Raw genomic sequence first — 115,343 nt, forward strand, 5'->3', positions numbered from 1 at the left:
ATTTAAACCCGGATATCGCCGATCCGATTGGTTTATCGAATGACACGTATAAACAAACGTTAGAAGAAATTGAAACATATATCGATCGTTTACTAAGTAGGAGGTAATAGCATGAAAGTGGTATTAACATCAGACCATGGCGGTGTGAATATTCGTAAAGAAATTGCATCGTTATTAGATGACATGCAGATTGAGTATGAAGATATGGGTTGTGCAGGCGACTCTTCGGTGGACTATCCGGATTACGGGATTCCAGCGTCTGAGCGCGTTGCAAATGGTGAATTTGATTTTGCGATTTTAATTTGCGGGACAGGCATCGGCATGTCGATCTCCGCGAACAAAGTTAAAGGCGTGCGCTGCGCACTAGCACACGATGTTTTCAGTGCCAAAATGACGCGTATGCACAATAACGCCAACGTACTTGCGATGGGCGAGCGTGTGATCGGACCAGGATTAGCTCGTGAGATTGCGAAAGCATTTTTAGAATCTGAATTTGAAGGTGGTCGTCACGAAAACCGCGTTAACAAAATGATGGAATATGAACAGCAATAAGTAAAAACTCGCCTCTTCACGGGCGAGTTTTATTTGAAGTAAAAGGAGGGAATGTTTTGAAAATAGAGCAGATTCAAAATGAAATTCATGTTATAATGAATCAGTGGAAAGAACAACAAATCGTTGCTCCAAAAGGTCTGATGGTCATCGGTTGCTCAACAAGTGAGATTGCCGGCGAGCACATTGGAACGTCGGGCAGCACGGAAATTGCTGAGGCGATTTTCACTGCGCTCGAGGCGTTTCGAAATGAAACAGGAATTGAGCTTGCGTTTCAATGTTGCGAACATCTCAATCGGGCGCTTGTCGTTGAACGACACGTCATGCAGGAGCGCGGTTTAGAAGAAGTCAGCGCAATCCCTCACGCTAAAGCGGGCGGTTCCATGGCGACGTTCGCTTTTGAACAAATGGACGACCCTGTTTTAGTAGATTCAATCCAAGCAGATTTTGGCATGGACCTTGGTGATACGTTAATCGGCATGCATTTAAAACACGTCGCCGTCCCACTAAGACTGTCCCAAACGTCAGTCGGTGATGCGCACGCAACGTTTGCTTACACGAGGCCAAAATTGATCGGAGGAGAACGCGCGATTTACCGGAAGAACAATACATAAGGAGGCTTTCTCTATGACTCATCTTTCAAACCAATTGCACGAAGTCGACCAAGAAATGCTTGATGCGATTAATTTAGAAAAAAATCGCCAACACGATAAAATTGAACTCATTGCGTCTGAGAATTTTGTATCAGAAGCGGTTATGCAAGCGGCAGGTTCGGTTTTAACGAACAAGTACGCTGAAGGTTATCCAGGCCGCCGTTACTACGGTGGTTGCGAGTACGTTGATGTGGCAGAAAACTTAGCGCGTGACCGTGCGAAAAAACTGTTTGGAGCTGAGCATGCGAACGTCCAGCCTCACTCAGGAGCACAAGCGAACATGGCTGTCTATTTCACCGTGTTAGAACCAGGTGATACGATCCTTGGTATGAACTTAAACCACGGTGGTCACTTAACGCACGGAAGCCCAGTTAATTTTAGCGGAAAGCTTTATAACGTTGTGGACTACGGCGTAGACGAAGAATCCGAACAAATCGATTATAATCAGTTATTAGAACGCGCGAAAGAAGTTCAGCCTAAATTAATCGTGGCAGGCGCTTCTGCTTATCCACGTTCGATTGATTTTAAAAAGTTCCGAGAAATCGCAGATGAAGTTGGGGCTTACTTACTAGTTGATATGGCTCATATCGCTGGCCTTGTCGCAACAGGCCACCACCCAAGCCCAGTGCCTCATGCGCATTTTGTTACAACTACAACACATAAAACACTACGCGGCCCTCGTGGCGGTATGATTTTAACGACAGAAGAATTTGCTAAGAAAATTGATAAAAACGTATTCCCTGGCATGCAAGGCGGCCCGTTAATGCACGTGATTGCCGCTAAAGGTGTGGCATTCCAAGAAGCCCTTCAGCCAGTGTTTAAAGATTATTCCAAACAAATTATTGAAAATGCGAAACGCTTAGGCGAATCGCTAACCAAAGAAGGCGTGCGCCTCGTCTCAGGCGGAACAGATAATCATTTATTACTACTCGACTTACGCCCATTAAATTTAACGGGTAAAATAGCTGAAAAAGCGCTCGATGATATTGGCGTAACAACAAATAAAAATACCATCCCATTTGACCCAGAAAGCCCATTTGTTACGAGCGGTATCCGTATTGGAACGGCAGCAGTAACGACTCGTGGCTTCGGTTTAGAGGAAATGGACGAAGTGGCTTCAATTATTGCCTTTACGCTTAAAAATCACGAAGATGAAGCTAAACTAGAAGAAGCAAAAGCACGTGTAAAGCAGCTTTCAGACCGTTTCCCAATGTATGAATAAGTAGCGGCATATCTCCGCTACTTTTTTCATGCCTTTTGGATAAAATAAGGTAGAGCTGATCTTTTAGACCAATATTTTCTCGTTTCAGACCCATTTTTTGTCCATTCAGTACCTTTTTAAAAACTTACAGCAACGAATCTTGTCGAAAAGCAATATTTTAAACGCATTTCAGACCTTTTTTCTTTTACTGTTGCAACTTTGGACATATTTCGCTACAATTCAATAGATATTTTATAAAGGAGAGATTCGTCCGTGGGAAAAGTATATGTTTTTGATCATCCTTTAATTCAACACAAACTAACGATTATTCGTGATAAAAACACAGGGACTAAAGCTTTTCGTGAGCTGACCGATGAAGTGGCAACCCTGATGATGTTTGAAATTACACGTGAATTACCGCTTGAAGAGGTAGAAGTCGAAACGCCGGTTGCGACGGCTAAATCAAAAGTATTGGCTGGTAAAAAATTAGGCGTCATCCCTATTCTACGCGCTGGCCTCGGCATGGTAGACGGGATTGTCAAGCTTGTACCAGCCGCTAAAATTGGCCACGTTGGCTTATATCGTGACCCAGACACACTCAAGCCGGTTGAATATTACGTCAAGTTACCGTCTGATATTGAAGAGCGTGAGTTAATCGTCACGGATCCGATGCTGGCAACAGGAGGTTCAGCGATTGCGGCAATCGATTCCTTGAAAACCCGTGGCGCTAAACAAATTAGCTTAATGTGCTTAATCGCCGCACCTGAAGGCGTTGAAGCGGTTAAGGAAGCGCACCCAGATATTAATATTTACGTGGCAGGTTTAGATGAAAAGTTAAACGAAAAAGGTTACATCATCCCAGGTCTTGGCGATGCAGGCGATCGATTATTTGGAACTAAATAAGGAATGAATTATATGAAAAATATTAAGGTCATGACGATTTTTGGAACCAGACCAGAAGCAATCAAAATGGCCCCGTTAGTTCTAGAATTGCAAAAACGTTCGAGTGAATTTGAACCAATTGTTACAGTGACCGCGCAGCACCGTGAAATGCTTGATCAAGTATTAAACATTTTTGGCATTGAGCCGGATATAGATTTAAATATTATGAAGAAAAAGCAAACGCTTGCGCAAATTACGACTCGTGCACTTGAGGGCTTAGATGAGGTCATGAAAGAAGCAAGGCCAGATATCGTCCTCGTCCACGGTGATACCACGACGACATTTGCGGCGAGTCTTGCTGCCTTTTACAACAAAATTCCAGTCGGACATGTTGAAGCAGGCCTTAGAACGTGGAATAAATATTCGCCGTTCCCTGAAGAAATTAACCGCCAGGCAACGGGCGTATTGGCAGACCTGCATTTTGCTCCAACGACTCAATCGAAACAAAACTTACTAAACGAAAATAAAGATGAAGAACAGATCTTTATTACTGGGAACACAGCTATTGATGCGCTTCAGACAACGGTATCGGAGAACTATAAGCACGAAGTTTTACGAAAAGCTGAAGGTAAGCGTTTAGTTCTCGTGACGGCACACCGTCGAGAAAATATAGGCGAAAACATGGACCAGATGTTCCGTGCGATCAGACGTATTGCTGATGTGCACGAAGATGTCGAAGTTGTATATCCTGTACACCTAAATCCGGTCGTTCAGGAAACGGCGAAAAAATGGCTTGATGACCACGATCGTATACAATTAATCGAACCGCTTGAAGTCATCGATTTTCACAATTTCGCATCGAACGCGCATTTAATTTTAACTGACTCTGGTGGTGTGCAGGAAGAAGCGCCATCACTTGGGGTGCCGGTACTTGTTCTTCGCGATACTACCGAGCGACCAGAAGGAATAGATGCTGGCACGCTTAAGCTTGCCGGAACTGATGAAGAGAATATCTTTAACATGGCCGATTTACTTTTATCAAATGATGATGAACATAAGAAAATGGCTCATGCTTCGAACCCATACGGTGACGGACAAGCGTCAAGACGGATTGCAGATGCGATTAATTATTACTTTAATAAAAATGACCAAAAACCAGATGAGTTTTTATAAGATTAAAGCGGTTGAGAGGAAGTTTATAGACGAGTTTAAAAAGACAATCGTTACAAATAATAGTTAGCGTAGTCAAAAAGCGCAGACTCCTGCAGGAACAGCACGAGCTGAAAATCACGCAAAACTCACGGTAGTGAGTTTTGGGAAGTTGAAGCCGTGCCTGCGGAAAGCGGAGCTATTTGACGGAGCGTGTGAGGAACTCCGTACTATGATGTATAACGTTGATCATAATACGGGGTTTTTATTATACCTTTTTTCTTTCCCCAGCATGACTTTCCACTTTTTTCACACACTAAGGTTAAACTAGCTTTGAAGGAGCAGTAGCTATGAAAAAGTGGATTCCATTATTCATCATCTTACTTATACCAATCAACGTTCACGCCGATGAGTCCACTTGGATTATTGAAGTGACTGACGATCCGCATGATGTTAAAGAACATATAGAGGATTATTATCCGCTAGTTCAAATTGAGTACGTTTATGATACGTTAATGGACGCCGTTGCAGTTACGGGAAAGCAGCGCCATATTAAAGACCTTCATGATGAGCAGTATGTGGCGTCAGTTAATCAAGTAGAGTCGTATTCGGTTCCGAATCAGAAGCCTGAAAAAATTCATCCCGAACGTGCGCGCTACCATCCGGATACGATGTCTTACACCGGTGAGGGCGTTAAAGTTGGCGTGATTGATACAGGCATAGATTATCAACACCCAGATTTAGAAAAAAATTATCAGGGCGGGTTTGATGTCGTCGATTTTGACGAAGATCCGATGGAAACGACGCCTGAAGATGGTATGCCAACTCTTCACGGAACGCACGTATCAGGCATTATTGCGGGTAATGGTACGATGCAAGGCGTCGCACCAGATGCTGACATTTATAGTTATAGGGCACTAGGGCCAGGCGGTTCTGGCACAACTGCTCAAATCATTGCAGCATTAGAGCAAGCAGTGAAAGACGGCATGGATATGGTTAACATGTCGCTCGGGAGCGAAACGAATAGCCCGGATGACCCAATGACAAAAGCCGTGGATCGTGCTGTTGAAATGGGAACGATCGTCGTTGTTGCTAATGGGAATAGTGGGCCAGGCGACTGGACGGTAGGTTCGCCTGCCACATCTGAAAAAGCCATTTCGGTCGGTGCTGCTATTACGGAACAAGAAATTCCGCAAATCCAAACCAAAGATTCAAATGTGATTCAAGTCCGCTCACTACCATTAACACCTGAGTGGGATTTTAAACGCGACCTACCAATTGAAGTGGCTCGCAACCCTGAAGATCTCCAAGAAACCATTCACGACCGGGTCATTCTTACAGAAAAAGGCGACACCCCTTTTTACGAACTAATTAAGACCTTAGAAGAAAAAGGAGCAACCGCCTTAATCATCTACAGTCATCCAGAAGACGACCCCAACCAATGGGAGTTCGCTCAAACGCCATTCCCAGTAGCGTATGTAACAGAAGAAGAAGCTCAAATGCTTATGGAAGGGGACTCATGGCTATCAACCCGTTACACCACGTTAAAAAATACCTTAGCACCGTTTAGCTCAAGAGGCCCGGTTGCGTCATCTTGGAACATTAAACCTGATTTGATTGCACCGGGCGTTGAAATTGTGAGCACGATCCCTGACGGTTACGCGTCGTTACAGGGAACGAGTATGGCGGCGCCTTATGTGACAGGTGTTCTGGCTTTATTAAAACAAGCTTACCCCCACGATACACCTGAGCAACTGAAATCACGCCTTCTGTCATCTACCGAACTTTTTAAATCAGAAGAGGGCCTGTTATCACCTTCAGAGCAGGGCACAGGGTTTATCGACACTGAAAAAGCGGTTAATCAACCTTACGCCATCAACCAAAACAGACTCAACTTTGGAAAAATTGAAGATACCCAAAAACGGGTCGAGCAAACGATCGAAGTAACGAATCATGAAAGTCAACCTTTAACCGTACGCTTTGACATACCAAAACGAGAAAACGGCCTTATTTGGGACTTACCGATGACCACAACGATTTCACCTCAAACGAAGCGTTCATTTAAGATCGGTGCTTCAATTACACCAGACCGAATGGCGGAAGGGACGCAACAAGGTTACTTAGAAATGACCTTAGGTGGAGAGACCAAGGAATTACCTTACTTATTTATTAACGAAACGTCAGACTATCCAAGAATTACCGGATTTGAAATTGATATGGCACCTTTTCAACAAGAGAAATTAACATTAAGATTTTATTTGAACGAAAAAATTGATCAATTGTCCATGGCGTTAGTCGACACTCAGTCACTTAAAACAACCGATTTATTTACCGAAACCGATCTTCCATCGGGTATGTTTGAAAAAGAGTTTGAGATCAGTAAACTTCCAAAAGGAGAACTTACGGCAATCTTTCAAATCGAACAGGAAGGCGAAGTATTATTTGAGAAACAAGACCTTTATATCCCGGGTGCAGAATAACTTTAGTAAAAGCGTTTTCAAAAAATATGTGATATCTGTCACAAAGTTGTTTCAAATTCTATGTATTTACAATTGACTTTAAAATAGACCTATTGTAATCTAATTTAGTGTGGGCAATTGTTTTGAGACTATTTTTTTGTCTTAAAATTTTGCCTTTATCTACAAAGAAAAAGTCCTGCAAGATAGTGGGAAATTAATACGTTTTCCACCTACTTATTCGGAATGGAGTGGTATCTCTGAATAAACATCCACTTCAAGGTATGGCAATCACTGCAAGTATTTTAAGTTATTTATCCGGGTCAACCATCGTCGGTGTATTAGCCGGACGTTGGTTAGATGGTTATTTTGACACTTCCCCGTTGTTTTTAATTATCGGTCTTCTACTAGGGCTGGCTTCTGGTGTGTATGGTATGATCTTGTTGGTAAAAAAGTTTTTAGGAGACGAGTAAGATGAAAGACTATACATACATGATGAGTCGGCAATTAAAATGGTTGTTTTATCTCGTAGCGGTATTTGTTTTAGGCTATGGATTTACAGACTATCAACCTTTTTTTGCAGGCATGATTTTAGGTGCTGGAATCAGCACGTTTAATTTATGGCTTTTGCAAGTCAAAATTAATCGAATTGGACAAGGTGTTGTCGACCGAGATGAGAAAAAACGAACATTGGGGATGCTCACAAGGTTTGCAACAGCAGCATTAGCTGCAGTAATCGCCTTACAATATCCGGGTATTTTCGACATGATTGCAGTTATCATTGGTTTAATGACACCTTATTTGGTCATTATAATAGATTACTTTTTTCATCATACCGAACTAACTACGAGGAAGAGAGGTGAGTGAAGTGGACCACAAAAATCCGATGCTGACGGACGTGTTTGGAATCCCATGGTTAGATTTCAATATGTCAACTGTCCTTATGATGTTGGTAGCATCTACGATTGTACTTATTTTAGGTATTACAGCTAGCAAGAGCTTACAGATGAAGCCAACAGGTTTTCAGAACTTCATGGAATGGATCGTTGACTTTGTGAAAGACATGATAGGTAATACCATGGATTACGAAACAGGACGTCGCTTTATGGGGTTAGGTTTGACTCTATTAATTTACATTTTCGTCTCCAACTTACTTGGGGTAGCAACAATGGTGACATTTGACCACGAACTATGGTGGAAATCACCAACATCAGACCCTGGTATTACGTTGACGTTAGCGACAATGGTTGTCGTACTCACACACTATTATGGTGTGAAAATGAAAGGGACAAAGGAATACGGAAAAGAATTTTTCAAGCCACTATGGCCTTTATTCCCGTTAAAAATCATTGAAGAATTTGCCAATACGTTGACGTTAGGTCTTCGTCTTTACGGTAACATTTATGCTGGTGAGATTTTATTAACTCTATTAGCAGGGTTAGTCGCATCAGGCACAATTGCAGGGTTCCTAGGAGGTATTCTGCCGATGATGGCTTGGCAAGCATTCAGTATCTTTATTGGTGCGATTCAGGCGTTCATCTTTACTATGTTAACAATGGTTTATATGTCTCACAAAGTGAGCAGTGACCATTAATTTTTAAGTGGACAAGTACTTAGCAAATGCTAGGTATTTCAATAAAGTCATTCGTCAAATAAGACGATGGTGAAATCAAACTATTTTATAAATATATCTTGAGGAGGAATTATTGTTATGAATATGTTAGCAGCTGCAATCGCAGTAGGATTAGGTGCATTAGGTGCAGGTATTGGTAACGGTTTAATCGTAAATGGAACAGTAAATGGTATCGCTCGTCAACCTGAGCTTCGCGGTACATTACAAACAACAATGTTTATTGGTGTAGCGTTAGTTGAGGCGCTTCCAATCATCGCAGTCGTAATTGCATTTATGGCTATGTAATTTACGACAACAATTGAATGGCGAAGACGACCCAAAACGGCCTTCGCCATTCCTTTATGTGTTAAACACGAGAAAATGTGAGGAGTTAGCCGAAAGGAGTGAAGGCTGTGTTAGGTACCAACTTTGTTTTAGGTGCATCTATTAATGTCGGTGATATGCTAGCGCAATTAATCATCTTCATCGTCCTATTGGTTCTTTTAAAGAAATTTGCTTGGGGACCATTGATGAAAGTGATGAAAGAGCGTGAAGATCACATTGCGAATGAAATAGATACAGCAGAAAACAATCGCAAAGAAGCAGAGCGCTTAATGAGTGAAGCAAACGCTGAACTTAAAGAATCTCGTCAAAACGCACATCAAATTATCGAAGATGCTAAACAAACGGCAAAAACACAGGAATCATCAATTCTTGACCAAGCAAGACAAGAAGCAGAGCGTATTAAAGAAAGCGCTCGTGAAGATATTGCACAAGAACGTGATAAAGCCGTACAACAATTACAAGAACAAGTGGCTACGCTTTCTGTTCAAATTGCTAGTAAAGTTATTGAAAAAGAACTTTCTGCAGATGAACAAGACGAACTCATTCAAGAATACTTAAAAGAAGTAGGCGAGTCGAAATGAGTCAATCAGTAGCAGCAAAGCGTTATGCCGTAGCCTTGTTTGAAATTGGAAAAGGGAAGTCTAATTTAGACCAGCTAGAAGAAGAACTTCTAGTTGTCCAAGACGTTTTCAATCATGACGAATCACTTTCAGACTTCTTGAATAACCCAAGAGTATCAGGGGATCAGAAAAAAGAATTCGTTCGTCAAGTATTTAAAGACGTCTCGCAAGACACATTAAATACATTACTTTTACTAATCGACAAACGTCGCGTCGACATCGTACAAGATCTCGTAAGCGAGTTTGTGTCGATGAAGAATGAAGCAAGAGGTATTGCAGAAGCTGATGTTTATTCTGTTCGTGAATTAACAGAAGACGAAACGAAACAAATTCAAGATGTTTTTGCGAAGAAAATGACGATCAACACCCTTCGTATTAACAACATCGTCGACCCATCTATTCTTGGTGGCTTGCGCATACAGGTAGGCAACCAGATTTACGATGGCACCGTAAAAACACAGCTTAAACGTTTAGAACAGAACTTAGTGACTGCAAACAAGTAAAGATAGGGGTGAAATGGATGAGCATCAAAGCAGAAGAAATTAGTGCGCTTATAAAGCAGCAAATTGAAAACTATGATTCTGAAGTTGAAGCAAACGAAGTCGGTACAGTTATCGAAATCGGTGACGGTATCGCACGTGCTCACGGACTTGACAATGTTATGGCTGGTGAGCTAGTTGAGTTTTCAAATGGCGTAATGGGTATGGCGCAAAACCTTGAAGAAAACAACGTTGGTATCGTCATCCTTGGGCCATTTACAGATATTCGTGAAGGCGATGAAGTTCGTCGTACTGGACGCATCATGCAAGTTCCAGTTGGTAAAGAATTATTAGGACGTGTTGTAAATCCATTAGGTCAGCCGGTTGACGGTTTAGGACCAATCGAAACAACAAAATCTCGTCCAATCGAATCTCCAGCACCAGGTGTTATGGCTCGTAAATCAGTTGACGAACCATTACAAACTGGTATTAAAGTTATTGACTCGATGGTACCAATCGGTCGTGGACAGCGTGAGTTAATCATCGGTGACCGTCAGACTGGTAAAACATCGATCGCAGTTGATACGATCATTAACCAAAAAGACCAAGATGTTATTTGTATTTATGTAGCAATTGGACAAAAAGATTCAACCGTGCGTGGTTTAGTTGAAACACTACGTAAAAACGGTGCTTTAGAATATTCCATTATCGTTAACGCAGGTGCTTCTGACCCAGCTCCATTACTATACCTAGCACCATATGCAGGTGTATCAATGGGTGAGGAGTTCATGTATAACGGAGAGCACGTACTAGTTGCATACGATGACCTTTCTAAACAGGCAGCAGCTTACCGTGAACTTTCCTTACTACTACGTCGCCCACCAGGCCGTGAAGCATTCCCAGGGGATGTATTCTACCTACACTCTCGTTTGTTAGAGCGTGCGGCGAAGTTAAATGACGAATTAGGTGGCGGTTCATTAACGGCGTTACCATTCGTTGAAACACAAGCTGGTGACATCGGAGCTTATATCCCAACAAACGTTATCTCAATCACGGACGGGCAGATTTTCTTACAATCTGACCTATTCCACTCAGGTGTTCGACCAGCGATCAACCCGGGTCTATCCGTATCACGTGTTGGTGGTTCCGCACAAATCAAGGCGATGAAGAAAGTAGCCGGTACGCTACGTCTAGACTTAGCATCATTCCGTGAGCTAGAGTCATTCGCGCAGTTCGGTTCAGACCTTGATAAAGCAACTCAGGCGAAGTTAAACCGTGGTCAACGTACAGTTGAAGTACTTAAGCAGGGTCTTAACAAGCCTCAAAAAGTTGAGTATCAAGTAGCAATTATTTACTCACTTGTAAATGGCTACTTAGACGATCTTCCAATTGAAGATATTCAGCGCTTTGAATCTGAATTATACACGTATTTAGATCAGCATGCGCCTGAAATTTTAAGTCATATTCGCGACACTGAACAATTACCAGAAAAAGAAGAATTCAATAAAGCAATTGAAGACTTTAAAAATTCATTTGCAGTAAGCGAATAATTTATATGAAGTCTCGAAAAAAGGTGGTGAGACGTAGTGGCATCGCTTCGTGACATCAAAAATCGTATTAATTCGACGAAAAGTACCCAAAAAATCACGAAAGCAATGGAAATGGTTTCAGCTTCAAAGTTAAACAAAGCAGAACAAAACGCCAAAGCTTTCGTGCCATACATGGATAAAATACAAGAAGTTGTCGCAAGCATTGCTGGCGGTAATTCTGGTGCAGACCATCCGATGTTACAATCTAGACCTGTTAAAAAGACAGGCTATGTTGTCATCACATCTGACCGTGGTCTAGCAGGCCCTTATAACAGTAATGTGTTAAGAGCCCTTTACCAAAAGATTCAAAGCACGCATTCATCTCAAGATGAATACACCGTGATTGCAATCGGTAAAGTTGGCCGTGACTTTTGTAAGAAAAATGGCTTGCCATTAGCAAAAGAAGTAACAGGCCTACCAGATCAGCCAGATTTTGCTGAGATTAAAGAAATTGCAAGCTTTGCGGTAAACCTTTTCGAAAATGAAGAAATTGATGAACTAAACCTTTTCTACAATCACTTCATCAGTGCCATTTCACAAAAGGTTACAGAGCAAAAAGTATTGCCATTAACGGATTTAAATACAGAAGGTCAAAGCTTAACGACCTACGAATATGAACCGGATGAAGAAGAAATTCTTAAATCCTTATTGCCACAATACGCAGAAAGCATTGTTTACGGCGCTTTATTAGATGGTAAAGCAAGTGAACACGCATCTCGTATGACAGCAATGCGTAGTGCAACAGATAACGCAGATGAGTTAATTGATGACTTAACACTTTCATATAACCGTGCACGTCAGGCAGCAATCACTCAAGAAATCACTGAAATTGTCGGTGGTGCAGCAGCGTTAGAATAACGCTTGTAACGAAATTGCAAGGAGGGAAAAAGATGAGTAAAGGACGCGTGACACAGGTAATGGGTCCAGTAGTTGACGTTAAATTCGACAGTGGTGACTTACCTGAAATTTATAACGCACTAGTCATCGATGGTAATGATAATCTCGATGAACTAACATTAGAAGTTGCTCTTCACCTTGGTGACGACTCTGTACGTACCATCGCGATGGGTTCAACAGACGGGCTCGTTCGTGGTGCAGAAGTTAATAACATGAGTCAACCAATCTCAGTTCCAGTTGGTGAAGCAACATTAGGTCGTGTGTTCAACGTTTTAGGTGAACATATTGACTTAGGAGAAGAGATTCCTAAAGAAGTTCACCGTGAGCCAATTCACCGTGAACCACCTAAGTTTGAAAACTTAGCAACAGAAACTGAAATTCTTGAAACAGGGATTAAAGTTGTAGACTTATTAGCACCCTACGTAAAAGGTGGTAAGATTGGTCTATTCGGAGGTGCGGGTGTTGGTAAAACCGTACTAATCCAGGAATTAATCAACAACATTGCACAAGAGCACAGTGGTATCTCAGTTTTCGCTGGTGTAGGTGAGCGTACTCGTGAGGGTAACGACTTATACTATGAAATGAGCGATTCTGGCGTTATCAAGCAGACAGCAATGGTGTTCGGTCAGATGAACGAGCCACCAGGTTCACGTATGCGTGTAGCTCTAACGGGACTAACAATGGCTGAGTACTTCCGTGACGAAGAAGGTCAGGACGTGCTATTGTTCATCGACAACATTTTCCGTTTCACACAGGCAGGTACTGAGGTGTCCGCCCTACTAGGTCGTATGCCATCAGCCGTTGGTTATCAGCCAACACTAGCGACGGAAATGGGACAATTACAGGAGCGTATTACATCTACTGAAAAAGGTTCAATCACTTCCATTCAGGCCGTATACGTTCCAGCCGATGACTACACTGACCCGTCACCGGCAACAACATTCGCTCACTTAGATGCGACAACAAACTTAGAGCGTAGCTTATCTGAACAAGGGATCTACCCTGCGGTGGACCCACTATCATCAACTTCTCGTGCTCTAGACCCTAACATTGTTGGCGAAGAACACTATGAAGTTGCTCGTGAAGTTCAGCGTACGCTTCAACGTTATAAAGAACTACAAGACATCATTGCGATCTTAGGTATGGATGAATTATCTGATGAGGACAAACAAACCGTTTCTCGTGCTCGTCGAATTCAATTCTTCCTATCTCAAAACTTCCACGTAGCTGAGCAGTTTACTGGACAACCAGGTTCATACGTACAAGTTGATGAAACAATCAAAGGATTCAAAGAAATCCTTTCAGGTAAGTATGACGACCTACCAGAAGACGCGTTCCGTCTAGTTGGACGTATTGAAGAAGTTGTTGAAAAAGCAAAGGAAATGGAACAATAAAAATGGGAACGTAGGCGGTGATGATATCGCCGCCTTACGCGTGCCCAAGGAGGGGTAAGGTTGAAAACACTAAACGTGAGTGTTGTCACTCCTGACGGCCCTGCACTTGAAGGCTCATATGAAATGGTAAGTTGTCGAGCAGAGAGTGGAGAGCTTGGTATTCTGCCAGGCCATATCCCATTAGTTGCTCCATTAACCATTAGTGCAGTACGCTTAAAAAAGGAAGGCCAAACAGAACATCTTGCTGTAAGCGGCGGATTCGTAGAAGTTAGACCGGATCAAGTGACAATCCTAGCTCAAGCAGCAGAACAACCTTCCGAAATCGACGTTGACCGTGCGAAACAAGCTAAACAGCGCGCAGAACAACGTCTAAACATGGCAAAATCAGAAGACATTGATCATAAACGTGCGGAACTAGCTTTAGAGCGCGCAATCAATCGTATGGATATTTCGGAAATCAGATAACATGACTGGAAGACCTGACAAGACGTCAGGTCTTTTCGTTTAGCATAGGAAGCAACTAGGTTTATAGCGGAAATGATGTTTTATGTCGATATTCCCCGGGAAATGTTAAATAAGAACGAATTGAGGTGCAAACATGTTTGCTGATATTGCAATTGATGCAATTGTATTTATGCTAATGCATATCATCTTTATAATTTTAGCTTGGAAAGCATTAGAAGCTGTTCAACTCGAACGAATTTTTAAGAAAAACAAAATCGTAGAAAGCCGAATTTTCTACCTGATGCTCTCGATCATGCTAGGTTCTACCGTTAGTAACTTTTTCATAGATTTTATAAAATGGTCGAGACAACTGCAACATTTAATTTAAAGGTATAAGATACATCGGCTTTGTCTATCCTTATAACAATTAAAGTGTTATAGGGGGATAAAGCATGAGATGGGTTGCTCTTTTCAGTATTATTGTAAGTATGGTTTTAGTCTTGTTCTATCAATCTAGTAATACAACGTATGCCGATTTACAAGAATTTGAGAAAATAGCTCAATACTTTGATCAAGATCATTATGAGCTTAAAGAAGTTATGGTCATGACACATGTCACGGTTCAATCAGATGAGGCAGAGCAGTTTTTAGAAAGCTTCCAATTGAACGGTCAAAAACCTGGTTATATGGACGAAAAATTTAATGTGATTAATATTAGTGAAAATCGGGTAAAGGTTTTATATGAATTTACTTCCGATGAGTGGAGCAACGAAACGAAGATATATCTAAATAATAGATTGTCAGACAGCAAATTTCGACGTTTTTTTGAAAAAGGACCAATTTACTCTTGTTTTCAAGCCCAAACTGATGCTAAAATAAGTAGTAATTTTATAACTTCTGAGATTCGTAACTATTTTGATGTTAACAAAGTAAATGAAATGATAGAAAATAATTTTACCGTAATAAGTGGAGCAACAGAACAATTCGATCAATATATACCAATGGACGACGAAAAAATTAATATTCAATATGCCGTAAGAGACGAAGAAAATGAGCAAAAAACCGTAACAATTGGAACACCTATCTTGGTTATTGAATATTAAATAACATACGGAATATCGACACGGAGGGAAAAACCTTGGAAAAAATCATAGTATCCGGTGGGAACCAGTTACATGGTGCGGTGAAAGTTGAAGGAGCAAAAAACGCCGTATTACCAGTCATTGCAGCTAGTATTATGGCTAGTGAAGGAAAAAGCACTCTATATCAAGTTCCTGATTTAGCCGATGTTGATACCATTAGTGAAGTTCTAAGATATATGAATATAAATGTTTTGAAATCTAACAATCAACTAATGATTGATGCTTCAGAACAACTGAAGACAGAAACACCTTTTGAATATGTTAGAAAAATGAGAGCATCGGTACTCGTATTAGGGCCGTTGTTAGCTCGTTATGGCCATGCGAAGGTTGCGATGCCAGGAGGATGTGCAATTGGTTCACGACCAATTGACCAACATCTAAAAGGCTTCGAAGCCATGGGGGCAGAAATTCATGTAGGAAATGGCTATGTGGAAGCTTATGTACCTGAAAAACTAGTAGGTGCTCGTATTTATTTAGACGTTCCAAGTGTAGGCGCAACTGAGAATCTTATGATGGCAGCAGCACTAGCTAAAGGAACGACGATTATCGAAAACTGTGCGAGAGAACCAGAAATTACAGATTTAGCTAATTATATTAACCAAATGGGTGGCAAAATTGTTGGTGCTGGTACAGAGACAATCCGCATCGAAGGCGTACCATCTTTACAAGGTGTCGAACACACAATTATTCCAGACCGTATAGAAGCAGGTACATTTATGGTCGCAGCCGCTGTTTCAGGAGGCGACGTTCTAGTTGAAGGAGCCATTCCTGATCATTTGAGTTCATTAACTGCAAAAATGCGAGAAATGGGAGTGCGTATTGAAGAATACGAAAATAGTATTCGCGTAGTGGGCAATGGTGAATTAAGAGGTGTAGACATTAAAACTCTACCATACCCAGGATTTCCGACAGACTTACAATCTCAATTTATGGCATTAACTATGGTAGCTAAAGGAACTAGTGTTATAACAGAGACTGTTTTTGAAAACCGTTTTATGCACGTAGAAGAGTTCAGACGTATGAATGCTATTGCTAAAATTGAAGGCAGAAGTGCCATTATCGAAGGCCCATCTTCTTTGCAAGGTGCTGAAGTTGCGGCAACCGATTTACGAGCAGCTGCCGCATTAATTATTGCAGGACTTGTGGCTGAAGGCCATACTATTGTAACGGAACTTAAACACTTAGATCGCGGTTATGTGAACTTTGAAGAAAAACTTCGCGGCTTAGGTGCGAAGATTGAACGCATATCCGAGGAAAGCGATAAAATCGACCAAGTTATAAATGATGAGATAGCACAATCTAGTTAAAAAAAGCGGCGAATGCCGCTTTTTTTATGTTTAAGAGATAATATAGACAGCCTCCGATCTAATAGTGTATAAGGGTTTAAAAAATAAATCTATTTTATGGTTCTATTAAAACCTTTTTGGGAATAATCATATTGATAGATAGAGAATGACACAAAGGAGGAGCTGTCGATATGAATATCAAAAAAGAAGGCGTTATCCTAGGATCCATACTAATCGCCGTTATGACCATCTTACCAGCCATTGTGGTCATTCCATTCTCAGAAGCTTCGACTACACCAGTGAATATGTCAGAAGTTGAAGAAATGGAATTAGACACAGAGGACCAACCAATCGTCAAAGTTAAACGACAACAGACTGATGAGATCGAAGAAGTCCCCTTAGAAACATATGTAACATCCGTCGTATCATCCGAAGTCCCGGCAAGTTTTGAACTTGAAGCGATTAAAGCACAGGCATTAGCCGCTAGAACGTACATCGTGCAAAAATTAGCCGAAACTGATGACACTGATGAATACCATGTGACCGACACTGTTCAACATCAAGTTTATAAAAATTTGGATGAGTTAAGGTCTACATGGGGAGTCGATTATTCATGGAAGATTAATAAAATTAAAGAGGCAGTTAAAGAAACAGAAGGACAGATTATTACTTATAGTGGAACACCGATTGCCGCACAATTTTTTTCAACGAGTAACGGGTTTACCGAAAACGCTGAAGACTACTGGCAAAATGAAGTCCCATATTTAAAGAGCGTTAGCAGCCCTTGGGATGAACGATCACCGGAATTTATGGAACAACAAATTCTCTCACGGAGCGAAGTTGTAAGTAAGCTTGGGATTGATTCCCCGACGATTAACGTGACTGATACAGTCCGAACTGAAAGTCAACGAATTAAGGAAATTACGATTAACGGTAAAACATTTTCCGGTCGGGAAGTCCGCGAATTATTAGGTTTACGATCGAACGACTTCACCATTCAAGCAAAAGGTGACCATATTATTTTTACGACAAAAGGCTACGGCCATGGAGTCGGAATGAGTCAATACGGTGCAAACGGCATGGCAGAGGACGGAAAGGGCTATCAAGAGATCGTCAAACACTACTATCAAGGCGTCGATATCTCAAACGTCCAAGAAGTGATAGACACCCTAAGTGCTATGAATTAAAGAAGAAGCTGAAACAAAAGTTTATAAGTAAAATACAGACCGTACAATGTGTAAATCATAAAATCATTGTACGGTTTTTCTTATACCGCTCTGTCAAAAAGCTCCGCTTTCCGCAGGCACGGCTTCAACTTCCCAAAACTCACTACCGTGAGTTTTGCGTGATTTTCAGCTCGTGCTGTTCTGCGACGAACTGGACGTTCTAGTGTCGGCGTTGGCCACAGGACGTGGCCGTATTTAGCCGACCCGGAGTCTCCACTTTTTGACTACGCTGATTAAGTCGTCTATTACACTTTTCATTTAACTTTTGTCTTAGCCTGTTAAATTAATGGGAAAAATGAACGTACCCACTGGGCAACAGCACCCACCCCATTTAACAACCCTAAAATTTCTTATTCTGCCCGAAAACTCGATAAAAATCAGGAAATTTTTAAAAAATTTGCGGTTCGCATGTATATATTCCTTCTTTTTCGTTCAGAATGTTGCTGAGGTGATGAAATATGAATGAAAAGGAAAGGAAATTGATGCGTGAATCTAAGTGGAAAAGCTTAACGCGTCAACGCTGGTTTTACCCAGCACTGTACATCACTCTGGTTGCTGTCATTTTAGCGGGGGTTATGATTTATCAATTCCAGGCATCTGATGTTACGGATAACGATGCTCAAAATGAGGAAAACCCAAGCCAAGTGGCAGATCAAAACGGAGATGATGATTCTGTTCCAGTAGTCGCTGATCAAGAGGATTTAGTCATGCCGACACTATTAGGGGATCAAGCTGAAATCATTACAAATTTTTATGACGCTGAAGCAACGGATGAAGAACAAGAAAATGCACTAATTTTCTACAACAACAACTATTACCAGAGTAAAGGCGTCGACATTACTTCAAAAGATGGAGAGCCATTTGAAGTAATCGCTTCCCTAAGCGGTACAGTGTCTAAAGTTTACGAAGATGATCTAGAAGGTCAAGTCATTGAAATTGAACATGACGATACGCGCACCACATATTATGGTAGTCTATCCGAAACAAATGTTTCAGAAGGCGATGATGTAACTCAAGGTGATGTGATTGGCGTTTCTGGAACAAACGTCTACGGAGATGAAGAAATGACAAAAGTACACTTCAGACTCCTTGAAGACGGAGAACCTGTAGATCCTGAATTTCAATAATAAGGAACAAAAAATTCCTCGCCGAGTCATTTGGGCGAGGAATTTTTGTGTTATATGACAGAAGACGTGAACTGTTTAACATATTTCCTTCAACTCCTGAATAAACTGTACCATCACATCTTTAGAGGGACATCAGGAGGCGAGGAGTTTGCACGATTACATCAAAGACAGAACGATCCGAATCGCGGAGCATCTTTTAGAAACAAAGAAAACGGTACGAGTAATAGCGAAAGACTTTGGTGTTTCCAAAAGCACCGTACACAAAGACTTAACGGAAAGGCTGCCAACCATTAACCCAGCCTTAGCCAAGGAAGTTAAGGAAGTTTTAGATTTTCATAAGTCAATCAGACATATTAGAGGTGGGGAGGCGACGCGTAAAAAGTACCGAGAACAAACAAAGGTTTAGACAAACAGACGCCTGTCACCCATACATAAACCATCACAACTTAAATTTCATAAGAAGATTCCCACCCGTGACGGGCATTGTCTTACCGTTCGTATTTATTGTACAATTCCATTTCCTCTTGGAAAATTTGATCCCCATCTGACCAATGAATGACGGCTTCGATCGTTTTAATTTCATCGAAAATAACTGGGTCCCCATTCGGTTTAAAAAAGTCCGTTTCTGTACTATCCGTTTTTAACGTTGATAATTCAGTTGGTTCATCAAAATCATAAGTCTTTGATTGCAGAAGAATTTCTATTCCCTCTTCAAGATAGGCCGTTACTTGAAGGTCAACTTCAGTTGCGACATTACGTTCGTCACCAACAAAACTCAACTCCCCATAACCAGCAATCTGGTAGGTTGGAACCAATTCAACCGTATAATGATCAAGTTCCCAACTCTCACTTTTTTCATCCATTTTAAACATGTAATAGTGATTCGATTGATCGTTATCGTCTTGGTTTAAAAAGTAGCTAGTAATAGCTAGAATGATGATAGCGACTATGACTACGATTGTTTTTCGGTCCATAGATGTTTCCTCCTGGGAAATCAATCAAACGTTTGCTTGATTTTTTAAGTCAGTTAAACAAACGTTTGATTAATTTTATAATGTACTTTGCTAATAAAAGATTAGCACATTTCCTATCTTTTATAAATTAATGATTAAAAAAATGATAATACCCCCTAAAATTTTGACAAAACATCGTATAGATAGACAAATAACATATGAAAAAGGCAAAACCGCTGAAAGGTGGTGACGCAAAGCTATAGGGACTAATGAACGTGAAACGTTCGATGTTAGCCAGCTGCCAGTACAAAAGGTAGTAAAGTCTAACATTTATGTTAGACTTTTTTATTTTTTAAAGGGGGGACATCAATGATATTCAAACAAGCACTTATATTATATTTATTATGCCTTATATTTACCGTAGGATGTCAGGATAACCAAGGGGAAACAACAGAAGAAACAAATAATGATGTACAAGCCGAGAAAACAGATGAAGCAAATTCGTCAGATGATGAGGAATATATGTATGAAAACGAGTCTAACGGTGTGTATGTTAGTCAATTAGAGAATTGGAAGTTTAAAACAGAAGAGAGTAACCCCTATAGCGCCATATTCGAAACAAATGGTGTACAAGCTATCATAAGTATTGTTGAGACATCCAAGACAATAGACGAATTAAAGGAAGAGTTAATAGCGGGATCTGGGAATTCCGTAGTTATAACAAGTGAAAATGGTCACCTATCTTATAAAACGGATAATGAAGAAAGCATGCAGACAAATGTGTTTTTCGAGCAAAGAGATGATGAAGTTATAATGTTATCATTTGTAGCTCCAACTAGTGAAATGAAGGAGAAAGAAAGTCAGATTAACAATTTTGAACAAAATTTAAAATATTAAATTGAAAGGATGATTAATGTGAAAAAAATGATTAGTACGGTGGTTTTATCAGCTATATTATTAGTAGGCACTTTAGTTGCAGCGGCTGAGGACCAAAGTGCATTGAGTCCGGATTCAGAAGTTTACGATTTTAGTAGAATCTTAGAAGATGCTGAATATGAGTTGACTGAGGAGGAGGCACAAAAAGTCCTTCTACAAAATCAGTATGCAGATGAACGTATTACAGAAGCTGAACTCGTGTTAGAAGAAGGAGATAGCGAGAAATCTCAGGAGCTGCTTGAAGATTATGAAGAACATCTTAATGAAATCAGCCAAGTAGTTGCGGAAATGAAAGAAAACGAAAAAGATTCTTCGGAAGTTGAAGAAGTCGTAGCAGAAAAATCTGTTGAGAGAAATAGTGAGTTACAAGACCTTTTAGAAAAAGAAGATCTACCAGAAGAAGCTAAAGAAGGAATTTCACAGGCCATTGACAATCAAGAAAAGGCTATGGAAAATTTAGCGGAAGCTCAAGAAAAAGCAAGAGAGGCGCAAGAACAAGCTGAAGAGAAGCAAGCAGAAGCGCAAGAACAAGCTGAAGAAAAGCAAGCGGAAGCACAGGAACAAGCTGAAGAAAAACAGTCTGGAGCGCAAGAAAAAGCTGAAGAAAAACAGTCTGGAGCGCAAGAAAAAGCTGAAGAAAAACAGTCTGGAGCGCAAGAAAAAGCTGAGGAAAAGCAAACTGGAGCACAAGAACAAGCTGAGGAAAAGCAATCCAATGCAAAACAAGAGGATCAGCAAGGTGCTCAAAGCCAAGCAAATGAAAATACTGACGAAACGGAAGAGAGAGGGAATGCAGACTCAGAAGGTGATCAAAGACCATAACTTAAACAAATCAGGCAACAGCTCAAGAGTTGTTGCCTGATTTGTGTATAAAGTTAAACGTGTCTTTACCTCTAATGTTCAATCATGTAATCTGAAAATTAATTATAATCGTCTTAATTGAGGTAGGGATTAGAATGAAAGACTCACATCAGCTTAACGAATCACTTAAACTTGCAAACCAAGGAAATGAAATTGAAAGAGAACTATTAATTCAACACTACAAACCATATGTCATAAACGTTGTAAGTAAAATATGTAAACGGTTCGTGACATGGAGTGATGATGAGACGAGCATTGGTTTAATAGCACTTAATAAGGCGATTGATACATATAAACCAAATCAGGGTAGAACGTTTTTAAATTATGTATATTTAATTATAAAAAGAGATTTAGTTGATTATTTCAAAAACGAACATAAAGAAAAGCATTTATCTTTTAACCATAATCCTGAATCTGAAAGTACATTAGCTGAAATCGAAACTTCTATGGAAAGACATGAAAGCCAACAAAAAAATGAGGATATCATAGAAGAAATTTTAGCTTTGAATCAGCAGTTAGTAAAGTTTGGAATAGTATTTGAGGAATTAGAGCAATACACACCTACTCATAAAAAGACCAAAAAAATACTTTTAGAGATAGCAACAGCGCTCATTAAAAACCAGACATGTTTAGAATCCCTATACCAGAAAAGAAGGTTGCCGATATCCGAATTGACAAAGTTAGTTCCATATAGTTCTAAAACTATTGAACGACATCGAAAATACCTTATTACATTAGTTGTCATTAAGCTTCACCCCAATTGGATACATTTATCACAACTCATTGACCATGAAGGAAAGGAGGGGGCAACGTATGAAACATCTAAATAAAGAAAAAGGCATCGTCATTAAACTTACAGATGAATCTATTGTTTTAATGTTAGATGACGGGAATTTTAAAAATATCCCTAGAAGCGGTGAATACCCTTCAATCGGAGAACAATATGAGTTTACAAAGAAAAAAGGCTTTTCGTATATGAATATAACTAAGTATGCTTCACTCGCTAGTATTTTAATAGTATCAATCTTGGTATACGTTCTGTCCTCTGGTGAAACAAATGAACCATCCTACCTTATGGTAATGGATATAAACCCAAGTATTGAGATTGAAGTAGGTGAGCAAGATAAGGTGTTAGGAATGAAAGGGTTGAACGAAGATGGTCGTGATGTTTTAAGAGGCCTAGAACATGACCAACATATTACTTCTTTGGTAAAAGCAATCCATCATAAATTAGCGGAACTAGATTATATAAATGACGATGAGGTTGCGACTATTTCAACTTCCATTGTATCAATCGAAAATAACATAGAGCATCACCAAGATGTTATACAACAAATTGAAGCGGAATTTGAGCAAGACCAAACAGAAGTATTCACAAATCAAGTCGATTATGAAGTTTATGAAAATGCTGAAAAACTTAATCTCACAGTCAACCAGATGGATTTTTATAACCAATTAAAAAAACAAGATAAGGTTAAACACGTTGATGAAGTCAGAGGTCTATCAATTAAGGAACTGAATGAACTACGCGATGAAAAGAAAGGACTGCAATCAGAACAGAACAAACCGAACGGTCAGATTCAAAATGGAAAATCAAATCAGACCCAATCAGGTTCCAAAAAAGAACAAAATGCTAGTGAGCAACATAATGAACGTCAAGATACTAGGCAGCAGCCTGATCAAGAGGTGGGAAATACTAAACAAGAAAATAAAGAACAGCCAGGTTCAAAAGATGATAAGTCGAAGGCAACACCTGAACAAAATGGAGATGTAGAGGAAACCCCTAAGGATTCAAAAGAGACATCAGAGACTACAGAAGAAACGACATCCCAAGAAAATGAAAAACGAAAACCTGATTCTGAGTCTCAAGAATCCAATGACTTAGAGGACAAGAACACAAATCAACCTAATCGTGACCAGGAGGTAGAACAGGAGCGTGAAGATCAAGAACTTTCTGAAGAAAAGGATGAAAAGTCAACAGATGGTGAGCAAGAGGAAGATTCTCAAAGTCGTGCGAGTAGCAGGAATTAGTATTATATTGACTTGAAAATGTGTTTGAAAATTAACTAAAAAACAAAGTGACAGCCACCACAAAAAGTGATAAAATATTACAATAGAATACTATATTTTCGCACGCGTAGGGGGATCAATTAATCCATGTTTGCAAGAGATATTGGAATTGACTTAGGTACAGCGAATGTACTGATTCATGTAAAAGGTAAAGGCATTGTATTAGACGAACCATCCGTTGTGGCAATGGATAAAAATACAGGGAAAGTATTAGAAGTCGGTCATGCAGCTCGTCGCATGGTTGGCCGTACTCCAGGAAATATTGAAGCGATTCGTCCGTTAAAAGATGGTGTAATCGCTGACTTTGACGTTACCGAAGCTATGTTACGCTATTTCATTGGGAAAATTAACGTTAAAGGCATGTTTTCAAAACCACGCATTTTAGTCTGTTGCCCAACCAACATCACGAAGGTTGAACAAAAAGCGATCAAAGAAGCGGCAGAAAAAAGTGGCGGTAAGAAAGTATACTTAGAAGAAGAACCAAAAGTTGCAGCTGTAGGCGCTGGAATGGATATTTTCCAACCAAGCGGTAATATGGTTATTGATATTGGTGGTGGAACGACTGATATTGCCGTGTTATCGATGGGAGATATCGTCACATCAGAGTCTATTAAACTTGCTGGTGATAAGTTAGATCAAGAAATTTTACAATACATTAAACGCAAATATAAATTATTAATCGGTGACCGTACCGCTGAAGACATTAAAGTTAATGTAGCCACTGTCTTTAAAGGTAACCGCGAAGAAGAAATTGATATCCGCGGCCGTGACTTAGTGTCTGGATTGCCACGTACGATTACGATTGGCTCTGCAGAGATTGAAGAAGCGTTACGCGAATCCGTTGCGCTTGTCGTACAGGCAGCAAAACAAGTGTTAGAAAATACTCCACCAGAATTATCCGCAGATATCATTGACCGCGGTGTCATTTTAACAGGTGGTGGTGCATTGTTAGACGGTTTAGATCAGCTAATGGCTGAAGAACTTAAAGTACCTGTCTTTATTGCTGAAGAACCAATGCACTGCGTGGCAAGAGGTACAGGTATGATGCTAGAGAACATCGATAAAATTGCAAAAATCGGTTAATCGATACGAATCAAGGCATTTTTGCCTTGATTCACTATTAACTAAAAGGAGGCGCACCTAATGCTAAGAGGCTATAATGCAGCAGGGGCCGGCATGATTGCGCAACAACGTTATCAAGATTCATTATCTAATAATATGTCAAATGCTCTAACACCAGGGTATAAATCGGATCGTTCGACTTTTCGCGCGTTTCCGGAAATGCTCATGCGTGCTTATGACCAAAAGCAAATTCCGACTGAAAATAATCTAACCTTGCCCAATAACCAAACACTCGGTTCAATTAATTCTGGTGTCTACATGCAAGAAGATGTTCCGTTGTTTCAGCAAGGTGATTTGCGCGAAACAGGTATTTCAACAGATTTGGCGCTAGTTAATCAAGAAGTTCCTGATGAGACAGGATTTTTATTTTACCGGGTCCAAAATGGTGATGGAGAGGAACGTTTTACCCGTAACGGAAACTTCACAGTGGATGGAGAAGGGTATTTAACGACATCTGAAGGCTATTATGTGTTAGATGAAAACAACGAGCGAATTCAAACAGGAACAGAGCAGTTTGAAGTGACGGAAAACGGACAAGTCATCTCGCCGTTTGATAATACGCTACTTGGCATCGCTTATCATCCTAACGCCAATGATTTTGTTAAAGAAGGAGACAACCTTTTTCAAAATGAAGGCGATGTAGCGGTACAAGATGCGCGTGCGGTAGAAGGCGCGGATTTTAGTGTTTCACAAGGTCAACTTGAGCGAAGCAATGTTGATCCACAACAAACGATGACAGAGATGATGCGATCATATCGTTTATTTGAAATCAATCAACAAGTGACCAAAATCTACGACCAAAGCATGGACATGGCTGCCAATCAAATTGGCCGCTTACGTTAATATAAAGGAGGCCATTCCTGATGCGTAATATGCTAAACGCTGCCTCAACGATGAATCAGCTGCAACAAAGAATGGACTTAACGTCTAATAATTTATCCAATCTTAATACATACGGATATAAGTCAAGACAAGCGCAATTTTCATCTTTATTATTCCAACAAGTGAATAATATGAATGGTGGGGATGCTGAATCTCCTCGTATGACACCAGAAGGAATTCGTGTAGGTTCTGGCGCACGCTTAGCACATACGAGTATGAGCTTAGACCCTGGAACGGTTCAAGAGACCGGTCGACCATTAGATGTAGCCATTCAAGATGAAAATCGATTTTTCGCAATTAATGCGCCCTTAGAAAATGGTGAAAGTGAAACTCGTTTTACACGTTCGGGGAACTTTTATATACAACCCGTTAACGATAATGAGGTAATGCTAACCACTAGTGACGGAACACCTGCACACGGCCAGAACGGTCCCATCATCTTAGAGGGTAATTTTGATGACATTGAATTGACCGAAGAAGGTGGCGTGCAAGTGACACGTGGAAATGAAACACAAGTTGAAGCCAATCTTCAAGTGGTGGATATTGAGAACACACGTGTCCTAGAAGCTACAGGTGACAATGCATTTCGAATCAATGAAGCGGACCTAGAAGTCCCTGCAGAAGCATTGGTTGAAAATATTGCACCCCAAGAAGCCAATTTACAACCTTCTGCACTTGAGCAGTCAAATGTAGATATGGCAAAAGAATTCACAGATTTAACGGAAGCACAGCGCGCTTATTCATTTAATTCACAATCTATTTCCATTGGTGATCAAATGATGGGATTAATCGGTAGCATGCGCTCTTAATTTTTAATAAAATAGAGGCGGACTAAACGTTTGAAAGAATTGAGGTTTACACATGGCTTCAGAAGATAAGAATAAAAATAATCAGACTGATTCATCATCAGCTGAAGATACAAAAAAAAGAAAACTTAGAAAAAAACAACTAAAAGAAGAAAAGAAAAAAGATAAGCAAAAAGGCCCTATAAGACGTTTTATCAGCACTCGTATTCGATTTATTCCCGTTTGGTTACGCGTTATCATTGTAATCGCACTTTGTTTTGTAGCGTTTTATGTAGGTCTGGGCTTTGGTTTTTCATCACTCGGCGAAGGAGAAGACCCAGATACCGTAAGATCACTCGAATTCTGGAGATACATCTGGGATTACATTCAAGGTGAGCCCGTATCTTAAGGAGGAAAACCATGTTAGATATCGAACAGATCAAATCGATTATTCCACACCGTTATCCGTTTTTACTAATCGACCAAGTTGACGAATTAGAAGAAGGAAAACGAGCAGTCGGCTATAAAAATGTCACGGCAAATGAACCATTTTTCCAAGGCCATTTTCCAGAGTATATGGTCATGCCAGGTGTACTTATTGTAGAAGCGCTAGCCCAGGTAGGTGCGGTAGCCATTTTGCAAAAGGAAGAAAACCAAGGCAAACTCGGCATGTTCACCGGAATTGATAAATGCCGTTTTAAACGCCAGGTAAAACCAGGCGACCGTCTAAAGCTAGAAGTCGAAATGCTTCGCTTAAAAGGCCCAATCGGAAAAGCCAAAGCATTAGCAACAGTCGATGGCGAGATGGCATGCGAAGCTGAAATTATGTTCGCAGTCGTTGACCCGAATGAAGAGAAGTAAGTAATCCTTGCTATCCAACAGGATGGCAAGGATTTTCTGTTTTCACAAAAAAATTTACCAATTTGATGATAAAACTTAAAAATATGGTAACACTATGCTCGAGGAATACAACTTTAGGAGGTACAAAAGGATGAAATTACTTAAGCTTTTTATGGCAGCATTATTAGTATTAGGAACACTTGGTGCTTGTGCCACTGAAGAACAAGAGCCAGACCAAGAACAGCCGGATGATGGCAACAACGGTAATGAAGAAAACGGTGGCATGAATGGTGGCAATGGTGAGTCCGAGCAAGATCAAATGCAAGATGACATGGACGACCCTGAGAATGGCAACAATGACGGTGGTATGAACGAAGACGAAAAAGAATAATAAAAGAAGCTTTCGCGAAATTCGCGAAAGCTTTACTTTTACGCCTTTACATCCAGACGATTTCCAAGGTTAGGGTGGGCGGAATCCATAAGCTTTTGCAAGCCTTCAGATTGAATCTGCATTTGGTCCTTCGCCTGATTCATCACGCTCACGCCGACCTGCTGCTTAAGTTGCGCTTGATTCATGACGACCGAAGCTGCAGCTACATCCATCTCATCACCTCACTAGATCCTTTTGTATTCTATCGACAAAACACAACAAAATTTAAATCGTGGGGCAAACTAACTAAATTTTTTATAGAAAATGTAAAGAAAATATTGCCAATATATTATAAATTATTGTAAAATTTTCTTTGGATTGACAAATTGAGATGATTTGAAGGAGGAAATGAAATATGGTCAATTCGAAAAAAGTCGATACTTACACCATCACCAACCAAACAATGGTCATTTCGCCTAATTATGATCCGATTTATCAAACAAAGATCTACGAACGTGACGAAGTCTACTTGTGCAAGCAAACACCGCTGAAAATCATTGACTCCTCATGCATCAAGCAAGGCGCCGCAACGTTCAAAGGGCGAAAGCAAGCAGCAGAACATGTAACCGGGAAAAAAGTGATGCTCCCCATCCCAGTCGAACCCTACAAAGGCATCATCCTAATGCCCACCAAAAAAGTGAAAGACCCTTACTGCACCTGGATAGCCTACTGCCATGTCAAAGAAATTCAACACCTCTCGAAAAACAAAAACGAAACCGAATTAATTTTCTACAATGATCAAACCTATCGCGTCGAGATACCACCAACCAGAATGCAAAACCAAATACTCCTCGCCTCATTCGTGTTTGGTTACTTTATAAAAGAACAATATATCTCATAAAGCGCTTGCTCCGACCTTTTACGTGTAAAAGTGAGGGGCGAGCTTTTTTTATTTTGTCAATTTCGAGCAGAATTACAGCAAGCCGGTTCAAAATTTCAGCATCGTCCAAAGAAATTTCGCCAAACAGCGAAAGAATTCCCGCATAAGCAGGAGCGCGCACAAGAATTTCAGCATACCCGAGCAGAATTTCAGCATCGGATGGAAAAATTTCAGCATAGACCGAGGAATTTTCGTCAAGCTGTCAGAAAAATTCAGTGTAAGAATGATCATACAGCAGATTTTCAGTATGTGCGGTCAAAATTTCAGCATCAAGCGATAAAATTTCAGTATGGCCCGAAGAAATTTCGCCAAGCAATGTAAGACTTTCAGTATAAGCTGGAGCCCACACGAGAATTTCGGAATACACGATCAGAATTTCAGCATCAGACGGAAATATTTCAGCATAGCCAGAAGAAATTCCACTAAGCCACGCGAAAATCCCGCGATAGAAAAATCTCATTATACGAAGTTCAAAAGATGTTCAAATTTATATCATGTAAACCAGTTGTAGCATGCGTAAAATTAACGTATAGTGGAAAATGACTGACTGGTCATTCTATTAGAAAAGAGGCTTGTCGTATGCAAGATAAGAAACAGCAAATCATTGAAAGCAGTATTAAGCTTTTTGCGAAGAAGGGGTTTCACTCGACGTCAGTCCAGCAGATCGTCAATGAAGCCAACGTCGCGAAAGGCTCATTTTATAATTATTTTGAATCAAAAGAAGATCTAATGGTTTCGATTTATGATTACTATTTTGTCACCATTATGGAAAAAATGAATGAAGCGAAAGTTGAATCTAATCCGAGAAAAGTTCTGATCAAACAACTGGATATTTACTTTCAGTTTTTAGTCGACCACAAACCATTTCTCATCATGCTATTGCGCGATCAAGTACCGCTGGTTGACGATGTGGAGTCATTTATTATTCAAATGCGTCAACAAAACTTCGATTGGTCGAAAGAAAATATTCTCGCGGTATATGGCGAGGACATTCGACCTTACGAAAATGACGCTGCCGTCATGCTTGAGGGGATCATCCATAGCTACTCAAGCTGGCTGGTTGTCGATGCTGAAACGCTGGATTTAGATGTGCTGCCGCGTTTTATCGTGAATCGACTGGATGACGTTTGTTACGGCATGATGAAAAATCAAGATAAAACCGCCATCCGAGATTTGCCACAAGTGTTCAGACATCATGATTTACTCATCAGTAAAATTAGGCAGATCATTCAAGGTGCCATCTCTGAAGAAAAAGATAAAGCTTTAGAAGCACTAGATGTCATCGAACAAGAAGTTACAAAAAAAGAACCGCAATCAATCATCATTGATTCGATGATCGAGCATTTGAAAAAATTCGATGCGATATATAACGAAGTCTTAACACTTGAAAAAACATTGGAGCGTGATGATTCATGAAAAAATTTATTCTACTCGTAACGTTATTGACGTTTGCAATCACTTTGGTTGCTTGCAACGAAGAACCTGAAGAGGAAGAAACAGAAACAACGGCTATCCCAGTTGAAATTGATGAAGTCGTTCAAACAGATTTTACTGAAACTCGCACGTTTGTCGGGCGAATGGTGCCAAGCGATCAAATGCCAGTTGTTCCTGAAATGGCTGGCGAAGTTGATGAGCTACTAGTTGAACAAGGCGATACGGTTGAAGAAGGGGATGTGTTAGCTGAAATCGTTCATCCACAATACGGACGCCAAGAGTTAGAAGCACCAATGGATGGTCAAATCGAACAGCTTAACATGGTAGAAGGTCGTGCTATTACGACGGAAAACCCAGCAGCTGTCGTTGTGGCCATCGATCCTTTAAACTTAACATTCAATGTGCCAGCTAGTGAGCTGAGCAAGTTTTCCGTAGACGACGAAATTGACTTTACTGTTTCACAATTAAGTGAAGAAGGAACGGCAACGGTTACGTCAATTCCTAGCTCAGCTGGTGAAACCGGAACATTCACCATAGAAGCGGAAATCGATAATGAAAATCATAGCATTTTATCCGGTGTCACCGCACAAGTTTTATTAAACGTCGTTGTTGAAGAAAATGTGCTTACGGTTCCAACCGAAGCCGTCGTTGAGCGCGAAGGCGGAACGGTCGTTTATAAAGTCGATGGGGAGCAAGCCGCCGAAGTTCCGGTTGAAGTGATTAACATGCAATCTGCAAATACAGCGATTGAAGCGGCTGAAGATACTTCACTCGAAGAAGGTGACTCTGTCGTCGTGCGCGGCCAGTTGACCTTATCTGACGGGCAGAAAATTAGCATCCAAGAGGAGGGTCAATAATGCGCCTCGTTGAATCGTCCATCAAGCGCCCAGTTGGGGTGACGATGATTATCCTGGCCATCCTAGCGCTAGGATTTGTCTCATTTCGAAATTTATCTGTTGATTTATATCCTGACATCGATTTACCAATTGCCGTAGTCGCAACGAACTACGAAGGAGCAGCGCCGCAAGAAGTTGAGGAGCTCGTGACGAAACCAATTGAATCATCCGTGGCGACGATCGAAGGAATTGACACGATCCAAGCCCAATCACAGCCTGGAAACTCACTCGTCGTCATGATGTTTTCGACCGATACCAACTTAGATAACGCCCTCCTCAACGTACGGGAGTCAGTCGATCAAGTGAAAGGCTTTCTCCCTGACGGAGCAGGAGAACCCAGTGTCCTTCGGTTTGACCCGCAGCAAATGCCAGTCATGTGGGTTGGCTTAACAGGCGATGATAAAGCTACTTTACAAAGCTTATCAGAAGAAGAAATTCAGCCGTTATTTGAACGACAGCAAGGCGTCGGCTCAGTAGGTATTGAAGGCGGCATTAGTGAAGAAGTACGTGTTGAGCTCGACCAAGAGCGGCTTAACCAATTCGGCTTATCCTCACAACAAGTGATGGAAGCCGTCCGAAGCTCCAATCAAAGTATGTCTGGAGGTGTCATCTCACGCGGAACCCAGGAGCTGCAAATCCGAATCTTGGGCGAATATGAATCATTAGATGATATTCGTGAAACGTCGATCCAAACGCCACAAAACGAGTTTATCGAGCTTGCCGATGTCGCAACCGTTGAGCGCGGCACAACTGAAAGAACCGGTGAATCGTATGTAAACGGCAAAGAAGCAGTCGTCATGAACATTTTGAAAAAGACTGACGGAAACACTGTCGCCGTCTCAGATGAAATCAACAACGCTTTATCAGAGGCTCGAGAAAAATTACCTGACAATGTTGAAATTAACACCGTGTTTGACACAGCCGATTTTATCCGAATGTCGATTGACTCGGTTGTGCAAAACTTATTACTCGGTGCCGTGTTTGCGATTCTTATTTTACTTTTATTCCTGAAAAGTTTACGCGCAACACTCGTCATCAGCTTATCGATTCCGATTGCGGTTATTACAACCTTCACGCTGATGTACTTTACCGGTGAAACGGTGAACATTTTAACGATGGGTGGCTTGGCGCTCGGAATCGGGATGATGGTCGACAGCGCCATCGTCATACTGGAGCATATCGTCACCTACAGGGAGCGGGGATATTCTCTGAAAGAAGCGGCTAAACACGGCGCGTCTGAAATCGCACCAGCCGTGATTGCATCGACAACCACGACCTTAGTCGTTTTCTTACCGATCGTGTTTGTTGACGGCATCGCATCAGAGATTTTCACACCGCTCGCGCTAACCGTGGCCTTTGCGCTGATCGCATCATTAGCAGCATCACTGACATTAATTCCGATGCTGTCATCTAAAATGTTGAAAAAATTAAGCGATGGAAACGGTCGTCGTTACTGGTTCGACCGTCTGCTCGGAAAAATCATTGGAATGTATCAAGGCATACTCAGTCGAGCATTGAAATTTAGAAAAACATCCATTTTAATTACAACCATTGTCATTGTCGCAAGCTTGGCGTTAATCCCAAGACTTGGCTTGGCTTTCATTCCAGAAGCCGACCAAGGCCAAATCGAAGTTAGCGTTGAAACACCAGCTGGTTCCAACTTAGATACGACACTTGATGTGGTCGAAGAGGTCAATGATGTCATGGCAAAAGACGATGCAATCGTTGAATCAAGCTATGGCTCAGTTGGAAGCTCCGGAGGCGGAATGTCATTTGGTTCGACAACGAATTCCGCATCCTACATGGTGCAACTCGTGCCAAAAGGTGAACGTGACGTTTCAACCGAAGAAGTCATGCAAAAATGGGATGAACAAGTACAAGAAATTCCTGGAGCCGATATAAGCGTAAGCGTTCTTGGCGCCTCCGTTAGCGGTGGTGACCCGATTCAAGTCGAGTTAAATGGACCTGACCACGATGTCCTAACAGAACTCGCCGATCAAGTAACAACCATCATTAGTGACATCGAAGGCGTTCATAACCCTGGCACGTCTGCTAACGAAGGCCGCCCTGAGATGCAAATCGTCGTTGATGAAGATACGGCGGCTGAGTACGGCATGACATATCAACAAATCATGGGGCAAATCAGCTCGAAACTAAACGGTCAAATCGCGACCCAATTTAGAACGGAAGGCGAAGAATTGGACGTTCGAATTTTAACGCCAAAAGACGAACGCGATACGATCGAAGAAGTTGAAGACTTGAAAATTGCGACCCCATCTGGTGACCAAATTCGACTTGAAACCGTCGCGTCTCTAGAGCAGGTTCAAGGTCCAGTCACGTTAACCCGTCAAAACCAGCAGCGACGCGTTGTGGTCTCAGCTGAGTTAGTCGGAAGCGACCTTGGTACAGTCACAAACGAAATCGATAGCCGAATGAGCGGTCTCGAATTACCAGAGGGATACGATTACAACATCGGCGGCCAAGCCGAGGATATGATGGAAGCATTCGGCGACTTAGCCCTTGCGCTAGTCTTCTCCATCTTCCTAGTGTACGCGGTCATGGCTGTGCAGTTTGAAAACTTCTTACATCCGTTTATCATCATGTTCTCATTACCAACGATGATTATCGGAGTCATTCTCGGCCTGTTTGTCACAGGCTTGCCGTTATCCATTCCGGCATTCATAGGGGTGATCATGCTCGCCGGAATTGTCGTCAACAACGCCATCGTCCTAGTCGATTACATTAACATCCTACGACGAAAAGGCGTTGAACGATTCGAAGCGATCGTTGAAGCAGGAGGCAACCGTCTGCGCCCAATCCTAATGACATCACTAACGACCATCTTAGGGATGATCCCACTGTCAATAGGCCTAGGCGAAGGCGGCGAAGCTCAACAACCACTAGCCGTCGTCATCATCTTCGGCCTACTGTTCTCCATGCTCATCACGCTCGTCCTAATCCCAGTCGTCTACACCCTATTCGACGACCTATCACGCAAAATAGTAAGAAAATAAGGAAACTCCCGCCGCGGCGGGAGTTTTTCATTATATTGGGGTAGAATTTCAGCACCATGGTTTAAAATTTCAGCATTGAGCCGAAAAATTTCGCCATGGTCAGAAAAAATTTCAGGATGCCTGCTCCGGGCCAGCCGAAATTCACTTCACCAAGCGAGAATTCCAGCATCCAGGTTCAAAATTTCAGCATCGAGCCGAGAAATTTCGCCATGGCCAGAAAAAATTTCAGGATGCATGCTCCGGGCCAGCCGAAATTCACTTCACCAAGCGAGAATTCCAGCATCCAGGTTCAAAATTTCAGCATTGGCCCGAGAAATTTCGCCATAGCCAGGAAAAATTTCAGGATGCATGCTCCGCCCCAGCAGAAATCCACTTCACGAAGCAATAATTCCAGCATCCCGGTTCAAAATTTCAGCATCCCACCAAAAAATTCCGCCATCCCCCATAAAAATTTCACCACAAACAACAAAAATTCCATTTCTACCTTTTTTCAATTTTCTTCACGAAAATCATCAAAAACAAGCCAAAACCACGCTGAAAATCACAATTTCCTCTAGAGAAAATCGCATTTTCGCACACTTTACACGACAAATCCACCCTGCTATAACTAAATAAAAAAGGAGGTACGCATATGGAAAAGCCACACGTCATACCTGTAAAACTACTCAAACTCATTGCAGCGAAGCGCTACATCAGGCGCAAGCACCCAATCATTCCAACGTTCGAACAGGACATTGCCTCCTACAGCTCTGGCTATCAGGGTGAGCTGTCAATCGACTTTCATATCAATCACATACTCGATCCATACCACAAGCTCCACAACCTCTACATACCGTTTAAAACCTGGCATTTCGAGATCGACACTCTACTGCTATTAGAAAAATTCCTCCTCGCGCTTGAAATTAAAAACTTACGTGGCGACGTTTATCTCGAACATGAAGCAGGCATCATGCGCCAAAGCTACCAAAACGAAGAAAAGCGCTACCAGTGCCCAATCGTCCAAGTAGAGAAACAAGCCCGCCAACTAAATCACTGGCTCAACCACCGAGGGCATAAAGTCCCAGTCGAGACTCTCGTCGTCTTCGTGAACCCCAATGTAAAACTCCACAACCAACACCCTAAAACAATCTACCCGTATGTACTTAGCCACATCTATTACAAACTGAAAAACCACTACCGCAATGCACCAACCATTAAAAATCGAGATGAAATCGCCAGTCAACTTATAAAAGCAAGCACCATTCCAAATCCTGATGTATTAAGTCAATACCAACTGACTTTCGACGATTTTGAACCGGGCGGCATATGCGAAAACTGTTTGCAAAAAAGCCCGAAACGTCAAGGCTGGGGATGGGTATGCCCAAGTTGCCACAACAAATCCCTAAACAACCACATCCATACCTTTAAAGATCTCCAACTATTATTTGGCCCAGAGATCACCACGACCGAAGCCGCTTATTGGCTTCAAACGTCCACTGAGGTCGCTCGCTACCTACTAAAAAAAGAAAACTACCGAAAAAGCGGAAGTCACAAGAGGATCAAGTACCACTTAAATTACAACTCGCAAACAGACTACCAATATCTGTTGGACTATAACAAAAATTTCTACAAAATGACCCTAGTCACATCAAGCGATTAGTTCTATTTTTGCTGAAAATTGTAAAAAATTAGCTTGACATTAGGTTAATAGTTTTATAATATATGTGTTGGATTTTACTTATTAGGGAATTTATTCTAGTTTAATAGAACTACAAAAACAAAATAGTCATTTTTAAAAGGGCAAACTCGCTGAAAGGCGGGGACGCAAAGCCACAGGTCTAAAGCAGAATCATTTGCTATGGCGGCTGGGTTGCAAAAATGAGGATTAGTATACATTTTTCAAAGCGCTCCCCCTTTTTAGGATTTGCCTTAATTAAAAAGGGGGAATTTTTTTGCTGAAAAAAGCTCGACGTTTATCAAAAAAAGTGATGATCAGCTTACTAGCTATTTTACTAGTGTTCACAAGCACACCGATTTATCCAAACAGTGTGGGACCTAATCTTAATGCTGATCAACAAAGCACCAAGTCATCAGACCTCATGAATCCGGAATCCATACTAGATTTTATGCCAGAGATTGGTCAAGACCCAGTGTCACTACCTAACCCATCTAAGAATCTACGACCAACTCCTCCACCTGCTATGCAGGGGGACATGGAGCCAACCACCGCTCCCAACCACAGAGAACAGGACACTTCTTCAGAAAATATTCCAACCCAGAATTTTGATCACCCTGTAAACCTAGCAACTGGAAAACTAGATTTAGATACGATAGATCTAGAATTACCAGGCATAGGGGCGGATTATGTTCTTGAGCGCAATTTCATCGAGGACCTCATCGACCCAGAAAACCCTCAGGATTTACCGTCGTTAGGAAAAGGGTGGAAGCCGAATATAGATTCAGAGCTACGTTTATATGCTGAATTTCATTTAGCTGAAACTCGTCAAGACGGAAGTGTGCACTCATATGATTTTGTCATGGATGACGAGGATGGAGCTATTACAAGCTATGACAACGATCCACTTATCAACTATGAATTACATAAAGGTTTTTATGAAGAAAGTGAAAGCGGTTCAACCATAACACGTGTTAGTGAAGAAGATGACACGTATATCGTAACCAAAGAAGATGGATCTAAAATAACTTATAACGGTTACTATGCGCCTTGGCGAGATCCTGATAGCCCTAACTATGAGCAACCAGAAGATCATGAATATGACTTCGATCCGCGCAAAGGTAAAGTGATTCGATTTGAGGATCGCTATGGTAATGCATTTGAATACGACTACAACCAAGACGGTAACCTGACTCAAGTAATCGACACAACTGGTCGCACCATCACATTTAATTGGAATGGCGACTATCTTGATTCAATAGAAGATCCATATGATCGTACAATTAACTTCCAGTATGATTCAAAAGATCGTCTGACTAAGGTCAACAGAGCAGACGGAACTGTTTTAGAATATGGCTATGATGCGAACCACAGAATGACATCTTATTCAAAAGATGGCGAAACAATGCGCTTCACATACAATTCAAACGACAAAGTGACTAAAGTCGAGATGTATGGTGAGGTTTATTACAACTTGTCTTATTCTGGAAACACGACAACTGTAAAAGACATCGATCAAAATGAGTGGGTATATGAGTATAACGATGACCAACTCATTACACGTACGGTTAATCCATTAAACGAAGAAACGCAATACACTTACGATGACGATGGAAATGTCAAAAGTATGACGACGCCTCAAGGTACCATGTCTTATGAGTATGATAATCATGGTAACCAAACAAAAGAAGCCAATTTAGCCGGAGGCGTTACGAAGACACAATATCATGATAAATGGCAACAACCGACCAAAATCATTGATCCAAAAAATGGTGAAACAAAATTTAAATACGATAAAAAAGGAAACCTCGTTAAACGCACGGATGCTGAAGGCGTTTATGTAAAATTTGATTACGATGACCGTGGTCAAATGACACACATGACAGACGTCGAAGGTAACACCACCGAAATGGTCTACAATGATCAAGGATTTGTAGAAGAAGTCATCGACCCAACTGGCAAAAAAGAGAAGTACGAACACGATGACTTAGGTCGAGTGACTAAAGAAATTTTGCCAAACGGTGCCACAACAACATACACCTATGATGCACGAGGGAACATTTTAACAGAAGACCAAGGTGATGGGGTAAAAACAAGCTATACCTATGATGACCAAGGTCGCATCAAAACGATTAAAGACCCAATCGGACGTGTGACAACCTATGTGTATAACAATAAAGGGCAAGTTGATGAGATTATACGTCCATCAGGTAAAACAGACTATACGTATAACGTTCTCGGACATATCGAAACCATTACAAATCCACAAGAAGAAACAACAACATTCACAAGAGATGCTTTAGGACGGGCGACTCATGTAGAACGACCGAATGAAACGGTTGACTACGAGTACGGCCCATTCGGAGTTAAAAAAGTATCTATTGAGACAGGTACCCAAGAAAAAGTCTTTAAGTACCAGTATGATAAACGGGGTAACATTAGCAATATCGAAGACCAATATGGTCGTACGATTTCATTTGATTACGATAAGGTAGGGAACCGTACAAAAGTCGTTGACCCTGTTGGTACAGTTAATACTTGGACTTACGATTTAGTTGGCAACCAAAAAACGTGGAAAGACTCGGATGGTAACGTCACTGAATATATTTATAACAACAATGGCGAACTATCTCAGGTTAAACATCCAAAAGGAGCATCCACGCATTATCAATATGATAAAAATCAGCGCCTAGTAAAGAAGACGCTGCCAGATCAATCAACTGAATCTTACACCTATGATGAAGCGGGCTGGTTAAAGTCTCAAACAAATGGTGAAGGCGAAACAACGACTTATACTTACGATCCTCAAGGTCGAATGACACAAGTCGCAAACCCATTAAATGAGACAACGAAATACACGTATGATGATGCAGGAAGAGTTCAAGTCATCACAAATGCTCTTGGACAAACAACGTCGTTTGATTACAACAATAAAAATGAAATAACTAAACAAGTCGACACAGCTGGAAGAGCCGTTCACTTTAAATACGATGACTACGGAAGGTTAACTCAATTTACAGATCAGGGCGAACGAAAGCATACGTGGGATTACGACGAACCGAATAACACTGCCACTTATGAACGCCCAGATGGTGAACATACTGTTTACCATTATGACCAGGATAATCGTCTAACGAAAACCGTTAACCCAAAAGGTGACGAAACATCTTACGATTACGATGACCGTGGACGTTTAATAAAGTCGACAAATCCTTTAGGTCAAACAACTGAGCGCGAGTATAACAACTTGGATCAGCTTGTTAAAGAAATTGATGTGGATGGTAACGAAACCACTTATACGTACGACGACCAAGGGCGCTTGACGAGTGAAACAAACGCTCTTGGCTTAACAACTGAATATAAATATAACCAATATAGTGAGCTTAAAGAAACCATCAACCATCGCGGTGCTAAGACTAAGTTTACTTACGATGTCATGGGTCGCGAAAAAACAACAACAAATGCTAAAGGACACACCACAACGAATGAATATGATGACGCAGGTCGATTAAGTAAACAAATCGATGCTCTAGACCAAGTTACAACTTACAAGTATCACCCAACTGGTGAAGTCGAATATATGAAAGACCCAAATGGTGGTGAATCGACTTGGGAATATGATGCTTTAGGACGTGAAGTGAAACAAACAGACGCTGAAGGCCGTACGACGACATACAGTTATGATGAAGCAGGTAATGTTGTTTCCGAAACTGGACCTGAAGGCAACACATATGAATGGACATACAACGTCTATGATCAAGTTAAAAAAGAAATCGATCCTAAGGGAAATGTCACAGAGTATGACTATACAGTACTTGGTGAAGTTGAAAAAGTTACAGATCCTTTAGGTCATGAAACGACTTATCAATATGACGAATTAGGCCAAGCCATTAAGATTGTTGATCCAAAAGGTGCCACAACTAAGTATCAATACGATGAACTAGGTCGTGTGCAAAAGGTTACCGATGCCCTAGGTCAAACAGAATCTTATGAATATGATGCTTTAGGTAATGTTACTAATTTTAAAGATGTACTAGGTAACGAACAAAAAGCTTCCTTTGATGCCTTAGGTCGCGTATTAACAGAAACAGATTTCAAAGAGAACCAAACGACTTATCAATACGACGATGAAAAAGGTATCACAACCATTACTAACCCTGAAGGAGACAAACAAGTCATCGAATATGATTTGCTAGACCAAGTTAAGCAAGTCACAGACCCATTAGGGAATACAACAACTTACGAGTATGACGCTCTAGGCAGAATGGTAAATGAAAAAGATGACTTAGGCTTAATCGCAAAATATAAATACAACCCTCAAGATCAGGTCAAAACAGTCATCAATGCCAATAAACAAAAAACAAATTTTGAGTACGATTCAGTCGGAAACCTAACAAAAGAAATTGATCCATTAGGGAACAGTACATCGTATCAATACAATGGTAATGATCAATTAATTCAAGAAACAGGACCGCGTGATGGATCAACGACTTACGAATATGATTCAACTGGACAACTCGTTAAAGAAACAGACCCAGAAGGTGGCGAGTGGACATACCAATATGATGCCTTAGGCCGTATGGTACAATCGTCCAACCCTCTTGGTCATACGAATCAATTGGAATATGACGAAGTCGGAAATCTAGTAAAAGAACTAGACCCGACAGATTTTGCAACAGAATACGAGTATGACAAGCTAGGCCGCATGCTAGAACAATCGACTGAAGATGGCCGAACTTGGGAATACCAATACAACCCTAAAGGTTGGGTCACGGAAGAAACGAATCCGCTAGATAAATCTAAGCAATTCGAATACGATGCCAATGGTAACGTAACAAAAGAAACAGACGAACTAGGCCGTAACCAAAACTATCAATACGACAGTCTAGATCGTCTCGTGAAAGAAGTAGATGCAGAAGGCTATGAAACGAAATACAATTACGATGCCCTTGGAAATCTCGTAAAAGAAACGAACGCCTTAGGAGATTCGAGCACGTATCAATACGATTTACGCTCTCGTCTCATCAAAGAACAATCACCAAGTGGTTCTACTTGGGAGTATAACTATGACTCAGTTGGAAATTTAGTAAAAGAAACGGATCCACTAGATCAAGCTACAACTTATAAGTACAATGCAAACAATCAAATGACTCAAGTCACGGATGCCTTAGATGGCGTGACAAAGTATCAATATGATGCGTCAGGCAACCAGACGAAACAAATTGATGCTAATGAAAACACCAGAGAATGGAGCTATGACTTAAACAATAGAGTCGTAGGAGAAACAGACGGATTAGGCAATACGCATCAATATCAATATGACTCAGCAGGGCAGCTGAAAGAAGAGATTAATAGAAACGGCCAAACGATTGAATATGACTATACGAAACGTGGACAAGTTAAGAAAATTGACTTGGACGGGTTAAAACAATTCTATTCGTATGATGAAGCGGGTCGACTAACTGAGATGAAGTCACCTGATTCAACGGATCGTTATAGTTATGACGCCCTTGGTCGTATTACAGAGCAACATAATGTTGATGTCGATAAAAAATTAAACTTCACATACGATGCAGTTGGCAATATTCAAAGCTTAACGAACAGTGAAGATCGTACGGTACAATATGAGTATAATGATCGTAATCTCATGACTGAAATGATGGACCCTGAAGAGAACGTCAGCCAGTTCAGTTATGATGCCTTAGGCCGCATCGAGCAACAAAATCTTGCTAATGGCAATACGGTTGAACAGAGCTATACATCAGATGGTCATTTGGCAAGCGTCGAAAACAAAATGGAAGAAGCGATTGTTTCTTCATACAGCTACGAATATGACGCTGCTGGTAAACGTACGAAACAAATTGAAGAAGACGGTGCCGAAACAACTTATGAATACGACGCGTTAAACCGTCTAACAGATATCTATTATCCTAAGGAAAAACTAGAAAATCTTTCAGCGGAACCTTACTTCCCTGAAAACCGTAAACACCATCGCGATGAGGATTCAACTGAAGAACCTCAGGATCATGAACCAAAAGAAGAAGAGACCAAAGAAGCTAAAGAACATGAAGAAGTAACACCAACACGTCGACAATTGGAACCACCTTCTGAATTCGAAGACACAGTAGAAAATGAACAAGACAATGAATCATCAACAGAAGAAGTTGAGGAACCAAATCAATCAGAAGACGTCGTGACCGTTAATGCACCAGCGGATGAACCAGAAACAGTAGCAACTAATACTGAAGATGAAGGAATTGAAGAGGAATCTACAGAAGAAGAAAATGAGGAAGGTCAAGAGCTTCCTGAAGAAGATACGACAACAACAAATCAAACAACAAATGATACAACAGAAGAAACACCTGAAGAAGAGTCTGAGGAAGAAGAAAAAGGATTCTTCGGTAAGACTAAAGATAACGTTGTTAAAGTCTTCAAAAGTATTGGAAAAGCCATAAAGAGTGTATTCACTTGGATTGGAAATCTATTTACGATTACACCAGCCCAAGCAACTGAAAACGATACCGACTCAAACTATGGCTTCAATGAGCCGAAATACTACGTAGAACCTGCAGAACATGTGGAATATACGTACGACAAGGTAGGCAACCGACTAACTGAAACAAAGGACGGTGAGGTCACCGAATACGAGTACAATGCCAATAACCAGTTAACTCAAGCAGGCAACCATACATTCGAATATGACCAAAACGGTAACATCGTTCGTGAAGTCGGACCTGATCAAGAGCGTGACTACACGTATGATGCCGCTAATCGTCTACGTGCCGTGATGTTTGGCGACGAAAGTTATGTCGAGTACGGCTATGATGCTTTAGGACGTAAAGCCACACGTGAAAGTGGTATGTGGCGCGAGCTTGGGAACCCAATTGTTGATGAACACCCAGGCCAAGGGCACGGACCAGGTTATATACCTGGAAAAGGCAATGGTAAGGGTAACGGCAAAGGTAAAGGCAAGGGACCTAACTTTGAGGAACACCCAGGTCAAGGCAACGCATGGGGCTTGACGAAGCGCGGCAAAGGCAAACAAAAGATGGAAGTCGTCGAAAGTCGATACTTCTATGAAGGCCAGTCGCATGTCACACACAAAGAATACAGCCCATCCGGCTCACCATATGCCGAGTACCATACGGGACCAAACAACCGCGTCGTGTCGCAAAAAATGTTCGGCTATCATGGCCGCAGCATCCCAGGCCAAAACCCAAGCATGAAAACAACGGGCGGCCTCATGTACTATCACTATGACGGCATGTCATCCGTCAGCGAACTCACCGATCGCCACGGCGACATCATCGAGCGCTACCGTTACGATGCCTTTGGCGGCCTAATGACTGGCATCACAGCACCATACAACACGAACAACTATACCGGCCACCAATACGATCAAGACACCGGCCTCATCGACATGCAGGCCCGCACGTATGACGCAAAAATCGGACGCTTCTTACAAGAGGATACGTACCAAGGCACCCTAGACACGCCATTATCGCAAAACCGTTACGCGTACGTCATGAATGACCCGGTGAACTACTGGGATCCGACGGGGAATGTGCCGGAAGCGTTGACAGGTGAAACCCGTGCAGCGGTCACGAATTTCAATGATTTGTATCGCCAAGAAGAGCGCGACGACCGTCTTGAAACATGGGAGTATTCTTACCAAGAAGATAGTTACTACTCAGACTTAGATGATGAAAAACTGAACTATAAGGAAACCCAAACGTCATCGGCCAAAACCATCACATGGAGCCAAATGCTTTATGAACAGTGGACCTACGATGGCGAACTCATCGGTTACTTTGATGAAAACGGCGACGGTTATGAAGACGTAGGTGGATCTAAAGAACAAGTCTTTTATCAATTCACGGAAAATTTTTACGAGACAACTATCACCGCCGAGGACATGTTAAAAACGAATCTCGAATGGTTACTCCAACATGGTAACGTTCCAGTGAGTCAATATAAGACGGGATCTAGTATCATGACCTTTGACGAGGTTCATGAACAATATCCAAGCGTTTTTGAGACAGGTCGTTTTGACTCAGACAGTTTTAATGATTTGGTCAACCTTTCAAATGCGAAAACAAAGCATGCAAGTATTCAACAGATGACAGAGCAAAATAGAAGAGTTCTTCAGGAAAATAAGATAACATCTGAAGTTGATGAACGTTCAATCATAATATCAGATACAATAGACAATTTTAACGAAGTAATTCAAACACCAAATAGTAGATTAATATGGGTAGAAGACTTTTTTGAAAGACATAAAAATAAACAGTTAAACTTTAATTATGGTAAAGATGTAGTGGGCTTTATGGAATGGGAAGTCACTAGTGGTAGATTAGGTAACGTAGAGACTGGTGAAGGCGGATCTTATTATTGGAAATTAGCTAATGGCAAGATGATAAAAGACATGATGATTGCTGAGGAGTTAGTTAAGGAAAACAGAACTGATCTTGCCAATCCAGAAGAAGAAGGTTGGGTAGAGTTCATAGAAGATCCTCATCAGCATAGTTTATGGATGGCGCATAATATATCCATTTATAATGCATCTTCTATTTTATATGAGCGTGGGGTTGTACGACTTGAAGATCCTGCTGAACAAGCTTTTATTGATTCGGTTCTCTTTAGAGTTGGTTTAACACAATTAGGTAATGCTCCATCTTTCGCGGGTGGGATAGGTTATCTAGTAGATAATGGTCCTTTACAGTATCCAAAACAATACCCTGCAACATGGGATGACAATGCTACTTACCCATTATGGATAAAAGATAACGATTGGAGGGAACTATTTGAAGATTAGCGTCATGCTTAGAATAATCACAATGTTACTATTAATTGTATTAATTGGTTGTCAAGGAAAAAATGAACTTGGAACTACAAATGAGTTGAATACGATGGATATCAGTCAAAACAATCGAGTACATTCAAATCCTGCTTGGCACCCTAGCGGTAATAGTATTGTAGTTAAAGTAGATGATACTATTTCATTTTATGATTTAGAACACCATGAATGGGAAAATAATTCAATGGAAGAGTATTCAATCTCTAGGACCAAATTTGCTTGGAATAAGGATCGATTAACATTTATGGGTGGCGATCCATATAAAGATTTCACCGAGAGAAGCTCTATTGTCTTGTGGGACGTCAATCAAAACGAGTATGTCCACCTTAAAGAAGGGTTTCCATTCCTAAACTCCCTATCTTGGAATAAAAATCAAGAATTGGTTTATTCCGTTAAGGCAGTTGAAAAGAACAGTTTTGATGTTAAATTGTATGATTTGAATAATAATGAAGATAAGCTTTTGTTTAGCGGAGGAACCAATGTTAAGTGGCAACCGAACAAAGATAGTGTTTTTGGGTATGTCTCAGATAAAGAAATTTTTATTTATGATATTAAAACTAAAACAAAAAAACTCATTTATTCAAGTGACGAAGAAATATTAGATAACTTAACTTGGTCTCCTGATGGAAAATATATAGCATTTAGAGAAGGTTCGTATAAAAAGGGAATCGGTTTATTTATTCTATCCTTAGAAGATCAAGTAAAGGATAAGATAATAGAAAGTAATGTGGGTTCACTTTCTTGGTCATCCACAGAAGATAAAATTGCTTATACTACTGTAGGTCAACCAGGCAGTAATAAGTTATATATACTGGATGTACCTAATAAATATAAGTAATAATTTGATTACATGATCTTAATTTAAATGAGAAGTTATTTGTGATTAATCCACATCCCAGTTAGATTACTAGTTAAAATAGATTCTAGCTGGGGTTTCTTTTATGAATCTATCCTAATACTATACCTTTAAGTAGGTCTGAGTTTAGCAAATGACGGACTGATTACTGGAAAAATAGGGCTAATGATTTCTGAAATTAAAGGTGGATGAAGATGAGTGCAGAAAATTATCAAAAAGCAAAGGAAATAATTCTGAAAGAAGATGAAATAGCTGATTTTATGGGTGGTTGTACAGATGAAATAATTAGATTGGCTGAGAAAAAGTTAAAGTTAAAGTTTACTGGTTTTTATTTAGATTATTTAAAGACATTTGGAGCAGGTAATTTCGGAGCACAAGAGATTTACGGAATTATTGATGCTGATTTTGAGAATTCATCAGTTCCAGACGCAATATGGTACACTTTAACAGAACGAAAGGAAACTAATTTACCTGAGAATCTACTAGTTATATATGATACTGGGACTGGTGAAATATTTTGTTTAGACTATAGTCGACTAGATGAAAACGGAGAACCAAAAGTAGTAACTTTTATACCAGGTGTTGACTTAGAGAATCAAACATATGAAATTATTGATAACGATTTTGGTGATTTTTTATTAGACTTAGTTAAGCAAGAAGTATAGATCCTAAACCTTGATTGGCTAATGCCCTCAAGGTTTTACTTTATCATAGTACCGACTCAAACTATGGCTTCAATGAGACGAAATACTACGTAGAACCGGCAGAACATGTGAAATATACGTATGACAAGGTCGGAATTACACCTGCCTCATCGAAATGCAGGTTCACATGTATGACGGAAGTAGAAGGGGAGACGCATGGTTAAAAGAGCGTGGTCATTAAGGAGGTGCAAAGCTAATGGACTTAATTAAAATGAAAGCTTCAAGAAAGAAACCAAAAGAAGGTGATGTTTTTGTAATTCAGCCGAAAAGTAGTTTATATGTATATGGTAAAGTTATAAGAACAAAAATTTCTAGTAAAAACATAATGGTTAATGGGTGGAACTTGATATATGTTTATAAGAATGTGTCGGATGTCATGCAAATGACGAATAATTTAGATGCTAATCAGTTATTAATTCCACCACAAATTGTTAATAATCAAGGGTGGCTAAAGGGATACTTTGAAACTATTGGTTCCTTACCAGTTACCGAAGAGGATAAGAAAGTAAAATACGGATTTTTAGATTTCAAAACTAAAGAATATGTAAATGAAGAAGGAAAGCCATTGGGATACAAGCCTGATATGTGGATTGATTATGGTATTGGAAGCTATGGTTCTGTTGCAAGTGATATAAGAGAATCTTTAGATTAAAATGCTTTATTAATAAAAGCCTTGAGAGAGTTATTTAGCTCTTTCAAGGTTGCTTTTTTATCAAAGGAAGTTACATGATATTTCCCTACGTATTGATATTGTTGCAAATCCCTTAAAGTGCATATGCTAGTAATAGCCTTTAATACACTAAAATTCAATCTATATAGATAAATACATCAATAACTTGTTCATAATTTTTTTTACACCTAGATGATTTTCTTTTTAACGGGATGATGATGGAGTTATTAGATCAATACCAACTTCTAAAATCTCTTTTAAGCTAAGAAGAGGACACAAACTAAAAAGGTGGTTGTGTGAGTGGGAGAGTGGCATATGGCTATAACACAGAAGTTAGTTTTAGATGAACTACAAGTAAATGGATTAAACTTCCCAAATGCTTTAAAAAATGTGTACTACAAAATGATTGTGCTTACCCATTGCTTAATACTATTTTAGTAGATTATAAAGGAGAAACAAATTGATAAACTACTAAGTATCAAAACTTAGACGCTAAGAGCATAGAACAGACTACACTACGACACTAAAATCGGACGCTTCTTACAAGAAGACACGTACCAAGGTACCCTAGACACGCCATTATCGCAGAACCGTTATGCATATGTGATGAATGATCCGGTGAACTACTGGGATCCGACGGGGCATGTGCCTGAGGCCTTAACCGATGAAAACCGAGCAGCGGTCACCAACTTCAACGATTTTCACCGTCAAGAAGAGCGCGACGATCGTCTTGAAACATGGGAGTATTCTTACCAAGAAGATAGTTACTACTCAGATTTAGATGATGAAAAACTGAACTATAAGGAAACCCAAACGTCATCGGCTAAAACCATCACATGGAGCCAAATGCTTTATGAAGAATGGACTTATGATGGCGAACTCATCGGTTACTTTGATGAGGATGGCCTCGGACACCCAGACGCAGGTGGAACGAAAGAACAAGTCTTTTATCAATTCACGGAAAATGATTACGAGATGACCATCACCGCCGAGGACATGTTAAAAACGAATCTCGAATGGTTACTCCAGCATGGGAACGTTCCGGTGAGTCAATATAAGACGGGATCTAGCACCATGACCTTTGACGAGGTTCATGAACAATACCCAAGCGTTTTTGAGAAAGGTCGTTTTGACTCCGATAGCTTTAATGAATTAGTTAACCTATCTCAGGCTAAGACCAATTATGAAAGCATCCAACGATTAGAAGCCAGAGAGAGCCAAGCGTTGAAGAGTCTAGACCGACAAGATAGTGGTCCAATGACACTCGATGATGTAAGGACCATGAATCGAGGCGATTACCACCAAGTAATCAACCAAGCAGGGCAAGAGTATAGCCAAGAGGAAGGCTCTGTTACACTTGAAGATGCAGTCATGCCAACTTACAATTTCTTTATAGGTGATGACCTTGCTACTCTAACGGATGGAAACTGGAATGGCTATGACTTACTTGCCGTGGCTTCTATCACACCTGCAGGTAAAGTAGTGAAGGCTGGCAAAAAATTAAATGCTTTTGGTTCTAGTTCGAATAAAGTTGGTAAAGGTACTAGATATGATGGTGTTAGAATTATAAATAAGAAATATGCAGGAAAAACTTATAATTTAAGTGGTGATTTAGCTAAAAAGTATCCGAATGGAGTAAAATTCACAAATGATGGTTTTCCGGACTTTAGTCCTTATTCTAAAACTAAAGTAAAAGTAGATGGGCTTAAAGGTAATACAACCGGCGATTTTACAGCTGCGAATAAGGCTGCGGGGTTAAAGAAAACTCCTAGTGGTCACACATGGCATCACGTTGAAGATGGAAAGACGTTAATGTTAGTACCTACAGATTTACATCAGGCTGTAAGACATACTGGTGGTGCAGCATTGATAAGAAAAGGCTTGGCGCCTTGATGTCTATAAGTTATATGAAAGGGGTGTAATAATGATTGAAATAAGACCTAGCAAAGTAAAGTTTAATGAGAAAGAATTTAACAATTTTCAAAAAGAATTAGGGATTAATTTGCCAAAAGAATATATAAAATTCCTAAAAGAATATAATGGGGGCATTCCTGAATTGAATATTGTTGAACTACAAAATGAAGAAGTAAAGTCATTTTCTGTAACTGAATTTTTTGGAGTCAATAATGAGAAAATAAATGATTTAAAATCACAATATGAAACTTATAAAGAACGGATACCAAGTGAGAATATACCTATATGTAGAGCAGAAGGGGGCAATATAGTTTGTTTAAATATTGATAATGGGTTAATAAGTTTTTGGGATCATGATACGGAACTTTTGAATGAGAATGTTTCATCTGCTAATTCACTTTTAAGAGTTGCAACAAATTTTGAAGAATTTTTAAGTCTTATGGAACCATATTATTATAATGAAGATGATCTAGCTGATTACAAAGTTGAAGATGTTTGGATTGATCCTGATTTTTTAAAAGAATTAAAAAATGATAAAGATTGATAGTAATACCTAAAGAAAAACCTTGATTGGCTAAATTAGAGTGACCCAATAATATGAGACAGGAAAAACACCCCCTATGTCGTATGTAATGTTAATTCGACGTTTAGGGGGTGTTTTCTATAATAATGGTTTGGGTGGTAATTACTAAGGCATAGTCCATTACGAAAGCCTTATTATTACAATCCACTCTCTGTTTTTTGACTTGAAAAAATGAACAATATCCTAGTATTTTCGAGAAAGGTCGCTTTGACTCCGATAGCTTTAATGAATTAGTTAACCTTTCAAACGCGAAATCAAAGCATGAGAGTATTCAACGCTTAGAAGCTAGAGAGAGCCAAGCCTATAAGACGTTACAAAGTAGGCCACAGCAGCCAACCGAACAGGGTGGCTGGCACACGGCATGGCAAATTGCCTCTGGATTTGGGTCAGGTGTTTGGAATGGTGCGCAAGGCACAGTTCAAGGTGTGTACACGGCTGTTAGCCACCCAATCCAAACAACACAGGCGGTCTATCATACAGCAACAACGACCTCTCTAGACGATATCGCAACGGGTGCCCATAATTATTATGTGGCTTTCCGAGACGGCGATACTTATACGCGATCAGAAATGGTCGGGGAAATTGGTGTCCAGGCCGTTGGAGCCAAAGGATTAGGAAGGTTAGGAAATGCGGCTTCAAACTCGAGAGGTGGTAAGAACAAGCAAAGTAATACAGATGTTGAGGAATCTAAGCCGAGTGTTAATGATAATGGTACGGATAATTCTAGTAAGTGGTCTTCTAATAAAGGGATATACTCTGTTGCCTATGAAGTGAATTTACCAAAAGGTATGTACCCTAATGTAAGTTCGCCAAGACACTTTCAAAATGCTAATGAGCAACTATATATTGCGTTCCAGAAGGATACAAAATTCGCACAACAAATGGAGGGGTTATACCCAGGAATTAGTAAAGGAGTACAACCAGGTAGCAGAGGAAAATTTTCACGTAATGCACCTACAAAAGAGGTAACTTGGCATCATCATGCTGACCGTGAAGGTGTGTTACAATTAGTACCTAGGAACCAGCATCAAGCAAAAGGTCCAATACAACAAATTCTCCATCCAGATGGGCGTGGTGGAATGGAAAATTGGGGTGGTGGACGATAATTAATTGGAGGAATTAATTATGGAAAAATTAATAGAACTGAGAAGCGTATTGTTGAATGCGATGGACTTCAATTGGGATGATTCGCTATTTTTACCTAGTAATGAAGAATGGTTTCTAAGTTCTAAGTGCTATTTGTATAATTTAGATGATTTAGAGGATGATGAAGAAGTTCCTAAATTTGCTTTAGATAATGATTTTAAGTATGTGTTATCTATAGCCGATGTTCAAGATATTGTTGATAATGCACATCAACAACTTATAGAGTGCTCTGAATTAGACTTATTTAATGCTTTTTATTATTATTATAAAAATGATGCTTTTATATCGTTTAATTAAGCAACTGTCTTTTGTATGTTAGAAAGAGCAAGAATATTACAGATTTATTAACCTTGATTGGCTATATGCCTTTCAAGGTTTCTTTTTGTCCTTGTTAAAACTAAACTATGGCTTCAATGAGCCGAAATACTACGTAGAACCGTCAGAACATGTGGAATATACGTATGACAAGGTCGGCAACCGACTAACTGAAACAAAGGACGGTGAGGTCACCGAATACGACTACAATGCCAATAACCAGTTAACCCAAGCAGGCAACCATACATTCGAATATGACCAAAACGGTAACATCGTTCGTGAAGCCGGACCTGATCAAGAGCGTGACTATACGTATGATGCCGCGAATCGTCTACGTGCTGTGATGTTTGGCGACGAAAGCTATGTCGAGTACGGCTACGATGCTTTAGGACGTAAAGCCACACGTGAAAGTGGTATGTGGCGCGAACTTGGTAACCCGATTACTGACGAGCACCCAGACCAAGGACACGGACCGGGTTATAGTCCTGGAAAAGGCAATGGTAACGGCAAAGGAAAAGGCAAGGGACCTAATTTTGAGGAACATCCAGGTCAAGGCAACGCATGGGGCTTAAAGAAACGCGGCAAAGGCAAACAGAAGATGGAAGTCGTCGAAAGCCGATACTTCTATGAAGGCCAGTCGCATGTCACACACAAAGAATACAGCCCATCAGGCTCACCATACGCCGAATACCATACCGGACCAAACAACCGCGTCGTGTCGCAAAAAATGTTCGGCTACCATGGCCGCAGCATCCCAGGTCAAAACCCAAGCATGAAAACAACGGGCGGCCTGATGTACTATCACTATGACGGCATGTCATCCGTCAGCGAACTCACAGATCGCCACGGCGACATCATCGAACGCTACCGTTACGATGCCTTTGGCGGCCTGATGACCGGCATCACAGCCCCATACAACACGAACAATTACACCGGTCATCAATACGACCAAGATACCGGCCTCATCGACATGCAGGCCCGCACATACGACGCAAAAATCGGACGTTTCTTACAAGAAGACACGTACCAAGGCACCCTAGACACCCCATTATCGCAGAACCGTTATGCGTACGTCATGAATGACCCGGTAAACTACTGGGATCCGACGGGGAATGTGCCTGAAGAGGTTAAAGCCCAAGACAATTTCACGAAGTACGTCGAGGTTGGGACCTATCAAGAACAATGGCGTTACGAATTCCAAAATCATTTTACCGTTAATGAAACATCTGGAAACTACCAAGAACATGTTGGCGAAAAAGAAATTAAACTGACGTGGGATGTGATGACTACCGTCGGTTGGCATTATATTGCATCGCATGAAGCCAATCTTCTAGAAGATGGAACGTTAAAACTAGTAGACCGTCGAACAGAAGATCATTATTGGTATGAGGTAACAAAAGAAAGCTATGAAAAAATCACGACAGCTGAAGACCTGATGGAACAAAACTATGAAGCATTAATTCGACATGGTGAGGTTCCAGAAGGTAGTAAGCAAGTGTTCTCAGGTTCGATGAGTTTTCATAATCCTCAAAAGAAATTTAGTGAAATATTTAATAGTGGTAAGAAATTAGTAAATGAATTCTTAAATATGTTACCAGGTGTATCATCGAATACAAATTTAACAGTAAATAACAATGAATTAATCAACCAAAATGAAATTGGATGGGAAGGCACCACAGGAGGATTCGAACACCCTGAGTTGTGGAAAGCCAACCAACTAATTAATCAAGAAAAACTTAAATATGAAGTAGCAAAATCAATAGGAAATCATGAATTGATGGAACAGGCAAAAGAAAATGAAACTAATTTACGTAAACAATACTCACATTTAGATGGGGTGTTATCTGAAGAAAATCCTCCTCAAGAAATTGTTTCTATTGATTTAGATGGTGGTAAAGAAAAGTATATTAGAGTTAATGAAGAAGGAAAAATATATTACGAAGCTAATCCAGATTATGAATGGTATGAAGAGTCGCATATTCAAACGAAATTTGAGTATAATCATGGCCGTTTGGGTAGATTGGCGAGCTCTTACGCAGGTGGAGTAATTTTGGCAAGAATTGTACCTAATATTACAATATTAAATATCAATCAACATATTACAGGCGCTGCCAGTGGTTTAGCTAGCGAATATATAAATGAAGATTTTGTTAACAATGCAACAAGTAATATTGGGTTAAATTATCATTTCCCTGAAGTTGGTGAGAGTAAAACAATGATATATAGAACTCATAGAGAGACAGGTACAACAGAACAATTGATTATTGATATTGACAATGGAAGCGTCAGTAATGTAACTGAATGGAGAGAATATTGATGAGATCTTACTTAAGTATATTTTCATTGAGTTATTTATTTTCTATAATTCTAATAATGATAGGGGAGAGTTTTTTCAACAGACCTGGTTCCTTAATCATAATAATTTGCCTCTTATTTCTATTAATAATGCTCACATTTTTGCATATAAAATTGAATCCTTATATAAAAATAGTCTGGGTTACAATTAGTTTATGCATAATAACTTGGGGACTCTTTGATTGGATTGGATTAATTTCTGTAAGTGTTATGGTTTGGTTAGGCATATTAATCTACTTATTTGCGAGTGAACAGCTAAAACAGAAGTTACTATTTACCCTAGGGGTGCTATTTAAAATAACAGTTTTCACATTAACCTTTTACCTGGTTTACTTTTCAATTAGAGAGAGTGACATTATAGGGGTTGCGTTTGGGCTTTTTATTGCATTAGGGACTATATACTTTGTGTTGAGGGATAAAAAGCAGAACTAGTAACTTTTTCTAAGAGTACCAGATAGTGATATAAGTTCCATGTTTAGGCACAGGGGGTATCATTCTGTTTATAATGAAGTAGTCGAAAGAGCATTAAACGGAATTGATTTAAATCAAAGTGTTGGTAACTTACAAAACCAGGTATATGGGTTACAAATAAATCTAAGGAAATTACAAGAAAATGGTTTACCTTTGTATCCAAACCAAGGTGCAACAGTAGAACTTTGGGAAAGAAAACTTAAACAGTTGGAAAAATAATTGTAGTGCAATATGGTAAGGGGGTAAGTATTTATGGGTTATAAAGATACAATTTTTCTTGAACAGTTACTTTATAATACAGATAAAGATTATGTAATTAACCAGTTAATGAATATAGACAACCATTTATTACTTCATTACTTTGCTGCAAATTATAATTGGGATAATGGGCTTGAGATACCAACAGTTATCTTAGATAATGAGGCTTGTGATTTGGGGACAGGTTTACTAATGTTTCATTATGCAGATGGCTACCGTTTGTTAGAGAGTTTAGATGGAATTGCAAGCTCTTCATTAGAGGAATGGAAGGTTTTTATGAAGAAGATTTATAATAAACTATTAAGCTTAGACTTTAAATCACAGAGCATTTCTTTTGACCCTGAATTAACAAAAATTCAGAAGTATAAGTTAAAAAAGAATAACCCTGACCTTCCTGAAGTTCTAATTAGTAAGTCTCTAGGTAAAGAGATTGATATACCTAAGATATAATATAATCAATTTGAAACCTTGTTTGGCAATATAGAGTGACCCAATAATATGAGACAGGAAAAAACACCCCTATGTCGTATTGTAATGTTAATTCGATTTTAGAGGGTGTTTTTTCTATACAGATTAATATTTATAGTTAAAAATAAAATGATTGGGTGGTAATCACTAAGGCTTAGTCCATCACGAAGCTTATTTAATTTATCACTAATATTTAAACTAACAGTGGAATTATAAAAATCCACTTTGAATTGATTAATAGTAAAATATAAAAAATAACAACCGAAATAAAACGTAGACGTTACTTAATGAAAACAAAACTCCTGAAAAAGACTAGTCGAAAGTCGATACGTCTATGAAGGCCAATCACACGTAACACACAAAGAATACAGCCCATCCGGCTCACCATATGCCGAGTACCATACGGGACCAAATAACCGCGTCGTGTCGCAAAAAATGTTCGGCTACCATGGCCGCAGCATCCCAGGCCAAAATCCGAGCATGAAAACAACCGGCGGCCTCATGTACTATCACTATGACGGCATGTCATCCGTTAGCGAACTCACCGATCGCCACGGCGACATCATCGAGCGCTACCGTTACGATGCCTTTGGTGGCTTGATGACCGGCATCACGGCCCCATACAACACGAACAATTATACCGGCCACCAATACGACCAAGACACCGGCCTCATCGACATGCAGGCCCGCACATACGACGCAAAAATCGGACGTTTCCTACAAGAAGACACGTACCAAGGCACCCTAGACACGCCATTATCGCAAAACCGTTATGCGTACGTCATGAATGACCCAGTGAACTACTGGGATCCGACGGGGAATGTGCCTGAAGCGTTAACAGATGAAAACCGAGCAGCGGTCACCAACTTCAACGATTTTCACCGTCAAGAAGAACGCGATGACCGTCTTGAATCGTGGAAATATACTTACCAAGAGGGTAGTTATTACTCAAACTTAGATGGTGAAAAACTGAACTTACAGGAAACCCAAACGTCATCGGCCAAAACCATCACATGGAGCCAAATGCTTTATGAGCAGTGGACCTATGATGGGGAGCTCATCGGTTATTTTGATGAGGATGGCGTCGGTCACCCAGAAGCAGGTGGAACGAAAGAACAAGTCTTTTATCAATTCACGGAAAATTTTTACGAGACAACCATCACCGCCGAGGACATGTTAAAAACGAATCTCGAATGGTTACTCCAGCATGGGAACGTTCCGGTGAGTCAATATAAGACGGGATCTAGCACCATGACCTTTGACGAGGTTCATGAACAATACCCAAGCGTTTTTGAGAAAGGTCGTTTTGACTCCAACAGCTTTGATGAATTAGTCAACTACTCAAACGCCAAATCGAAGCATGACAGTATTCAACGCTTAGAAGCTAGAGAGAACCAAGCCTATAAGACGTTACAAAGTAGACGGCAGCAGCCAACCGACAAAGGTGGCTGGCACACGGCATGGCAAATTGCCGCCGGATTTGGGTCAGGTGTTTTGAATGGTGCGCAAGGCACTGTTCAAGGTGTCTACACGACTGTTACCCATCCAATCCAAACAACACAGGCTGTATATCATACAGCAACGACGACCTCTCTAGACGATATCGCAACGGGCGCAGAGAATTATTATGTGGCCTTCCGAGACGGCGATGCTTATACGCGATCTAAAATGGTCGGGGAATTTGGGGCACAGGCCGTCGGTGCCAAAGGGTTAGGAAAGTTAGGAAATGCGGCTTCAAACTCGAGGGGCGGTAATAACAAACAAAGTGGTACAGATGTTGAGGATTCAAATCCAAGTGTTAATGAGGGTAAGGTAAATGTTACTGTACCACAAAACGCTAAAGATATAGCAAAACAAATCAAGCAAAATAATGGTACACCACCACAAGGATATAAAGGTGGAAGGGAGTTTAAAAATGATGTTCGAGATGGTGGGCAAGTTCTTCCACAAAACACTACCTACAAGGAATATGATATTCATCCTCATGTAAAAGGGCAAAACAGAGGTGCTGAACGAATAGTTATAGGTAAAGACGGTTCAGTTTGGTATACTAATGACCATTATAAAACATTTACAAGGATTGAATAGTGGGGTGACAGTATGACATTAGGTAAAAATTTAAATCTCTTACAAGAACCATATATACACTTCTTAATAGCTAATGAGACTAGCAAAAGTTCTTTTGTTCAACAGATTGAGGAACGCAAAAAAAATAATATAATAATTAAAGAAATAGACGGAAAAAAATGTTCTAATGTTGAAGGACTATTTGATGAGTTTGCTATTAAATTACAGTTTCCAACTTATTTCGGAGAAAATTGGGCAGCTTTTGATGAGTGTATTAATGATTTAGAGTGGTTGGATGGAGATGGGTATATACTAGTAATTAGTAATTTTGATGAATTATTAACAAATAGTAGTCAAGATTTAAAAGTATTTAAGGATATATTACTTTCTACTATTCAGGAGTGGGTTAACGGAAGAGAATATGACTCATACCCAACCCCACCAACACCGTTTCATGTAGTGTTGCATTGTTTGCCGTTAAAAGAGAGTATAATAAAAGATAGGTTTTCAGATGTAGGTCTCGAAAATATTCAAATTACTAGGGTGTAAAAGCTAAATCCTCATGAATAATATATTCATGAGGATTTTTTTGGACTGTTAAACGAGTCATCCAATCCTAATCAACTATAACCCTAGTTTATTTTAGCTATAAAAAGGAAAAATAATGTTATTATAATAGTTTTTAACTCACTAATCTTTTTATTAAATTTACCATATTTCTTGCAAATAGTAGTAATGTATATTGCATAATTTCAAAACAAAGTTTGGATTAATTATTAGGTGAAATCAAAGGCAGAGATTAGTTAATAATGCTTTTGAAAGAAGTGTATGATTTATCTCCAAGGGACACTCTGGAGATATCTGGAATGCGCGCAGAATTTATCAAAATGATGGACTATACACTCCAAAAATTAAACAAGGACTTTTGGAAGTAATTGATTTAAATAAACAAATGTATCCAGAAGTATTCAAAAATCAATGAAAGGAGTTTCTTATTGGACATAAATAGATTAACCCAAATTCTAATAGATAACCGCTCTCTTAAAAATCAAAAAGAAATTTTAGCTTTTGAAAATGCTATTTCAAGAATTTTAAGTTTGAATGATCTTAATCATATAGAAAATCTATGTTTAGGATTTGATGACGCAACGGAAAATGATGAGGTTATGTTCGGTTTAATACATGCAGTTGAAGGTTATGATAAAGTATTTGGTTCAGAACAATCCTTAAAAAAACTGTCAGAATCTTTACGTTATATGTTACCACATGCAAAAGAATGGGCTAAAACCTTTCATAAAAGAATACTAAATCATAAACCTTCGTGTAAAATTTACGCGAAAGTAATTTTGCAGGGTGACGTTAATGTTAGAAAAATTGTGGTGCAGCTTGTAACTGAAATTAAGGAACGAAACCCTACAAAATTCGGAGCCTCTGTAGACGAATTTATATCATATGTAAGTAAATAGAAACGACTGTAAGAACCTTGATTGGATTTAGAGTAACCCAATAATATGAAACAGGAAAAAACACCCCATATGTCGTAATGTAATATTAATTCGACTTTTAGGGGTGTTTTATTCCGCATATTGGTTCGGCATCTGATTTACGAGGAGGGTATTAAAAATGGAACGTTTTAAAGAGAAGTTAGAAACAATAATTGATTTTGACTTGAAAGAGATTATTGAAAGCTGGAGCGTAAACCATATAAAAAATCTAGAAAGAAAATATGAGATAAAGTTACCTAAAGATTATTCATTTTATCTACAACACTATGGTAATGCTTATATTAGAGAAGGTTATTGCTTTATTCCATCAAAAGACTTATCAAATAATACTAAGCAAGCACAATTTGAAATAGACTCAATTTATGGATTATATAATGATGAAAATAATATTGAGGACAAGATAAACTTTTATAAAGAATTATTACCTGAGAATTTAATTCCTATTGCAGATTTACCAGGAGGAGAATTAGTTTGCATTGGAACGAAAGACGACAAACTAAATAAAATTTACTTTTGGTTTCACGAAATGGATGGAGAAAATGTATATTTAGTATCTGACTCTTTTGAAAGTTTTATAATGAACTTTAAAAAAGTAGATGTCGAAAAAAATAATTTAGAAAATGTAAATTTAAATATTAGTGATAAGTTAAATACATTTTTAAATAATGCATCAAAAAAATGAAATGATGCTAAGTGACTTTAATGTTCTATTTATATAATCTTGATTGTCTAAATGTGAACTATACCCCAGTTAGTGGACATTATAAAATGTCCCTAATTGGGTTTTTCTTTTTTTAGTAATTAAACTGTTGCTTTTATAATCCGAAATACTAAGTAGAAAATGCAGAAATTAAACAGAAGTGTTCGGCTACCATGGCCGCAGCATCCCAGGCCAAAACCCAAGCATGAAAACAACCGGCGGCTTAATGTACTATCACTATGACGGCATGTCATCCGTCAGTGAACTCACCGATCGCCACGGCGACATCATCGAACGCTACCGTTACGATGCCTTTGGCGGCTTGATGACCGGTATTACGGCCCCATACAACACGAACCATTACACCGGCCACCAATACGACCAAGACACCGGCCTCATCGACATGCAGGCCCGCACGTACGACGCTAAAATCGGACGCTTCCTACAAGAAGACACGTACCAAGGCACCCTAGACACGCCATTATCGCAAAACCGTTATGCGTATGTGATGAATGATCCAGTGAACTATTGGGATCCGACGGGGAACGTGCCGGAAGAAGTTAAAGCCCAAGAAAACTTCACTGAGTATGTCGAGGTTGGGACCTATGAAGAACAATGGCGTTACGAATTTCAAAATCATTTTACCGTTGATGAAACATCTGGAAACTACCAAGAACATGTTGGCGAAAAGGACATTAAACTGACGTGGGATGTGATGACTACCGTCGGTTGGCATTATATTGCATCGCATGAAGCCAATCTTCTAGAAGATGGAACGTTAAAACTAGTAGACCGTCGAACAGAAGATCATTATTGGTATGAGGTAACAAAAGAAAGCTATGAAAAAATCACGACAGCTGAAGACCTGATGGAACAAAACTATGAAGCATTAATTCGACATGGTGAGGTTCCAGAAGGTAGTAAGCAAGTGTTCTCAGGTTCGATGAGTTTTCATAATCCGATGGAAAAGGTCAAGCAAGTTTATCATAATGGTAAAATGGTTGTTCGTGATATCGTCAATTCATTTACAGGCAACCACGTAGTTAATTCTAATGACTCATTAAGTTCAGCTGAATTAAAGAAAATTAAAGCTTATGCGATGGAAAATCAAGTTGCTGGTCTTGAACAAGATGAAAACAGGGCCTATTATGCAAAAGACCCACTCACATTTGAAGATAAACGGAAAGTATTAGGAGGTTACAGGAACACCCCAACACCAGCGGCATTTGGCTATGGTTTTTCTGCTACCGCTGATTTTTTAAGCGAAGATATTCAAACCATTGTCGATACCGAAGCATCGTCAGGTGACAAATTCGTGGCTGGAGTATTTTTGTTCACTAAACCTGGAAGAATAGCTGCCGATGCCGTGCAAACGGTTGGAAAAGGTATAAAAAATGGCATTGAGTCTCTGAACAAAAGTAGGAAAAGTCAGAAGGACGTCGATGCTGAACAAATTAAAGATAAGGGTACTCCTAAACTTACTAAACCAGCAGCAGGAGATAATATTGGGAAAGGTTTTACAGGAGGTATTTCTAAAACAATAGTAAATACAACAATTAATAAAAGACAGGTTAGAGTTGATATGGAGTATCCAACAGGTGGAAGTACAGGAAAATGTTCATATCCAATTAAAAGGTACAGGTGGAAAGCAAAAGATATATCTAAACAGCCCAAATGATATAAGAAATTTAGAAAAGTCTATAAGAAAAAATAAGGACATACAAAGGTGGGTTAATAAAGCCTTTGAGATGTTAGAAAGAGCAAGGTGATTTAATAATGAAGTCTAGAAGCAAAGAGGTTAGTTTAAAACTAGAGTTCTTTGAGGGTAAGCAAGATGAGGAAAAAGGTATCTTCGAGGGGGGAGTAAAAGACCCAGAATGTTTAGATGAAATAGGTATTGATGTCATTGAAGGAGAGACATTTGACTTAGAAAAAGATGAATTTGTGAGTAATGGAAAATTTGAAGTGCATTTAAAAGGCAGTGATAGAGCATTTAGAGAGTTGGGAAAATACCTCATTGCAATGACGTATTATGAAACAAAAGACCCGAATTATCATGACCATTTTGACAATCTTACTACTTCTAGTGGTGATAATCATATAGACTTGATTGTTTATAAACCAGAGAAGTAAAGACATTAAGAAGTGCATATTAAGTTATGCACTTCTTTTAATTAGTACCCCGTAACGATTAAACTGCTTATTACTTACAGGATAGAGATAACCCTTTTAAGCCCTATTTGTTGCTTTATCAAATTAAAGAGTACGTACAACAACTGTAAATTGTATGCCCTATTTAAGAAAATGTACCTTCTGAAAATAATCACAATATCATCAGTTACCACCATTTCTTTTCACCAAACACCTATCTTCGCTTTCACCCTGCCTTTTAAATTTTTTCGCAACTTTGACGTACATAGAACGATTACTAGAGTGAGGACTACTCCACCTCGATTAACTTCTGAATGCCGATGTCTAACACTTTGCATACCTTTTCTAATATCGATAAATAAAACCTGTCCATGGTTGCTAACTCACGATGTAATAGGAAATAATCTTCGATTGGTACTTCCTTCATCGTTTAAACTATGGCTATAACAATCCGACATAATATCTAGAACGGCTGTCTATCATACAGCAACGACGACCTCTCTAGACGATATCGCAACGGGTGCCCATAATTATTATGTGGCTTTCCGAGACGGCGATGCTTATACGCGATCAGAAATGGTCGGGGAAATTGGCGTCCAGGCCGTCGGTGCCAAAGGATTAGGAAGGGTAGGAAATGCGGCTTCAAACTCGAGGGGCGGTAATAACAAGCAAAGTGGTACAGATGTTGAGGAATCTAAGCCGAGAGTCAATGATGATAAGCGTAATGGAAATGCCCCAAATACTAGTCAAACTTTACAGACACCACCATTAGTGTTGGATTTGCAGTTTTTTAATAAGGGTACGGGTAAAAAGATACATGGTAATTCATTAGATTCTCCAAAACCAACTGATTTATATGTTGTCAGAGAAAATAGAACAGGTGAGATAATCAGATTTGGTGAAACTACACAAGGTTATAAAAAGCGTGGACAACAACATGCAAGAAGATTTTCTAAGCTAGGTATTGAAGTAGAAACAACATTGTTAAAGGGTGGATTAAGTAAACGTGGAGCAAAGTCTTTAGAAACACGGTATATTAGAAGTTATGAAAAAGTATTTGGAAATAAGCCACCTTATAATAAAAGTTACCATTAAAAGGAGTTATAAATATGAAAATTTCCTCAAGACCTCAAACATCAATTAGGATGGTTTCTAAGAAGTTTAGGTTATTATATCCTTTAGAAGATAGACTTAATAGCTTCATTGAAAGCAGTGAATGTGATACAGGAGGGATTGATACATTACAAATATTTTTTGATACTGACTTAACTGACGCTAATGAAGTTAATATTTTAGACCTTAAAGGTGGTATTCTTCAAGTAGAGACTTCTTTAAATTGGGATGAATTTTCTAAACTTGAATTTTCAGAACAACAAGTCGAGTTTATAAATAAAATATACACAGCTGTTAAAAAGGTTGCTGAGGTTTATAGTCTAAGTCCAGGTCCATATGATGAAGTATTTAAAAAACTATTAAACGAAATAGAATAGAAATAATACGGCAAAGCATCCTTAGGGATTATAGAGCATTAATCTATAATGGGAGGAGGAAAACGCCACCTAATAAGTATGTGTTTATAGTCGACTTTTAGGTGGCGATTTTTATATGGATTAATATTTATGGTAGGAAATAAAATGTTTTGAATGATAATCGCTAGGGTTTAGGTCAACACGGAGCCAAATGCTTTATGAACAGTGGACCTACGATGGGGAACTCATCGGTTACTTTGATGAGGATGGTCTCGGTCACCCAGACGCAGGTGGAACGAAAGAACAAGTCTTTTATCAATTTACGGAATTAGGTAGTCAAATTACTGACTATCCAATTTTCATCTATATTGTTACGTATACAACAAATGGAAGAGTAGGGCTAAGATGGGTCAAGAAATAAGGAAGCTATTCCAGGAAGTAAACAGTTATTTATTGAGGGTATTATGGTGGGGCTAAATCAAAAAGTGGTACATCTCTTAATAAAATTAATTAATTTTTGTTGAATAAGCATAAATGAGTGGGAAAATGTTCCGATATAAGTACTGGTTAAGCTCACCAATGATTAATTATACTCAGTCAAAATTAAACTTCGATAAAGGCAAACCCATTGAAAAATGGGGACGCAAAGTCACGGGTCTAAGGTTTCAAACTATGACCGACGGGTTACCGAAAAGGGTTGGATATGTTTTGGAAGTCCATCAATCTTTTTTGGTGGGCTTTTTATATGCACTTTTATAGAAAGGAGGATCGTGACAAAAATATTAGTGAGTGAAAGACTTATAAAATATTATTCACTAAGATTTAGTCATTATAAGTTTATGATCAATTCATAAAACAAGTTACATCAGTTATAGCCCAGTAGTTCTATCTACTAGGTTCACAAAAAGGAGAGTAAAAAAATGAATCAAGTTGAAGTTAAAAGAGTTGGAGTAAAAAGTGTTTTTAAAGTCCTTGTATACTTACTTTCATTACCTTTATCGATATTCTTTGTGGTCGGGATCGTTGCTTCTGTTATAGGAATGTCTACCAGTCAGCTAGATTGGGTGGCGACATTTGGTCCGTTTATCATCATGCCGTTCTTCTTTATTGCATTTTACGGATTGCTTAGCATGCTTATCGCAGCCGTATATAACTTTTTAGCAAAAAGATTTGGTGGCTTAAAATTACAAGTCCAAGGCTTGGAAGAGAAAGCTGAATAACATTTTTAACCTTGATTGGCTAAATGCCTTTCAAGGTTTCTTTTTTTGTTATTAAATTTAATATAAGACTTTTAAAAACCGATATATTAAATAGAATTATTAAAATGAGGGACACGACTCGAATGTCCTAGCTGTATTATACGTGGGGGAAGAAGGGATTAAAAATTAATGGATAATTATATCGACTTTTTAGAAAGTCATCTAGGTGAAATTGAATATGGATGGAAAAAAGACTCTGAAGACAATATACTTCCTTTCCAAATAGTAAAGTATAAAAGAGGACCGTTTTCGGGAACTGTAACTTATTCAACTTTAGGCTTAAGCAAACTGAAACTAATTTCACCTACTTCAAAAAAAGAAATTAGACAGGAGCTAATATTTGTTTCGTACTCTAATTTTGGAGATAAGAATATTCCTGGAATTCTAGAACAAGTAGGATTACAAGCAATAAATAATAAGGTTGCATATTTAAGAGGAGATGTAATAGGTCCGTATGGAAAGATGTTTGAACATTCTAGCTTAGAAGCGTTATATACATCAATTCCTGTATATTTCCCTGAAACTTTCCAGACTTTTAAGATAGAGGGTGATTTGCCAATCATCCAAACTTGGTTATTTCCAATTACGTTCGATGAAGCAATATTTATTAAGGAAAATGGGTGGGATGAATTTGAGAATAGACTAGTGGAAATTGATCCTGACTTAGTTGATTTTAAACGTCAAAGTATTATTTCATAAGTACACAAACTTACAGTGAACTATAAAAAAAACAAATCTGGGATTAAAGGTTGGTTTATTATGAAAGCAAACAAAAAATTAATTATAATTGTAGGTTTATTTATTATTACAGCCACCCTTACTTTTTTGTTTTTTAAAACCGATATAAAAAAAACAGATACTCATTCAATTGACAAATTAGCTCATTTAAAACAACCATCACCTGATGGAAAATACTATTTAACTACAAATAATAAATCAAATGATGAGTGGAAAGAAATATTTATTTATGACTCTAGAACTAACAGTAGAGTTAGTAATTTCGATGTTGAAATAGGGAAATATTCTAGAATTCTATGGTTTAAGGATTCTAAAAGATTTATATATTCTGATTCGAAATCCACTTATTTATGGAATGTAGAAAAAAATAGCGGAAAAGAGATACCTATAGTCGGACACGAATTAAGTCTTAATTCAGATGAAACATTATTAGGTGTATCCAATAACGAAGGGATAACCATCTACGACTTAAATTCAAATTCAATTAAATCTGAGATAAAATTCCCTGAACATTTGTGGCCAAGTGTTATAATAAGCTGGAATCAAGATGGGTTACCTAAATATGTTTCAAGTAATTACTCAAATGATGATGGTAGCACTATTATTAAAATTGATGAGGAACAAAACATACTAGAATTAAATCTTGAAATGACCGATCATGTTTATAATAAGTCAGTTGATAATAAATTCGCTGTATTTAATAAGGACCTTTTATTTTATGACCGTTTAGCAAGTAATTCTACTCACAAATTTGATATAAATTCTGAAGAGACTTCTAAAGTTACTGATAAACCAATGTCTTTAGTTGCATTAAGCCCAGACGGTACCAAAATAGGTAGTTTTATAAATGGTATACAAGTTTTTAATCAAAAAGGTGAGATTATTTACGAAGATGATACAGGGCATTCTTTTGTGAAATTATGGAAGTGGTTAGATCAAGAGACATTTGTGATTGTCTATCAAAAAGTATATGCTTCAGGTCTATTCGGGGATTCCAACCGAATTGAAATACATGATGTTTCAAGAGGAGAAAGGTTAGAGAGAAAATATATCTCAAACCCTACATTCGACAATGTATTTTTCACTAAGGATTCTCAACAAATATTTTCACAAAATGAAGACGAGGTAAATATTTACGACTTACGTTGACTGTTACAAATACAAAGGGGGTTAACTATTGCTAAAGGATATAATAAAAGATAATTATTATGCGACCCTTTCTATAATGATCGGAGTAATGCCTCTTGTATTAATTAAATTTACGAATCACTTTTACATTAATTATTTTATAAATATGCTCCTAACAATATTGTTTTACATTACATTATTAACTCAATTAATAATGACAGTTTTAGCTTTTAAACATAAATCTCATTGGTCATTTTTGATACTTTTAACTATATTTCTTTGTATTAACTTACTAATAGTGATCTCAATATTGTCCTGGTCGGTAAGTTTTTAAAATTTGTATCTAATGAAAATTAAGCAGCAAGTATTGATATATTGCTGCTTGTAAAAAAGAGGTATAGTTAAATGATCCCCTTTAGTGGCAACATAGGCAATAAAACTAAAATTGTATTACCTATTATTAGTATCATTTTTGGCATCCTTTTTAATGTATTTATATATATTGACTCATATGTATATACTTCAGGTGTTTTTGATATTATTAATTCTTTATTTGCTGTGATATTATATCTTTTTCAAATTATTTCATATGGTATGGCTGTCTCAGAAAAGCATAACTTAGGATTATTAATTATATGTACAGTAGTGTTATCTTATAATACATTAATAGCATTAATGTTTATTATGGTATTAATACTTTTGTAAGAAAAGACTTATTATCTCCAACTAAAGTTATCAGTAGCCTATAGATGAATTTGTAGCAGTTAAAATGATAGAAACAACTGGATGGAGAGGGAATTGATGAGATCTTATTTAAGTAAGTCTTCATTGACCAAAAGTTACCTATATTCCACTAGTTCAATACTTATGGCATTTTTATCTATATTATTGTGGTACAAAGGTATGAGTATTACAACAGATGTTCCATATAAACCATACATAGAGGTAAGTATAGTTCTTTATGTTGCTCACATATTTTGTTTTCTTAAAGCAGTAAAAGTTAAAGAAAATAAGGTACTGCTATTAATTAATTTAATTATATATAATCTTTTACTAGTTTTAATTATTACCTATGCATTTATGATTAGTTTTAAATACTGATTGCAGTTAGATCCAGATCATACACATGCAAGCCCATACGTTGGCGCGAAGGTATATCCTAGATTCATTGTGTAAGGCGGTGAATTAATGTTGAAAGAAAAGTTTTTAAATCGCAGTTGTATTTATTCAATCTTCTCACTAGTTTTGTCGATTTTATCAATTTATTTGTGGTATAAATCAATGGAACTAACATCTGAGGTTTGGTATATGCCTGTTGAGCTAAGTGTAATATTATATGTTGCCCATATATTTTGTTTAATTAAGGCAATAAAATTAAAAGAGAACATTTTATTGCTAATTATTAGTTTAGTAATAAGTATATATAATCTATTATTAGTTTTGATTACTATATATTTTTTCTTTATTGGTATTAAATACTGATAAATTTAAATGACTTACATACTTTTATCTGAGGGTATAGGAGGGATTGTATTTGTTCATCACATACATCAAAGATAATCTTTATTCACTTCTATCTTTGTTATTAGGGGTATTCCCGTCAATTTTACTTAGTGTTTTAGTTACCTTTCAAGTTACCAATTTTTATTGGGGCCTCATAATAACAACCTTATTTTTTACATTTATTCTAGTACAGTTAATATTACTTGTTTTAGGTTATAGGCATAGGTCTAATAAAGTAATGTTATTTATAGGTTTATTGATATTTCTATATAACATGCTTATCATATTATCTCTTGTGTCCTTAGGTTTTTATTAATAGATAATTAACGATTGATTGTGCAGCCTGATCTTTCGAACTAAGTATGGAGGTAATATATGAGTCTTAGGATTAATAGGAAAAAATACAAACAAAGCTTGTTATCAATACTTCTAGGTACTGCATCTATTATATTTTATTTTTTAATGTGGGGTATAGATAATTTTTTAACGCTGTTTTTCTTTCTTTATATCATTTCCTATTTAGCACATATAATTTTATTTATTAAGGCAGTAAAACATCGTAATAGCTTAATTACATTAGGTTTTAACACTATTATTAGTTTAATAAATCTTCCCTGTTTAATAGTCATATTAGTTATGATTTCTATAGGTATAAGAAATTAAGATATAAGATTAGATAATATTTCTCAGCAGTATTGGATCTTTTTAAAATGGACGACATTAATATTGATAAATTAACGAATTTTTAACGGAGAGCAGTATGAACACGATCGTATTGCCTTTACCTAAGAACAGGGTGTGATATTTATAGTTAAATTAAAATCAAATTGGACAATCGGTTTATCAGGTATAGTTGCCTCATTTCTAATTTTTCTAAAAGGAATTGATTTCTATGCCTTGAGTATCGTAGCTTTAACTTTACTTGTTTATATAACCCTTGTTTACTCAAGAGAAATAAGATCAACTATCTGGACTGCATTCTTTGTGTTCTTATTTGTTCATACTTTTTTCTATATAATTTATTTTTCCAGTGCGGGGTTAATTGGGATATATATTAATTTCATTATCCAGCCTCTAGTTTTAATACCATTTATCATCACTTGTTTTAAATTACACCCAAGACATATGAAACAATACTTTATGATCCTGTTAGTAACCTCGCCTTTATTTTATACACTTTTACTAGGCATAATTGATCGTTTCATACGTTAATAAAGTATAATTATAGTTAAAGACACTAGGAGGGGCTGAAGTGGATGAAAAAAAGCAACTGTTTGAGCAATTAAAATCTATTAAAGATTATTGGGTGAAAACTTCATTAGAAAGTTTAGATGAAAATGCTGACTTAATTTGGTCTGATTATGAAGAAGAATATAAAAAGTTGCAACATTTATTTGAAAATGATGAAGAAAAAGAAGCATATGAGAGAGTATTAGACGAACTGATAACAGGAACTATTCACTCAATATTAGTAATGATTGATGGTGGAGATGACTTAGCAGACAAATATACTGTTGATTTAGTAGTTGAAAAGAACAACAAGACATTGAAAACAAATGGCGCTTTAAATGAGAAATTTTATGATTATCTACTTGATGTAGATGATTAAGAAACAAGTACAACAAGAAGCGATTTTAGATAAGGATTGTTAAAGTGAAGCTTTAAATGACGATTATAACTTTCATAGAAAAATGACGGAGGTGTTTTATGATCAACATACTTTCAAATAAAGGATTTAATGAAAATGAGCTAGTTGCATTTTCTGAAAAGGTTGGGTATGAGTTGCCAGATGATTACATCGAGTTTTTGCGGAAACATAATGGAGGTTATGTAGAAGATAGTGTTAGTACTTATTATAGACATGGTGAACAAAAATTTATTTTGACATCTATGTTCGGACTAGGGTCGGAAGATGATTTATTTACCCAATTTGAATCATTCAAAAATAGAATACCAAATACATGTATATCAATCGGAAGAGATGCAGGCGGAAATTTGGTATGTTTAAATCTATCACAATTTAAATACGGTTATGTTTACTTTTGGGATCATGAAGAAGAACTTAACTATGAAGATGGAAAAATAACTATTAATGATCTGTATTTTATTGCAGATTCATTTAAAGACTTTTTAAATTCTATTGAGAGATATACCATAAATGAATCAGATTTAGAAGGATATGAAGTGAAAGAAGTTTGGATAGACCCAGATTTTCTAAAAGAGTTAGAAAACAAATCAGATAAATAGACTACAACTTAAAATCGGTCTGCTTTGTACTATACACAAGTTATTAATTACCAAAAGTCCTGGTAACAATTTGTTCAAAGGTGTTGAACACATGATTCCAAGAAAAAGAACTTATTTATTTTATTAATTACCTTATCAATCCTATTATTTATCGCCATTAAAAAACAGGAGTTCGGGACGTATCATTTATTCAATATTTAGTTAGAAACTTGTTTCGACCCATCGACTATTTCGCTTTTTGGGGCTTAATACCATTGTTTATTTTTAAAAAGCGGCTTGGGGATTTTCTTTCAAAGACTGAAGTTAGACAATTAGGTTCGCAATAATGGCTTCTCTCGGTAAGGGTGGTTTTATGTCGAAAAATATAGAGACAAATAGGATGTTGGCTTTCATCGTTGACTATTTTTTAATGACTTTACTTGGAATTATTTTGGTTCTTCTAATACTCCCGTTTGTTTCAAATGATCAATTTCAAGTTACAAGCAAAGTCAATACATATTTAAATCTTGTAGTTTATTTAACACCTATTTTTAAAGACTCATTTTTCAAGAGAAGTATTGGCAAAAGAATTTTTGGGTTAGAGATTTATGACGTTCAAGGCAATCCTTTAAACTATTGGCAAGTATTAATTAGAAATGTCACACTGCCAATTTTAATAGTTGAAGTGATTATTTTGCTTAGTAGAAGTGACCGAAGAAGGTTAGGAGATTTGTTAGGTGGCACTTATGTGAGTTATAGAGGGGTTCACAACTAGTTAGTTTTTTTACTCACCAAATAACATCAACAGAATCCCCCATATTAAAATTCCATTTCAAAAAGTTTAAATAAGTGTTATTTAGGTTTTATTGCGTTTTGATAGGCTATACAATGGCTAGGCAACTTTTAGAGTGTGGTGAATAAGATGATTCATTATGCAATGAACCTAAGAGCACTAGCTATTTTTGGTGTTTTATTAATACATGTCTCAATGAAATTTGTATTTGGAGAGGTTGGAACTTACCAATGGTGGGTAGGTAATGTGTTTGATAGCCTTGCTAGGTGGTCGGTTCCAATATTTTTTATGTTAAGTGGCATGTTACTTCTTGATAAAAATGAAACCTATAGAGAAATTTTAAGTAAACGTGTCATTATGTTATTAATTCCACTCATCGTATGGACTGTACTATTTTCTTTTTGGGAAAGCCGGTTCACCTTTACAGATGTGTCGGTCAAAGAAATACTGGTAAACCTGTTTGAAAACGATACTAAGTATCATTTGTGGTACTTGTATGCAATTATTGGGTTGTATCTAGCACTTCCGCTATTTAAATCAGTTATAAAACTAGTAGACAAGAGAGATCTTTACTTATTTGTGCTGATCTCATTTACAATAAGCGCAATTGTTACAGCGATATCTAAGATTTATGGATTACAAGTTGCTAGTGGTTTTGAATATATGCTGGGTTATGGCAGCTATTTGTTGCTAGGCTATATTTTAGCAAATAAAGACTTTAATCTAAGACAAGAATACCTCGTTTATGGAATTAGTTTTGTGGCGTTATTAACTACCATGATAGGAACTTGGTACTTCAGCTTGATTCAGGACGGCGTTGTTGAAGTGTTTTATGACTATTTATCTCTGACAACACCGATTATTGCAATGGGAGTTTTTCTGGCCGTAAAGAGATTCGGCAATAAGAAGCCATCTCCAATCATTAAACTTTTAGCGAAGTACAGCTTTGGTATATATTTAATCCACCCAATCTTTATCGATTTATTCGATCGATTATTTAGTGATACTATGGTGGAGCAACTGCCAGTGATTTATATGATTATAGTTGTAGGTTTAACAGCTTTATTGAGCTTGGTTTCAACTTTATTGTTCAAAAAGATTCCACTTATAAAGCGTATTGTTTAAAAGCTAGCGGGTAATTTCTGCTAGCTTTTTATTGTTTTCAACAATTTCAGTATCTTGAGTAGAAATTTTACCTAAGCGCAATAAAATTTCATCATGAGCTGTAAAAATTCCAGCATCTATTGCAGGAATTTCTTCTAAAACCGATAAAATTTCAGCATCGGGTGAGAGAATTTCAGCATCGCAACATAAAATTTTGATAAAGTGGGAATTTTGAGCAATGATCGCTATGGCAGTGAGGAATTTCAGCATCCGTGGGTAAAATTTCGCCAAAGCATGTGAAAATTTCAGCATCGGGTGAGAGAATTTCATGATCAAGCGAGTATTTGAAGCAATGATCGTTATGGCAGCGACGAATTTCAGCAACCAGGGTAAGAATTTCATCTAAGCACGTCAAAATTTCAGCATCAGTCATAAGAATTTCGTGATCAAGCGAGAAAATTTCAGCAGGGTGGCTGCACACCAGAGAAATTCAGCAACTAGAGCTGAAATTTCACCAAAGCTCATCAAAATTTCAGCATAAGAGTTAAAAATTCCGCCATCCATCTCAAAAATTCCACCTTAACTATCAAAAACTTTAGCCAACACCCACCCAAAGTAATATAATAGACTCGAGGTGACACGATGGCATACATATCTTGGTTTAAAAAGTTCGGCTTAACAGCGGGGGCGATTCTTCTGTTCTTCCCGGCGCTCTTATCGTTCGGTGAAGCGGGGCGGACGGGCTCGAGTGACATTCTATTAATCTATAGTCTGATTATAGGCTTCCAGTGCTTAATCTTCGGTTTGTTCGGACTGTTGAATAATGTCGGGCACAAGACACTGGGCGTTGTGGCGATCACGCTTTCGATCATTGGTGCGGCATTTCTGATGACGAATCATACGCTATCGATGTTAGAAAATATGGGTAAGGTCACGTTTGATGTCATATTTGAACCTGAGCTAATGGGGGTTGGATTTTTTGCAGTCTTCTTTCCGCTAGGTTTATTTCTGCTTGGGTTGACGTTGGTAAAGCTTGGTCAAAAAACGTTAGGCCTCGCCCTGAGTGTCGCAACAGCTATCATGTTCACAGGCCTTATTCTAGCGCCATGGCTGCACCACACGGGCATCATGGCAGTCGCTATAATTTTTTTCATTTTATCAAAAAAAGATCGTTTTTAAATTTTCTTACCAAAAACTAACCAAACTTGCACAAAACTAATTAGAAAATGCGATTTTCCCCTAGAGAAAATCGCATTTTCGTATCTTTTACAAAACAATTTTCTTGTAGTATAAAATTAGTGCCAAGGTTCATTTGTTAGTCGGAACAGGTATTCCATGGTGGTCTTGGGGAAGATCATTTAATCAATCACTCTTTTTTACCTTGGCAATACACCTTTAAAACCAGGCCTGGGAGTAAAAGGTGTGAGCGAGCCAGCTGTGGGGATAGCTGGCTTTTTTTTATGTTGCGTCCCCCTTCTATTGACTCAGGGTATAAAGAACTGTATTTACCTATGAAAACCTTGCACACCCCACATAAAATAAGCCTCTTCACTACATTCATTACTATAGCCCTATTGTGTCAATTCATGTCGAAAAACTTCACTTTTTTAAGTCTGATTATTCACTGAATATTCTGATAAAGTGATGTAAGATTAAGGTAATCTTATGGAGGTGGTAAGGTTTGAAAAAGATTAAACATGTTAAGTGGTTATTGTTGACGTCTGCAGTTGGACTAGCCATTGGTTCGACATATGTCATCAATAACGAAGATCCTTCCGTTTCGGCGGAATTGGAGGATGTACCTGTTGAGATTAAGAACGAACCATCTCAGATTGTACAGTTAGAAGTGCCGGGTGAGGAGGCGCTTGATCATCTACTTGAGTTAGGGATTGACCTGACTCACCGCGCAACGATGCACGATGGCGTGTATGAGGTCGATGCGGTTGTAACAGATTCAGAGATTGAAAAACTCGCACAGTACGACATCACGGTCAAAGATACACTTATCAACGAAGATATGTGGCAAGAACGAGTCGACGAGCGCATGCAGACGTTAGAAACGCAAAGTGAAATTGAAGCGGAAGATGAGGAACTTCAATTCTTACGCGCGAATTTCTTTACGAATCAATCGGAAACGTTTTTATATTTAGAAGTAAAATCCAGTGCCGGAGAGCTTGCTGGGACAAGCTTAGCCGCTGATTGGAACGGTAACGATACCCCGATTTCATTAAACCGTAAATCGGATTTTGGTGAGTATCTCTATCATTACTTATCCATGCCAATCGATGACGTTCCGGAAAACGTCACCGTCACGAGCAACCACGGAAGCGAAGTGACGATGGATGTTACCGAATGGCTCGGTGAAGACAAGCCCGGTAATCCGAAAAAACATTACGCTACAGAATTCGTCGACCACTATATGGATCCACATGAGCTCAACGAACGTATGGAACAACTGGGTGAAGAGTTTCCAGACTTAGTCGAAGTCGTTGAAATGCCTCATAAAACTAATGGGTACCGTCGCCACGCACAAGCGACACTGGGCACGACGGCGAACTCAGCTGTAGTCGTTACCTCAAACGACTGGGGTCATGAAGGCGGGAATGATCTTGCCATTGAACTGACAGCAGATGAAAACGCCTCAGACCTTCAAGTCACAGTCCAAGGCGATAACATTACCGTTCAACTTGAAACGGATGAAAACGGAGATGTCGTAAGTTCGGCACAAGATGTGATCAACGCTCTGAACAATGAAGCGGGCGACCTCGTGACGGCTTCAACCTACCGCGGCTACCCAGGTACAGGGACTGCTCAGCCCACATCTGCTGACTTAACAGACGGGTTAAGCGCACCAGAACACATCTCAAGCGAGCCACAAACGGTTAAAGCCCTTAGAATTGGTAAACACCGCGACGGCTCGAAACCAGGTGTCCTCGGCTACGCCCAAGAACACGCACGCGAATGGGTCACCCCACTCGTCACAATCGAAACAGCCGAACGCCTACTTCGAAACTACGCTCACGATGGCGACACGAAGCAGCTCGTGAATAACCTAGACATTTTCTTAGTCCCATCGGTGAATCCAGATGGCGCGACTTACAGCTTTTACGATTACAATTGGCAACGTAAAAATATGACCAACCACTGCCCAGAAGAACTAAGTGACTTCGGTGCACGACATTACTGGGGCGTTGACTTGAACCGTAACCACTCAGTCGGATCCGTTCATGATGGTTACATCGGAGCCTCAACTAATTGTACAAGCGCCGTTTACGCAGGACCAGAAGAACACTCAGAACCAGAATCACAAAACTTAGTTTGGTTAGCCGACGAGTTTGACAATATCGATTTTGCGATGAACATCCACAGCTACGGTGGTTACTTCATGTGGTCACCAGGCGCATACGATGAAAATCGCGAACCCCTACCAAGACCAACTGCTGGAGAAGAATCATTCTATTGGGCCGCATCCAATCATATTTTAAATAAAATTAAAGAACACCGTGGAACCGTCATCTTACCAAGCAGAACCGGCCCGATCCCAGATGTTTTATACTCAGCAGGCGGCAATTCCGCAGACTACCTGTGGTATGAAAAAGACATCTACACCTGGAACTTCGAAGTCGGCGCTGACCTTTGGAACGACGAAGAACAACGCTGGCAACCAGTCGGATTTCAGCCACCATATGAGGAAGGCCACGAAGAAGCCATGGAATTCGCCAACGGCTTAATCGGCCTATTCGAAGTCGCTTACCAACATTCAAAAGACAATCAACCACCTAAGTCAGAAATCAACCCAGGCAAAGGCAAACACGACGGTCCAGTTGAACTCGAATTCGAAACAAGCGAACCCGCAACCATTTACTACACCCTAGACGGCAGCCGCCCAACGTTCGAGTCTAACATCTTACAACTAAACGGCACCCGCGAACCAGCTGAAACCCTCACCATAGATGAAACCACCACAGTTAAATGGTTCGCTGTTGACCCAGCCGGTAATGTCGAGAAAAACTACACCCCTACGGACAACGGTCAAAATTACAACAAAGCCACCATTCAAATTAAAAAATAGCTCCCCCCAAAACCTAGCCTGACGACATGAGTCGTGGCTAGGTTTTTTGCGTAATCTGACAAATATATGAAACTTTTTCCTTAAGCAATCGTCTATTCTCATAGAATTCTAATCTAAAACTCATTCTATTATAGGCCCAATTAAGATATAATTGTTCTATAGGTTTATTAATGAAAGGATTTTGTTTATGGAAACGCGCAAGGAAAAGCGAAAGCAAAAACATGGAAGTAAAAAGAAAATTATATGGATTATTATTGGTGTTCTGTTACTTGGTCTAATCGGCTATGGTATTTATTTATATGTAAAATTAAACGAAACGGTTGAGACGATGTATACGCCTCTTGAATCTGACTCAGAAAAGCAAGAAGAGGTCGAAACGCGTTTAAGTGATAAAGATACGGTCAACGTACTATTACTAGGCGTTGATGAACGTGAGGGTGATTACGGCCGTTCTGACACAATGATTTTATTATCATTAAATCCAGATACTGAAAAAATGCTCATGTTCAACATTCCACGTGACACCTTGGTGAATATACCAGGAAACGGTGAAGATAAAATTAATCACTCTTATGCATTTGGAGGCTCCGAACTAGCCGTTCAAACCGTAGAAAACTTTCTAGATACAACTATTCATTTTTATAGTCGAATTAATATGGAAGGGCTCAAAGACGGTGTAGATGCTATTGGTGGTGTTACAGTCAATAACGATCAAGAATTCAGCCATGGTGGGCACCATTTCCCAACAGGTGAAATTACACTAAATGGTGAGCAGGCACTTATTTATTCGCGCATGCGTAAAGAAGACCCACGCGGTGACTTAGGACGCAATACGAGACAACAAGAAATTATTAATGAACTAATCGATGAAGCGATGTCCTTTGAATCATTTACAAAAGTCGATAACATCCTGGACACTTTAGGTTCCAACGTTCAAACCAACGTTGATATGGAAAAAATGCAGCAACTCTTTATGGATTATCGTGGAACAAGGCAAGAGACTGTTAAAGAAGAAATTGCTGGAACTGGTCAAATGATCTATTCAGAATCTGCCGAACAAAATATCTATTACTATGTTGTATCAGATCAAGAACAAAATCGAATTCAGACTCTATTACAAGAGCATATCGAGGAAAAGTAAAATAAGGGAGCCAGTTCACAACTGGACTCCCTTATTTTTTATATACTTCATTTACAAGCTTCTCACTAGCCTGTCCATCATTAAACTCATTCCATTCATTTGAAAACCGCTTAACGTCATCCATGTTAAATTCATGATTCTTAATAATATCAATTAGTTCATCAGTTTGCTTAGCGATGGGACCTGGAACTAATTCCTCATATCGAGCCCAAAACCCTCTTGTTTTAGCATATTCCTCTAAATCATACGGATAAAAAATCATAGGCTTTTCTAATAAAGAAAACTCGAATGGAATCGACGAATAATCGGTAATCAAATAATCACACACAAAAAGTAAATGATTGAGTTCCGGATAATCAGATACATCAATAATAAACTCAGGATAATTATTATTATACTTTTTCAAAATCGCTGGATGGAGCCTTAACAATAAAACGTAATCATCTTTTAGTTCCTGATAAACCTTATTAATATTCAACTTAATGGAATGCTGTTTTAGTTGTGTATCGCGAAATGTCGGAGCATAGAGAATAACCTTCTTGTCGTTTGGAATATTATAGTTTAATTTAATACTTTCCTTCACTTCTTGATGCAATTCTTGATTAAAAAATAGATCAGTTCTTGGGATTCCCGTTCTTAAAAATTGCTGGTCGTTAGCAGCAAAGGCTTCTTTATAAATATCCTCCATCTTCTTCGATCCGACCACGATATAGTGAAATCGATTATAAACTTTCAAAAAACGATCATAAGCTCGGCGACTTCTGAACCGAATAGAGGGGTCCTCTAATCCGAATTTCTTTACAGCACCATTCGCATGCCACAGTTGAATACATTTCACCGAGTCACGAAATGAAGTAGCGGAAAGAAATCCATAATAATTATCAATGAAGACAAACTTACTCGTAGCTAAATGGTAAATACCACGAATAAATGAAATCGGGTTTTGTAGTAGATGGAAATTTAAGATTTTTGTCCGGTTTTGGTGACCAAAATCATAATGTGTCCCATTGGTGTTTAATATAATTGCCTCATGGTCAGTTAACTGAACCACTTGTTCCCATGAATAATAAATATTATCACCAAAAGAAGATACAAATGTTGTTTTTTTGCGAATAGGGAACAATTTAAATATTGTAAACCATAACTTTATATGGAATAAATATATATAGACAAGCAATTCTCTAAACATAAAGCACCTTTTCTTGTAAAAATTATAAAATACATATAAATTTAATATATCATATTTATTGTATTATAGTAATTATCATCTTAGGAGGGACAAGTTTGAAACGTACAGTAGCACTTTTATTATCAGCATGTTTATTACTATTACCTATGACAAGTTTTGCAGAAGAGTTTGGTCCTGAGGAATGGAATCAATATAGGTTGAACAGTGATAAAAATGCTGTATTTAACAGTGATGAATCACCATTAGATTTTGGCCAATTGCAAACTGCAGAACAAATTAGAGCAACGCCTGTTGTAGTAGGAGACAAGTTGTTTGTTGGAAACCATAACTCTGGAGATCTTTTTGCATTTAATTTAAAGTCGGGTGAAGAATTATGGAGAAATCAAGCTCCAAATTGGATTCACTCTGAAATGATTTATAATAATGGTAAAGTCTTTGTAGGCTTTGGGAATCGTTTTTTTCAAGACAATGGAATTAGAGGTACCGGAGAAAGTGGTGTATTGGCCTTAGATGCTGAATCTGGTGAGATTATTTGGAAGTTTAATACTGACGGTGAAGTCATGCCAACACCTGCTTATTATAATGAAAATCTATATATTTCAACTGGTGATCGAAACTTGTATAAAGTCGATGTAGAAACAGGTGAACTTCAGAAAAAAGTCGAAATCGGATCTAGAGTTAGTATGTCGTCACCTAATATTTACAATGACAGCCTATATGTAGGAGGAGCATCCCCTTTTAAATTTTACTCTTATGATTTAGAAAATGATTCAGTAGATTGGGAGCGTTCGTTTGAAAACGTCGTTGCTGGATTGGATGACGTTCCACCAGCTATTGATAGCAATATAGTCGTGACAACTGCAGTAGAAGGAAGTTATGAAGATCCAAATCATATGATTTACGCAATGGATACTGAAAGTGGGGAAGTAGTTTGGAAAGACAGCCTGGGTAAAGGCGACATGGTAAAAAACAATAAATCCGGTGCACCAATAATTTATAAAGGTACTGTATTTGTTGGAAGCCCCATTACAAAAACTTTTTATGCTTATGATTTAGAATCAGGTGAACAATTGTGGGAACTAAAAGATGAAGTAATGAAAGCACCTCCAGTTGCACAAGATGGTGTTGTCTATTTTACAAATGTAAAAGGTATTGTTAATGCTGTAGATACTAAATCAGGGGAATTAATTAACTCGAAAGAATTAGGTGGGACGCTGGCTCCATCTGGCCCCATTATAGTTAACGATACCATTATAGTCGGTAGCCAGGATTCCAATGTCTACATGTTACCTATTTCTGAGCTGGTAGATGAAAGTCAGCTTACTGAACAATCACAAGAAGAAACTACTAATGAAGAAAAAGTTGAAGAAAAGAACAACATGAACCAAATAGTCATGATATCAGCAGTAGTTGTATTAATCATAATCAGTTTATTTATATACTTAAGAGTTAAAAAATAAGGAGAAGCTTTTAGAGCTTCTCCTTATTTAATACTATTTAAATCATCTTTAATTTTAGTTGTCGAAATACCTTCAGTTCTTGGAAGATAAATGACTTCACAATAGTCCTTTAAAAAGTCAAATTCACCTTCCCAGTCATGACCCATGACAAAAATATCTATATCATGTTCTTGTACGTCCTTAACTTTTTGTCCCCAATCATTTTCAGGAATAACCTCGTCGACATATTGTACAGCTTCTAAAATATACTTGCGATCTTCATAGCTATAATAAGCCTTTTTATCCTTAATAGCATTGAATTCATCAGTGGAGACTGCCACAACTAAATAATCACCTAGTGCTTTCGCACGTTTCAATAAATTTATATGTCCTACGTGTAATAAATCAAATGTGCCGTAGGTTAAAACTTTTTTCATTACTTAAATCCTCCTACACGATATTCTATTGAAGTAATAACATTAATTAATATTCTAATGCTTTTAAGAGAAGTGAGCAAGTTAAAATATAATGACATTTAAGTAACAAAAAAGGTAAGTAGCATTGCTACTTACCTAATCTAGTAAACAAATTATTCAATTATATTCACGTAATCTTCACCATCAATTTCATGACCAGCTATCCAAGCTGTATCTCCATTATAATAAATCTTGTACCACTTATAACCGTCAGCTGTCTTTGAAATCAGGTTAGAGTTATCATCTAAAACAGCAGCAATGAATTGGCCACCTTCCAATAAACCAACTTTACTTGCAGATGTAGTAGCATTTTTTCGAACATTAAGAGCTACATCGGCTTGTAATAGGTTTAACGCAGTAGCATATAGTTCTTCACCTTCATCTCTTGCTACCCAACCTTCCAACGAAGAGTCCTTAACTTTTACTTGGTACCAATTGCCACTTTTTCCTAATAGTTCAAGTTCAGTATCTTTATCGAGCACAGTTTCTCTGCTATAACTTGTTGAAGGACCTTTTCTTAAACTTAGTTTTACATTCGTTATACCTGTAACATTTTTAGGATAAGTTGAACTTAAATATTCATTTTCTTGAGGCTGATTTTTATAAACAGGTATATCATAAATTTGAACATCAAAATCAAATAAATCATAGTAATAAGTTTGAAGTTCCGCCCATTTAATGTGTGTTGCATATTGGTGACTTCCAGGATTATCAGGGTTCCACTTCATCTTATATAGCGTATCTTGGCCTCGATCAATCCATTCTTCTCTGATAAATTTCGCACCACCAATAATGGCTTTTTCTGGAGTGAACCAACCTTCTTTGTAAGCCTTCTTAGCACCGCATTCAGTAGGACAGCTATTAAAGGCATGAATTCCGTACATATTAAAAGTTGTCTTAATGTCATTTAACTTGTCACGATTACTATCAGTCACGATTCTTAATTGGTTATTTGTATTTTTACCAACTTCTACACCTTGTGCAAGGTTAGAGGTACCGTTACCAGTCTCGTGTAAAGCATGTCCAATCAGATAAACTTCATTAACTTGATAGTCATTTGCACCTTGGGCAAACGCATTTCCAGTTCCGGTTAAGGTTCCTTTACTAGAAAGCATTTTTTCATTTAATTCATTTCCACTAATTCCTAATGGATAGGACAGAACTAAAAATTGTAAGTATTCCCTAGTTCCTTTTTCGTAATTATTAGAATTAAGATACTTAGCAATGTCAGACCTTGATGCTCGATATCTACCTGCACCATCTTTATGTCCGCCCAAATCGTATTGTATTTCAACAGCTCTGTCAAAATCTGTACCATAATGTGTTTTATCATATGATACATCATTACTTACATCATTGTGGTGAAAATAAGCTTTTCTTGGCTTACTGTTTACAATCACAGTAGCCTCATACCAATTTTCAGAAAATGTTTTAAGTTTTAATGGTGAATTTTTTCCATAGTCTTTCCATACTTTTGATTCTCTTGAAGCCTGAGAATAAGCTTTAGTCGGCTCTTTAACTGCAATTCCCTGTAATGATTCTTGTTCTTTAAACGCATTTTCCACTTGATTGCGTGGAATATATACCTTTTTCTTTTTTCCATTAACAATATTAACGGCTTCATGCCAATTTCGACTTAGAGACTTATAAATTAATACAGAACCTTCATTATAAGTCTTAACTTTGCTTGAATCTTTAGAAGGTCTTTCATAAGTACTTGTTTTGCCGTTAATAGCGATACCTCTTAAATCTTCTTGTTTATCTACTAAGTTATCTACTTTATTAGCAGGTAGGTAACCGGTATGAGGTTCATGGTTTAAGATAACCGTAGCTTTATACCAGTTACTACTATATGTTTCGTATTGTAATATAGAGCCTGCTGAATAGGACTTAAGAGATTTACTGTTCTCTGAAGGGTTAGAATATATTGTTGTATATTCTTGTGCAACCCCTTTAAGACCTGTCGGGTTTTTAATTAGCCGATCAACGTGATTTTTATGGATATAACCAGTATGTGGTTCGTGGTTTAAGATAACCGTAGCTTTATACCAATCAGAAGTATAGGTTTCAAACTTCAGTATGTTACCAGAGTTATAAGACTTTAGCTTTTTAGAACCAGTATTCGCTTCTGCAAAAACACTAGTAGGGTTCTTGAGAGCTACACCTTCTTCATCAGATGGCTCAGAAGTAGCTGTCTCAACATGGTTTTTATGAATGTAACCAGTATGAGCTTTGTTATTCAAGTAAACAGTCGCCTTATACCAGTTAGAAGTAAAAGATTCATACTTCAATATTGTACCTTTGCCATAAGATTTTAAAGGGTCTGACCCTGTTGAGGCACTTGAAAAAACATGAGTATTACCCTCTAAAGCTACACCTTCTAGTTTTTCAGTATTTAGATCAGCATTTTCGACATCGTTTTTATGGATATAACCAGTATGGGCTTTATTGTTCAAAATAACAGTAGCTTCATACCAGTTAGAGTTATAGTCTCTATACTTAAGAATGGATCCTTGACTATAGCTCTTTAACTGCTTCGAATCACGGCTACTATCTTGATAGACATGTGTCTTGTCTTTCAGAGCTACACCTTCATAATTATTGTCCGCATATACTGTTGAAATAGCCATTAAAGTAGCTATTAAAAATGCTGAGACAATAATCAATATTCCTTGTTTTTTTATATTCACTTACAATTCCCCCAATTAATGTTTAAACACTGTGTGTTTGGTAATGTAATGTGAATATAATTGATTTTTAATAGTTTACTAGATTTTAAATAAAACTGCTCAATAAAAAGCCGACTAATTCTATGCAAGTTACTGCCACTTCACCTCCAAATCAAATATGTTACATAGAAATGATAGTGTAATAATATCATAATTTGTTAGAATTTTATACGTGATTTCTACAAAAAGTGACAATAGTCACCCCGTACGTTTAGCAGCTAAACTAACCCCGATCGAAATGATTAGCCAGTGTAAAAAGCCAATTGACGGTATATTTTGGAAAAATGAGATTCCAATACTTTGATAGATTAATAAAGCTAGAAAGAAAGAAGCCGACCATTGTACTATATTTGAATCTAAATTTTTTAAATAGGTTTTCCAAATAAAATACAAAAGAACTATAAACGATAAAAATCCAATAATCCCGCTTTCTAAAAGTGTTTGCAAATATATATTATGGGTATGAACATAGTGCGTACCTTCCATGAAATCAACCGGCCTTATACCGACAAAGTGCCCTACAATTGGTGATTCTTTAAAGTGTTCAATCGACGGAACCCAAATATTTTCTCTTCCAGAAAAGAAGTTTTTACTAAATTGCTCTTGTGACCACTCGTTTAATCCACTTTTATACTTTGTGGAATCTAGCCAAATATAAGCTATGACAAATATAAAGTTAAATGCCATGATGAAATAAAAAAGTAATGAGAATATTTTCTTAGATAGTTTTAAAATACCCATCGAAGCAAGGATTACGACAATGCATAACAAAAGCGACCTAGTTGTCGAGACATAAATTAATAAAACGTTAGCCAAGCTACCTAGGATTAATGCAAGCTTTAGCAAGATATGACTAGGCTTAATGGCAATAACTTGAAAATAAAGTATACTAAATAAAAAGACACCTAACACGTTAGTATTAGTGAAAAAACCAATATATTTTTCTGTTGGTCTACCTTCAATAATCCAATGTGTGAGATAAAGAATCGTTATAATTAATGCCGTGTAACCAAAAACCAAGATATGTTCTTTAGTCCAGTTAATTTTCATAAGTGCTAAGATAAATGCAAACGATAATAATTGATAAGCTAAAGTGGTATCATGAAGGAAATTTTGATTATATAAATGAGTGATTATATATGAGATACTAATTAGTGATATTCCAATATAAATATATAAATAATTTTTATCTAAACCTCTTTGTTGAATGAATAAATATAGTAAAATAATAACTGTAATATAAAGTGTCCAATGATCAGTGATACGCCCATATTGTCTGAATGGCTCGAATGTCATTAAACCTAGGGTGTTAAATAACAATAAATAGAAAAGCAAAAATCCAAGAATATAGTTAATTTTATTATGTAGCTGATTTGACAACATGTTAATTCTCCTATCCTGTAAACTAAAAACTATTATAAGATATCTTTCAATCAATTGTTAGGTGGTAATCATGAATTTTATCAAAAAAATCATCAGAGGGAAAAAGGCTCAAAAAGTGTATCGAATTATATTTAAGTTAGTTGGGTTCTTGCCAAAACAACGTAATTTAGTCATATTTGAAAGTTTTCACGGGAAACAATACAGTGATAGCCCTAGAGCAATCTATGAATATATGAAGGATCATTATTCTGATGCAGAGTTATGGTGGAGTGTCGATCGAAGACACACGGATTTATTTAAAGAAATGGAATTACCGTATGTGAAGAGATTTACACTCAAGTGGTTTTGGTTAATGCCTCGTGCTAAGTATTGGGTTAATAATGTTAGGTTACCAAATTGGTTACCCAAACCTAAAAAAACTGTTTATATACAAACGTGGCACGGGACCCCTTTGAAGCGTTTGGGTGTTGATATTGAAGAAGTTAGGATGCCTGGAACTAGTACTGAAAAATATAAAAAGAACTTTTTGAATGAGTCATTAAAATGGGATTACTTAGTATCACCTAATCGATATTCAACAGAGATTTTTAGAAGAGCATTTGGTTTTAATGGTGAAGTGATTGAAAGTGGTTATCCAAGAAATGATTATTTAATAAATCACTCTCAAAAAGATGTAGAACAAATAAAAGAAGAACTTAATATCCCTTTAAACCAAAAGGTTATTTTATATGCACCAACATGGAGAGATGATGAGTATTACAGTGTAGGGAATTATAAATTTGATATTAAGCTCGACTTAGATAAGTTGAAACAAGAATTTGAAGATGACTATGTCGTTTTATTAAGAATGCACTATCTTATTTCTGAAAATCTAGACCTTTCAGATTATAATGGATTTGCCTACGATGTTTCTGATTATGTTGATATTCGCGATCTTTATATTATTTCGGATATGTTAATAACGGATTATTCATCGGTATTCTTTGATTATGCGAACCTAAAAAGACCTATCATATTTTATGTGTACGATCTACATAAGTATAAAGAAGACCTTAGAGGTTTTTATTTTGACATTGAAGACAAAGCCCCTGGTCCGCTAACGTTTTCAACAAGTGACGTCATCAATCAAATTAAACATCTTGAAGCCAATGGAATACCTGAGGGGTATTATAATGAGTTTTATGAGAGATTCTGTTATTTAGAAGATGGCTATGCATCTAAAAGGGTAGTTGAAACATTTTATAATAACTAGGACTAGACTCACCTTGCATATTGAAGAAAAATATTAGATAATACCACTTGTTTGTATAAGCATAGATTCTTTGGGGAGAAAGAAGGAATCAAAATGAAATCTGCACTAACTGTTTTAAAAGAACAGTTTCAATACTTTCATTTAGTCAGAAGATTATCAGTATATGAATTAAAAAGTAACTCATCAGCCAATTATTTAGGAATGGCGTGGGAAGTTATTCAACCTGGTATACAAATTGCGATATATTGGTTCGTATTTGGTTTTGGTATTAGAGGAAGAGACGATGTAGCAGGAGTTGATTTCTTCCAATGGATGCTAGCAGGGATCGTTGTTTGGTTTTTAATTAGCCAAGGGATTTTAAAAGGGACTAAATCCATTTATTCTAAAATCAAAGTACTATCAAAAATGAACTTTCCAATGAGTGTGATTCCAAATTATATTATTTTTGCCCAATTTTACTCACACTTGTTGTTATTAGTTTTAGTTCTTATTCTCATGCAATTTATAGGATTCCCTTTGTCGATATACATTTTACAATTACCGATTTATACGTTTGGTGTTCTAGCCATATTATTTAGTGTGACATTAATTACATCGACGTTAGCAACGATTGCACAGGATGTTCAAATGTTTATCCAATCTATTATGAGGATGTTATTGTACCTTTCACCTATACTATGGCCATTAAAAACATTACCGGACTGGTTGCATCCCATTATGCAAATCAACCCTTTTTACTACATTATAGAGGGATATAGACAATCGATTTTAGGCCAGGGTTGGTATTTTGTAGAAAATTGGGAGTATTCCCTTTATTTTTGGTCATTATTATTAGTGCTGTTTATAATTGGATCGAGATTGCATTTGAAGTTTAGAAGACACTTTGTGGACTTTATTTAATTGGATGTGACAAGTATGGAAAAGCCAGTAAAAATTAAAAATGTATCCAAAAAATATAAACTTTATGGTCGTAAAATGGAAAGGCTAAAAGATCTGTTGATTCCAGGTAAATCGTATGGAAAAGACTTTTTCGCACTAAAGAACGTATCTTTTGAAGCCGATAAAGGTGACATTGTCGGTTTTGTTGGCGTTAATGGATCTGGTAAATCAACTTTATCCAATATTATAGCTGGAGTAATTCCGCAAACAACCGGAGAAGTGGAAGTTAAAGGTCAAGCTGCTTTAATTGCGGTCAATATTGGTCTAGACCGAAAATTAACGGGTAGAGAAAATATTGAACTTAAATTATTGATGTTAGGTTTCAGTAAAAAAGAAATAAATGAATTAGAAGATGATATTATTGAATTCTCTGAGCTTGGTCAATTTATTGACCAACCCGTAAAGTCATACTCTAGTGGAATGAAATCTCGTTTAGGTTTTTCGATTTCAGTCAATGTAGATCCAGATATATTAATCATTGATGAGGCATTATCAGTAGGGGACAAAGCATTTGCTGAAAAAAGCTTAGCAAAGATGCAAGAATTTAAAGAAGCTGGAAAAACAATGTTCTTTGTCAGTCATTCTTTGGGTCAAATGAAAACATTCTGTGAAAAAGTGCTATGGTTAGAATTTGGGGAAGTTAGGATGTATGGTGAAACTAACGAGGTTTTAAACGAATATGAAGCATTTTTAGAAAATTATAAGAATATGTCAAAAAAACAAAGAAAAAAATTCATGGAACAATCCCGTTTTGAAGAAAATGGTTAAAAAGGCTTATAGCTTATGGCTATAAGCCTTTTTATTATAAGAGATGATACTGAATATTTTAATCAAAAACAGGGTACTAATGAATATGAATAATAATTATAGTTTAAGAAGGTGAAGCAATTGAATTATGTAGTGACCTCAACCTTACCACCTACATTTGGTGGTAGAACGAAAGCGTTGTTAAATAGAACGAGACTATTAATGGAAAACGAAGATTTTGATTTTACGTTAATTTCAACAAATTTCAAATCTAATTATCAGGAAATTTATGATTTATATGTTAATAAACACTATGTACCACAGAATGTGAGATTTATGAATATTTATGATTTTTTGAGAGGGAATGAAGAACCTAAACCTACACAAAAGCACCCTGTAGAAGAAGAAGGGTACGAAGTGCAAAAGGTAAGTAAAAAAAAGAATGCTTACCGTTACTTTAAAGATGGTATATATGTTATGTATAAAAGTTATACTCACACAGGTGGGCAGCTGAATTACATTGATTATATATCACCAAATTCAAGTGTCAGAATCATGCGAAAAGATTATGACCTAAAAGGCTATTTATATAGGGAAATTCATTATGTACCAAATTCATTAAACAAGACTCAAGAAATCATGTATACTCAGAGCGGAAGTCCGTTTATTAATAGAATATATGATGGCACTGATAAGAATAATATTAAACACGTTGTTTATTTTGATGGTGAAAATAGTCAGTTCTTTAAAGATGAAAGTGAATTTATTAAATTTTGTTTTGAAAAGATGATTGAATCTAACAGCAATGTCATTTGTGACGTGCGAAAACTAGATCAACCGCTTAATGAAGCAGATATTCATAACTGTCAGAAGATCTATTTACAACATTCGACATTTCATGAGCTCAATAAACCTGAGAAACTTAGAGGATCATTTAAATATTTAAAAGAGCATGCCAAAGAAGCAGATCGAATAGTGCTTTTAACGGAGGAACAAAGGAAGAACTGGGAATCAGTAACAGGTGTAACTGACAATACTGTAACCATCCCGCATAGTATATCTTTAACACGTGAACCAACAGAAACGCGAGATAAGAATAAATTTGTCATAATGGGAAGATTAGATGGGAATAAACGAATTAACCATGCGATGAAAGCTTTCTCATTAGCAGCAAAGAAAAATAAAGATATATATTTAGAAGTTTATGGTGAAGGTGACTTACTAGATGAACTGAAATCATTTAGAGATGAACTGAGCCTTCATAAACGAGTGGTATTCAAAGGTAGGACAGATAACCCTGATCAAGTATTTCAAAGTGCACAAGCTTCTTTATTTACAAGTAAATATGAGGGTTTTGGATTAGTTGTTCTAGAAAGTCTAGTAAATGGATGCCCAGTTATAAGTTATGATATAAAATATGGCCCAAATGAAATGATTGAACATGACAAGTCTGGCTTTTTAGTAGAACCTAAAAATGTTGAGGAAATGTCGGAATATATTTTAAAGGCTGTGGATAAGAAATTTGATGTCCAAGTTGACCGTAAATATAGTCATGAAAGCTTTGTGAAACAATGGGCAAAATTGTTGCAACCTAATAAAAAACCATTTAGCCAAAAGTTAAAAGCTCTATTTAATTACTCTTAAGTAAAGTAGGTAGGATTTTAAAAAGTAGTTTTTTAATATACAATTATGGATAAAATCATTTCTTAACGAAACGGAGTATTCGGTATGAACGTCATCCAGAATATTGGAAAAGCAATTTCGCCTTATAATTATGGGACTCTAAGTATGACTCAATTGAAAAGTGATGATCGTCAGATTACGATCAACATTCAGATTGATAAGGACTTACCATCTTTCTCAAGAAAAAATACGTCTTTAAAATTTTTAACAACAGATCAAAGTTCAGAGGAATTCACTATTCCTGTTGAATCCATTGTTTATTTAGACCAAGATAATGAGTTGCAGTTTACATTTAATTTAAAGGAATTCATTCAAAATATAAAGGCTAAAGAGCAATCTTGGTATCTACAAATTATAAAAAAGGACCTCTTCAAAGTTAACGTCTATAATGTCAAAACTTCTAAGTCTGTTAGGTCATTACTACATACTCAAAAAGTATTTCGTGAAGGGTTTGTATTAACCCCATCTAAGGATGAACACCATAAGTTTGTTTTGGATCAATCATATGAATTTAGTTCAATGAATATCAATCACTTAATTAATTCGGTTGAAAGTGTTCAAAAGAAAGAAAACGGTATGTTAGTACAAGGAAGAGTTAATGATCAATTACTAAGTTTATATAAGCCTGACGAAATATATTTTGTCATGAGAGAGCGAGAAAAGACACGTTCTAATGTCTATTTAATTAGGTGGAACTCAGACTCAAAGTGGAGTGTTGAAATACCTTACGACGATCTACCAAAGAAAAATAGAACACTTGATTTTTATTTTAGTATTAAAAAAGAATCTTCTTATTATGAATTCCGTGTCAAATTAATTGAGAACGTAGATTTTAGTGATAGTGTAGCCTATTTACCACATTATCTAAAGGGTGCAATGGAATATAAACCTTATCAAACTGAATTATATTCTTTTTCAATAAAGGCTAAGTCTAAAACTGCAAAATTAGAAGATCTTAAGATTAATAATGATTGCAATAGAATAAAGGGGATTATCAGAAGTGACTTGCAATTTACTAACGAGACAAACTTAGTATTTAAAGAACGTGATGCAAATACAGAACTTTTATATCCTGTATCGCTTAAATACAAAAGAGGGAATTACTACTTCGACTGCCCTATTAATAAATTAGACTTATATCAAACTGAATATCATATTTATGATGTCTTTATAGAACATGTACTAGAAGAAAATCGGTTATTAATTCGCTTAAAGTCATCTGATGAGCAAATTAAGTTTGATACCATGATTGAACAAATTAGTGGTGATCAATTATTTCAAATGGAATTTTATATTACGGCAAATAATCGATTATCATTTCGTTCGATACCGGCTCCTATTAATAATCAATTAACTTATGCTGAGTTTGAGAATGAACAGTTAATTATTAAAGGAGAGGCCTATTTAGAAAGAAGATCAAAAATAGATATTCAAGATCAACAATTAGAATTGATTTTAAGGAATCGAGAGACTGATAAAGAGTTAGCTTATGAACAAAGTGTGCCGAATATAGACATCGGAGTTCCTTTTAATGATTTAGAACAACTAATTCATGAACCTAAAGAAATTGTCGATGTGTTTGTTCGAATTACGTCAAATACTTATGTAAAAGAAGTAAAACTTGGCTTTGAGGAATTCGAATATTTTAAAGATGATTATTTAACCAAAAGTATAATAAAAGGTCACGATAAATCGATTCAAATATATTTAACGATAACACCAAGCGGTAATTTAAAAGTTGAGTCTTATAGACAATCAAATAAATTTATTGATTTATTACATGAGATAAATGAAAGTGATGAATCGGTTAATGACATCTGGATTGTAGGAGAAAGACCGGATACTGCTCAGGATACGGGATACCACTTTTTTAAGTTTTTACGTGAAAATTATCCGGAGAGAGAAGTATATTATGTGATTGAAAAAGACTCAAAAGATGTAGAAAACGTGTTGCCGTTAGGTAATGTATTATTTATAGGTACAGAAGAACATGTTGAAAAAAGTTTACAAGCAAATGCGTTTTTCTGTTCTCATGATATCGAATATATTTTGCCATTTAAAAATAAAGATATGAAGAATTACCGTAATGGTTTAAGAGTATTTTTGCAGCATGGTGTTTTAGGTAGAAAAAATGTAGAGTACCATAAAACCTACTATAAATATCCGTTTGATATTTTCTGTGTTAGTTCAGAAGATGAAAAGAAAATGGTAATAGATGAATTCCATTATGATGAAAACGAAGTTAGGGTGACAGGCTTATCAAGGTTTGATAACCTTTTTAGTTATAAAACAGAGAATAAGATACTATTAATACCAACTTGGAGAGAATGGCTAACGACGAAGGAGAAATTCGAGGAGTCTGAGTATTTTCAAAGATACAAATCACTTATACAAGACCCGCGTTTAAATCAGATTTTAGAACAACATCAATTAAAGTTAGATTTTTACTTGCATTACAGAATGCAACAATATTTAGAAGAGCTTGATTTAGAAATCCCTTCTAATGTTCGGATTGTAAAAGCTGGTGAAGAAAAAGTTCAAGATCTATTAAAAACAAGCAAACTAATGATTACGGATTACTCCAGTGTATCTTTTGATTTTAATTTTATGGAAAAGCCAATAATATTTTATCACTTTGATTTCAGGCATTTCTTTTCTAAAGGAATGTTAAGGCCGAGAGATGAAACGTTTTTAGGTGATATCGTTCATACACAACATGACTTAATAGACACTCTTGAAGGATATATTAGTGCTAATTTTAAAGAAAAAGATGAAGTATCTAATCGTAAAGACCAAATTTTCACCTACATTGATCGTAATAACAGTGAACGTATATTAGCAGAAGCCCTATTACATTCCAAAATGCTGTCATAAAATGTAACCTTCTGTCGTAAATAATTTATGATATAATTTACAAGGGTAATATATATCATTATAATCTACTTGTAGTAATTGACTAGGAGGTACATACAGTATGACACAATTAATCGAGGCTCACGGAGGCGAATTAGTTAACCGTGAATTACAAGGTGCTGAGCGTGAACAAGCACTAAAAGAGGCTGAAGATTTAAAAGTTTTAGAAGTGAATAACTGGGAAATTTCTGATATCGAATTAATCGGTATCGGTGGCTTTAGCCCATTAAAAGGATTCATGGGTCAAAAAGATTATGAAAGTGTCGTTCAAAACACTCGTCTAGCAGATGGAACGGTTTGGAGTGTTCCGATTACGCTATCTGTCACAAAGGATGAATCAGATCTATACAACGTTGGAGAGAAAATTGCACTTAAAGGTGCTGATGGTGTAATTTATGCAACACTAACTGTTGAAGAGAAGTATGAAGCTACTAAACAAGAAGAAGCACAAAACGTTTATGGCACAACAGAATCAGAACACCCTGGTGTTAAAAAACTCTACGAACGTGGCGACATTTATATAGGTGGCCCAATTACATTATTAAACAGACCAGGTCATGGTGAGTTTGAGGATTTCTATATGGATCCATCTGAGACGCGTCAAATGTTTAAAGACTTAGGTTGGAAAACAATTGTTGGTTTCCAAACGCGTAATCCAGTTCACCGTGCGCATGAGCATATTCAAAAAACAGCACTTGAAGCAGTAGATGGGCTACTACTTAACCCATTAGTAGGTGAAACAAAATCAGATGACATTCCAGCAGATGTCCGTATGGAAAGTTATCAAGTGATTTTAAAGAACTACTACGTGGAAGACCGTGTACGTTTAGTTATTTACCCAGCTGCGATGCGCTATGCTGGTCCTAAGGAAGCGATTTTACACGCGATTGTACGTAAGAACTATGGTTGCACACACTTCATTGTCGGTCGTGACCATGCGGGTGTTGGTGACTATTACGGCACGTATGATGCCCAAAAATTAATCGAGCAGTATGAGCAAGAATTAGGTATGACGATCTTTAAGTTTGAACACGCATTTTATTGCACCGTTTGTGAGAATATGGCATCTGCTAAGACATGCCCTCATGACAAAGAAAACCATGTTCATTTAAGCGGAACGAAAGTACGCGAAATGCTACGTAATGGTGAGCGTCCACCGAAAGAATTCTCAAGACCAGAAGTAGCAGATGTGTTAATTAAAGGAATGCAACAAGTATAAAGGGGTATTATCCCAATGACCTTTGAAATGGTTTTTGTATTAATTGTGGTACTAGCCATGTTAGTCGGGCTTCTATTTGAAGTTGCCCGGCCTGACATGGTTGTTTTTTCAGCATTAACAATATTACTTATAGCGGGCATATTAACACCTCAAGAAGCTTTGAAAGGTTTCTCTAACGAGGGTATGTTAACTATTGCTCTATTATTTGTGGTAGCAGGTGCTGTGAAGAAAAGCGGTATTATAGATCGCTTAATTCAAAAATGGCTTCAAAATACTAGCACGATGGCTGGAATGTCAGGGAAATTCTTTGCTCCATTATCGTTTTTCTCTGCTTTCTTAAACAACACACCCATTGTTGTAACCTTCACCCCTGTGCTACGTAAATGGTGTCAAGATAAAGGGATTGCACCATCCAAGCTATTAATACCGTTATCTTACGTCACCATATTAGGCGGTACCATGACGTTAATGGGGACGTCTACGAATCTAGTAGTACATGGGATGCTGAAGGAACTTGGGTTTGATGGATTTTCATTTTTTCAATTAGCCATTGTAGGGGTGCCGATTACATTAGTCGGGTTAATCTATTTAACAACAATTGCCCCCAAAATATTGCCTTCATATAAAAGTTTTCAAGATAAAATGAAGGAAAATACGAGGGAATACATGGCTGAGTTGACAGTGGGCAATGACTTTCCTCATGTCAATCAGACCGTTAAAAAAGCCGGGTTACGTGATTTAAAGGGTCTATTCTTGATAGAAATTATTCGAAATAATGAGATTGTATCACCAGTAGGGTCAAATACGATTATCCGCCCTGGCGATCGCCTTATTTTCACAGGTCTCATATCAACAATTGCTGATTTGGAGAAAATGAAAGGGTTGTATTTAGAGACGGGGACGCATTTAAGACTTGAGGATCTTAAGAGTGGGAATGGTGAAACACAGTTACTAGAAGCTGTTGTATCTCATGATTCATCATTATTGTCTAAAACGATTAAACAATCACATTTCCGTTCCAAATATGATGCGGGTGTCATAGCTGTACATAGAAACAATGAACGAATTAAGAGTAAGATTGGTGATATCGTTTTAAAACCTGGGGATACACTATTATTGCTCACAGGTGCTGATTTTATAGATAAGCATCAATATTCAAATGATTTTTATGTGATATCATCACTCGGAACACCGAAGGAACTAAATGAAGACCCAGTTAAAGGCTGGTTCTCAATAGCAGTCCTAGTGTCTATGGTAGTATTGGTAGCCTTGGGAATCTTGAGTATGTTTAAGGCTATGTTATTAGCGGTTCTCATTTTATTTATCGGTAAGGCAATTACACCAGAAGAAGCAAAAGGATATATACAATTCCATGTCTTATTATTAATAGCCAGTGCTATTGGAGTTGGGGCGGCCATGACGGAAACAGGACTAGCACAATTAATGGCGCAGGAAGCCTTGAATTTAATTGAGCCATTCGGAATGGTTGCCGTGATTTTATTAGTTTATCTATTAACGAATATTTTTACCGAATTAATCACGAATGCTGCAGCAGCTGTCTTAATGCTTCCGATCGGGATTGAAATGGCCAATCAGCTAAACATTGACCCTATGGGGTTAGCTATAACCATTGCCATAGCAGCATCAGCTAGTTTCGTTACACCAATTGGTTATCAGACAAACTTGATTGTGTACGGACCTGGTGGTTATAAATTTAGCGACTATATAAAAGTAGGATTACCATTATCATTAATTGTGATGATTGTGACAACATTTATTATTACTCAAACATGGGTTTAGGAGGATTATAATGACAAAATCAGAAAACATTGTATGGCATGACTCAAAAGTCGTAAAAGAAGAGCGCCAAAAACTTAACGGACACAAAAGTGCTGTCGTGTGGTTTACAGGTTTATCAGGTGCAGGTAAATCCACGATCTCAGTAGAGGTTGAAAAGGAACTTTATAAGCAAGGGGTTCATACGTATCGCTTAGATGGTGATAATGTGCGCCATGGCTTAAATAATAACCTTGGATTTAGCGCAGAAGACCGTGCTGAAAATATTCGTCGGGTGGGCGAAGTTGCTAAGTTAATGGCAGACGCTGGGTTACTTACTCTAACTGCTTTTATTTCACCTTATCGTGAAGACCGTGACAAAGTTCGTGAAATTATGGATGATGGAGAATTTATCGAAGTCTTTGTTAAATGTGATCTAGATGTATGCGAATCCAGAGATCCAAAAGGGCTTTATAAAAAAGCCCGTGCTGGTGAAATCAAAGGGTTTACAGGAATTGATGATCCTTATGAAGAACCAAATAACCCTGAAATAATCGTTGAATCGGATAAGAACTCAATAGAAGAATGTGTTCAACAAGTCGTCAATCACTTAAAAGCAAAAGGCTATCTAGAGGTATAAACAATGTTAAAAGAAGTTGTAGATATTTCTATTAATGCTGGTAAAGAGATCATGGAGATTTATAAAAAAGACTTCGATGTGGAGTATAAGGAAGATGAATCACCTTTAACAACGGCTGACCAACGTTCGCACGATGTCATTATGAAAGGGTTAACTCAACACTTTCCTGACATACCAGTTCTCAGTGAAGAGGGAGCAGACATTCCTTATGACGAACGAAAGAACTGGGAGAAATTCTTTTTAGTCGACCCACTTGATGGTACGAAAGAATTTATTAAGAAAAACGGTGAATTCACGGTTAACATCGCTCTAATTGAAGGTCATTATCCATCGCTAGGCGTTATTTATACACCTGCATTAGATATTTTATATATCGGTGTTGAAGGTAAAGGCGCTTATAAACTAAAGGATGCTTCTAAAGCTACCTTTACAACTGATGAAGACTTATATCAAGTAAGCGACAAACTACCAATCGTAGAATCAAAAGAAACGGTTAACGTTGTTGCAAGCCGTTCTCATATGTCACAAGAAACTGAAGACTTTATTAATAGTCTAAAAGAAAAGCACGATGACGTTCAGACAGTTTCATCAGGCAGCTCGCTAAAATTCTGCTTAGTGGCAGAAGGCGAAGCAGACTATTATCCAAGGTACGCACCGACGATGGAATGGGACACGGGTGCCGGTCAAGCCATTGTTGAGGCTGCAGGTAAAGACGTGATTCGTTATGGAGATGAAGAACGATTTTATTATAATAGAGAAAACCTTAAAAATGGATGGTTTTTAGTAAAATAGCAGGGATTAGCCCTGCTATTTTTTGTAATTAATGAAAAAGGTCTGAAAACAAAAAACTTTGTAGCTTTTCGACAAGTTTCGATGTATATTAATTTAGAAAAATGGTCTGAAGTTGACGTTTAGGGGTCTGAAGCCGTGAAAAAAGGTCCTGAAATAGAGGTGGATTCGTAATACAAAGAAAGAGGCTGGATTAATCGTAACGGGTTCCGTTCAGAAGTGCTCAGAGACAGAAACACTACTATTTCACAAGTAAAAATCGCATATATTTCATGCATGTTATATTGCTGATATATCTAGGAATTATAAGGTGTTAATATATAATCACTTTCCAAATCACTTGGCTATTCACAGGGGTTGAAATAAATATTGTTGTAGAAATGAATTGAATGATTTCAATGTGATTGTTATTTTTAATCAAGGTTTAAATGGAAAGTTATGTTAAAATTATATTTAAAGTTGGGGTTTCAGTTTAAATGATCAACGAAGGAATTTGGGAGGGATTGTGAATGAGAGAAAAATTTAAGAGGTTAATGGTTTTCGGCTTACTATTAAGCTTAATTGGATTAATATTAATGTTCTCCAGTGTTAATTTTGGAACATCACTTGCTCAAAAATGGCAATTTGAACGAGGTGTAGTAGAACCCTGGTTTGGAACTGTTGTTGAAGGCTATACGAATATGTTTTTATTTTCAGGCAGTATATTTTTGGGGAGCGGACTGTTAACTCTTATACTTGTTTACTATACTGTCGTCAATTCAAAAAATTAAGAGCTTATTAAAGTATTTGTAGTTGAAGAAGGAAAATACAAGCTAAGGACTTAGAAGAAAAGCTAAGTCCTTTTTTGTGTGGTCAATAATGTGAATTATATTGTATTTTTTATTGCGTTTTAAGGTATTGCACCTCACAACGGACCAGTTAGAATTAGCCCCTGCTATTTTTGTTTAATGAATGAAAAAAGGTGCTGAAACAGAGATGAATCTGCAATACAAAAAAGAGGCTGGGTTAGATCCCAGCCTCAATATAAATAATTATCGGGTAAGTTAACATTGTCACGTTGACTTAGCTTAATATTATCCTCTTTGTAGCGCTCACGTATTTTGCGCTGAATGTCTTCGGGTAAAGTATAACGTTTGTAATGAATTTTGTAACTGATCTTGTTTTGTAAAAATGGACGCGGCCAGAGTTTACCAAATCGTTTCGTTTTTTTTGGCTTAATTCTACCATTCGGGTTTTGCTTAGAGTAGAAGAAATAATTCAAACGACGTGCAATTTTCGCTTGTAAAACACCATAACTCTTATTAGCAGGATAATCATCGTAATCAGGTATTTTCTTAACACCTATATAATTTAACAGTGCCAATAAATAGCCTTTTTGATCTTTTTTAAGATTCTCATAGATGAATAAGTAATAATCTTGTCCAAAGATCTCTTCAACTAAATCAAGATATTCATTGTATTTATATTGGTCTAATACCTCGTGTTTTTCAAGCTTATCCATATAATCTTCGGCTTGCTTATAGCCACCCATATGCAAGTGTTGAACATATAAAGAGGTCATCATCTGAACTTGTTCTCGGATACCGATGATTAACTTCACGTCATATTGATCTTCAGGAAACACACGTCTAAGGTCTTTTAGAATCGTAGCCGCCTTTTTAGGTTTCTTTTGCTTAAAAGGGCTACCCGATAAACCTTCATAAGATATTAAAGTCGGTTTGCCTTCCTTGCCTAGTTCATCAAACCTATTTCTGATTTCTAAAATATCTTCATCTTTGAGTTTTCTAACACGCAAACGATATAACTCATTTTTTATTTTTTTGTTTTTAATGTGTTTTACCTTCTTTAAATTCGGGAAAATACTATTTTGTAAAAATGTCGTAGCTGTCTTATGATAGCCAACATGTAAATAGATTGTTTTTTTCAACTGTCAACACCCACTTTGTATGTAGTACGCTTGATAAATTATAAATCAATTCTAGGTATGTCGCAATGAGTCTTAAGAAATATTATACAGACCGATAAGTCTTAATGAACGCATGTGCGGCTTGAATATGGGAATGATGATTTATGATATATTTTTTCCCTTGCTGAGATAATCGATCTTTAAAATTCGGATTATTGATTAGAGTCGATATTAAGCTTGTGAGTTCATTTATATCTTTCTCTTGAAAAAGTAACCCATTTTCCTCATGACGGATTAATTCTTTTAATCCTCCAATTGCACTAGCAATAACAGGAGTACCAGAAGCCATTGCCTCTAAAGCAGCGATCGAGGTCGCCTCTTCAACGCCTTTAGTATGAATGCTAGGAATAATAACTAAATCACTCAGTTCAAATAAACCAATCATATCAAAATGAGGGACAGAACCTAAAAATCTCACATACTGGTTTAGGTCATTCTGGTGAGTATATTCTTGTAGTTGTTCTAAACATTCGCCACTTCCAGCATAAACTAACATAAAATCTTGTCGATCTTGAATTAACTGTTTTATGGCATACAGAGGATAGATCACACCGTTTTTTTCAGTTAGCCGTCTCGGAATGAGAATAATATGTTTCTCTGAAGGGAGTTCATATTTCATTCTAATAGATTGAATGTCAGACTTAGATAAATCAAATTTAGACGTATTAATGAAGTTAGGAATCACATTAGCTTCTCTGTTAACCTCGGTCTTAATATATCCTTTTAACCTCTGGTCGACGCATATAATCTGATCAGCTGATTTATAAGCATAACGCTCGTACCGCTTGAATTTCCTAGCGTAAGTTGAATGCTCCTGAACAGCTCCTCGACTGATTGCCTCATAGGTGTAATAACCATGTATAGTCTGAACAACGCGTATCCCGTGTCCTCGAGCAGCTAAAGTTGCAAAAATATCTTGTGTATTAATAACATCATAACCGTTTCCTATTTGTCTTAATCTATTTCGAATAAATAACTGACGTCGATCGTCACTATATAATTGCCCTTTCCCAGGGGAGAGTTTATTTAATACATAACCTGGCCCACGAATCGCCAAAAAGTTTCTAGTGTTAGAAATCTCAGAGCCTGAGAGTACATCAACATGATGTCCCAACTCTTCTAACCCTTGTTTCAAGGTTGTTATATGAGTGGACAAGCCACCTTCGTGAGGGTAATTGAAGATGGTCGTTAACAAAATCCGCATGACTACGTTCCTTTCATATCTTCAAGCATTCGAGTAACTTCTTTTTGTAACAATAAAAAGTAGAACCCAAATGTTATTAGAGTTGTAATCAAAAATGAAATATACTGCCAATCATTGATTAAAGGCCTGAGCAACTGTATGACCAAACCAATCAAAGTAATTGAAAACACAGCTTTAGCTATTATTGACAGATTAAGGATGAAATAATCTTTTCGAATAAAATAATAATAGTAAATCGTTTGAACGAACATAGAAAACGATGTCGCAACTGCAATGCCATTAATGCCAATGTACTGAGCCAAAATAACACTTAATAAGATGTTGATTGTAACCCCAATCAAACTGCCGTACATAACGTTACGATAACGTTCATGTGCATAAAAATGATGAACAAAATATTCGCGAGTCGCAAAAAATAGCAACCCAACAGTGTAAAACAATAAAGCGCCTGATGTTCTAACGGTCGCTTCCACTGAGAAGGCCCCGCGCTCATAAACGATCTTAATAATCGAATCAGACTCTAGTAACATAACCAACATGATCGGCAAGGCAATGAGTAAAATAACATTAAATCCATTTGCGATAAGTTCTCGGTAATAGTTTAAGTTATTTAATTTTAAAGCACGTGTCATTTTAGGATAGAAAATCGTTGTAATGGGCATCAGCAAAATGCTCAACGGTATCCACAACAAACGATAGCTATAATTAAGTGCTGCAATTCCGCCTTCATCTAAAAAGGAAGCCACCACGCGGTCTACTAGTAGATTTAATTGTAAAGCTAAAGCCGCGATGATGATCGGAAAAATGGGCTTTAGTTTCTTAAGTTGACTTTTAAAATGTACGTTTTTAAAACTTGGCCATAATAATGATTTTTCTTTAACTATTGAAAATTGGTATAAGAATTGACCGATGCTACCAACCAAAATGCCTAATGCAACACTGTAAATATGAAAAGTTGAATAAAACATTACGATGATCAAGATGGTTACAACATTATTAACCACCGGCCCAACAGCAGGTGGTGTGAAGTGATCATTTGCGTGAAAGATCACCTGTGTTAAGGAATTGAGCGTCATGAAAATTAACACTGGGATGATAATGACCGAAAGCCAACTAGTGACTAAACTCTCTTGAGAATTAAAGCCTGGCGCAATGACCATGACAATGGGTTGAATCAACAATAGAATGGCGGTCAATAGACCAAAAGAAATCGTTATAAATAGAAAACTATATTGTTGAAACACCCGTCTTCCAGATGATGCAATATAAGCTGGTAACAACTGTCCCTGAATAGCTGTTCCAATAACCGTAAATGCAATAGTCGGTATAATCAGCGCGACATAGATCATGTCAGCCATTAAACTCGCGCCGAATAACGATGCAATAATCGCCTCTCTGACGAAACCTAACAGTTTACTAATCAATGTTAATATTGCAATCCAGCTAAATGCTTGGAAAAATGTCTGTCGCTTAGCCATATTTAATCTTCCTGCCTTGAAGGGTTGATCAACCAGCCTAATAGTGTATAGAACCAAAGCATAAAAGTTTTATCCTCTAGGGTGTTATAGTATAGACATGAAATCATTAGAACGATTAAAAATAGACCGAAAAGTCGCCGTTCCTCTTGATAAAAGTCTTTCCATGCCACCACACATAGTCTGACAAGAAAAATAATTAACAACAAAGCTCCCACAATTCCTGTCGAAACTAAAATATGTATATACTGATTATCAGAATATATATCTTCATCAATATCATATTGGTCATAAATGGGCGATGGGAAACGTTGAGTGGCTGAATCTCCAAAAGTTGCGAAACCCGTCCCAATCACTGGATGGTCTTGAAATACTTCAATTCCTTTATCCACAATGTATAGACGCCCCCAATTTTTGCTTGATTCAATAGTCGAATCCGAAAACATCATCTCAAGCCGTTCGAATAAACTATATGATTCACTCTTTTTTCGTTTTTTGTTTTTTTTCTGCTCTGTTGTCGCATCATTCTGTATGTATTCGGCGCCATATTCAACGGGGTAAGTGACAAATAAGAAGCTAAGGACTCCAATCAGTCCAATCTTAATGATCAGTTTCCAACTCCTCGTCATTATGATATATACCATCAAGGCAATTAGAAAAGCTAATATAGCTCCTCGAGAAACCGTTAATAATACGGTAGATAAAATCGTGAATTGAACTAATCTAAGAAAAAACTGATTCACAGATAGCCTAATAACAGGCAAGAAAGATAATGCAAATACCGTAAGCAAATACATAGCTAAAACATTAGGGTTGGCAAGAGCACCATATACACGTGATGCGTTTTGCGATGATAAATCCCAGCTTGCCCAAGCAGCTGGGAAAACGACGTCTTTTCCAAAAAGCTTCTCGAATAATCCATATAAGCTTATGATAAAAGCTACAATCAGACTAATATTGAGTATGTTAACGAGGTCACGTTTGAGCCATATGCTAGATGTAAATACTAGAACTAGTAATGTCATTATCACTAAAGCTCTGACTTCCATTAAAATCGGAATGATCGCTTGATTAGACACCAACAGTGCGCTGACACTTCCAACTAGTACAAATAAGAAAAAATACATAAAAAATGAAAGCTTTTTAAATAAGCTTTTTATAGCATGACGTTCAACATAGAGAATGACAAGCACTGATGAAATAATAACCACATCACCTAAGAACGTTAAACCTGAGTTAAGTTCAATTAATAAAGGCCTTAGGGGATAGTAAATAAATAACAACGCTATATTCGTTTTTAAATAAGCGTAACTTAACAGCACCATGCCCATAATGATCAAGTAACCAAGCCATGTTTGTGGTAAAATGACAATAGCAAATAATGAAATTAAATATAATAACAATAATTTATAAGAAAAAAGCATATTAGACACTCCAAAATGTTGAAAGGGTTTCGAATACATATGAATAAGCAAGTTGAAATACTAAATGTTCCATTTATACATACAACACATAAGGAATTTCTAAATGAAATAACCTCTCCACACAACCATCCAATACACGTTGTCACAGCGAACCCCGAAATCGTTATGTATGCAAAAGAACATCCGGAATATATGAGAACCATTAAACAATCAGATTATATTATTGCAGATGGAATTGGTATTATTATTGCCTCAAAAATGATAAACAAACCTTTACCAGAGAGAATTCCAGGGTTTGAATTAATGGATGATTTATTAAACTACTCAAATGAACATAAGAAGAGAATTTATTTACTCGGAGCGAAAGAGCATGTCGTTCGTAATGCGCAGCAACAAATTAAAGAAAAATATCCAAACTTAACAATCGCTGGGTATCATCATGGTTATATCGACACCGATAATTTGGAAGTGGTCGAAGAGATTAGACAATCAGAAGCGGATTTTATTTTCGTAGCTTTAGGATATCCAAAGCAAGAAGAATGGATTACTAGGCACAAGGCAAAGCTAAATAAAGGAGTACTCATGGGAGTTGGAGGAAGTTTTGATATTTGGGCAGGAGAAGCAAAGAGAGCGCCAAAGATTTGGTTAAAGTTAAACCTCGAATGGTTATACCGGCTATTAACCAACCCAACACGACTGAAAAGAATGTTAAAGCTGCCTCAATTTCTTATACATGTACTTAGGGGAAAATAAAGTTGCAAAGGAAGACCCTATTTGCGTGTATTACATTTAAATACTGGGAATGAAAATGGCGGTGGCATGCACCACATTTTATCCCTATTATCTCAATTTAATGACGGAGAGGTCATATTAGGTCTCTTTGAGCACGGCGAAATGATGGAGCAAGCGTTACAAAAAGGTATCCCTGTTGTCTTATTCGAACAACAGAACCAAAAAGACTTAACCATTATATTCGAAGTTATTCGTTATCTAAAAGAGTTTGAGATAGACTTTGTCCACACTCACGGACCAAGAGCAACTTTTTTAGCAGCTCTTATGAAAACATTTATTAAACAGCCTATACTAACAACGATTCATAGTAACCCGAACGATGATTTTAGCGGTCAAGGCATTAAAGGAAAAATGTTTTATAAGTTATATAAATGGGCATTTAAATCAGTAGATCATTTTTTGGTCGTCTCAGATGAGTTTTCAACGGTTATGAAAAATGATTTTCAAATCGAAGAACATCAGATTTCTACTATTTGGAACGGTATAGTATTTGAACCGGATCAAATCAACCGATTAAACAGAGAAGATTTAGGCTTCTCAAACCATGATCTACTCATAGTCATGATTGCTCGTTTAGAACCTGTTAAAAGGCACGATTTAGCAATAGAAGCGTTTGAGCACTTATCACAACATCAACCTAATGCACAACTGCTATTAATTGGAGAAGGAACGCAGAAAGATTATATTAATCATTTGATTAAACAAAAAGGATTGCAAAACAAAATCCACTTATTAGGGTATCGAGAGGACGCTCAAAATGTATTAGAATTAGCAGATGTGTGCTTATTAACGTCTAAAAGCGAAAGTTTTCCAATTGTACTGCTTGAAGCGGCAAGAGCGAAAGTACCGATTGTAACGACAAATGTAGGCGACGTTAAACAACTGATCCCTAATGAGGATTACGGTACTGTCGTGAACCGAGTAACACCAGAAACCTTATCACAAGCTATTTATAACACAATCCAAAAAGAAACATCACAACAAACAGAGCGGCTATATCAACATGCGAAAAATCACTATTCACTGCAACATTTTTACACTCGTGTTCGTCAAATATATGAGAACTTAAATAATGAGCAAATACAATGTAAAGAATTTGTAAAGAAATATCAGTAAATATATGTTAAAATACTCGTTAGTTAATTTTATCTTGAGAAAGGTGACAACTATGTCTTACACAAGTATCATTATAGGCTTTGTATTAACATTCTTATTAACACTCATTACAACGCCATTAATTATATATATTGCTAAAAAATTAGGATATGTTGATCGACCTAATGATCGGAAAAAGCATAATGGTGATATTCCGTTATTAGGTGGTTTGGCTATTATTATCCCTATTATAGGTGGATTACTTTACTTCCAACCTGAACATTATAGTCTACTGGCTATAAGTATTGGTGCTGTCTTAATAATCGCATCAGGGATTGCAGACGATATTCTAAATTTAAAACCAGTCACGAAGTTATTAGTTCAAGTCACAGCCGCTGTGGTTGTGTTATCATCTGGCATTATGATCGAAAAAGTCACGGTACCATTTTTAGGTAGTGTAGATATCGGGCTCTTTGGATATGTTCTCACGGTTCTTTGGATTGTTGGAATCACGAATGCCATGAACTTAATTGATGGCCTAGACGGTTTAGCGACAGGTACTGCTGGTATTGCGTTTGTAAGTGTTTTCGTGATGGCGGTAGGAGATGGGGCCATTCTAGTTGTAACGCTAAGTACGGTGTTTATTGCAGCTCTATCGGCGTTTTTAATATTCAATTTCTACCCGGCGAAAATCTTTTTAGGTGATACAGGGTCATTATTTATTGGTTATTCATTAGCGGTCATTTCAATGCTGGGCTTATTCAAAAATGTTACGGTGTTTACATTTATCGTACCAATCGTACTCTTGACGATCCCAATTTTTGATACACTTTTTGCGATTGTCAGAAGGGCCATGAATAAACAACACATTATGACAGCAGACAGAATGCACATTCATTATGTCCTATTAGAAATGGGTCTAGGACACAGAAAAACAGTATTACTCATTTATCTATTTAGTGCCTTCTTTGGTCTTACGGCGATTGTGTTTACAAATGCAACAACCATTTTATCTTTATTTATTATGATGGGTGTATTAATCGTCTTGCATATATTAGCGGAATTAACAGGGGTTGTTTACAACGGAAAACAACCGGTCGTGAACAGTATTAAGCGACTCTTTCAATATAAGTAATTAAGGTGTGAAGCTTCATGAAAGTCTCAGTAATTGTACCAGTATTTAATACAGAAGATTATGTTGTAGATTGTTTAAAGTCTATTCAAGGACAAACGTATGACAACTTAGAAATCATTGTCGTCAATGACGGCTCTACAGATAAAAGTATGACGTTAGTTAATCAATTATCTGAAGAAGATTCAAGAATAAAAACGATTGATCTCCTAGAACAAAAAGGAGTAGGCTTCGCTAGAAACAAGGGAATTGATGTTGCAACGGGTGATTATATATATTTTGTTGATAGTGATGATATCTTACATCACGATGCGATTAAGCTCTTAGTTGATTATATTGGCGAAGATCGAATCATGTCTGGAAGTATTTCAACGATTCGTTCATTGGGTGAAATGGAAGGCTTTGAACAGAATGAAGAGACAATCCTAAAGGTTAGAAAAACATCAAAAGTGTACACGAGTCGAACGGTACAAAAATTCTTATATTCTCGTACCTTCGTTCAAAACAACAACATTCGATTCCTTGAAGATACTAAAATGTATTCCGATTACGCCTTTGTTTACAAAGTCATTTCACTTGAACCATATACACACTATACACGAGATAGCCGATACTTCAGGCGAAAAAGGTTAGATTTAATTCAAAATCCAAACATTGAAGAAGCAAGCGATTATGAAAAAACCTTAAATTACTTGAATATGTATCAGTCGGTCGAATCAGATTATCGTCAAAATGATGACATGAAATATCTGGTCGATATGGACTTGATGAACTTCTATCGGAAAACATTCTTAAATTACATGCGCGACCGAGAAGATTTCGATCAGGTCTTTAAGCATTTATCAGATGCTTTTAATAAACTATCCAAACGTGTCTTTAAAAAACAAAATCCATTTGTTAAAAGAGAAATCAAAGCCATTCAAAACCAAAACCAGGAAAAATTTATTAATCTTGTTCGATTACACCATTTCTTAAGCGACGTAAAACGCAGTACAACAAGTCGAACGAACTTTAGAAAAATGATCTATAATCGAGTCTTCAGAAAAATGACTGTAAAAAAGGATCACGTTGTATTTGAAAGCTTTATGGGGAAGGGATATTCCTGTAACCCTAAAGCCATTTATGAATATATGCTCGAACACCGACCGAATTATCAATTTATCTGGATTAATAACGGAAAGAAACTAGATATTCCCGGTAATCCTAAGCAAGTTAAACGGTATTCATTAGGTTATTATTATTATATGGCAAGAGCGAAGTATTGGGTGTTTAACACGAGGTTACCGAAACATGTGAAGAAGCGTGATGAAACAGTCTATCTTCAAACATGGCACGGAACCCCACTCAAGCGATTAGGTATTGATATTGAAGAAGTACAAATGCCAGGAACAGACACGGGCCGCTATAAGAAGAACTTCACGTACGAAAGTAGCAGGTGGGATTATTTAATATCACCAAACCAATACTCATCAGAGATTTTCAAGCGCGCATTTGATTTTGATAATCATATGTTAGAATACGGTTATCCGAGAAATGATGCCTTATACCAAGCTGATCAATCCTATATCGATCAACTCAAAAAGAAAGCTGGCATTCCTGTAGATAAAAAGGTTATTCTATACGCTCCAACTTGGCGGGATAATCAATTTATCGAAAAAGGAAAGTATTCATTTGAACTACCACTAGATTTAGAAAAAATGAGAGAAAAACTTTCCGATGAATATGTACTAGTATTAAGACTTCACTATTTAGTAGCAAGTCAACTCGACTTAACAGGTTATGAAGACTTTGCATATGACCTATCAACATTTGATGATATAGCAGAACTATATTTAATTTCGGATATCCTAGTTACGGACTATTCCTCGGTATTCTTTGATTACGCTAATCTAAATCGACCAATCTTATTCTACACGTATGATTTAGATGATTATAAAGGAAAAATCCGAGGCTTATACTTTGATATCGAAACAGAAGTGCCAAGTCCACTTCTCATGAACTCAGACGAAGTCATAGACGCCATTCAAAATATCGATCAAATTGTAGATAAATATCAAGACACTTACAAACAATTTCATGAGCGCTTTTGCAGTTGGGAAAATGGCAAAGCGGCTGAAAATGTTGTTAAGACGGTGTTTGGAGAAGGGGCTTAGTGTTTTATCACAAGCCCCTTTTCATATAAAGGCAGTAAATTACATAAAAAAGTTTAATGCACCTATAACAAAATTGTAATATTTTTGGTATAATTTGAATTGGAATAATTATCGACAAAATATTATAATAAAATACAAAAAATTAATTAACTGGTGATTTACAAATGGAAGGAGGACGAATGAGTGGCGATAAGATATAGGCTTTTAGTACTAATTTTACTAGATTCGTTTATTGTGATGACGGCTATTTATCTTAGTTCTTATTTACTATATGATACATTCTTTATTCGAGAAGAAACACTATACCTCTCATCTATTACTCTATTAGTCAGTCATCATATTTTCGCAGTTTTTTATGGTCTCTATCAAAAAGCGTGGGAATATGCTAGTATTGGAGAATTACAAGCTATCTTTAACGCCGTAACATTATCCATCTTACTAACAGGATTTGCGCAATATTACATATTTGATGGAATGTTACTCAGAGCATTGCTCGTCACGTGGATGCTACATATCTTACTCATAGGTGGTTCAAGATTCTCTTGGCGTATCGTTCGAGATCAACTATTCTCGAATCGAAAAAACCAAAAGAGAACATTAATTATCGGTGCTGGCGATGCGGGGAGCATGGTCGCACGACAATTATTTAACAATAATGATTCGGAATTAAGACCAGTAGCGTTTATTGACGATGACCCTAAGAAGAAAAACTTACAGCTATATGGAGTTAAGGTAGTTGGGACATCAGAAATCATCGAGAAGGTGATTGAACGATACAGAATTGAACATGTTATTATTGCTATTCCATCGTTAGAAAAATCAGAACTTAACCAAATCTTTGATAAATGTTCTAAAACAGAAGCCAAAACACAGATACTACCTAAAATTGAAGACATTATGACAGGTAAAGTTTCTGTGAACCAGTTCAGAGATGTTCAAGTAGAAGATTTACTAGGTCGCGACCCAATCAGTCTTGATTTACAAACGGTATCAGAATCGATTACAAACCAAACCGTTCTCGTAACAGGAGCAGGCGGCTCCATAGGCTCTGAAATCTGTAGGCAGATTGCCAAATTCGATCCTGCCAAACTAGTCTTATTAGGTCATGGGGAGAACAGTATCTATCAAATAGATATGGAACTTAAAAATAGACACGGCGATCAATTTGAAATCATTCCAGTCATTGCTGATGTACAAGACCGCGAACGCATTCATGATGTACTAAATACATACACACCAGATGTCATTTATCATGCCGCAGCACACAAACACGTTCCACTAATGGAAGTAAACCCTAAAGAAGCAATCAAAAACAATGTCTTTGGGACTATAAATGTAGCTGACGCAGCAGACGTTATAGGCGTCAAAACATTTGTATTAGTCTCGACAGACAAAGCGGTAAACCCAACTAATATCATGGGTGCAACCAAACGCTTAGCAGAAATGGTCGTCCAATCTAAAGCAGCTAAAAGCAACACCAAATTCGTAGCTGTTCGATTTGGTAACGTCTTAGGCAGTCGTGGAAGCGTCATTCCATTATTTAAGAGACAAATTCAAATGGGTGGCCCTGTCACGGTAACAGACCCTGAAATGACACGCTACTTTATGACAATCCCAGAAGCATCTCGCCTTGTAATCCAAGCCGGATCATTAGCTAGAGGTGGCGAAATTTTTGTCTTAGATATGGGTGAACCCGTAAAAATTGTCGAATTAGCTGAAAACCTCATCCGATTATCTGGTTATAAGCTAGAGGAAATCGGCATTGAATTCACGGGAAAAAGACCTGGAGAAAAGATGTACGAAGAATTATTAGGTGAAGACGAGGTCACAAACAAAGAAATCTTCCCTAAAATCTATATCGGCAAAGCAACTTTTAATAATAACTTAAACCTAGAGTCGGAAATCAACCAACTCATGAGAACGAACGAACAAGAACTAAAACCAAAAGTTATGAAACTCATAAAAATGGACCGAAATAACATTTATTCTATTTCAAATTAAATAAGGTGGGGAATACGCTTGGAGCAAGAAATCAGTCTTAGAGAAATCATTGAAACATTATGGAAAGGTAAATGGATCATCGTTGGCGCAACAGCTATCGCATTAGTACTTGCTGCATTATATAGTTACGTCATCGCAAATCCTACATACGAATCAAAAGGAACAGTAATCATTAATAATACAAATATCCCAATTGGATCTCTAACAGAATATGCTAATAACTCAACTTCTAGGGACGTAATTGTGGAAAGAATGAAATCACCAGAAGTCTTACAATCTACAATAGAAGAGCTTGAATTAAATAGAAGTGTTTCATCACTACAAGGAAGCCTAAATATAATAAAAGCTGAAAACAACGAATCATTAATCAATCTTTCTATAAAGGGTTCTGATCAAGAATTACTAGCTGATATACTTGGAGCCGTCGTTAAAAACACCAAGAGTGAAATCAGTACTAATCTCACAGAGTATATTGATTCTTTTAAAGTGATGTACCAAGATAAACTTGAAGCAGAAGAAGAAGCACTAAACGAGTATATGAATGAATATAATGCTTTAGAAGATTCAGAAGGCTTGCCATTATTGGTCCTTTTTCAACAAAACGCCAGTGATTCGCAATATGTCCTAGAAGCCAATGAAAGCCTTTTGCAGGAATTAAGGGATTTAGAAAAAATCACTCAAGTTGAATATGAACAAATCAACTCAAAAATCAATCAAGCAAATAACAATTATAAACAGTACTACAACAAATATGATGACGCGATTTCAGCTGAAAATATCGAAATAGTAGAAGAACGAATTGATTTGTTATCAAATCCTTATACCTCATCTAACCCTATTTCTCCAAACAAAATGTTGAATATGGCGATTTCATTAGTATTAGGGTTAATGGGTGGAGTGTTCATCGTATTTATTAGAGAGTACTGGAAGCAAAGTAAGGAGGAATAGTCATGACAAAAGTTAAAAAAGCCATCATTCCAGCAGCTGGCCTCGGTACACGATTCCTCCCAGCAACGAAAGCCATGCCGAAAGAAATGTTACCAATTGTAGATAAACCAACGATTCAATACATAGTTGAAGAAGCCATTGAATCGGGTATTGAAGATATTATTATCGTAACCGGAAAAGGTAAACGTGCAATCGAAGACCACTTCGATAAAAACTTTGAATTAGAAGAAACATTACAAAGCAAAGGTAAATACAACCTACTAGAAAAAGTTAAACAATCTGAGACTGACATACACTATATCCGTCAAAAAGAACCAAAAGGTCTAGGCCACGCAGTTTGGAGTGCACGTAAGTTCATTGGGAACGAACCATTTGCCGTATTATTAGGAGACGACATCGTCCGTGCTGAAAAACCAGGTCTAAAACAACTCATCCACGAATACGAAAAAACACAAAGGTCGGTTATCGGTGTTCAAACAGTACCTGATGGTGAAACAGTTCGTTACGGCATTATTGACCCACTAGACCAAGATGGACGTTTATACCGTGTAAATAACTTTGTCGAAAAACCAGCATTAGGTCAAGAACCTTCTAATCTAGCAATCATGGGCCGTTACGTATTGAACCCAGAGATCATGGACTTCTTAGGTCAACATAAAATAGGAGCAAGTAACGAAATTCAATTAACAGATGCTATTCAAATGTTGAATGAAAAAGAAGCAGTTTATGCTTATGATTTTGAAGGCGATAGATTTGATGTTGGAGAAAAAATAGGTTTTATAAAAACTACTATAAAATTCGCACTGGATGACAAGGAAATAAACGCAGAAGTTGAAGAATTTATAAATAAAATTGTCAATAATACAGTGAAAAATTGAGGTGTAGTGATGATAAATTTCGCAATTATAGGTTGTGGCAGAATTGCCAAAAAGCATAAAGAAGCAATTATAAATACTGAGGGCGCAAATTTATATGCTGTCTGTGATTTAAATGAAGATAAAGCGAAAAAGCTTAGAGAAGATTTATCTGATACAAAAGTATTCACTGACTATAAAGAACTCTTGGAAGATGAATATGTAGATGTGTTCAATATCTGTACAGACCATATCCCTCATACTCAGGTAGGGATAGATGCAATGAATGCTGGAAAGCATGTCATGATTGAAAAACCAATTGCTATAAATTTATCAGACGCGGATAAACTTATAGAAACACAGAAAAAAACTGGCGTCAAAGCTACAGCAGTTCACCAAAATAGATTTAATGATGTAGTACAAAAAACACGAAAAGCTGTTGAAGAAAATAAATTTGGGGAATTTTCTCATGGTGTAGCTAGTATTCGTTGGAACAGAAATGAACAATATTACGGTCTCAATCAGTGGAGAGGCAGTGAGGAACAAAAAGATGGTATTCTAATGAATCAATGCATACATAATATCGATCTACTGACTTGGATGATGGGACCTGTAAAAAAAGTGACAGGCATAACTAAAACTCGTTTCAGAGATATTGAAATGGAAGATGTTGCAGTAGCAACATTAGAATTCGAAAGTGGAGCTATTGGAACAATCGAAGGTGCGGGAACGATACACCCAACTAATTTAGAAGAAACGTTAAATTTATTTGGTGAAAAGGGAACTGTCATGTTAGGCGGGATAGCTGTAAATAAGATAGAAGCTTGGAGATTCAATGAAAATTTTCAAGAAGAAGAAATTAGTATGTTAGAAGAGCAAGAAAACCCTACTGATGTATATGGCTTTGGTCATCAACGCATTGTTGAAGATATGGTTGATTCTATTAATAATGATAGAGAGCCTTATATTACATTAAATGATGGAAAAAACGCACTTGAAATTATATTAGCTATTTATGAATCATCTAAACTAGGCGGTAAGCCAGTGTATTTAAAAGAGTTTCGTGAAGGGATGATTTTAGAATAATGACTATTACAACTGGGCAGAACGTAAACGACAATGCCAAAATATTAATAAATAAGCTTAAGAATAAAGAAGCAACTGTAGGAGTGGTGGGTCTTGGTTATGTTGGACTTCCACTAGCAGTAGAAAAAGCAAAAGCAGGTTATCAAGTTATTGGGTTTGATGTACAACAAGAACGAGTCAATCAAGTTAATGAAGGTATTAATTATATAGGTGATGTGGTTGATGAAGAACTAGATGAGATTGTAAGGAATAATAAAATCAAAGCTACGACTGATTATAGTTTAATTAAAGAGGTAGATGCTGTAGCCATTTGTGTACCAACTCCACTAGATATATATAAACAACCGGATACTTCTTATGTCGAAAGTTCGTCGAAAGAAATTGCAAAACACATTGTAGGAGGTACTTTAGTGGTTTTGGAAAGCACCACATACCCAGGTACTACTGAGGAAGTAGTTAAACCTTTAATTGAGAAAAGTGGATTAGTTTGTGGAGAAACATTTTTCTTAGCTTATTCACCTGAACGTGTTGATCCAGGTAACAAGCAATTTAATACTAAAAACACACCAAAAGTAGTTGGTGGAATGACGGATAGTTGTACTCAAGTAGCCGCTACAATGTACGAAAATGTATTAGATAGTGACATCCATAAAGTATCAAGCCCTTCAGTAGCAGAAATGGAGAAAATCCTCGAGAATACTTTTAGAAATATAAATATTGGATTAGCAAATGAAATGGCCATTTTGTGTAACAAAATGGGCATTGACGTCTGGGAGGTCATCGATGCTGCAGCAACTAAACCTTATGGATTTATGCCTTTTTACCCGGGACCAGGTTTAGGTGGTCATTGTATTCCGATCGATCCGTGGTATTTAACCTGGAAAGCTAGAGAATATAATTACCATACACGTCTCATTGAAACAGCTGGAGAAATTAATAATGAAATGCCAGATTTTGTAGTAAACAGGTGTATGGAAATCTTAAATATTGAAGGGAAAGCTCTTAATGGGGCCAACATCCTTGTTTTAGGTGTTGCATACAAAAAAGATATAGATGATTATCGAGAATCACCTGTACTCCCAATAATTCAAATCCTTGAGAGCAAAGGTGCTAATTTAACTGTTATTGATCCATATATTGAGGAATATAAAATAGGTAATGAAATTAGAAAAACTTCTAATATAAAATTAGATGAACTTTTAAACAGTAAGCCAGATTTAACGTTAATTACAACTAATCATACTGTGTTTGATTATGGGAAAATTGAAAAAGTTTCTTCGGTAATACTTGATACTAGAAATGCTATGAATAATATTAATGACGATAAGTATTTTAAACTATAAATTAAAGAGGTTAGATAACATGAAGATCGGTATTATTGGTTCTTATGGTGGCGGAAGTATTGGTGACGAAGCAATATTAAATGGGTTAATAAATTCACTTAATGATTTAGGTGATTCAGTTAAAGAGGTTGTTATATATACTACTAATATAGATAACACAAAATATGCGTTAAATTTAGATGGTGTAAAGTTTGATATAGTATACAAAGGCAATATTAGTAAAAAAAAGTCTTTAAACACTAATGAGAATAAATCTTTAGTCAAAAGTTATCATCCTAGAAGCTTAGTAAACAATTTGAAGAAAAGAAATCCAATTTTTTATCACTCAGTTGAAAGTTATATGAGGCAATTAACAAGAAAACCCATCTATGGATTTAACTTAGATAAGGACTTAGACTATTTAATAGTTGGTGGGGGGAATGTTCTAATGGACTTCTACCCAAAGTGGCCATTCGTGTTAAGACATATTGTCAAAGAAGCTAGGAAGAAAGATATTAAAGTATATTTTTGTGGGGTAGGGGCTGGACCTATAAATACTAGTGTTGGGAAGAAAGTAATAAAATCTATTTTAAAAGATTATTATGTAAGTACAAGAGATATAGAAAGTAAATACATATTAGATAATTTAAATGAAGGTTCAAAATGCGTAAAGGTAAATACAGATCTTGCATTTGGCCTGGAAAGAAAATTGAAAACGAAAAGTAATGGTATTGGTGTTTCAGTGATACCTTTTCATGCAGATTATTATTGGCCAAATAATGATAGTAGTTATTACAAAATATATTGTGAGAATATGTCAAAAATATTAGATAATTTGATTATGAAAACAAGTATACCAATCACGTTTTTTGCTACAAATTACCCTTCTGATATCAAAGTTGCTAAACATATTTATAATAATATGTCCAATAAAGGTTCGGTTGAAATACTAGATAAAAGGCTAACGGTACATGAAATATTAGAGTTTTGCGCTTCTAAGAAACTCATACTAGGCACTCGATTACATTCATTAATTTTATCAAGTTGTGCACGAACAAATTTTTATGGAATTAATTATCAGCCAAAAGTTAATTACTTTTTGAAAAGGATAGGAAAATGTGATGACTATATAAATATTAATGATTTACTTAAAGATTTAAGTGATATAGAAATTGGTACTATTACAGACAAAATAATTCTACAATTAAAAGCAGAATTAAATGAAGAATTTCTGGACGATGAAAAAGAAAAGATACAAAAAGAACTCTCTTTTATATTAAATAAATAAATGGAGCTTTAACAGTGAATAGAAGTTTTTTTTCAAATAGTATAATGACATTATCTAGACAAATCGTAAATATGGGGATAAGTTTCGTATTGATTTTGATAATTGCAAGAATCCTTGGCCCTGAGGGGCAAGGTATGTATTCTTTAGTCATACTACTACCCAATTTACTTGTCACATTCTTAAATCTTGGGATTGGTGTTTCAGGAGTATATTTTATAGGGAAGCAGAAATATAGTACAGAAGAGATAATTAAAACTAATGTTACACTTGCAAAATGGTTAAGCTTATTCTCAATTATTATTGGCATTACTATTATTACCTTCTTTAGTGAAGTGTTTTTTGAAGGCATAGGTAATAGTCAGCTATATTTAATTTTAAGTATCATTCCATTAATGTTTATTAATCAATTTTTACAAACAGTTTTTCAAGGAAAGCAAGATTTCAAAGCTTTTAACTCTATATTATTATTTGGAGAGATTATAAATCTAGTATTTGTAATAATATTAGTTTGGATATTATCTATAGGATTAACAGGAGCAATAATAGCCTTTGCGACAGGACATATTACGAGATCTTTATTGATCATTTATTTAGTTAAAAGTGTTTATAATTATAGATTAAGTAATGTAAAAATGTCATTTAGCTACTTGAAAGAATCATTAAAATTTGGCTTAAAAACACACATGAGCAACATTCTTGCATTCATCAATTATCGAGTGGATTTATTAATAATTTCATATTTTTTGGGACCTGCTGCAGTTGGCATATATGTGATATCCGTAAATGTGGTTGAGCGATTGTGGGTTGTACCAAAATCAGTCTCGACAGTTTTACTACCCAAAATATCAAATACTAGTTCCATTGGCAAAAAAAATTTAGTTACTTCTACTGTTAGTAGAATAATATTATTTGTATCAGTACTAATGGCGTTAGTTATGTACTTGATCTCAGATATTGCTATTAATATATTATTCGGAGAAAGTTATGAACAAAGTTCAATATTATTGAAAATATTATTAGTAGGTATAATAAGTGGAGCTCCTGCTAAAATAATTGCAAATGATTTTGCAGGTAGAGGCAAACCGGAGTTAAATTTATATATTTCTATATTTACAGTATTATCTAACATATTATTAAATATCTTATTAATTCCAACTTATGGTCTTAT

104 protein-coding genes, 2 pseudogenes and 3 riboswitches (2 of these 109 running past the window's edge) are annotated in these 115,343 nt (G+C 37.2%); of the genes and pseudogenes, 92 read left to right on the forward strand and 14 right to left on the reverse strand.

Annotated elements, in window-relative coordinates; all coding sequences use genetic code 11:
• From EDC24_RS06340 to spoIIID, 23 genes are all read left to right on the forward strand, one after another.
• Positions 1-107, forward strand: partial view of a low molecular weight protein arginine phosphatase gene (locus EDC24_RS06340; RefSeq protein WP_124220825.1) — the 3' end only. 337 nt of this gene lie to the left of the window's left edge; 107 of the gene's 444 nt are visible here — the last part of the coding sequence; its start codon lies beyond the left edge, outside the window; it ends in the stop codon at positions 105-107.
• A 4-nt stretch (positions 108-111) separates the two neighbouring features.
• Positions 112-552, forward strand: a complete 441-nt coding sequence (gene rpiB, locus EDC24_RS06345) for a ribose 5-phosphate isomerase B (protein ID WP_124220826.1) — start codon at positions 112-114, stop codon at positions 550-552.
• Between the two features lie 83 nt (positions 553-635).
• Positions 636-1,163 carry a TIGR01440 family protein gene (locus EDC24_RS06350; protein WP_281274508.1) on the forward strand — a complete coding sequence of 176 codons (528 nt, stop codon included), beginning with the start codon at positions 636-638 and terminating at the stop codon, positions 1,161-1,163.
• A 13-nt stretch (positions 1,164-1,176) separates the two neighbouring features.
• The gene (gene glyA / locus EDC24_RS06355; protein WP_124220830.1) at positions 1,177-2,424 is read left to right on the forward strand and encodes a serine hydroxymethyltransferase; all 1,248 of its coding nucleotides are present in this window, start codon (positions 1,177-1,179) and stop codon (positions 2,422-2,424) included.
• 252 nt (positions 2,425-2,676) lie between these two features.
• Positions 2,677-3,306, forward strand: coding sequence for a uracil phosphoribosyltransferase (upp, locus tag EDC24_RS06360; protein ID WP_124220832.1), 630 nt, complete (start codon positions 2,677-2,679; stop codon positions 3,304-3,306).
• Positions 3,307-3,318: 12 nt separating this feature from the next.
• Complete coding sequence (gene wecB / locus EDC24_RS06365) at positions 3,319-4,458, forward strand: non-hydrolyzing UDP-N-acetylglucosamine 2-epimerase (protein ID WP_124220833.1); 1,140 nt, start codon at positions 3,319-3,321, stop codon at positions 4,456-4,458.
• Positions 4,459-4,784: 326 nt separating this feature from the next.
• A complete protein-coding gene (locus tag EDC24_RS15375) occupies positions 4,785-6,914 on the forward strand; it encodes a S8 family serine peptidase (protein ID WP_124220835.1) in 2,130 nt (709 codons plus the stop codon).
• A gap of 260 nt (positions 6,915-7,174) precedes the next feature.
• Entirely contained in the window at positions 7,175-7,363 is a 189-nt protein-coding gene (locus tag EDC24_RS06375) for an AtpZ/AtpI family protein (RefSeq protein WP_211342340.1), read from the forward strand.
• Between the two features lies 1 nt (position 7,364).
• Positions 7,365-7,757 (forward strand): ATP synthase subunit I, encoded by a 393-nt coding sequence (locus EDC24_RS06380; RefSeq protein ID WP_124220839.1) that lies wholly within the window; start codon positions 7,365-7,367, stop codon positions 7,755-7,757.
• A gap of 1 nt (position 7,758) precedes the next feature.
• Complete coding sequence (gene atpB / locus EDC24_RS06385) at positions 7,759-8,484, forward strand: F0F1 ATP synthase subunit A (RefSeq protein ID WP_124221501.1); 726 nt, start codon at positions 7,759-7,761, stop codon at positions 8,482-8,484.
• Positions 8,485-8,601: 117 nt separating this feature from the next.
• Positions 8,602-8,808, forward strand: coding sequence for a F0F1 ATP synthase subunit C (gene atpE / locus EDC24_RS06390; RefSeq protein WP_124220841.1), 207 nt, complete (start codon positions 8,602-8,604; stop codon positions 8,806-8,808).
• 107 nt (positions 8,809-8,915) lie between these two features.
• Complete coding sequence (gene atpF / locus EDC24_RS06395) at positions 8,916-9,428, forward strand: F0F1 ATP synthase subunit B (RefSeq protein ID WP_245997999.1); 513 nt, start codon at positions 8,916-8,918, stop codon at positions 9,426-9,428.
• A complete protein-coding gene (locus tag EDC24_RS06400; RefSeq protein WP_124220843.1) occupies positions 9,425-9,970 on the forward strand; it encodes a F0F1 ATP synthase subunit delta in 546 nt (181 codons plus the stop codon). The genes atpF and EDC24_RS06400 overlap by 4 nt, the downstream gene beginning before the upstream one ends.
• A 17-nt stretch (positions 9,971-9,987) precedes the next feature.
• Positions 9,988-11,496: a F0F1 ATP synthase subunit alpha gene (gene atpA, locus EDC24_RS06405; RefSeq protein ID WP_124220845.1), complete on the forward strand. Its 1,509-nt coding sequence runs from the start codon at positions 9,988-9,990 to the stop codon at positions 11,494-11,496.
• Between the two features lie 36 nt (positions 11,497-11,532).
• Positions 11,533-12,393: an ATP synthase F1 subunit gamma gene (atpG, locus tag EDC24_RS06410; RefSeq protein WP_124220846.1), complete on the forward strand. Its 861-nt coding sequence runs from the start codon at positions 11,533-11,535 to the stop codon at positions 12,391-12,393.
• Between the two features lie 32 nt (positions 12,394-12,425).
• Positions 12,426-13,826, forward strand: coding sequence for a F0F1 ATP synthase subunit beta (atpD, locus tag EDC24_RS06415; protein ID WP_124220848.1), 1,401 nt, complete (start codon positions 12,426-12,428; stop codon positions 13,824-13,826).
• Positions 13,827-13,886: 60 nt separating this feature from the next.
• Positions 13,887-14,291 carry a F0F1 ATP synthase subunit epsilon gene (locus tag EDC24_RS06420; RefSeq protein WP_124220850.1) on the forward strand — a complete coding sequence of 135 codons (405 nt, stop codon included), beginning with the start codon at positions 13,887-13,889 and terminating at the stop codon, positions 14,289-14,291.
• 133 nt (positions 14,292-14,424) lie between these two features.
• Positions 14,425-14,658, forward strand: a complete 234-nt coding sequence (locus EDC24_RS06425) for a DUF1146 family protein (protein ID WP_124220852.1) — start codon at positions 14,425-14,427, stop codon at positions 14,656-14,658.
• 64 nt (positions 14,659-14,722) lie between these two features.
• The gene (locus EDC24_RS06430; RefSeq protein WP_124220853.1) at positions 14,723-15,373 is read left to right on the forward strand and encodes a YwmB family TATA-box binding protein; all 651 of its coding nucleotides are present in this window, start codon (positions 14,723-14,725) and stop codon (positions 15,371-15,373) included.
• A gap of 35 nt (positions 15,374-15,408) precedes the next feature.
• Positions 15,409-16,719 (forward strand): UDP-N-acetylglucosamine 1-carboxyvinyltransferase, encoded by a 1,311-nt coding sequence (murA, locus tag EDC24_RS06435; protein ID WP_124220855.1) that lies wholly within the window; start codon positions 15,409-15,411, stop codon positions 16,717-16,719.
• A gap of 170 nt (positions 16,720-16,889) precedes the next feature.
• Positions 16,890-17,885 (forward strand): stage II sporulation protein D, encoded by a 996-nt coding sequence (gene spoIID, locus EDC24_RS06440; RefSeq protein ID WP_124220857.1) that lies wholly within the window; start codon positions 16,890-16,892, stop codon positions 17,883-17,885.
• 497 nt (positions 17,886-18,382) lie between these two features.
• A complete protein-coding gene (locus EDC24_RS06445; protein ID WP_124220859.1) occupies positions 18,383-19,051 on the forward strand; it encodes a M23 family metallopeptidase in 669 nt (222 codons plus the stop codon).
• 148 nt (positions 19,052-19,199) lie between these two features.
• Positions 19,200-19,457, forward strand: coding sequence for a sporulation transcriptional regulator SpoIIID (gene spoIIID, locus EDC24_RS06450; RefSeq protein WP_124220860.1), 258 nt, complete (start codon positions 19,200-19,202; stop codon positions 19,455-19,457).
• A gap of 82 nt (positions 19,458-19,539) precedes the next feature.
• Here the strand turns inward: spoIIID and EDC24_RS06455 are convergent, their stop codons facing one another.
• On the reverse strand, positions 19,540-20,025 hold the full coding sequence (locus tag EDC24_RS06455; RefSeq protein ID WP_124220862.1) for a hypothetical protein: 486 nt from the start codon (positions 20,023-20,025) through the stop codon (positions 19,540-19,542).
• 195 nt (positions 20,026-20,220) lie between these two features.
• A riboswitch (cyclic di-GMP riboswitch) is annotated at positions 20,221-20,310 on the forward strand.
• Positions 20,311-20,373: 63 nt separating this feature from the next.
• Between EDC24_RS06455 and EDC24_RS06460 the strand changes: the two genes are divergently transcribed.
• The 10 genes from EDC24_RS06460 to EDC24_RS06505 all read left to right on the forward strand — a co-directional run bounded on the left by EDC24_RS06460 (position 20,374) and on the right by EDC24_RS06505 (position 27,891).
• On the forward strand, positions 20,374-20,901 hold the full coding sequence (locus EDC24_RS06460; protein ID WP_124220864.1) for a hypothetical protein: 528 nt from the start codon (positions 20,374-20,376) through the stop codon (positions 20,899-20,901).
• Positions 20,902-20,928: 27 nt separating this feature from the next.
• Positions 20,929-21,762 carry a DUF5667 domain-containing protein gene (locus EDC24_RS15140; protein ID WP_245998040.1) on the forward strand — a complete coding sequence of 278 codons (834 nt, stop codon included), beginning with the start codon at positions 20,929-20,931 and terminating at the stop codon, positions 21,760-21,762.
• A 134-nt stretch (positions 21,763-21,896) separates the two neighbouring features.
• Entirely contained in the window at positions 21,897-22,631 is a 735-nt protein-coding gene (gene sigI / locus EDC24_RS06470) for an RNA polymerase sigma-I factor (protein ID WP_124220866.1), read from the forward strand.
• Complete coding sequence (locus EDC24_RS06475; RefSeq protein ID WP_170158481.1) at positions 22,615-23,832, forward strand: anti-sigma factor domain-containing protein; 1,218 nt, start codon at positions 22,615-22,617, stop codon at positions 23,830-23,832. The genes sigI and EDC24_RS06475 overlap by 17 nt, the downstream gene beginning before the upstream one ends.
• 126 nt (positions 23,833-23,958) lie before the next feature.
• Positions 23,959-24,954, forward strand: a complete 996-nt coding sequence (gene mreB, locus EDC24_RS06480) for a rod shape-determining protein (RefSeq protein ID WP_124220869.1) — start codon at positions 23,959-23,961, stop codon at positions 24,952-24,954.
• A gap of 60 nt (positions 24,955-25,014) precedes the next feature.
• The gene (locus EDC24_RS06485) at positions 25,015-25,836 is read left to right on the forward strand and encodes a flagellar hook-basal body protein (RefSeq protein WP_124220871.1); all 822 of its coding nucleotides are present in this window, start codon (positions 25,015-25,017) and stop codon (positions 25,834-25,836) included.
• A gap of 20 nt (positions 25,837-25,856) precedes the next feature.
• Positions 25,857-26,684, forward strand: a complete 828-nt coding sequence (locus EDC24_RS06490; RefSeq protein ID WP_245998000.1) for a flagellar hook-basal body protein — start codon at positions 25,857-25,859, stop codon at positions 26,682-26,684.
• 52 nt (positions 26,685-26,736) lie between these two features.
• A complete protein-coding gene (locus EDC24_RS06495) occupies positions 26,737-27,069 on the forward strand; it encodes a DNA-directed RNA polymerase subunit beta (protein WP_124220874.1) in 333 nt (110 codons plus the stop codon).
• A gap of 11 nt (positions 27,070-27,080) precedes the next feature.
• A complete protein-coding gene (fabZ, locus tag EDC24_RS06500; RefSeq protein ID WP_124220876.1) occupies positions 27,081-27,521 on the forward strand; it encodes a 3-hydroxyacyl-ACP dehydratase FabZ in 441 nt (146 codons plus the stop codon).
• 130 nt (positions 27,522-27,651) lie between these two features.
• Positions 27,652-27,891: a hypothetical protein gene (locus tag EDC24_RS06505; protein WP_124220878.1), complete on the forward strand. Its 240-nt coding sequence runs from the start codon at positions 27,652-27,654 to the stop codon at positions 27,889-27,891.
• 38 nt (positions 27,892-27,929) lie between these two features.
• On the opposite strand, the gene EDC24_RS06510 is transcribed toward EDC24_RS06505, so the two are convergent.
• Positions 27,930-28,103, reverse strand: a complete 174-nt coding sequence (locus EDC24_RS06510; protein WP_124220879.1) for a YjfB family protein — start codon at positions 28,101-28,103, stop codon at positions 27,930-27,932.
• 182 nt (positions 28,104-28,285) lie between these two features.
• On the opposite strand from EDC24_RS06510, the gene EDC24_RS06515 reads away from it, so the two are divergent.
• Positions 28,286-28,771, forward strand: coding sequence for a competence protein ComK (locus tag EDC24_RS06515; protein WP_124220881.1), 486 nt, complete (start codon positions 28,286-28,288; stop codon positions 28,769-28,771).
• A 241-nt stretch (positions 28,772-29,012) separates the two neighbouring features.
• On the opposite strand, the gene EDC24_RS15145 is transcribed toward EDC24_RS06515, so the two are convergent.
• Positions 29,013-29,270 carry a hypothetical protein gene (locus EDC24_RS15145; protein ID WP_170158482.1) on the reverse strand — a complete coding sequence of 86 codons (258 nt, stop codon included), beginning with the start codon at positions 29,268-29,270 and terminating at the stop codon, positions 29,013-29,015.
• Positions 29,271-29,389: 119 nt separating this feature from the next.
• On the opposite strand from EDC24_RS15145, the gene EDC24_RS06520 reads away from it, so the two are divergent.
• From EDC24_RS06520 to EDC24_RS06620, 23 genes and pseudogenes are all read left to right on the forward strand, one after another.
• Positions 29,390-30,226, forward strand: a complete 837-nt coding sequence (locus tag EDC24_RS06520; protein WP_124220883.1) for a TetR/AcrR family transcriptional regulator — start codon at positions 29,390-29,392, stop codon at positions 30,224-30,226.
• Positions 30,223-31,101, forward strand: a complete 879-nt coding sequence (locus tag EDC24_RS06525) for an efflux RND transporter periplasmic adaptor subunit (RefSeq protein ID WP_124220885.1) — start codon at positions 30,223-30,225, stop codon at positions 31,099-31,101. Before EDC24_RS06520 ends, EDC24_RS06525 begins: the two co-directional genes overlap by 4 nt.
• Positions 31,101-34,154 carry an efflux RND transporter permease subunit gene (locus tag EDC24_RS06530; protein ID WP_124220887.1) on the forward strand — a complete coding sequence of 1,018 codons (3,054 nt, stop codon included), beginning with the start codon at positions 31,101-31,103 and terminating at the stop codon, positions 34,152-34,154. The genes EDC24_RS06525 and EDC24_RS06530 overlap by 1 nt, the downstream gene beginning before the upstream one ends.
• Positions 34,155-34,785: 631 nt before the next feature.
• On the forward strand, positions 34,786-35,793 hold the full coding sequence (locus EDC24_RS06535; RefSeq protein WP_124220889.1) for an NERD domain-containing protein: 1,008 nt from the start codon (positions 34,786-34,788) through the stop codon (positions 35,791-35,793).
• Between the two features lie 129 nt (positions 35,794-35,922).
• A riboswitch (cyclic di-GMP riboswitch) is annotated at positions 35,923-36,011 on the forward strand.
• 74 nt (positions 36,012-36,085) lie between these two features.
• Positions 36,086-44,623, forward strand: a complete 8,538-nt coding sequence (locus EDC24_RS06540) for an RHS repeat-associated core domain-containing protein (protein ID WP_124220891.1) — start codon at positions 36,086-36,088, stop codon at positions 44,621-44,623.
• Positions 44,613-45,503, forward strand: a complete 891-nt coding sequence (locus tag EDC24_RS06545) for a WD40 repeat domain-containing protein (RefSeq protein WP_124220893.1) — start codon at positions 44,613-44,615, stop codon at positions 45,501-45,503. The genes EDC24_RS06540 and EDC24_RS06545 overlap by 11 nt, the downstream gene beginning before the upstream one ends.
• A gap of 212 nt (positions 45,504-45,715) precedes the next feature.
• Positions 45,716-46,186: an SMI1/KNR4 family protein gene (locus EDC24_RS06550; protein ID WP_124220894.1), complete on the forward strand. Its 471-nt coding sequence runs from the start codon at positions 45,716-45,718 to the stop codon at positions 46,184-46,186.
• Between the two features lie 235 nt (positions 46,187-46,421).
• Positions 46,422-46,877, forward strand: a complete 456-nt coding sequence (locus tag EDC24_RS06555) for an immunity 26/phosphotriesterase HocA family protein (RefSeq protein WP_124220896.1) — start codon at positions 46,422-46,424, stop codon at positions 46,875-46,877.
• Positions 46,878-47,210: 333 nt separating this feature from the next.
• Positions 47,211-47,333, forward strand: a complete 123-nt coding sequence (locus EDC24_RS15380; RefSeq protein WP_281274500.1) for a hypothetical protein — start codon at positions 47,211-47,213, stop codon at positions 47,331-47,333.
• Between the two features lie 87 nt (positions 47,334-47,420).
• Positions 47,421-47,528: pseudogene (locus EDC24_RS15385) on the forward strand (RHS repeat-associated core domain-containing protein); the annotation flags it as partial.
• Positions 47,529-48,266: 738 nt separating this feature from the next.
• Complete coding sequence (locus tag EDC24_RS15390) at positions 48,267-48,788, forward strand: HNH endonuclease (protein WP_281274509.1); 522 nt, start codon at positions 48,267-48,269, stop codon at positions 48,786-48,788.
• 31 nt (positions 48,789-48,819) lie between these two features.
• Positions 48,820-49,353: an SMI1/KNR4 family protein gene (locus tag EDC24_RS06565; protein ID WP_124220898.1), complete on the forward strand. Its 534-nt coding sequence runs from the start codon at positions 48,820-48,822 to the stop codon at positions 49,351-49,353.
• A gap of 464 nt (positions 49,354-49,817) precedes the next feature.
• Entirely contained in the window at positions 49,818-50,498 is a 681-nt protein-coding gene (locus EDC24_RS06570) for an HNH endonuclease (protein WP_124220900.1), read from the forward strand.
• A gap of 19 nt (positions 50,499-50,517) precedes the next feature.
• A complete protein-coding gene (locus EDC24_RS06575) occupies positions 50,518-50,835 on the forward strand; it encodes a DUF7716 domain-containing protein (protein WP_124220902.1) in 318 nt (105 codons plus the stop codon).
• A gap of 91 nt (positions 50,836-50,926) precedes the next feature.
• On the forward strand, positions 50,927-53,170 hold the full coding sequence (locus EDC24_RS06580) for an RHS repeat domain-containing protein (RefSeq protein ID WP_124220904.1): 2,244 nt from the start codon (positions 50,927-50,929) through the stop codon (positions 53,168-53,170).
• Between the two features lie 497 nt (positions 53,171-53,667).
• Positions 53,668-53,898: pseudogene (locus EDC24_RS06585) on the forward strand (AHH domain-containing protein); the annotation flags it as partial.
• A gap of 33 nt (positions 53,899-53,931) precedes the next feature.
• The gene (locus tag EDC24_RS06590; protein WP_124220908.1) at positions 53,932-54,387 is read left to right on the forward strand and encodes a DUF4274 domain-containing protein; all 456 of its coding nucleotides are present in this window, start codon (positions 53,932-53,934) and stop codon (positions 54,385-54,387) included.
• A 498-nt stretch (positions 54,388-54,885) separates the two neighbouring features.
• Positions 54,886-56,493 carry an RHS repeat-associated core domain-containing protein gene (locus tag EDC24_RS06595; RefSeq protein WP_170158484.1) on the forward strand — a complete coding sequence of 536 codons (1,608 nt, stop codon included), beginning with the start codon at positions 54,886-54,888 and terminating at the stop codon, positions 56,491-56,493.
• Between the two features lie 12 nt (positions 56,494-56,505).
• Positions 56,506-57,021, forward strand: a complete 516-nt coding sequence (locus tag EDC24_RS06600; protein ID WP_124220912.1) for a barstar family protein — start codon at positions 56,506-56,508, stop codon at positions 57,019-57,021.
• A 446-nt stretch (positions 57,022-57,467) separates the two neighbouring features.
• Positions 57,468-57,938, forward strand: coding sequence for an Imm30 family immunity protein (locus EDC24_RS06605; RefSeq protein WP_124220915.1), 471 nt, complete (start codon positions 57,468-57,470; stop codon positions 57,936-57,938).
• Positions 57,939-58,095: 157 nt separating this feature from the next.
• Complete coding sequence (locus EDC24_RS06610) at positions 58,096-58,659, forward strand: SMI1/KNR4 family protein (protein WP_124220917.1); 564 nt, start codon at positions 58,096-58,098, stop codon at positions 58,657-58,659.
• Positions 58,660-58,882: 223 nt separating this feature from the next.
• Positions 58,883-60,355, forward strand: coding sequence for an RHS repeat-associated core domain-containing protein (locus EDC24_RS06615; protein ID WP_170158485.1), 1,473 nt, complete (start codon positions 58,883-58,885; stop codon positions 60,353-60,355).
• A 98-nt stretch (positions 60,356-60,453) separates the two neighbouring features.
• Complete coding sequence (locus tag EDC24_RS06620) at positions 60,454-60,810, forward strand: Imm32 family immunity protein (RefSeq protein WP_124220921.1); 357 nt, start codon at positions 60,454-60,456, stop codon at positions 60,808-60,810.
• A gap of 307 nt (positions 60,811-61,117) precedes the next feature.
• Here EDC24_RS06620 and EDC24_RS15150 read toward each other — a convergent pair whose 3' ends face one another.
• A complete protein-coding gene (locus EDC24_RS15150) occupies positions 61,118-61,255 on the reverse strand; it encodes a hypothetical protein (RefSeq protein ID WP_170158486.1) in 138 nt (45 codons plus the stop codon).
• Positions 61,256-61,365: 110 nt separating this feature from the next.
• Between EDC24_RS15150 and EDC24_RS06625 the strand changes: the two genes are divergently transcribed.
• The 10 genes from EDC24_RS06625 to EDC24_RS06670 all read left to right on the forward strand — a co-directional run bounded on the left by EDC24_RS06625 (position 61,366) and on the right by EDC24_RS06670 (position 71,069).
• Complete coding sequence (locus tag EDC24_RS06625; RefSeq protein ID WP_124220923.1) at positions 61,366-61,923, forward strand: hypothetical protein; 558 nt, start codon at positions 61,366-61,368, stop codon at positions 61,921-61,923.
• A gap of 14 nt (positions 61,924-61,937) precedes the next feature.
• On the forward strand, positions 61,938-62,318 hold the full coding sequence (locus tag EDC24_RS06630; protein WP_124220925.1) for a hypothetical protein: 381 nt from the start codon (positions 61,938-61,940) through the stop codon (positions 62,316-62,318).
• Between the two features lie 190 nt (positions 62,319-62,508).
• Entirely contained in the window at positions 62,509-62,718 is a 210-nt protein-coding gene (locus EDC24_RS06635; protein ID WP_124220927.1) for a hypothetical protein, read from the forward strand.
• Between the two features lie 187 nt (positions 62,719-62,905).
• Positions 62,906-62,989: riboswitch (cyclic di-GMP riboswitch) on the forward strand.
• Positions 62,990-63,217: 228 nt separating this feature from the next.
• Positions 63,218-63,517 carry a hypothetical protein gene (locus EDC24_RS06640; RefSeq protein ID WP_124220929.1) on the forward strand — a complete coding sequence of 100 codons (300 nt, stop codon included), beginning with the start codon at positions 63,218-63,220 and terminating at the stop codon, positions 63,515-63,517.
• A gap of 168 nt (positions 63,518-63,685) precedes the next feature.
• Positions 63,686-64,255, forward strand: coding sequence for a suppressor of fused domain protein (locus EDC24_RS06645; RefSeq protein WP_124220931.1), 570 nt, complete (start codon positions 63,686-63,688; stop codon positions 64,253-64,255).
• Positions 64,256-64,315: 60 nt separating this feature from the next.
• Complete coding sequence (locus EDC24_RS06650) at positions 64,316-65,443, forward strand: hypothetical protein (protein WP_124220933.1); 1,128 nt, start codon at positions 64,316-64,318, stop codon at positions 65,441-65,443.
• Positions 65,444-68,177: 2,734 nt separating this feature from the next.
• On the forward strand, positions 68,178-68,534 hold the full coding sequence (locus EDC24_RS06655) for a histidine kinase (protein WP_124220935.1): 357 nt from the start codon (positions 68,178-68,180) through the stop codon (positions 68,532-68,534).
• Positions 68,535-68,632: 98 nt separating this feature from the next.
• Positions 68,633-69,172: an SMI1/KNR4 family protein gene (locus tag EDC24_RS06660; protein ID WP_124220937.1), complete on the forward strand. Its 540-nt coding sequence runs from the start codon at positions 68,633-68,635 to the stop codon at positions 69,170-69,172.
• 352 nt (positions 69,173-69,524) lie between these two features.
• A complete protein-coding gene (locus EDC24_RS06665; protein ID WP_170158487.1) occupies positions 69,525-69,926 on the forward strand; it encodes an RDD family protein in 402 nt (133 codons plus the stop codon).
• A 147-nt stretch (positions 69,927-70,073) separates the two neighbouring features.
• Complete coding sequence (locus EDC24_RS06670; protein WP_124220941.1) at positions 70,074-71,069, forward strand: acyltransferase; 996 nt, start codon at positions 70,074-70,076, stop codon at positions 71,067-71,069.
• 3 nt (positions 71,070-71,072) lie between these two features.
• On the opposite strand, the gene EDC24_RS06675 is transcribed toward EDC24_RS06670, so the two are convergent.
• On the reverse strand, positions 71,073-71,450 hold the full coding sequence (locus EDC24_RS06675; RefSeq protein ID WP_124220943.1) for a hypothetical protein: 378 nt from the start codon (positions 71,448-71,450) through the stop codon (positions 71,073-71,075).
• A 27-nt stretch (positions 71,451-71,477) separates the two neighbouring features.
• Positions 71,478-71,612, reverse strand: coding sequence for a hypothetical protein (locus EDC24_RS15395; protein WP_281274501.1), 135 nt, complete (start codon positions 71,610-71,612; stop codon positions 71,478-71,480).
• 252 nt (positions 71,613-71,864) lie between these two features.
• Between EDC24_RS15395 and EDC24_RS06680 the strand changes: the two genes are divergently transcribed.
• The 3 genes from EDC24_RS06680 (at position 71,865) to EDC24_RS06690 (ending at position 76,261) form a co-directional block, all read left to right on the forward strand.
• Positions 71,865-72,227 carry a hypothetical protein gene (locus EDC24_RS06680; protein WP_170158488.1) on the forward strand — a complete coding sequence of 121 codons (363 nt, stop codon included), beginning with the start codon at positions 71,865-71,867 and terminating at the stop codon, positions 72,225-72,227.
• A 502-nt stretch (positions 72,228-72,729) separates the two neighbouring features.
• Positions 72,730-75,120 (forward strand): M14 family metallopeptidase, encoded by a 2,391-nt coding sequence (locus EDC24_RS06685; protein ID WP_211342341.1) that lies wholly within the window; start codon positions 72,730-72,732, stop codon positions 75,118-75,120.
• 187 nt (positions 75,121-75,307) lie between these two features.
• A complete protein-coding gene (locus tag EDC24_RS06690; RefSeq protein ID WP_124220947.1) occupies positions 75,308-76,261 on the forward strand; it encodes an LCP family glycopolymer transferase in 954 nt (317 codons plus the stop codon).
• Between the two features lie 31 nt (positions 76,262-76,292).
• On the opposite strand, the gene EDC24_RS06695 is transcribed toward EDC24_RS06690, so the two are convergent.
• Positions 76,293-77,384, reverse strand: a complete 1,092-nt coding sequence (locus EDC24_RS06695; RefSeq protein ID WP_170158489.1) for a CDP-glycerol glycerophosphotransferase family protein — start codon at positions 77,382-77,384, stop codon at positions 76,293-76,295.
• A 161-nt stretch (positions 77,385-77,545) separates the two neighbouring features.
• Between EDC24_RS06695 and EDC24_RS06700 the strand changes: the two genes are divergently transcribed.
• Entirely contained in the window at positions 77,546-78,910 is a 1,365-nt protein-coding gene (locus EDC24_RS06700) for an outer membrane protein assembly factor BamB family protein (RefSeq protein ID WP_245998002.1), read from the forward strand.
• Positions 78,911-78,933: 23 nt separating this feature from the next.
• Here the strand turns inward: EDC24_RS06700 and tagD are convergent, their stop codons facing one another.
• The 3 genes from tagD to EDC24_RS06715 all read right to left on the reverse strand — a co-directional run bounded on the left by tagD (position 78,934) and on the right by EDC24_RS06715 (position 83,477).
• Positions 78,934-79,326 carry a glycerol-3-phosphate cytidylyltransferase gene (tagD, locus tag EDC24_RS06705; protein ID WP_124220950.1) on the reverse strand — a complete coding sequence of 131 codons (393 nt, stop codon included), beginning with the start codon at positions 79,324-79,326 and terminating at the stop codon, positions 78,934-78,936.
• 152 nt (positions 79,327-79,478) lie between these two features.
• Positions 79,479-82,031 carry an SH3 domain-containing protein gene (locus EDC24_RS06710; protein WP_124220952.1) on the reverse strand — a complete coding sequence of 851 codons (2,553 nt, stop codon included), beginning with the start codon at positions 82,029-82,031 and terminating at the stop codon, positions 79,479-79,481.
• A 261-nt stretch (positions 82,032-82,292) separates the two neighbouring features.
• Positions 82,293-83,477, reverse strand: a complete 1,185-nt coding sequence (locus EDC24_RS06715; RefSeq protein ID WP_124220954.1) for an O-antigen ligase family protein — start codon at positions 83,475-83,477, stop codon at positions 82,293-82,295.
• A gap of 70 nt (positions 83,478-83,547) precedes the next feature.
• On the opposite strand from EDC24_RS06715, the gene EDC24_RS06720 reads away from it, so the two are divergent.
• The 10 genes from EDC24_RS06720 (at position 83,548) to EDC24_RS06765 (ending at position 96,205) form a co-directional block, all read left to right on the forward strand.
• Complete coding sequence (locus EDC24_RS06720; RefSeq protein WP_124220956.1) at positions 83,548-84,729, forward strand: CDP-glycerol glycerophosphotransferase family protein; 1,182 nt, start codon at positions 83,548-83,550, stop codon at positions 84,727-84,729.
• A 93-nt stretch (positions 84,730-84,822) separates the two neighbouring features.
• Positions 84,823-85,629, forward strand: coding sequence for an ABC transporter permease (locus EDC24_RS06725; protein ID WP_124220958.1), 807 nt, complete (start codon positions 84,823-84,825; stop codon positions 85,627-85,629).
• A 15-nt stretch (positions 85,630-85,644) separates the two neighbouring features.
• Positions 85,645-86,436 (forward strand): teichoic acids export ABC transporter ATP-binding subunit TagH, encoded by a 792-nt coding sequence (gene tagH, locus EDC24_RS06730; protein ID WP_124220960.1) that lies wholly within the window; start codon positions 85,645-85,647, stop codon positions 86,434-86,436.
• Positions 86,437-86,637: 201 nt separating this feature from the next.
• Positions 86,638-88,059 (forward strand): glycosyltransferase, encoded by a 1,422-nt coding sequence (locus tag EDC24_RS06735; RefSeq protein WP_425455177.1) that lies wholly within the window; start codon positions 86,638-86,640, stop codon positions 88,057-88,059.
• Between the two features lie 84 nt (positions 88,060-88,143).
• Positions 88,144-90,972 (forward strand): CDP-glycerol glycerophosphotransferase family protein, encoded by a 2,829-nt coding sequence (locus EDC24_RS06740; protein WP_124220965.1) that lies wholly within the window; start codon positions 88,144-88,146, stop codon positions 90,970-90,972.
• Between the two features lie 100 nt (positions 90,973-91,072).
• A complete protein-coding gene (sat, locus tag EDC24_RS06745) occupies positions 91,073-92,230 on the forward strand; it encodes a sulfate adenylyltransferase (protein ID WP_124220967.1) in 1,158 nt (385 codons plus the stop codon).
• Positions 92,231-92,245: 15 nt separating this feature from the next.
• Positions 92,246-94,030, forward strand: coding sequence for an SLC13 family permease (locus tag EDC24_RS06750; RefSeq protein ID WP_124220968.1), 1,785 nt, complete (start codon positions 92,246-92,248; stop codon positions 94,028-94,030).
• Between the two features lie 10 nt (positions 94,031-94,040).
• Positions 94,041-94,646, forward strand: coding sequence for an adenylyl-sulfate kinase (gene cysC / locus EDC24_RS06755; protein ID WP_124220970.1), 606 nt, complete (start codon positions 94,041-94,043; stop codon positions 94,644-94,646).
• Between the two features lie 3 nt (positions 94,647-94,649).
• Positions 94,650-95,438: a 3'(2'),5'-bisphosphate nucleotidase CysQ gene (gene cysQ / locus EDC24_RS06760; protein WP_124220972.1), complete on the forward strand. Its 789-nt coding sequence runs from the start codon at positions 94,650-94,652 to the stop codon at positions 95,436-95,438.
• A gap of 506 nt (positions 95,439-95,944) precedes the next feature.
• On the forward strand, positions 95,945-96,205 hold the full coding sequence (locus EDC24_RS06765) for a hypothetical protein (RefSeq protein ID WP_124220974.1): 261 nt from the start codon (positions 95,945-95,947) through the stop codon (positions 96,203-96,205).
• Between the two features lie 248 nt (positions 96,206-96,453).
• On the opposite strand, the gene EDC24_RS06770 is transcribed toward EDC24_RS06765, so the two are convergent.
• The 4 genes from EDC24_RS06770 to EDC24_RS06785 all read right to left on the reverse strand — a co-directional run bounded on the left by EDC24_RS06770 (position 96,454) and on the right by EDC24_RS06785 (position 101,504).
• Positions 96,454-97,362: a hypothetical protein gene (locus tag EDC24_RS06770; protein WP_124220976.1), complete on the reverse strand. Its 909-nt coding sequence runs from the start codon at positions 97,360-97,362 to the stop codon at positions 96,454-96,456.
• 82 nt (positions 97,363-97,444) lie between these two features.
• Positions 97,445-98,605: a glycosyltransferase family 4 protein gene (locus tag EDC24_RS06775; RefSeq protein WP_124220978.1), complete on the reverse strand. Its 1,161-nt coding sequence runs from the start codon at positions 98,603-98,605 to the stop codon at positions 97,445-97,447.
• Positions 98,606-98,607: 2 nt separating this feature from the next.
• The gene (gene murJ, locus EDC24_RS06780) at positions 98,608-100,083 is read right to left on the reverse strand and encodes a murein biosynthesis integral membrane protein MurJ (RefSeq protein WP_124220980.1); all 1,476 of its coding nucleotides are present in this window, start codon (positions 100,081-100,083) and stop codon (positions 98,608-98,610) included.
• A 2-nt stretch (positions 100,084-100,085) separates the two neighbouring features.
• Positions 100,086-101,504, reverse strand: coding sequence for an O-antigen ligase family protein (locus EDC24_RS06785; RefSeq protein ID WP_170158491.1), 1,419 nt, complete (start codon positions 101,502-101,504; stop codon positions 100,086-100,088).
• Positions 101,505-101,543: 39 nt separating this feature from the next.
• Here EDC24_RS06785 and EDC24_RS06790 point away from each other — a divergent pair, with 39 nt between their 5' ends.
• The 11 genes from EDC24_RS06790 to EDC24_RS06840 all read left to right on the forward strand — a co-directional run.
• The gene (locus EDC24_RS06790) at positions 101,544-102,257 is read left to right on the forward strand and encodes a WecB/TagA/CpsF family glycosyltransferase (protein ID WP_124220983.1); all 714 of its coding nucleotides are present in this window, start codon (positions 101,544-101,546) and stop codon (positions 102,255-102,257) included.
• A 21-nt stretch (positions 102,258-102,278) separates the two neighbouring features.
• The gene (locus tag EDC24_RS06795) at positions 102,279-103,412 is read left to right on the forward strand and encodes a glycosyltransferase family 4 protein (protein ID WP_124220985.1); all 1,134 of its coding nucleotides are present in this window, start codon (positions 102,279-102,281) and stop codon (positions 103,410-103,412) included.
• A gap of 52 nt (positions 103,413-103,464) precedes the next feature.
• Positions 103,465-104,526, forward strand: coding sequence for an MraY family glycosyltransferase (locus tag EDC24_RS06800; protein ID WP_124220987.1), 1,062 nt, complete (start codon positions 103,465-103,467; stop codon positions 104,524-104,526).
• A 17-nt stretch (positions 104,527-104,543) separates the two neighbouring features.
• The gene (locus EDC24_RS06805) at positions 104,544-106,676 is read left to right on the forward strand and encodes a bifunctional glycosyltransferase/CDP-glycerol:glycerophosphate glycerophosphotransferase (RefSeq protein ID WP_124220989.1); all 2,133 of its coding nucleotides are present in this window, start codon (positions 104,544-104,546) and stop codon (positions 106,674-106,676) included.
• Between the two features lie 183 nt (positions 106,677-106,859).
• On the forward strand, positions 106,860-108,677 hold the full coding sequence (locus tag EDC24_RS06810) for a nucleoside-diphosphate sugar epimerase/dehydratase (protein ID WP_124220991.1): 1,818 nt from the start codon (positions 106,860-106,862) through the stop codon (positions 108,675-108,677).
• 18 nt (positions 108,678-108,695) lie between these two features.
• Positions 108,696-109,625, forward strand: a complete 930-nt coding sequence (locus EDC24_RS06815; RefSeq protein WP_124220993.1) for a YveK family protein — start codon at positions 108,696-108,698, stop codon at positions 109,623-109,625.
• Between the two features lie 2 nt (positions 109,626-109,627).
• A complete protein-coding gene (gene galU / locus EDC24_RS06820; protein ID WP_124220995.1) occupies positions 109,628-110,503 on the forward strand; it encodes a UTP--glucose-1-phosphate uridylyltransferase GalU in 876 nt (291 codons plus the stop codon).
• 9 nt (positions 110,504-110,512) lie between these two features.
• Positions 110,513-111,565, forward strand: a complete 1,053-nt coding sequence (locus EDC24_RS06825; protein ID WP_124220997.1) for a Gfo/Idh/MocA family protein — start codon at positions 110,513-110,515, stop codon at positions 111,563-111,565.
• Positions 111,565-112,908 carry a nucleotide sugar dehydrogenase gene (locus EDC24_RS06830; RefSeq protein WP_124220999.1) on the forward strand — a complete coding sequence of 448 codons (1,344 nt, stop codon included), beginning with the start codon at positions 111,565-111,567 and terminating at the stop codon, positions 112,906-112,908. Before EDC24_RS06825 ends, EDC24_RS06830 begins: the two co-directional genes overlap by 1 nt.
• A gap of 19 nt (positions 112,909-112,927) precedes the next feature.
• Complete coding sequence (locus EDC24_RS06835; RefSeq protein WP_170158492.1) at positions 112,928-114,175, forward strand: polysaccharide pyruvyl transferase family protein; 1,248 nt, start codon at positions 112,928-112,930, stop codon at positions 114,173-114,175.
• Between the two features lie 44 nt (positions 114,176-114,219).
• Positions 114,220-115,343, forward strand: partial view of a flippase gene (locus EDC24_RS06840; RefSeq protein WP_170158493.1) — the 5' portion only. It continues 166 nt past the right edge of the window; the window shows 1,124 of its 1,290 coding nt (coding positions 1-1,124); the start codon lies at positions 114,220-114,222; the stop codon falls past the right edge of the window.

Source organism: Aquisalibacillus elongatus, from assembly GCF_003843875.1.
Classification (GTDB): Bacteria; Bacillota; Bacilli; order Bacillales; family Alkalibacillaceae; genus Aquisalibacillus; species Aquisalibacillus elongatus.

Excerpts from the sequence above, each read along its gene's own strand:
- cysC (WP_124220970.1), top strand. The coding sequence starts at position 94,041 with ATGACAAAATCAGAAAACATTGTATGGCATGACTCAAAAGTCGTAAAA.
- atpA (WP_124220845.1), top strand. The coding sequence starts at position 9,988 with ATGAGCATCAAAGCAGAAGAAATTAGTGCGCTTATAAAGCAGCAAATT.
- EDC24_RS06785 (WP_170158491.1), bottom strand. The coding sequence starts at position 101,504 with ATGCTTTTTTCTTATAAATTATTGTTATTATATTTAATTTCATTATTT.
- EDC24_RS06670 (WP_124220941.1), top strand. The coding sequence starts at position 70,074 with ATGATTCATTATGCAATGAACCTAAGAGCACTAGCTATTTTTGGTGTT.
- sat (WP_124220967.1), top strand. The coding sequence starts at position 91,073 with ATGACACAATTAATCGAGGCTCACGGAGGCGAATTAGTTAACCGTGAA.
- EDC24_RS06640 (WP_124220929.1), top strand. The coding sequence starts at position 63,218 with ATGAATCAAGTTGAAGTTAAAAGAGTTGGAGTAAAAAGTGTTTTTAAA.
- EDC24_RS06475 (WP_170158481.1), top strand. The coding sequence starts at position 22,615 with ATGAAACATCTAAATAAAGAAAAAGGCATCGTCATTAAACTTACAGAT.
- atpE (WP_124220841.1), top strand. The coding sequence starts at position 8,602 with ATGAATATGTTAGCAGCTGCAATCGCAGTAGGATTAGGTGCATTAGGT.
- EDC24_RS15140 (WP_245998040.1), top strand. The coding sequence starts at position 20,929 with ATGATTAGTACGGTGGTTTTATCAGCTATATTATTAGTAGGCACTTTA.
- EDC24_RS06675 (WP_124220943.1), bottom strand. The coding sequence starts at position 71,450 with ATGAAATTCTTACCCTGGTTGCTGAAATTCGTCGCTGCCATAACGATC.
- EDC24_RS06660 (WP_124220937.1), top strand. The coding sequence starts at position 68,633 with ATGATCAACATACTTTCAAATAAAGGATTTAATGAAAATGAGCTAGTT.
- glyA (WP_124220830.1), top strand. The coding sequence starts at position 1,177 with ATGACTCATCTTTCAAACCAATTGCACGAAGTCGACCAAGAAATGCTT.
- rpiB (WP_124220826.1), top strand. The coding sequence starts at position 112 with ATGAAAGTGGTATTAACATCAGACCATGGCGGTGTGAATATTCGTAAA.
- EDC24_RS06510 (WP_124220879.1), bottom strand. The coding sequence starts at position 28,103 with ATGGATGTAGCTGCAGCTTCGGTCGTCATGAATCAAGCGCAACTTAAG.
- EDC24_RS06490 (WP_245998000.1), top strand. The coding sequence starts at position 25,857 with ATGCGTAATATGCTAAACGCTGCCTCAACGATGAATCAGCTGCAACAA.
- EDC24_RS06375 (WP_211342340.1), top strand. The coding sequence starts at position 7,175 with ATGGCAATCACTGCAAGTATTTTAAGTTATTTATCCGGGTCAACCATC.
- EDC24_RS06525 (WP_124220885.1), top strand. The coding sequence starts at position 30,223 with ATGAAAAAATTTATTCTACTCGTAACGTTATTGACGTTTGCAATCACT.
- EDC24_RS15395 (WP_281274501.1), bottom strand. The coding sequence starts at position 71,612 with ATGGATGGCGGAATTTTTAACTCTTATGCTGAAATTTTGATGAGCTTT.
- EDC24_RS15145 (WP_170158482.1), bottom strand. The coding sequence starts at position 29,270 with ATGAGATTTTTCTATCGCGGGATTTTCGCGTGGCTTAGTGGAATTTCT.
- EDC24_RS06515 (WP_124220881.1), top strand. The coding sequence starts at position 28,286 with ATGGTCAATTCGAAAAAAGTCGATACTTACACCATCACCAACCAAACA.
- tagH (WP_124220960.1), top strand. The coding sequence starts at position 85,645 with ATGGAAAAGCCAGTAAAAATTAAAAATGTATCCAAAAAATATAAACTT.
- EDC24_RS06610 (WP_124220917.1), top strand. The coding sequence starts at position 58,096 with ATGGAACGTTTTAAAGAGAAGTTAGAAACAATAATTGATTTTGACTTG.
- wecB (WP_124220833.1), top strand. The coding sequence starts at position 3,319 with ATGAAAAATATTAAGGTCATGACGATTTTTGGAACCAGACCAGAAGCA.
- spoIID (WP_124220857.1), top strand. The coding sequence starts at position 16,890 with ATGAATATCAAAAAAGAAGGCGTTATCCTAGGATCCATACTAATCGCC.
- EDC24_RS06400 (WP_124220843.1), top strand. The coding sequence starts at position 9,425 with ATGAGTCAATCAGTAGCAGCAAAGCGTTATGCCGTAGCCTTGTTTGAA.
- EDC24_RS06800 (WP_124220987.1), top strand. The coding sequence starts at position 103,465 with ATGTCTTACACAAGTATCATTATAGGCTTTGTATTAACATTCTTATTA.
- EDC24_RS06740 (WP_124220965.1), top strand. The coding sequence starts at position 88,144 with ATGAACGTCATCCAGAATATTGGAAAAGCAATTTCGCCTTATAATTAT.
- EDC24_RS06535 (WP_124220889.1), top strand. The coding sequence starts at position 34,786 with ATGGAAAAGCCACACGTCATACCTGTAAAACTACTCAAACTCATTGCA.
- EDC24_RS06750 (WP_124220968.1), top strand. The coding sequence starts at position 92,246 with ATGACCTTTGAAATGGTTTTTGTATTAATTGTGGTACTAGCCATGTTA.
- EDC24_RS06600 (WP_124220912.1), top strand. The coding sequence starts at position 56,506 with ATGACATTAGGTAAAAATTTAAATCTCTTACAAGAACCATATATACAC.
- EDC24_RS06505 (WP_124220878.1), top strand. The coding sequence starts at position 27,652 with ATGAAATTACTTAAGCTTTTTATGGCAGCATTATTAGTATTAGGAACA.
- EDC24_RS06530 (WP_124220887.1), top strand. The coding sequence starts at position 31,101 with ATGCGCCTCGTTGAATCGTCCATCAAGCGCCCAGTTGGGGTGACGATG.
- EDC24_RS06445 (WP_124220859.1), top strand. The coding sequence starts at position 18,383 with ATGAATGAAAAGGAAAGGAAATTGATGCGTGAATCTAAGTGGAAAAGC.
- EDC24_RS06425 (WP_124220852.1), top strand. The coding sequence starts at position 14,425 with ATGTTTGCTGATATTGCAATTGATGCAATTGTATTTATGCTAATGCAT.
- EDC24_RS15380 (WP_281274500.1), top strand. The coding sequence starts at position 47,211 with ATGGCTATAACACAGAAGTTAGTTTTAGATGAACTACAAGTAAATGGA.
- EDC24_RS06520 (WP_124220883.1), top strand. The coding sequence starts at position 29,390 with ATGCAAGATAAGAAACAGCAAATCATTGAAAGCAGTATTAAGCTTTTT.
- EDC24_RS06630 (WP_124220925.1), top strand. The coding sequence starts at position 61,938 with ATGAAAATTTCCTCAAGACCTCAAACATCAATTAGGATGGTTTCTAAG.
- murJ (WP_124220980.1), bottom strand. The coding sequence starts at position 100,083 with ATGGCTAAGCGACAGACATTTTTCCAAGCATTTAGCTGGATTGCAATA.
- fabZ (WP_124220876.1), top strand. The coding sequence starts at position 27,081 with ATGTTAGATATCGAACAGATCAAATCGATTATTCCACACCGTTATCCG.
- EDC24_RS06635 (WP_124220927.1), top strand. The coding sequence starts at position 62,509 with ATGCTTTATGAACAGTGGACCTACGATGGGGAACTCATCGGTTACTTT.
- EDC24_RS06430 (WP_124220853.1), top strand. The coding sequence starts at position 14,723 with ATGAGATGGGTTGCTCTTTTCAGTATTATTGTAAGTATGGTTTTAGTC.
- EDC24_RS06775 (WP_124220978.1), bottom strand. The coding sequence starts at position 98,605 with ATGCGGATTTTGTTAACGACCATCTTCAATTACCCTCACGAAGGTGGC.
- EDC24_RS06735 (WP_425455177.1), top strand. The coding sequence starts at position 86,638 with ATGGAAAACGAAGATTTTGATTTTACGTTAATTTCAACAAATTTCAAA.
- EDC24_RS06725 (WP_124220958.1), top strand. The coding sequence starts at position 84,823 with ATGAAATCTGCACTAACTGTTTTAAAAGAACAGTTTCAATACTTTCAT.
- EDC24_RS06595 (WP_170158484.1), top strand. The coding sequence starts at position 54,886 with ATGAAAACAACCGGCGGCCTCATGTACTATCACTATGACGGCATGTCA.
- galU (WP_124220995.1), top strand. The coding sequence starts at position 109,628 with ATGACAAAAGTTAAAAAAGCCATCATTCCAGCAGCTGGCCTCGGTACA.
- EDC24_RS06455 (WP_124220862.1), bottom strand. The coding sequence starts at position 20,025 with ATGGACCGAAAAACAATCGTAGTCATAGTCGCTATCATCATTCTAGCT.
- EDC24_RS06830 (WP_124220999.1), top strand. The coding sequence starts at position 111,565 with ATGACTATTACAACTGGGCAGAACGTAAACGACAATGCCAAAATATTA.
- EDC24_RS15150 (WP_170158486.1), bottom strand. The coding sequence starts at position 61,255 with ATGAAGGAAGTACCAATCGAAGATTATTTCCTATTACATCGTGAGTTA.
- EDC24_RS06485 (WP_124220871.1), top strand. The coding sequence starts at position 25,015 with ATGCTAAGAGGCTATAATGCAGCAGGGGCCGGCATGATTGCGCAACAA.
- EDC24_RS06645 (WP_124220931.1), top strand. The coding sequence starts at position 63,686 with ATGGATAATTATATCGACTTTTTAGAAAGTCATCTAGGTGAAATTGAA.
- EDC24_RS06835 (WP_170158492.1), top strand. The coding sequence starts at position 112,928 with ATGAAGATCGGTATTATTGGTTCTTATGGTGGCGGAAGTATTGGTGAC.
- cysQ (WP_124220972.1), top strand. The coding sequence starts at position 94,650 with ATGTTAAAAGAAGTTGTAGATATTTCTATTAATGCTGGTAAAGAGATC.
- mreB (WP_124220869.1), top strand. The coding sequence starts at position 23,959 with ATGTTTGCAAGAGATATTGGAATTGACTTAGGTACAGCGAATGTACTG.
- EDC24_RS06590 (WP_124220908.1), top strand. The coding sequence starts at position 53,932 with ATGGGTTATAAAGATACAATTTTTCTTGAACAGTTACTTTATAATACA.
- EDC24_RS06790 (WP_124220983.1), top strand. The coding sequence starts at position 101,544 with ATGAATAAGCAAGTTGAAATACTAAATGTTCCATTTATACATACAACA.
- EDC24_RS06765 (WP_124220974.1), top strand. The coding sequence starts at position 95,945 with ATGAGAGAAAAATTTAAGAGGTTAATGGTTTTCGGCTTACTATTAAGC.
- EDC24_RS06665 (WP_170158487.1), top strand. The coding sequence starts at position 69,525 with ATGTCGAAAAATATAGAGACAAATAGGATGTTGGCTTTCATCGTTGAC.
- EDC24_RS06550 (WP_124220894.1), top strand. The coding sequence starts at position 45,716 with ATGAGTGCAGAAAATTATCAAAAAGCAAAGGAAATAATTCTGAAAGAA.
- EDC24_RS06565 (WP_124220898.1), top strand. The coding sequence starts at position 48,820 with ATGATTGAAATAAGACCTAGCAAAGTAAAGTTTAATGAGAAAGAATTT.
- EDC24_RS06380 (WP_124220839.1), top strand. The coding sequence starts at position 7,365 with ATGAAAGACTATACATACATGATGAGTCGGCAATTAAAATGGTTGTTT.
- EDC24_RS06690 (WP_124220947.1), top strand. The coding sequence starts at position 75,308 with ATGGAAACGCGCAAGGAAAAGCGAAAGCAAAAACATGGAAGTAAAAAG.
- EDC24_RS06620 (WP_124220921.1), top strand. The coding sequence starts at position 60,454 with ATGAAGTCTAGAAGCAAAGAGGTTAGTTTAAAACTAGAGTTCTTTGAG.
- EDC24_RS06575 (WP_124220902.1), top strand. The coding sequence starts at position 50,518 with ATGGAAAAATTAATAGAACTGAGAAGCGTATTGTTGAATGCGATGGAC.
- EDC24_RS15375 (WP_124220835.1), top strand. The coding sequence starts at position 4,785 with ATGAAAAAGTGGATTCCATTATTCATCATCTTACTTATACCAATCAAC.
- EDC24_RS06715 (WP_124220954.1), bottom strand. The coding sequence starts at position 83,477 with ATGTTGTCAAATCAGCTACATAATAAAATTAACTATATTCTTGGATTT.
- atpD (WP_124220848.1), top strand. The coding sequence starts at position 12,426 with ATGAGTAAAGGACGCGTGACACAGGTAATGGGTCCAGTAGTTGACGTT.
- EDC24_RS06825 (WP_124220997.1), top strand. The coding sequence starts at position 110,513 with ATGATAAATTTCGCAATTATAGGTTGTGGCAGAATTGCCAAAAAGCAT.
- EDC24_RS06495 (WP_124220874.1), top strand. The coding sequence starts at position 26,737 with ATGGCTTCAGAAGATAAGAATAAAAATAATCAGACTGATTCATCATCA.
- sigI (WP_124220866.1), top strand. The coding sequence starts at position 21,897 with ATGAAAGACTCACATCAGCTTAACGAATCACTTAAACTTGCAAACCAA.
- EDC24_RS06720 (WP_124220956.1), top strand. The coding sequence starts at position 83,548 with ATGAATTTTATCAAAAAAATCATCAGAGGGAAAAAGGCTCAAAAAGTG.
- tagD (WP_124220950.1), bottom strand. The coding sequence starts at position 79,326 with ATGAAAAAAGTTTTAACCTACGGCACATTTGATTTATTACACGTAGGA.
- EDC24_RS06460 (WP_124220864.1), top strand. The coding sequence starts at position 20,374 with ATGATATTCAAACAAGCACTTATATTATATTTATTATGCCTTATATTT.
- EDC24_RS15390 (WP_281274509.1), top strand. The coding sequence starts at position 48,267 with ATGCCAACTTACAATTTCTTTATAGGTGATGACCTTGCTACTCTAACG.
- EDC24_RS06555 (WP_124220896.1), top strand. The coding sequence starts at position 46,422 with ATGGACTTAATTAAAATGAAAGCTTCAAGAAAGAAACCAAAAGAAGGT.
- EDC24_RS06805 (WP_124220989.1), top strand. The coding sequence starts at position 104,544 with ATGAAAGTCTCAGTAATTGTACCAGTATTTAATACAGAAGATTATGTT.
- EDC24_RS06615 (WP_170158485.1), top strand. The coding sequence starts at position 58,883 with ATGAAAACAACCGGCGGCTTAATGTACTATCACTATGACGGCATGTCA.
- EDC24_RS06650 (WP_124220933.1), top strand. The coding sequence starts at position 64,316 with ATGAAAGCAAACAAAAAATTAATTATAATTGTAGGTTTATTTATTATT.